Origin of the sequence: Nitratireductor indicus C115, assembly GCF_000300515.1 — a bacterium.
GTDB classification, from domain to species: Bacteria; Pseudomonadota; Alphaproteobacteria; order Rhizobiales; family Rhizobiaceae; genus Nitratireductor; species Nitratireductor indicus.
In genome coordinates this window covers 53940-138610 of sequence record NZ_AMSI01000014.1, presented here as the reverse complement: position 1 = coordinate 138610, position 84671 = coordinate 53940, and the positions used below count along the sequence as shown (strand labels likewise).

Sequence of the window (84671 nt, the reverse complement as noted above, 5' to 3'; positions counted from 1 at the left end):
ATGAAACGATGAACCGCTCTAGGAAGGGGAAATAGTGCGGCCTATCCCGCTCCATCCGTCTTTGCCAGATGCGGGGGAGCGGAAGGTGAGGTGTCGGTGCGCATTTGCGGAATGTGGAAAGCCTGCCGGAAATAGGCGCGGAATGCCTCCATGGCTTTGTTGAAGCGGGCATGGCGAGCCCATGCCAGCCCCACATTCATGGCTGGAACCGGCTCCTGCAGGACGATGGTTTCCAGTCGCTGTCCTTCCAGCGACCAGGGGCGATAGACCATGTCGGACAGGATGGCGACGCCTTGCCCGCTTGCAACCATGGAACGCACGGCTTCGACGGAAGAGGTCCGTAGCTTCACGTTCGGGCTGTAGTGGGATGTGCTCCAATAGCTCAGCGACGTGTTGGCCGCCTCATCGACGGTGAGCATGATGTAGGGCTCGCGGGCCACATCGGCGAGGCCGACCCGGGCCTTCTTGAGAAAGGGATGGCGTGAGGGAACCCACAGCCGCCGTGTCGAGCTCATCATGGTCTCGCTGGCGATCTGCGGGTCGCGTACATTCGAGGTCAAGAGCACCGCGATGTCGTATCGCTCGTCGAGCAAACCTTCCTCGATCGCCTCCCGGTTCACTTCATGCAACTGAATGTCGAGGCCGGGGAAAGCGCGTTGCAGCCGTTGCAGATGGTCGGGCAGGAAATATCCGATCACCGTATAGGTTGCGGCGACCACGAGCCTTCCTTCCACATTGCCCGAAGGGATCGTCAGATGCGTTGCCTCATGCACTTTCTGCAGGATTTCATAGGCATGGAAGAGGAATTCCCGTCCGGCCGGCGTAAGCCCCATGCCACTGCTCGAACGTTCGAAAAGTTGCAGATTCACCGTGCGCTCAAGCTCGCGGATCGCCGTGGTGACGGCTGATTGCGAAATGGAAAGCTCCACCGCAGCCTGCGATATCTGGCCGAGTTCAGCAGTTGCCACAAAATAGCGGATTTGCCGTAGGCTGATGGGCATGGCCGGTCCCTTCGTATCCGAGGCCTTCTGATTTTTTGATATTACAGCATCTGAAAATAGAATTTCCAATCTCCCGATTGTTTTCCTAGGCTGCCTGCAAGTGGAACATCAGGCCGCAAAGAACCGAAAAGGTCGCGGGCGAAAACGGGGAGCGTCGCATGGCCGTTGAGGCAATCGACATCAATTGCGATATGGGCGAAGGCTTCGGTGCGTGGCAATTGCGCGAGACCGATGATGAGGCCCTGATCAAGCTCATCAGTTCCGCAAACATCGCGACAGGCTTTCATGCTGGCGACCCAAGCCTGATGGACCGCACTGTGCGCATGGCCGCCGAGCATGGCGTCGGTGTCGGTGCACATCCCGGCTATCGCGATTTGCAGGGGTTCGGCCGTCGCCGCATCGACGGCAGCACCGCCGAACTGGTCAACGACATCGTGTATCAGGTCGGCGCGATCCGCGAGTTCGCCAAGCGTCATGGCGCGCATCTGCAGCATGTGAAGCCGCACGGTGCGCTTTATATGGAACTCGCCGGCAATGCGGAATTTTCCGATGCCTTCGTGCGCTACATGCGCGCCGTCCAGCCCGAGACCGCCATATTCTGCATGGGCGTTTCGGCGACCTATGAGATCGCAAAAGCCGCCGGCCAGCCGGTGATCCGCGAATTCTATGCCGATCGCGACTATGGCGATGACGGCGCTATCGTTTTCACCCGCCGTGTTGGCAGGCTCGACCCCGAAGCCGTTGCAGAAAAGGTGGTCAAAGCCTGCCTGAATGGCACAGTGACGACCGTTACCGGCAAGGAGGTCGATGTCGAATTCGAATCCATCTGCTTCCATTCCGATACGCTGGGTTCGAAGGAAATTGTCGAGGCGATGCGCCGCCGGTTGAAGGAAAGCGGTGTCAGGGTCGTCCCGGTGTCGAAATTGCTCGGCCGATAGCGCCGGGAAAAAAGAAAGGGGAATGCCGATGAGCAGGGTCGAAATCAGGGCGCCGATGCCCGGGGTCTTCTACCGCAAGCCCTCTCCGGACAGCCCGCCTTTCAAGGTCGATGGCGATGATGTTGCAGCCGGCGACGTCGTGGGCCTGATCGAGGTCATGAAAAGCTTCCACGAGGTTTCCGCGCTGGAAGGCGGCAAGTCCGTCCGCTTTCTGCTTGAGGATGCCGATGCGGTGATGGCCGGCCAGGTCATTGCCGAAATCGAGGTCTAGGGGCATGGCGATAGCTTCCCTCCTCATTGCCAACCGGGGTGAGATTGCGGTGCGCATCATCCGTGCGGCCCGCCTCCTCGGCATTCGCACGGTACAGGCGCACAGTGCGGCTGATGCGGACTCTCTGGCCGTGCGCATGGCCGATGAGGCGGTCCTGATCGGGCCTCCCCCGGCCGCCAAATCCTATCTCGATATCGAGGCCGTCATGAAGGCGGCGCGTGAGACCGGCGTTGATGCCGTCCATCCCGGTTACGGGTTTCTGGCCGAGAATGCGGATTTCGCCGATGCCGTCGTTTCGGCAGGCATGATTTTCGTTGGCCCCGACGCCTCGGCAATCCGCCTTCTGGGCGACAAGGTGGCCGCACGCAAGGTGGCGCGCGAGGCGGGTGTGCCGACCGTGCCCGGCAGTGAAGGGCGTATCGCCGGCATTGAAGAGGCGCGCACCCTGGTCGAGGAGATCGGTTTTCCGGTCATGATCAAGGCCGCGGCGGGTGGTGGCGGCAGGGGCATCCGCATCGTACGTGACTTCGATGAGTTCGAAAAGCAGTTCCCCCAGGCCGCGTCCGAGGCGCAGGCAGCCTTTGGCGATGGCGGTCTCTACATCGAGAAGGTGATCGAGAACGCCCGCCACATCGAGGTGCAGATATTGGGCGACGGTGAGAACGTCATCCACTGTTTCGAGCGGGAATGTTCGCTCCAGCGCCGCCGCCAGAAGGTGTGGGAGGAGGCACCGGCCTTCGGCTTGTCGCCTTCCGTGCGTGAAGCGCTCACGGCGAGTGCCGTGGCGCTCGCCCGTTCCGTCGGCTATCGCGGCGCCGGCACGGTGGAATATCTTTATGACGCGGATTCCGGGGCCTTCTATTTCATCGAGGTGAACACCCGCATCCAGGTCGAGCATCCCGTGACGGAGATGATCACCGGCATCGATCTCGTTGCCGAGATGATCCGCATTGCCGGCGGCGAAAAACTGTCGATCCCGCAGGACGCGGTGCGTATTTCAGGCCACGCCATCGAATGCCGTATCAATGCGGAGGATCCGGCGCAGAATTTCATGCCCTCGCCGGGGCAGGTCACCGCCCTGGTTGAGCCGGAAGGCGAAGGCGTCCGTTTCGATACGATGCTCTATGACGGCTACTGGGTGCCGCCATTCTACGATTCCCTGCTAGGCAAGATGATCGTGCACGGTGCCGACCGCAAGGACGCAATCGCCCGTATGGAGGTTGCCTTGAAGGCGCTCACCATCGACGGCATCAGGACGACGGTTCCGCTGCATTTGGCGATAGCCGCGAACCCGGATGTGGCCGCCGGCGCGATCCACACGAAATATCTGGAAGGGTGGCTTGCCGATGCTCCCCTGAGCACCTCCCTCAGCCCCGCCGCCAGCCAAACGGAGAACGCCTGATGAAGCCGCGCTACACATTCGGCGGTGACGAGCACCTGTTCGTCGAAGTCGATGAGGAAATGTCGCTCGACGCCTTCTTCAAGAGCCTCTCGATGACACGCATCATCGCCGAGCGCGCTATTGAGGGGGTGACGGAAATCTGTCCGGCCAATGCCTCATTTCAGGTGAAGTTCGATCCCGATGTGGTCGCTCCGGGGGCGCTTCTGGAAGAAGTCCGCTCCATCGAGGCGGAGGCAGGCAAGGCCGATCCCGTGCTGCAAACGCGGCTCATCGAGATCCCCGTCTTCTATCAGGACCCCTGGACCCATGAGACGCTGATGCGGTTCCGCGAGCGCCATCAGGATCCGCAGGGAACCGATCTCGAATATGCGGCGCGCATCAATGGCTATTCCAGCGTGGAGGCCTTCATTGCCGCCCATTCGGGTTCGCCATGGTTCGTGTCCATGGTCGGCTTCGTGGCCGGGCTGCCGTTCATGTATCAGATGGTCGAGCGGGGGCGGCAGATTCAGGTGCCCAAATATCTGCGTCCACGCACGGATACGCCAAAGCTCACCGTCGGCTACGGCGGCTGCTTCTCCTGCATCTACTCGGTGCGGGGCGCAGGCGGCTATCAGATGTTCGGCATCACGCCCATGCCGATCTTCGATCCCGACCAGAAGACCAATTATCTGGAAGACTTCATGGTCTTCTTCCGGCCGGGCGACATCGTGAAGTTCAGGCCCATCGACAGGGTCGAGTATGACCGCACCGTCGAAGCTGTCGCGAAGAATGCCTTCAAGCCGAAAATCCGTGAAGTGGAGTTCGACCTGCGGGCCTTCAATGCGGATATCAAGGGATACAATGCGCGGCTGGAGGGCATGATCAATGGCGATTAAGGTTCTCAATCCGGGGCTGCTGACCAGCGTGCAGGATCTCGGCCGCCCAGGCTATTTCCATCTGGGCATTCCCGTGTCCGGGGCGATGGATCGCTATGCCATGCGCGCTGCCAATCTTCTCGTCGGCAATGAAGAAAGTGCTGCCGGGCTGGAGGCCGTGTTCGTCGGGCCGCAGCTGGCCTTTGCAGAGGATGCGATGATTGCCGTTACCGGCGCCGACATGCCCGTCAAGATCGACGGTGAGATTCAGCCGGGCTGGACAGCCCTGCCGGTGAAGGCGGGGCAGGTTCTGAGCTTCGACTTCCTGACCGCCGGCGCCCGCATCTATATCGCCGTTGCAGGCGGTATCGACGTGCCGGTGGCGCTGGGCAGTCGGTCGACCTATCCGATCGGCGCATTGGGTGGGTTCAAGGGACGCGCCATTGCCAGGGACGATGAGCTGCCGGTCGGTCGTCCTTCAGGCCGCGCAATCTCCGGCCGCGGCGTCCCCGATGATCTGCGCCGGGAAAATCCGGTTCCGGTCGAGCTTCGCATCCTCCCAGGCCTTTACGATCACCGCGTCACGAAGGCCTCGCTCGACCGTTTCTTCGACGAGGAATGGAAGGTGGCGCCCGAGGCCGATCGTATGGGCTATCGCTTCCGTGGCGGCACGCCGCTTGAATTCAATGAGCGCGAACAGCCCTTCGGCGCTGGCTCCGACCCGTCGAACATTGTCGATAGCTGCTATCCCTATGGTTCGGTGCAGGTGCCTGGAGGGACGGAGCCGATCATCCTGCACCGTGATGCGGTGTCCGGCGGGGGGTATTTCATGATCGGCACGGTGATTTCGGCCGATATGGATCTCATAGGGCAGTTGCAACCCAACACGCCAGCCCGGTTTCGCCGGGTAACGATGGAACAGGCGCTCGAGGCTCGGCATGCACGTGCCGCAATGCTCGACCGTTTGAGAAAGGCCTTGCAATAGGCCGCAAGGGGCCGGTGGCTGCGAGCGCATCGGCTTTCTGAAGGAGCCTCAGGCTCAGCAGTGCCTGACAGACTTGGCGCGGGTCGCGAACCGCGCCTCAGACAGCGATGAGATAGGGCGCCAGATGGCCCGGCTGGGGCAGGACGGCGACAATCTTCAATTGCGCGATCGTGCGGTCGCGCGACTTGGAGAGGTGATTCTCAAGAAGCTCGGCCGCGCTTTGCGTCGCCCCGACGATAAGCAGTTCGCCGATCATCCGGATTTCGCGGATCGACAGGGCATCGCCCGCAAGTCCGAGACTGAAGAGCGCTTTCTGCGAGGCCTGCAGTGTCTTGCGATTGTTGGCGATCAGCCGACGCAGATCGCGATTGGGAGTGGAAAGAATGGCCAGATCGATAAAGGCGTTGACCAGCCTGAACCACTTGTCGGCTTTGATGAGGCCACCTGCGCGCTCGGTTTCCTCCATCTGCCGGCACAGTTTTTCGAGTGCGATCTTGTCGATAAAGGGCGCCGCCGAGCGCAGCGCCGCGACTTCCAGAATGATGCGAAGCTCGAACTTGTCCTTGATGGATTGTGCCGTCAGCGGTCCGACAAGCCATCGCGAAGTCGAGCTTTTGGTGACGAGACCGCGCTCTTGCAAGCGCCCGAGAACGTCGCGGATCACCGTGCGGCTGACATCGAAATATGCCGCCAGGTCGTTTTCGACGATCCGGTACTGCCCGAAGACCAGACAGGAGGAAACGTCACTCTCCACCTGATCGTAAATGCGTTTCCAGTTTGGCCTGTTGAGGGATTCGTCGTGAGCTTCTTCTACCGAAAGATCGAGTGTCTTGATGTCCTTGCGTATCGGTGCTGCATCCGTATCGCAGGTTCCGACCAGATAGCCCCGGCCATCGAAGCGGCTGACTGCGCCTTCCTCTTCCAGAAGCGCCAAGGCCCGCTTCACCGAGCTGCGCGAAATTTTCAGAACCTCCGCAATCGGGCCTTCCAGAAGCACAAGTCCGGGCTCCAGGGCGCCCGACTTGATGTTGGCGCGTATGGTTTCGGCCGCGGAAAGATAGAGCGGTGTTCGGCTGTTGGCGGGGGCGGGGATCATGTCGGTCTGGCTCATTGGGGGCTGCCCCGGTTGTGGCGCGTCTTGTCGCGCGCTTCAATCGTAAAAAAGCGGGCTGCGAACAATTCAAGCATACAAAGATCATTTTTTGTGCAGTCGCGTGACGCATTTCCGGACGAGACGAGACGAAAGCGGGCCGTTTCACGGGGTTGCGCGCTGTATCGCAATGCGCTGGGTGACAACAATTTGCGCACTGTCGCACAAAGACAGGCGCCCCTTTTCCTCCCTAGTCTTGATGTTGGGAACATAGAGAAAACGCCGAAAAGGCTTGGAGGGTGCCCGCATGAAGCGCGGTACAGCGTGCATGCGTGGGCTGAAAACCCCGGAAAACAAAGACGTGCAGTCGGGCGGTAAAGCCGCCCGAAAAGAAATTTCTTGAGCCCGCTTGCGCGCCCGAGAAAAAATGTGTTTGTATACACAATCATTTTTTGATGATGACACATCCTTAGTCTGGAGGAAAGCGTGCTTTCGCTGAGTTCTGTCACCAAGCGCTACGGAGACGTCACCGCTCTCGACCGTCTGAGCGTCAACGTCCCCGATGATTCCTATGTTTCTCTGCTTGGCGCGAGCGGCAGTGGCAAAACCACTTTGCTGCGCGTGATCGCGGGCTTTGAGGAGCCGGATGGCGGAAAGGTCATCTATGACGGCCATCGTCTCGATGGCGTAGCGCCGCACCGGCGCGGCATCGGTTTCGTTTTCCAGAACTTCGCGCTGTTTCCGCATTTGAGCGTGGCCGACAATGTGGCTTTCGGCCTGCGTTACCGCGAGGAAGAGCCGGTCACCGATCCGTCGGAGCTGAAGGCACGGGTCGCCGACGCCATCCGGCTGGTGGGGCTTGAAGGTCTCGAGGCGCGCAAGGTCACGGCGATCTCGGGTGGCCAGCGCCAGCGTGTGGCATTGGCGCGTACGCTCGTCACCGAGCCCCGCTTCGTGTTGCTCGACGAGCCGCTTGGTGCACTCGACGCCAATCTGCGCGAACGCATGTGCGATGAGCTGCGCGCGATCCGGGAGCGCCTGAAGGTGACTTTCCTGCACGTCACAGGCAGCGAGACCGAGGCGCTTCTCATGGGCGACGTCGTGGCGGTTCTTTCCGCAGGTTCCATTGCCCAGGTCGGGCCGGCATCCTCCCTCTTTGCCTTGCCGAAAAGCGCCGACGTGGCGCGTCACCTGAACGCCTATAACGTGCTTTCCGGTCGCGTGGTGAAAGGCGGCTTCGAAGGCGCGGGCGCGCGGTTTGCGCTGCCTGGCAAGCAGGCCGCAAGCGATGGCGCGCCGATTGAAGTGGCGCTGCGTTTCGATCGCATTTCCGTGCGCCCGGCCGGTGCAACTGCCGCTGATCCCGCAGGGGAGGCGGCAATCCGCGCGCGCTTTATCGCCAGCGAATTCACGGGTGCATCGGTTCTTTCCTTCTTCCGGCTGGAGGACGGCACCCTGATTCAGGTCGTTGCTCACCTGAGCGGTCCTGCCCCGCAGGCTTTCACGAAGGATGAGCTCTACGAGCTCTCCTTCAATCCGCAAGACGTCATCCCATTCATCGAGAGGGCCGCATGATGGAAATTGCCGGCGAGCAGATACGCAGCGCGGCTCCCGCCATGGGCGAGGACAACGGCGTGTCGCCAGCCGAACGCCGTGACCGCCAGGAGCGCCGCACGGCGCTGATGCTTATCAGCCCGGGCGTTCTCTGGATGACCCTGTTCATGGTTCTGCCCATGATCATGGTCGTCTACGTATCGTTCTGGACGCAGACCACCTTCACCGTCGAACCCAAGCTCACCACTGACAGCTGGGTGCGCTTCCTGACCAGTTCCACCTATCTGGCATCCACCTGGACCACGGTGCGCATCTGGGGGATCGTGCTCCTGTCGACCCTTCTGATAGGGTATCCGGTGGCGCTGTTCATCGGCCTGATGGTGCGCAACCAGACGCTTCAGACGGCGCTTCTCGTCATCTGCGTCATTCCCTTCTGGACCTCGTTCCTGATCCGCGTCATCGCCTGGCGTCCGATGCTGGGCACCGAGGGTGCGATCAATATGATCCTCATGAAGCTCGGCATCATAGATACGCCGCTGACCTCGCTGCTCTTCTCCGAATTCGCGGTGCTCATCGGCATGACGCAGATTTACTGCGTCTTCATGGTCGGTCCGATCACCTTCATGCTGAGCCGCATCGAGCCGAGCATCATTGAGGCCGCGCGCGATCTGGGCGCCGGTTTCGGGCGCATCTTTTTCAAGATCATCCTGCCGCTGTCACTGCCCGGCGTGATTGTCGGCGCAATCTTCGTGTCCGTCATGGTGCTGGGCGAGTTCGCCACTGCCGCTTCGCTGTCCGGCCGCAAGGTCAATCTGCTGGGCAACATCATCGTGTCGCAGGTGGGCTCACTGAAATGGGCTTTCGCCTCGGTCGCCGGCGTCATTCTCACCGTCATCATTGCCGTGGTGATCACTGCGCTGCTGCGGGTCGTCAACCTCAGGAAGGAGATGTAGCCATGGAAGCACGCGCTCTCAAACCCGTGCTCGGCGTCTATTGCGCCGCCTTCATTCTCTTCCTCTACGGGCCGATGATCATCTTGGCAATCCTGTCCTTTCAGGGACCGGGAGGCGGTCCGCAGTTCCCGATCATCGAATGGTCGACCTATTGGTACCAGCATCTGCTTGGCATGACGCCGCCTGGGCGCATCTCGCGTCTGCCCATAGGAGACAGCCTTCTGCGCTCGCTGACGCTGGCGCTGATGACGACAGTCGTCTCCACCGTGCTTGGCGTCATCACCGCACAGGGCTTCCGCGCGCGCTTCAAGGCGTCCGGAATTGTGTTCTACCTCGTGATCCTGGGCATGATTGTGCCGGGCGTGCTTGTCGGCCTCGGCATGGCGCTGCTCACCAACATGCTGGGCATCGACCGTAGCTGGTGGGGCACGGCCTTCGTCCTGCATGTCGTCTACACCTTCCCCTTTGCCTTCCTGGTGATGCTTGCGATCTTCAATCGCTTCGACCGCAGTGTGGAGGAAGCCTCGCTCTCGCTTGGCGTGTCGCCGGTGCAGACCTTCCGGAGGGTCACCTTCCCGATGATCTTCCCGGGCGTTCTGTCGGCGATGCTGTTCTCCTTCACGCTTTCCTATGACGAGTTCTCGCGCACCCTCTTCACCTCCGGCCGTGACCTCACCTTGCCGTTGACGATTTACGGAACCTTCTCGGTCGAGATCTATCCAAATATCTTCGCTTTCGGCGTTCTCACGACGCTCTTCTCCTTCACGCTCCTGCTCATCTACGCGCTCCTGATGCTGCGCGCGGTTCGCTCTGCCCAGTCCTTCAAGGGACAGGAGGAGGCCGAATGAGCGTCGCCCTGAAAAAGGTCGCGTTGGTCACCGGCGCAGGGTCGGGCATCGGAGCGGCCATCGCCGAACGTCTGGCGCAGGAAGGCTACCGCGTCGCGGTCAACGATCTGTCGGCCGAGGCAAGTGCCCGCACGGCTGATGCGATCAACGCCGCGGGCGGAGAGGCGGCTCCCTTCGCCGCGGATGTATCGAGTGAGGACGCCGTCCGCGAGATGATCGGCGCTGTCGTGGCTCATTTCGGGCCTGTCGATCTGCTCGTCAATAATGCCGGCCACGGCCATCAGGCGGCGTTCACGGATATTTCGCTCGCCGAATTCGAGCGCATGTTCGCTGTCCATGTGCGTGGCAGTTTCCTGATGATGCGTGCGGTCCTGCCCTCCATGCTCGATCGCGGGGAGGGCGTTATCGTCAATGTCGCCTCGCAGCTCGGGCAGGTCGGCGGGGTGGAGCTCGTTCACTATGCGGGCGCCAAGGGCGCGATCATCGCCATGACGAAGTCGCTCGCCCGCGAGGTGAGCGCGCAGGGCGTACGCGTCAATGCCATAGCACCCGGCCCCATCAACACGCCGCTGGTCGAAGCGCTTTCATCCGACTGGAAAAAGGCCAAGGCCGCCGAACTGCCGCTCGGGCGTTTTGGCGAACCGGCGGAAGTCGCGGGCGCCGTGGCGTTTCTCGCCTCGCCGGACGGTGCCCTGTTCGTCGGTCAGACGCTGGGTCCGAATTCCGGCGACGTGATGCTTTGAAGATTGGAGAACACCACACCATGGCCGCAACGAAACCCAGAAAGCGCGTCGTCCTCGTCACCGGAGGCGGCATCGGCATCGGTCGCGCCACCTGCGAGGCTTTTGCCCGTGCGGGCGACCATGTGGTGGTGACGGATGTCCTTGAAAAAGAAGGCAGGGCGCTTGCCGACAAGATCGTCGGCGACGGCTGGTCGGCGGAGTTCGCTCTGCTCGATGTCTGCTCGACGCAAGCTGCCGATGCGCTGGTCACACGCCTCAACGAGGCACATGGCCATATCGATGTGATCGTGGCGAATGCCGGCATTGCCCATCGCGTGCCGCTTGGCGAATTGAGCGACGAGAAGTGGGACCAGACCTTCGATATCGATCTTAAGGGCATGCTGCGTGTCATTCGCCCGGCTGTGCCCGCCATGCGCAAGGCGGGCGCGGGGGCGATTGTCTGCCTCTCCTCCATCATGGGCGTCGCCTATGGCTGGGATGAACACGTGCATTACTCCGCCGCCAAATCCGGCGTGGTGGGGCTTGTGCGCGGTCTCGCGGTGGAACTCGCCGCGCAGGGCATCCGCGTCAACGGCGTTGCGCCGGGCTATATCCGTACCGCGCAGCTTCTTTCCGAAAAGCATTCCCTTGGGCCTGAAGGCGCCGAAAAGGCGTCTGCCTTCATCCCCATGGGCCGGTTGGGCGAACCGGAAGACATCGCCGACGTCATCCATTTCCTGGCTTCGCCTGCGGCACGCTACCTCACGGGGCAGGTGCTGACGGTGGATGGCGGCCTGCTGGTGGGCCGTTACTGAAAATACTGGGCAAACAAAAATGGGAACTGAAAGATGAAAAGACACCCGATGCTGAACAGACGCACAATGTTGAAGGGAGGCGCCGGCGCTGCGGCTCTGGCGATGGGCGGCCTTTCACCGTTCCTGCGCTCGCAGGCCGCTTTTGCGCAATCGCTGGCCGACCAGCAGCTCCGCACGATCGGCCTGTCGGTTACTGTGCAGGACCGCATTCTCGACATGTTCAAATCCGAGAGCGGGGTTGGGTCCGTTTCCGGAACCGCCTCCACCTTCCCCGACAGCCAGACGCGCATCCTCTCGGGCGCCGGCGACTATGACTGCTGGGAAGTGATCGCCGAGCGTTTGCCGGCCATCATCGCCACGAACAATGTGGAACCGATCCCCACGGCTGAAATCCCGAACTGGAATTCCATCCGCGATACCTTCACCAAGGAAAGCGACAAGTGGGAACGCCGGGCACAGATCGTCGGCCAGATCTGGGCCGATGACGAGCAGACCAAGCTCTACATGGTGCCGGCGGTCTACAACTATGATTCCATCGGCTACAATCCGGACGTGGTCAGCGAAGAGGAAGCCAACAGCTGGACGGCGCTCTTCGACGACAAATGGCGCGGCCGCTCGGGTCTCAACGTCGATCCGCTGATCGCTATCGGCCAGGCCATCATCGCCATGAACACGCTTGGCGAACTTGAAGCCAAGAACCCTGGCAACCCGACGGTTGAGGAGATCGACGAGGCGACCGCCTTCCTGATTTCCAAGAAGAAAGCGGGTCAGTTCCGTGCCCTGTGGGGCGATTTCGGAGAACTGGTCAACCTGATGGCCTCGGGGGAAATGGTTGTCTCCGATGCCTGGCAGCCCGCGGTCATGGCGGTGAAGGCGCAGGGCCGCCCCGCCAAATATGCAACGCCCAAGGAAGGCACGCGCGGCTGGACGATCGGTCCCTCGCTCATTGCCGGTTCGCAGAACCGCGAGGCGGTGATCGCCTACGCCAATTTCTGGCTCTCCGGCCCGCCGGCCATCGCGGTTACGGAGCAGGGTTATTATTCGCCGAGCACCAACATCAAGAACGTGATGGACCCGGACAAATATGCCTTCTGGTACGAGGGCAAGCCCTGGGTCGGTGCGCCCGAACGCGGCATCAAGGAAGGCGATCTGCGCGATGGCGGGTCGTTGGAGGAACGTGCGGCCAATGTGGCTTACTGGCACCAGTGGCCGGACGAATACGACCACCTGATCCAGCGCTGGGACGAATTCCTGAACGCCTGACGTGAACCCGCCGCGTCGGAACGCCCCTGGCTGTTCCGGCGCGGCTCCCTCCGGCAAGAGCATCGGACTGAGGCATGAACGATCTTGAACTCATAGGCGTCGGCAAGACCTATCCGGACGGCACCGTTGCCGTGTCGGATTTCGACCTGGCGGTGAAGCCGGGCGAATTCGTCGCCTTTCTTGGCCCCTCGGGCTGCGGCAAGTCCACGACGCTGCGCATGATCGCCGGCTTTGAGGATATTTCGAATGGCGACATCCTCATCAAGGGAAAGAATGTTTCGGCTGTACCGCCGGAAAAGCGCCCCACCTCGATGATCTTCCAGAACTACGCGCTCTTCCCGCATATGACGGTGCGCCAGAACATCGGTTTCGGGCTGGATGTGAAAGGGCTCTCTTCGGGCGAGAAGAAGGCCAAGGTCGACCGCATCATGGAGATGTTCGGCCTGAGTGAATTCGCTGACCGCAAGGCCGACAGGCTCTCGGGTGGCCAGCGCCAGCGCATCGCGCTTGCCCGCGGCCTCGTGGTCGAGCCGGACATCCTGCTGCTCGACGAGCCGCTGGGCGCACTGGACGCCAATCTGCGCCGCGTCATCCAGAACGAATTGAAGCTATTGCAGCGCGAACTCGGCATCACATTTGTCTTCGTCACGCATGCGCAATCCGAAGCCCTCGGCCTGTCGGACCGCATTGTCGTCATGAACAGGGGACGCGTTGAGCAGATCGGCACGCCGCATGAGGTCTACGCCTCGCCCGCCACCGAATTCGTCGCCCGCTTCATCGGCTCCAATGCCATCATCGAAGGATCGAACCTGTCGTTCGATGGAGATGCAGCCTTTGTCGACACCGCTTTCGGGCGCATGCATGGCCGCCGTTCGCAATCGCTTGCACCCGGCGCTGCCGCACTGGTGGCGATCCCGGCCGAGGCGATGCGAATACAGCCGGCTAATTCTTCTGCTGCAGATGGTGAAAACAGGCTGCGCGGCACGGTCTCCATGAAGCATGCCGTCGGTAGTGTCGGCCATTTCAAGGTCGATCTCGATGGCCGGCAGAGCGTCGACGTGCAGACCGGCACCGACAATGAGGCTCTCATGCGGCTCGCCATAGGCGACGCCGTCATCGTCGATTGTCCCTCCGACCGCGTCACGCTGGTCGCCCGGGGCTGAAAACCGAAGGGGTCGTCCGGCCCCGCAGAAACCGCAACAAGGGAGATTTGAAAATGGCAAAAGAGATTTTGGTCGGCTTCGGCATCGATGTCGACGCCGTCGCGGGTTGGCTCGGTTCCTATGGCGGCGAGGATTCTCCCGACGATATTTCGCGCGGAATGTTTGCCGGCGAAGTTGGTTCGCCACGCCTGCTGAAACTGTTCGACCGTCTGGGCCTGCGCACCACCTGGTTCATCCCCGGTCACTCGGTGGAAACCTTCCCCGATCAGATGAAGGCTGTGGCCGATGCGGGCCACGAGATCGGCATCCATGGCTATAGCCATGAAAATCCGATCGCCATGACCCCGGAGCAGGAAGAAGAGGTGCTCGACAAGGCGATCGACCTCATCACCAGCCTCTCGGGCAGGCGCCCGACCGGCTACGTGGCACCTTGGTGGGAGTTCTCCAACGTCACCAACGAACTGCTCTTGAAGAAGGGCATCAAATACGACCACTCGCTGATGCACAATGATTTCACGCCCTATTATGTGCGGGTCGGCGACAAGTGGACGAAGATCGACTATTCCGCCAGGCCCTCGGACTGGATGAAGCCGCTCGAACGTGGCGCGGAAACGGACCTGATCGAGATTCCGGCCAACTGGTATCTCGATGACCTTCCGCCCATGATGTTCATCAAGAAATCGCCGAACAGCCACGGCTTCGTCAATCCTCGTCATCTGGAGGAGATGTGGCGCGATCAGTTTGATTGGGTATACCGCGAGATGGATTACGCGGTCTTCCCAATCACCATCCATCCGGATGTTTCGGGCCGCCCGCAGGTGCTCCTGATGCTGGAACGCCTCTATGAGCACATGAAGTCGCATGAGGGCGTCCGCTTCGTGACGATGGACGAGATGGCGGATGATTTCGCCAAGCGCAATCCGCGCAGAAAATAGGCGGGCCGGGGCGGTTCGCCGCCCCGTTCCTTGCGGGAGGAAACCCCATGTGTTCTCTGTGCGGTGTTCTTGGATGCGACGATCACTGGACCAGCGCCATAGCGCGGCCCGGTGTCTATACGCGCAATACCGACCGGCTGAACCGCCGGCGTGAAGCTGCCAACCGCATCAAGCTTGCCAATGTGCTGCTCGAGCCCAGACGGCTGAAGATCGCCGAATGGCAAGGCGCCTCCTATGTGCTGTCGAGCCCGACAGGCCGGACCCAGGTTTTCGAGAGCCTCGCCCATCTGTGGCCGGAGGCCGAGGCCATGACAGGGCGCGCGCTCGATCCGCTCGACCCTGATTTCCTGGAACGGCTGAAACAGCGCATCGAGGCTGCGTCATGACTGCTGAGCCGCGCCCGGCCAATCTGACACCCGTCAACTTTCTCACGGGCTTTCTGGGATCGGGCAAGACAACGCTGCTCCAGCGCCTCCTTGCCGATCCCGCCATGGCGAATGCCGCCGTGCTGATCAATGAGTTCGGTGAAGTGGGCCTCGATCATCACCTGCTTGACCGCATCGATGACAATGTCGTTCTGCTCAAGTCGGGTTGCCTGTGCTGCACGGTGCGTGGCGAAGTCGCCGATGCGCTGCAAAAGCTCGATTCCCAGCGCAGCCGGGATGAAATCCCCTGGTTCGACCGCGTGGTCATTGAGACGACGGGGCTGGCCGATCCTTTTCCCGCGCTCTCCACCATCCAGTCACACCCGGTTCTGCGCAGCCATTTCGCAATCGCAAATGTCGTGGTCACGGTGGATGCGGTGAACGGTTCCCGCCAGCTCGACGAACGGCTGGAGGCCGTGCGGCAGGTGGGAGCAGCGGATGTGGTCGTCATCACCAAGACCGATATGGACGAGGCGACCGATACCGATGCGTTGCTGGAAAAACTGAGCCGGCTCAATCCATCCGCGCGCCGGGTGATCGCGCAGGAAGCAAGTGCCGACGATTTTCTCGTCGATGCTTCAACCGAACGCAGCGAGGAATGGCTGAGCGAGGCGCTTTCTCTCTCCGAGGAATTCGCAGCACCCGTTCATCACCATCATGATGAAGAGGGGCATCATGGCCACGCGCATTCCTCCGTGCGCTCCTTTTCCATGGTGATCGAGGAGCGGATCGACTGGACGGGCTTCGGCATGTGGCTGACCATGCTGCTCAATCGCCATGGCGACCGGGTCTTCCGCGTGAAGGGCATCCTTGATATCGAGGGGGAGGAGCGTCCGGTTGCGATTCACGGCGTGCAGCGTCTGGTCCACCCGCCGGTTCATATGTCCGCCTGGCCGGATCGTCGCCGCCAGTCACGCATCGTGTTCATCGTCGACGGGCTGGACCCGGCGCGCATCGAAGAGTCGTTTCATGTGTTCAATCGCCTGTCGGAAAAGGTGCTTACCCAGGGTGGCACACCGCCCCTTCGCAGGGCGAGCTAGGGGCCGGGCGTGACGAGGCCGGCTGCTCCCTCGGCGCATGTGCGAAAGCCCCCGCCGCTCCGCGTCCTGTGCACGGAGATCACTCCCTATCGCCAGCTTCAGGAGCGCGCCGAGCGCGATCTCGGGTTCGAACTGATCTTCGAGCAGCATGATTTCGTGACCGCGCAGCGCATTGCCGCGACTGAACCGGACCGCTACGATGTCTACGATCAGTGTTTCCACAATCTCGATATCGTCTGGCACTGGCGCGCCGTTCAGAAGATCGATCTCGAACGCATCGAGCTCTGGAGCGAGGTCAACGATCTTACCAAGAAGGGCTGCATCAATGCGTCGGCCCCGTTGGGCTTCGGCGATGCGCCCGTCACGCGGCTTTACGTGCAGCAGGACAATTCGCTTTCTTCCGTTCCTTCGCCACACATCTCCATGCTGCCGACGGTGCACAATTTCGATTCCTTCGGTGTCAACGAGACCGCCACCGGCGTCGATGTGGATTCGGAGGTGCGCTCTTGGGCCGAGCTCCTGCATCCGCGTTGGAAGGGCCATGTCGCCATCGTCGACGAGCCGGCAATCGGCATCTTCGATATCGCGCTTGCCGCGCGCGCGGCCAACCGCATGAGCTTCAAGGATCTGGGCAATATGAGCGTCGATGAGATCGATCAGCTCATCGATCTTGCCTTGTCGCTGAAGCGCAAGGGGCATTTCACCTCTTTCTGGCGCACCACGCAGGAAGCCACCTTGATGATGGAGCGGGGTGATGTCTGGATCGCAAGCATGTGGTCGCCGAGCGCGGTGCAGCTCAAGAGCCGGCACTTGCGCACCCGTCAGGCGGTGCCGGTCGAGGGCTATCGCGCCTGGCACGGCGGCCTTTGTCTCGCGCGCCACCTGGAAGGCCACCGGCTCGACCAGGGGTATGCCTATCTCAACTGGTTCATTTCCGGCTGGGCAGGCGCGGTGGTTGCCCGGCAGGGCTATTATATGCCTGTGCCCGAGCGGGTACGCGAGCATCTGAAGCCCGATGAGTGGGATTATTGGTATGACGGCAAGGAGGCGCGCAGCTCCCTGTGCGGTCCGGACGGCAACACGGCCATCCTGCCCGGCGCTTCTCGCTCCGGCGGCTCCTATTGGAACCGCGCTTCGCATATCGCGCTCTGGAACACCACCATGGACGAACACAATTATCTGGTTCGCCGCTGGGCCGAGCTGGTAAAAGAACCGACCGAGAGAAACGGATTTTTGCGGAACGCGTCCTGACATGAGCAACATCAGATTGATCACCACGGGAGGCACCATCGCCTCCAGCCGCAAGGAAGGCTCAGACCGGGTCGTAGCCAATGTCAGCGGCGCGGAACTGAAGTCGCGCCTGCACGATCCCCTCGAAGGTATCGACATCACCGTCGACGATTTCTGCTCGGTCGGCAGTTTCGCCTTCGATCTGCCGCTGGCGTTTGCGCTGGCGAAACACATCGACGAGGCGCTGGCCTCGGACGATTGCGATGGTGTGGTCGTCACACACGGTACCGACACGATGGAGGAAAGCTGCTACATGGCCGACCTCATCGTTGGCAGCGACAAGCCGGTGGTCTTCACCGGCGCACAGCGCCATGCGGGCGATCCCGATACGGACGGGCCGCGCAACATTGCCGAAGCCGTGCGCGTTGCAGCCTTTTCTGCGGCGCGCGGGCTCGGCGCCATGATCGTCTTCGAGCAGGACATTCATGCCGGCCGCGATGTGACCAAGGCGCACACGTCGAGGGTCGATACCTTCCGCTCCAATTCCTATGGCAAGCTGGGCGAGGTGGATGGCGAGAAGGTCTTCATCTACCGCCGCCCCGCGCAACGTTTCAACGCGAAGGTGGAACGCATCGTGCCCGAGGTGGAGCTGATGAAGCTCGCCATGGGCGCCTCGCCGGCTTTTCTGAATTTTGCCGTCGAACAGGGCGCGCGCGCCATCGTCATCGAGGCGTTCGGGCGCGGCAATGCGCCGAACGGTTTTGCCGAGGCAATCGCTCCCATCGTCGAGCGCGGCATTCCCGTCATCATCGCTTCTCGTTGTCACGAGGGCCGCACCCGCCCCATTTATGGAGGCGGCAGCGGCGGCAAGGACCTCGCGGATGCGGGCGTCATATTCTCCGGTGATCTAAGCAGCCTGAAGGCTCGCATCCTTGCGTCGGTGCTTCTTGGGCGCGGTGCGGATATCGAGGATTTCCGCCGCGAGTTCGAGAAGGCCGCCGGTACGCATTCGGGCTGAGCCGGTAGGGGATAGCCGGGCAACGCCCCAATCCTTCTCCCCACCTGCGGGGAGAAAGCCCCGATATGGGGATGAGGGGCGCGAGCCGCCCCTCGAACCTGTTCATCGTTTCACGAACATCCGTCGGCTCTACCGTTTTGCCGAGATCACGTAGGAGCCGCCTTCGTGCAGCACGGCCGTCCAGCCGGGTTCCACCACGATGGTGGTCGTGACTTCCTCGATGATGGCCGGTCCCTCGATACGATCCCCGGCGCCGAGCTTGCGCCCGTCATAAACCGGGGTGCGGGTATGCTCGCCCTCGCGTGAGAAGATTGCCATGCGGGTGCCCTTGAGTGCGCTGTCCGCTCCGCCGCCTGAGGAAAGGCGGGCGTCGCTGGGCTTGTCGACGATGCCGTAGAGCGTGCTTTCGATGTTCACCACCTCGACCGTATTCTTCGGTTCGCTGTAGGTGTAGAGCTGCTCGTGCCGGCGATGGAAGGCGTCCTTCAACCGTTCTACGGTCTGCGCGTCGATGTCGAATGTTTCCACATCCACCGTGCATTCATGCACCTGTCCCACGTAGCGCATTTCGAGGCTGCGCGTGATGCGGATGCGGTCATCGGCAAAACCGTCCTTGTGGAGATGCTCGCGGCCTTCCTGCTCGATCTGGCGGAAGAGGGCGTTCACCCGCTCATAGGCTTCCTCATTGTCGAGGCGCACGGGGCAGGTTGCCATGTGATTGTATTTCACATCGGAGATGATCTGCCCGAAGGCGCACAGGCCCGAGGCGAGCTTCGGCACGATGATGCGGTCAATGCCCATCTCGCGTGCAATGGCCGTGATATGGGCGCCGGTCGCCCCACCGGCGCAAACCAGCACGAAGTCGCGCGGATCATAGCCACGCTCGATGGAGACACGACGGATGCCGTTGACCATGTTGGCGTTGACGATGGTGAACATGCCATAGGCGGCCTTCTCCAGGCTGAGCCCGAGAGGTTCGGCGATCCTGCTGCGTATGGCGTCCTCTGCCTTGGCCTTGTCGAGCGGCAGCCGCCCGCCGACCAGCCCGTCCGGGTTGAGATAGCCGAGCACCAGGTTCACATCCGTCGTGGTGGGCTCCACCCCGCCTCGTCCGTAGCAGGCAGGTCCCGGGTCGGAACCGGCGCTCTGCGGCCCCATTTGCAGGAGACCCATGTCGTCGATCCAGCCGATGGAGCCGCCGCCGGCTCCCAGCGTTTCCACCTGAATCATCGGAACCCCGATCCGGTAGCGCAGGAAGTCGATATTCTTGTTGAGGTTGGTAACGCCCTCATAGGTCAGTGTGATGTCGAACGAGGTTCCCCCCATGTCGACGGTAATGACGTTCTTCTCGTCGAACGGCTCTGTCACATGCAGGCCGGCACGCGGCGCGGAGGCCGGACCCGAATTGATGGCATAGACCGAGCGGTCGGCCACCACATTGCCCGTGGCGAGCCCTCCGTTGGACTGGAAATAGCGCACCGGCGCCCTGGCGCCGAGCGAACGGAAATAGGCGTCGACCGCAGTCACGTAGTTTTTCAGGATCGGCGCCAGATAGGCATTGGTGATGGCGGTGGAGGTACGGGTGTATTCGCGCACCTGCGGATAGAGTTCCGAACCGATGGTGACGAGTGCATCGGGCATCATCTCGCGCACGATCTCCGCTGCCCGCTTTTCATGATCGGGATGGAGCACCGACCAGACGAAGGAGATCGCGACCGTCTCGATGCCCTCTTCAATGAAGGCCCGGCAGGCCGCCCGCACATCCTCTTCTTCCATGGGCGTGCGCACCGTACCGTTTGACAGGACGCGTTCGCGCACGCCCTTGCGCAGATTGCGCGGCACCAGCATCACCGCCGGCGGATATTCCGCGTCATAGCGATAGCCGTCTTCCTTGTGGCCGTTGCGGATCTCGATGGAATCCTCGTGCCCCGCCGTGCAGATCAGTCCGGTGCGCGCGCCCTTGTGCTGTATCAGCGCGTTGAGACCGACTGTCGTGCCATTGATGCACAGGTCGCAATTCGGGATGATCTCCTCCAGCGCCACACCCAGATCCTCGGCGATCAGCGCCAGCCCGTTGCGGATGGCAAGCGTCGGGTCTGCTGGCGTGGAAAGCGTCTTGTAGAGTCGGCTTCCGCCGGTCTGTTCCGCCAGAACGAAATCTGTGAAGGTGCCGCCGGCATCGATGCCGAGCCTGTATTTGCTGTTCATGGTCTTGTCCTTGAAATGGGGAAGGGATCAGGCCGCGCGCAGCTTGCGCGTCGCCTCCAGATCGACCTTCAGGGTCTTTTCGTCCGCGATAACGACACCGTAGTCGCGCTTGGCGCCTTCCAGCGAGACGAGCCCCAGCTTGATATCGGCTATCACCTTCTCGACAGGGCGTTTTCTGGGATCGCCATAACCGCCGCCGCCGGGATTCATATTGGTCACGGTCTCGCCCGGCTTGATGACGCCAATCGTGTTGTTGCGGATGGTCTCAACCTTGCCGTCGCGCTTGAGTTCGAGACGCCCGACCTTGGTTTCGGTCATTTCCGATTCCGCGCCGGCTGCCCCAAGTGCTGGAATACGGCGTCCTTCACCGAACATGATGAAGGTCATGTCGCTGTCGAGCGGCTCCACCTCCCAGGCTGTGCCGGAGCCGCCGCGGTAGAGCCCCGCACCGCCGCTGTCGATCATCAGCGAATAGCGATGGATGACGATCGGGTAGGAATGTTCGAGCAGTTCCACGTCGCCGGACGTCAGCGCGCCGAAACAGCATTCGGGCCCGCAGGCGTGCCAGCCGTCCTGTTGTGGTGTCGCGCCGGCGCCCGAGATGATGGTGGCGAGCACCATCGTCACATATTCCTCGTCGTGACGCCTGTCCCAGCCGGCGATGTTGAGGCCGTTGGCATGCCCCCATGAGGCCGCGACCTTCGAGGGCATGGCTTTTTCGAAGGCCAGCCGCACCGCGTCGGTCAAGGTTTCCATGGGCGTTGTCGTGCAGTTCATGTGCGGCGCCGGTTCCTTGGCGTTGCACAGCGTGCCCTTCGGTCCCATGTTCACGCTCACGCAGCGATAGAGCCCTTCATTGTAGGGCGGCGGAAGCTGGGCGAACATCATCAGGCCGAGATAGACGCCCGAATAGGAATTGCCCTCGTAGGAATTGATGAAATAGGGCACCTGCGGCGGGCTCGAAATCTCGATATGGCAATTGTCGTCCTTGATGGTGACTTTGGCCGTGATGTCGAAATCGCCGAAACCATGCCCGGCATCCTCCAGAACGGCCGTGCCTTCATAGGTGCCGTCGGGCACGGAGCGGATCAGCGTGCGCATCTGCCGCTCCGCCATCACCAGAAGCTCCTCGATGCAGGCGTCCACCTGCTCCTTGCCGTATTTGTCGAGCATTCGGATGAGGTTGCGTTCGCCCACCTGGCAGGCGCCGATCAGCGCGTTGAAATCACCTTCCTGGTCGCGGCGCGCGCGCATGTTGGTCAGCAGCAGGTTGAGCACGTCGTTGCGCGGCTTGCCCCTGTCCCAGATCTTGACCGGGGGGATGCGCAGGCATTCGGCGTAGATTTCCTTGGCATCGGGATTGTAGCCAGCGGGCACCGGTCCGCCGATATCCGTCAAATGCCCTTTGCAGACCGTCCAGTAGACAAGCTCGCCCTTGTAGAAGACGGGCTTGTACATGCAGGTGTCGATGGCGTGGCTGCCGCCATAGGCGGGGTCGTTGTGCAGGATCAGGTCGCCCTCGTGGATGTCGTCGCCGAAATAGGCCGACACGACTTTCATCGCCGGAATGAGCGATCCCAGATGGATCGGGATATCCTGCCCCTGCAGGATCATTTCGGGCGTCGCGTTGAAGAGCGCCGTCGAATAGTCATGCGCCAGGTTGAAGACGCTCGAGCGTGCCGTTTTCTCAAGCGAAAGCGTCATTTCGCGCTGTGTGGTTTCGAGAATTCCGCGCACCACGGAAAGCGTGATCGGGTCCACGCCGCTCCCCGATGCCTGCTCCTGTTTCTTGACGATCTGTTCCATCCTCATGCCTTTCGCGGACGCATGGAATCCGCCGTGCAGGCACGAGCCTCCTCCATGTCGTTCCTGTTTGTTTTTTGTTCCTCGGCAACAGTAGGAACGGGAAGCCGCGCATGTCTTTGCGCGTCAGTGCGGGATATATTGTCGCCCAGTGCACTGGGCCTGCACCGCGTTTGTGCGCCGGCTGTTTCTATCCTATCCTGCAATGAGGAGATTGCCGGATGAGGACGCTGATATCGACAAGCGGAGTTGATCCTGCAAATCGCAGTGTGCACTGGCACAGCGCGATAGCGCAGGCCTATTTCCCTCTCGACCTGCACTTCCGGGAGCCGGATCGCTTCGGTGGCCGGCTGGAGGAGTGGTCGCTGGGCGGCGTGTCATTGTCACGCTTGCGCTCCGAGGCGCTTTCCTATCACCGCCATCCCCGACATCTCACCTGCGACGAGCAGGAGCACCTCCTCATCACCATACCGATGAAGACCGAGGTCTTTTTCTCCCAGTCGGGTCGCGAGGTTTATTGCAAGCCGGGCGGTTACATCATCGAGCGCAGCCATGAACCCTATGAGTTCAGCTATGGCGAGCGCGCCGACCTTTGGGTGATGAAGGTCGAGGCTTCCGCGCTTGGCGGCCGCATCCGCTCGCCCGACCGCTTCTGCGGTATGCAGTTCACGGCACGTGGCGGTATCTCCGGCCTGTTCGTGGATATGCTTCACCACATCCCCCAGCGTTTCGAGGCGATGAACGAGGAAGCCCGTGCTGCGGTGGGGTTGCAACTGGTCGATCTTCTGGCGCTGTCGATCCATGCGGACGAACGCACGCTCACCTCGGGCGGGTCCTCCGTGCGCGCGGCGCATCTGAGCCGTGTGGAACATTTCGTGCGCGCCAACCTTCACCGGCGAGAACTCGATCCCGATCTGATCGCGCGCTGCTGCGGCATCTCCGTGCGTTATCTGCATGAGCTCTTCCGCGATACCGAGCGCACGCTCGGCCAATGGGTGCGCGACCTGCGTATCGAGGCGGTGAAGGCGGACCTGCGCGCACCGGGAACGAAGATGTCCATTGCCGAGATCTGCTTCAGACGCGGTTTCGGCGACGTCGCCCACTTCTCCCGTCTGTTCAAGCAGCAGGTCGGTTGCTCCCCCGGCGAGTATCGCCGGCAGATGATGCTTTCCTGAAATTCGGACCGCGTGCCGCCCGATGCAGTGGCAAAACAAGGGGATGGAGAGGGACAGCGTTTCCATGAAACGGTGAACCGGTCTAGACCTTGCGTGTCACGCTATTCGGGAAGCCCTTCATGACGAACTATGTCATCCTCGCGCTCGCGGCCTTCTTCGCGGGAACCCTGAACACGGTCGCGGGAGGGGGCACCTTCCTCACCTTTCCGGCCCTTGTCTATACGGGTGTTCCGGTTGTCGCGGCCAATGCAACGAGCGCCGTTGCCGTGTTCCCCGGCTATCTCGGGGGAGCTGTCGGTTTTCGCAAGGAACTGGCGGCTTTCGATCGCAAGCGGCTTTTGCGCATCGGTTTGTTGACGGCCGCGGGTGGTCTGGTCGGTTCGCTGCTTCTGCTCGTTTCGTCCAATGAGGCATTTTCCATCGTCGTGCCGTTCCTGCTTGCCGCCGCCACGCTGATCTTTGCTTTCGGTTCAAGGATGCAGGCATGGGCGCGCGGGCAGGGCGGCGAGCAAAGGGAAGGCTGGCTCGGCACCCTGGCCGTCGCCGTCTATGGCGGATATTTCAATGGCGGGCTGGGGATCGTTCTTCTGGCGCTTTTCTCCTTCTGGGGAATGCGGGATTTGAACGCGATGAACGGCCTCAAGAACGGGCTTTCCTTCATTCTTTCCGCAATTTCGGTCGCCACTTTTGCGCTTGCGGGCATCGTTGCCTGGCCGCAGGCGGTCGTCATGATGGCGGCGGCCACCATCGGCGGCTATGCGGGCGCGCCGCTCGCCCGCGCCTTGCCCGCTTCCGTGGTGCGCGGGATCGTCATTCTCGTGGGCGCGGTGATGAGCCTCGTCTTCTTCCTGCGCCTTCTGTAAGCGGTGGGCAGTGGACATCCCGGACATCGTTGCTGGCCTAATTTGAATATGCCAGGGGGCTGGAAACCTTTCCGAACTTGAGGTACAGAGCGGCTTCAACGCAACCGCGCGATTGCAGACATGTCGATCATCCTTGCGATTGATGCTCGCCGCCGCCGCTTTTTCAATCATGCGGGTGGCCTGATGGCATCCCTACAGCCCCTGGCGTGAGGCCAAGCGGTTTCGCTACCAGGGGGCCACACTCCCAAGCAGCCGGCGCCCGCGCGCGCAGTGAAAGTGTCGGCACCTGAACCGCATTCGACATTTTGGGAAGAAGCCCGGACATGCCCGCTCGCCGCGGCATGCCGCATGGCTTTTCGATCGCAAGGACACAGAGTTGAAAACGCTCATTCTCGGGGGCGGCGTCATTGGCGTGACGACCGCATATTATCTGGCCAAGGCCGGCCATGAAGTCGTGCTCGTCGACCGGCAGCCTGGTCCCGCGCTGGAAACGAGTTTTGCCAATGCCGGGCAGGTTTCGCCCGGTTATTCTGCACCTTGGGCCGGCCCCGGCATCCCGCTCAAGGCGGTCAAATGGATGTTGATGCGCCACGGTCCTCTGGTCGTGCGTCCGCATCTCGACCCGGCCATGTGGCTGTGGATGCTGAAGATGCTGCGAAACTGCACCTCAGTCCGCTATGCCCGCAACAAGGCGCGCATGGTGCCGATCGCCGAATACAGCCGCGACTGCCTGCGCGCGCTTCGTGCGGAGGAAGGGCTGGGCTATGATGAGCGCAGCCAGGGAACTCTTCAGCTGTTTCGCACGCAGGACCAGCTTGATGGCATCGGCAAGGATGTCGAGGTCCTGAACGAGTTCGGCGTGGCGCATGAAGTGCTCGATCGGGCCGGTTGCATTGCTCGTGAGCCGGGTCTGGCGTCTGCAAAAGCGGGCTTCGTGGGCGGATTGCGTCTGCCCGGCGATGAGACCGGCGATTGCCGTCTCTTCACCGAAGGTCTGGCGGCAATCGCCGAAGGCCTTGGCGTGCGTTTTCACTGGAGCACGGAGATCGGCGGAATCGTCACCGAAGGCGGTCGCGTCCTTGGCGTCCGGACCTCCAGCGGCTTGATGGAAGCCGACGCGGTGGTGGTGGCGCTTGGCAGTTATTCGCCTCTGCTTCTCAAGCCGCTTGGCATCCGCATCCCGGTCTTCCCGGTCAAGGGCTATTCGCTCACCCTGCCGGTGCGTAACGCGGATGCCGCGCCGGTTTCCACGGTCATGGACGAGACCTACAAAACCGCGATTACCCGCCTTGGCGACCGTATTCGCGTCGGTGGGACAGCGGAACTTGCTGGCTACGATCTCACGCCGCGCCATCCGCGCCGCCTGGCTCTCGAACACTCGTTCACGGACATGTTCCCCGAAGGTGGCGATGTTCGTGAAGCGAGCTTCTGGTGCGGCCTGCGCCCGATGACCCCCGATGGCCCGCCCTATATCGGCGCTTCTCCGGTGAAAGGCCTGTTCCTCAACACCGGTCATGGCACGCTGGGCTGGACCATGGCTTGCGGTTCGGGCCGCGTTCTCGCGGACATCTTGGATGGGCGCAAACCGGATATCGATCCTTCCGCCCTGGCACTGGGCAGAAGCTGAAACCCATGACGGGTCGGGAAGATATGCCCGGCCTGCGATGAAGCACTCAATCCAGGAGGGCCTGGCCGTGGAAATCGGCTTCGGCCTTCTTGGCCTCGGTCTTTATGAAGTCGGTCAGCATCCGGATGCGCGGTGCTGTCGCCATGTCCTGATGCGCGATGCACCAGTAATAGCGCTCCAGATGAATCTCCTTTGGAATGACCGGCACGAGATCGGGATAGTGGCGTGCCATGAAGTGCGGCATCACGCACAGGCCGAGCCCCTTTCGCGTTGCCGCGAGCTGGGCATGGATACTAGAACTTTGGTAGAATGCACGGGCCCCGGGCAGGATTTCCCGGTGGTAGTCCAGGCCCGGCGTGAAGATCATGTCCTCGATATATCCGATGATCCGGTGATTGGCGAGATCGGCCTTCCTGCGCACCGGCGGATGCCGCTCCAGATAGTCGCGTGAGGCGTAGAGGAACAGCCGGTAAAGCGAAATCTTTTCATAGTGGTGGGAGTTCGTCCGGGCGGTCGAAAGGGTTACCGACATGTCCGCTTCGCGCCGTGACAGGGAGACGATCTGCTGGATGATGAGCAGCTCGATCGACAGGGCGGGCAACGATTGGGCAAGATTCGGTAATCGATCTGCCAGGAAGAAATTCCCGAATCCTTCCAAGGTGCTAATGCGCACGACACCGCTCACGGGAGCGGTGCCGCCGGCCACCTCGCTCTCCACCCCTGCCGCCTCCCGCTCGATGGCTTCGGCCCTCTCCACGAGCTTTTCGCCGGCTGCAGTCAGGACATAGCCGCGCGGGTTGCGCTCAAAGAGTCGGGCAGCCAGCGATTGCTCCAGCCGGTCGATCCGGCGGGAGACCGTGACATGGTTCGTACGCAGCTTCCGGGCGGCGGCGGAAAGCTGCCCGGTTCTTGCCACAGCGAGGAAAAACTGAAGATCGTCCCAGGAGAATGAGCGCATGTCTGTACGTTTTTGTACCGAGTTTGTGCGAAAATAATTGGTTGTGTGCGGAAAGGTCAATGCTATGACTCGGGTTATGATCGCGCATGGGAAGGGAGACCCGCAATCTGCGCCGGTCTCGTCGCATTGAAAACATGCGCCGATTTGCCTGTGGGGTGGGCATGAGGAGAAGTTGTCTGCTCCACGGGTCGGGAACGTCGATTTCATGCGCCGTTGCGCAATCCGCGATCACCTATTGGGAGGACAGTAATGAAACTACTCGCTCTTGTATCCGCAGCCCTGATGACTGCCACGGCCCTGCCGGCCATGGCTCAGGTCTCGGATGAGAAGGTCAAGATCGGTATCTTGAACGATCAGTCCGGCGTCTATGCGGATTTTGGCGGAAAGTGGTCCTACGAAGCAGCCAAGATGGCTGCGGAGGATTTCGGCGGCAAGGTTCTGGACAAGCCGATCGAGGTCATCACTGCCGATCACCAGAACAAACCGGACATCGCCTCGAACATCGCGCGCCAATGGTATGATACCGAGCAGGTCGACGCGATCATGGAACTGACCACCTCTTCGGTGGCGCTCGCCGTCCAGGGCATTTCCAAGGAAAAGAAGAAGATCGATATCGTCACGGGCGCCGCGACGACGGAACTAACCGGGCCGCAGTGCTCGCCCTACGGTTTCCATTGGGCATATGATACGCATGCGCTTGCGGTTGGTACGGGCGGCGCGCTGGTGGAGCAGGGCGGTGACACCTGGTTCTTCCTGACGGCTGACTATGCCTTCGGTTATTCGCTTGAGGAGCAAACGGGGAATTTCGCCAAGTCCAAGGGAGGCAAGGTGCTCGGCGCTGTGCGTCATCCCCTCGCCACCACGGATTTCTCCTCCTTCCTGCTGCAGGCCCAGTCTTCCGGTGCCAAGGTCATCGGCTTGGCCAATGCCGGTCTCGATACGGCCAATGCCATCAAGCAGGCCGCCGAATTCGGCATCGTGGCGGGCGGCCAGCGCCTTGCCGCACTGCTCTTCACTCTCGCGGAAGTGCATGGCCTTGGCCTTGAGGCTGCGCAGGGCCTGACGCTCACTGAAGGCTTCTACTGGGATCGCAACGATGAATCGCGCGAGTTCGCCCGCCGTTTCTATGAGCGCACCCAACGTATGCCCAACATGATCCAGGCAGGCACCTATTCGGCGGTGATGCAGTATCTGAAGGCTATCGAGAAAGCCGGCACCGACGAGACGGAAGCTGTCGCCAAGGAACTTCACGAGATGCCCGTCAATGACCTCTTCGCCAAGAACGGCAAGGTTGGGGCCAACGGCCGCATGATCTATGACATGTATCTGATGGAAGTGAAGAAGCCCGCCGACAGCAAGGAGCCCTGGGACTATTACAATGTCCTGGCGACCATTCCGGGCGATGAAGCCTATATCAAACCGTCCGAAAGCGGCTGCCCTCTGGTCAGCCAGTGACGATAGCAAACGGTATGGAGGCGCAGGCCATGGCCGGCGGCGCAACCACGCTTGAAGAGCCGCGGGTGGTCCTTTCCGCCCGCGGCCTGCGGCGCGACTTTGCCGGTTTTATCGCTGTGCGGAATGTCGATCTCGATGTTCACCACGCGAAGATACATGCGCTTATCGGCCCCAACGGGGCCGGCAAGACAACGGTTTTCAACCTTTTGACGAAGTTTCTCGCTCCAACGGCGGGTCGCATCGAGTTCATGGGGCGCGACATCACCAGCACATCGCCCGCCAAGGTGGCGCGGCTCGGGCTGGTGCGCTCGTTCCAGATTTCGGCGATCTTTCCGCATCTGACGGTGCTCGACAATGTGCGTGTCGCCCTGCAGCGGCCAGGTGGCCTGGGCTATCAGTTCTGGCGCTCGCTCGACGCATTGGATGCGCTGACGCCGCGCGCCGAGCAGCTGCTGGAGACGGTGGGACTGCAGAACGAGCGCAACAAGCTGGCCGCCGACCTGTCCTATGGCAGAAAGCGGGTTTTGGAGATCGCGACCACCCTGGCGCTCGATCCGAAGGTCCTTCTGCTCGATGAGCCGATGGCGGGCATGGGGCACGAGGATGTGGGCATCGTCGCCGAGATCATCCGCGATGTCGCGAAGGATCGTGCGGTTCTCATGGTCGAACACAATCTCAAGGTCGTTGCAGACCTTTGCGATTGGATCACGGTCTTGCAGCGCGGCGAGATCATTGCCGCCGGCGATTATGCGACCGTCAGCCAGGACGAGCAGGTGAAGGTTGCCTATATGGGGACGGCTTATGACGACTGACCGCCATGCCAGCCCGGCTCTGGCAAATCCTCTCCTGAAAGTCCGGGACCTGAACGCCTGGTATGGCGAGAGCCATGCGCTTCACGGTGTGAGCCTCGATGTGGGAGAAGGGGAGACCATCACCCTTCTTGGCCGCAACGGCGTGGGCAAGACCACGACGCTGCGCGCCATCATGGGTATCCTGCGCAAGCGCACCGGCCAGATCGAATTCGCCGGCCGCGACCTGATGCAGATGCCGCTGCACCGCACGGCGCATATGGGGCTTGGCTTCGTTCCGGAGGAACGCGGCATCTTCTCCACCCTAACTGTGGACGAAAATCTCCTGTTGCCGCCGGTCGTCTCGAAGGGCGGCATGGAGGTCGAGGAGATTTTCGAGCTCTTCCCGAACCTCAAGGAAAGGCGCAACAGTCCCGGCACAAAGCTTTCTGGCGGCGAGCAGCAGATGCTGGCCATCGCGCGCATGCTGCGCACCGGGGTAAAACTGCTTTTGCTCGACGAACCGACCGAGGGCCTTGCTCCGGTGATCGTCGAACGCATTGGCGAAGTGCTTTCCACGCTGAAGAAGCGCGGCATGACCATTTTGCTGGTCGAGCAGAACTTCCGCTTCGCCAGCCGCATCGCAGACCGCTTCTATCTCATGGAACATGGCCGTATCACCGCCGATTTCCCGGTGGCCGAACTGGATCAGCGGATGGCTGTGCTGCATGAGGTGATTGGAGTTTGACGACATGACCATGATTTTCGGCATTCCGATCCAGGCCTTCCTGGGGCAGCTTCTCGTAGGTCTCATCAATGGCTCCTTCTATGCCATGCTGAGCCTCGGGCTTGCGATCATCTTCGGCCTTTTGCGGGTCATCAATTTCGCCCATGGCGCCCAATATATGCTCGGTGCTTTTGTAGGCTTCCTTCTTCTGTCCTATCTCGGCATCGGTTATTGGCCGGCGCTCATCCTTGTGCCGCTGATCGTTGGGGTTTCGGGCATGGTGATTGAACGCCTTGCCCTGTCTCGCCTTTATGATGTGGATCCCCTCTACGGGCTGTTGTTCACATTCGGCCTCGCGCTCGTGATCGAGGGCGCTTTCCGTTATTATTTCGGTGTTTCCGGGCAGATTTATACACCGCCGCCGCAGCTCTCCGGCGGCACGAATCTGGGCTTCATGTTCCTGCCGAATTATCGCGGCTGGGTCGTGATCGCCTCCCTTTTCATCTGCCTTGGCACCTGGCTTCTGATCGAGAAGACGCGGCTTGGCGCCTATCTGCGCGCCGCTACGGAAAATCCCATTCTGGTGCAGGCCTTCGGCGTCAATGTGCCTCTTCTTCTCACCCTGACCTATGGCATCGGCTCGGCGCTCGCCGGTCTCGCCGGCATCATGGCCGCACCGGTTTATCAGGTCAGCCCGCTGATGGGCTCCAACCTGATCATCGTGGTCTTCGCGGTGGTCGTGGTCGGCGGCATGGGGTCGATCCTCGGCGCCATCATCACGGGCTATATGCTTGGCCTTGCCGAGGGCCTGACCAAGGTCTTCTACCCGGAAGCCTCCAATATCGTGATCTTCGTGATCATGGCGATTGTGCTTCTTGTCCGGCCCGCCGGATTGTTCGGAAGGGATGCGTGACATGGCCGACCTGACCACAACCGCAATCGAAGGCAGGACGCGCGCCCGCGTGGAATGGCTGCTGACGGCTATCGCCATTCTGGCGCTCATCGCCGCGCCCTTCTTCCTCTATCCCATCTTCATCATGAAGATGCTGTGCTTCGCGCTCTTTGCCTGCGCTTTCAACCTCCTGCTCGGCTTCACGGGTCTGTTGTCCTTCGGCCATGCCGCCTTCTTCGGCGGGGCAGCCTATTTCACCGCGCATGCGGTGAAGGAATGGGGCTGGACGCCGGAAGCCGGCGTTCTCCTGGGCGTCGTGGGGGCGGCGGCACTGGGGCTGGTGATCGGCTTCTTCGCCATCCGCAGGCAGGGCATCTACTTCGCGATGATCACCCTTGCACTTGCCCAGATGTTCTATTTCTTCTGCCTGCAGGCGCCTTTCACCAAGGGCGAGGACGGCATCCAGGGAGTGCCGCGCGGTCATCTGTTCGGCATTATCGATCTATCGTCTCCCCATGCGATGTATTATTTCGTGCTTGGCGGGTTCCTGATTGGCGTCTTTGCCGTGTGGCGCATCGTCAATTCTCCTTTCGGCATGATCCTGAAGTCGATTCGTGAGAACGAGAACAGGGCGACGTCGCTGGGCTACAGCGTCGCTCGTTACAAGCTTGCCGCCTTCGTCATGTCAGCGGCCCTTGCGGGGCTGGCGGGCGCCATGAAGGCTCTCGTCTTCCAGTTCGCGACATTGACCGACGTGACCTGGCAGATGTCGGGTGAGGTGATCCTCATGACGCTCCTGGGCGGCATCGGCACCATGCTTGGACCGATCGTGGGGGCCGGGCTTGTGGTGGCGTTGCAAAATTACCTCGCCACCTCGGAGTTTCCCGTCACCATCATCACTGGTGCGATCTTCATGATCTGCGTGCTCCTGTTCCGCCGGGGCATTGTGGGCGAGGTCTATGCGCGGCTCGCACGCGGGAACTCCGGCAAGGCGTCCTGACCGACATGACCGAGACCTATGACTACATCATCGTCGGCGCGGGAACGGCCGGCTGTCTGCTCGCCAACCGGCTTTCGGCGGACCCGAACGTTTCGGTCCTTCTTCTGGAAGCCGGCGGCAAGGACAATTACGTCTGGATCCATATCCCGGTCGGCTATCTCTATTGCATCTCCAATCCGCGCACGGACTGGTGCTTCAAGACAGAAACCGAACCGGGGCTGAACGGCAGGGCGCTCGCCTATCCGCGCGGTAAGGTTCTGGGCGGCTGTTCTTCCATCAATGGCATGATCTATATGCGCGGCCAGGCCCGCGACTATGATCAATGGCGCCAGATGGGTTGTGCCGGCTGGGGTTGGGACGACGTCCTGCCGGTGTTCCGCAAATCCGAGGATTATTATCTCGGTGCCGATGATATGCATGGCGCGGGCGGCGAATGGCGGGTCGAGGAGGCACGGGTGCGCTGGGATATTCTCGACGCGTTCCAGGAGGCGGCCGAAAGTCTTGGCATTCCCCGCGTCGATGATTTCAACCGCGGCAGCAATGAGGGCTCGTCCTATTTCCGTGTGAACCAGCGTGGCGGCGTTCGCTGGAATGCTTCCAAGGCCTTTCTGAAACCCATTCGTCACCGTCGCAACCTGCGGATCGAAACGGGCGCGCATGTGCGCAGGCTGGTTGTTCGTGACGGCAGGGTCAGCGGTGTCGCCTACACGCAAAACGGCATGGAGCGGGAAGCCGCTTGTCGCCGTGAAGTGGTTCTGTCGGCGGGAGCCATAGGCTCTCCGCACATTCTCGAACTGTCCGGCATCGGCAGGGGAGAGGTTTTGCAGAAAGCCGGCCTTCCGGTCGTTCACGAAATGCCCTCCGTCGGCGAAAACCTGCAGGACCACCTGCAACTGCGTTGTGCCTACAAGGTCTCAGGCATTCGCACGCTTAACGAACAGGCAAGCAAGCTCTCCGGAAAGGCGGCGATAGCGCTTGAATATCTGCTGCGCCGCTCCGGCCCGATGTCCATGGCGCCCAGCCAGCTTGGCCTGTTCACGCGCTCTGACGACACGCGCGAGACGCCGAACCTTCAATATCATGTCCAACCCCTGTCGCTCGACAAATTCGGGGATCCCGTTCACCCCTTCCCGGCCTTCACCGCAAGCGTCTGCAACCTGCGGCCCGACAGCCGGGGCTCGGTGCATGCCGTCTCGGGGGATTTCCGGGCCCAGCCAGCGATCCGTCCCAATTATCTTTCAACGGAGAGCGACCGGCAGGTGGCGGCCGACTCGATTCGCCTTACCCGCAGGATCGTCGACCAGCCCGCGCTCCAGCGCTATCGTCCCGAAGAGTTCAAGCCTGGCCCCGCCTACCAGAGCGAGGAGGAGCTGGTGGAGGCCGCAGGCAATGTGGGAACGACGATCTTCCACCCCGTAGGCACTTGCCGCATGGGCACGGATGCCGGCTCGGTGGTTGATCCGCAATTGCGATTGCGCGGCCTTTCCGGGCTGCGCATTGCCGATGCCTCCATCATGCCCACCATAACGTCCGGCAACACCAATTCTCCGACGCTGATGATCGCCGAGAAGGCGGCCAGCATGATCCTCTCATGATCCCTTGAAGCACGGCCAGAACGGTCGTGCTTTCAGTTTCTATCCACGCTCGCGCAATGGCAATCGCGCCGTTTTTGTGCATAAGCGGAAAGGATGAGGCAAGAGGCGACGGTTTGGAGAGGATGACGGGTTCCAGCGAAACCCATAAGGGGCAGGACGTGCAGGTAGACCTGATCGCGGTCCTGGTCTCCGTGGTGGCCGGTGCGCCCTGCGTGTTGACGATTCGCGGCGGCCACATGCTGCCTTCCGGCCCGTTCGAGCTGGAGCACCGTTCGTTGCAATCGAGCCTGCGCGCCTGGGTGGAGCGGCAGACCGGCCATTCCGTGGGCTATATCGAACAGCTTTATACCTTTGCCGACCGCGACCGCATCACGGACGACCGCGCACGGCGTGCGATCTCCATCAGCTATCTCGGCCTGACGCGGGCCGATGAACTGAAAGCGCAGCCGTCTTCCGGTTGGGGCGGCTGGTACGATTATTTTCCCTGGGAAGACCGGCGCAATGGTGTGCCGGCAGTGGAAAGCGACATCATCGAGCCCCGTCTGCGTGGTTGGGCGCAGTCTGCGTCAGGCACCGGGCCGCGCGCCGAGCGCTGGCAGCGCGCGGCTAGCGTTTTCGGTTTCGAGGACCACGCCTGGAATGAGGAACTGGCGCTTCAGCGCTATGAACTTCTTCATGAGGCGGGTCTTGTGCAGGAAGCCTATGGCGAGGCGCCTCCGGTCGAGAATCTGGTGCCGGGCATCCCGATGTTTGCCGACCACCGTCGTATTCTCGCGACGGCCATTGCCCGGCTTCGCACCAAGATCAAGTATCGGCCCGTGGTGTTTGAGCTGATGCCGCCCATCTTCACGCTGTTGCAATTGCAGCGGGCCGTCGAGGCGCTTTCTGGCAGGCCGGTGCATAAGCAGAATTTCCGCCGGCTCATCGAGCAACAGGAACTGGTGGAGGAAACCGGAGAGGTTGCCGCCGACACGGGAGGCCGTCCGGCGAAGCTTTTCCGCTTCCGCGCTGCCGTTCATCTGGAAAGGACATTTCTGGGAACACGCCTGCCGATAACGCGCTCTTGATTTATGCTCAATTTAAGCATAAGCATCTTATGCTCGAAATGAGTTTAAGAGGAGATCGCGCTTATGCTGGTGGAGCAAACACGCGCCGAGGCGCTTTACGAGCGGGTTCGAACAGTTATTCCGCCGCTGGAATGGCCGGCTTTCGCGGATGACATCGAAGCCATTCTGGAGCTGAAGCGCGCGCGCAACGCGGTAATCCTCGCGCACAACTATCAGACGCCTGAAATCTTCCACTGCGTTTCGGATATCGTCGGCGACAGTCTGTCGCTGGCGCGCGAGGCCATGGAGGTCGAGGCGGACACGATTGTCCTTGCCGGCGTGCATTTCATGGCGGAGACGGCAAAGCTCCTGAATCCGGGGAAGACGGTGCTCATTCCAGACGAAAGAGCTGGTTGCTCCCTGGCCGAGTCGATCACAGCAAACGATGTGCGTGCTTTGCGCGAACGCTATCCCGGCGTGCCGGTGGTGACCTATGTGAACACTTCGGCGGCGGTGAAAGCTGAATCCGATATCTGCTGCACATCCGGCAATGCGCGCGCGGTCATCGAATCTCTCGGTGTGCCCCGCGTCATCATGATTCCCGATGAATTCCTTGCCCAGAATGTGGCGCGTGAGACAGGCGTCGAGATCATCACCTGGAAAGGGCATTGCGAGGTGCATGAGCTTTTCGACCGCGCCGACATCGCCGAATTGCGCGAGGCTTATCCCGGTGTCACTGTTCTGGCACATCCCGAATGCCCGCCGGAGGTGGTGGAGGTTTCGGATTTTGCCGGCTCAACCGCCGCCATGTCGGCTTATGTGTCCGAAAGAAAACCGGCCCGCGTCGCGCTCATCACCGAGTGCTCGATGAGCGACAACGTTGCTGTCGATCATCCCGATGTGGAATTCGTCCGTCCCTGCAATCTGTGTCCGCACATGAAGCGCATCACTCTGGCGGGCATCCGCAAGGCGCTTGAGGAAAACCGGTACGAGGTGACGGTCGCGCCTGAGCTTGCCGTCCGGGCCCGCCGGGCGGTCGAGCGCATGCTGGCGGTTCGATGACCGGCGCCACAGCAGGCCGCCCCATCGTCATCGGCAGCGGCATTGCCGGTTTGCTGACGGCACTTTGCCTTGCGCCGGCGCCGGTCCTTCTGGTCACGCAAGGCGCTTTGGGCGACCAGTCATCGAGTGCGCTGGCGCAAGGCGGCCTCGCCGCAGCCATGGGAGATGACGATACGCCGGCGCTTCATCGCGACGATACGCTTTGCGCTGGAGCGGGGCTCTGTGATCCGGGGGCTGCCGGCCTCGTGGCCGATGCCGCGCCGGCTGCTGTTGCGATGCTGTCCCGTTTCGGCGTCGTCTTCGACAAGGGCGATGACGGTTCGTTTGCCCTCGGTCTGGAGGCCGCCCATAGCCGGCGGCGCATCGTCCACGCGGCCGGAGACGGAACGGGCCGCGAGATCGTGCGGGCACTGACCGAGGCTGTTCGCGCCACGCCCTCCATCATGGTTCTCGAACACACTTCCGCCGAACAGCTTCTCCTGCGAGGGCGCGCGATCTGCGGCGTTCTGGCAAGCGGGCGTGCGGGGCGGTTCGTTTTGTCCGGCCGCAGCGTGGTTGTCGCCACAGGCGGTATCGGCGGTCTTTTCGAGGACACCACCAATCCCGTGGAGTGCTGGGGCAAAGGTCTCGCGCTTGCGGCGCGTGCCGGCGCTGTACTCGCCGATATGGAGTTCATGCAATTCCATCCGACGGCCCTTGCCACCGAAAGCCGCCCGATGCGTCTGGTCAGCGAGGCTGTACGCGGCGAAGGCGCGGTGCTGGTCGATGAAACCGGTTATCGTTTTGCAGAAGCCCTGCCGGGAGCGGAGCTGGCTCCTCGCGACCAGGTCAGCCGCGCGGTCGCAAGGCATTTGGCGGAAGGGCACAGTGTCTTTCTGGACGTGCGGGAAAGACCAGGGGCAGCCTTCCCGGAAATGTTTCCCGCAATCGCAAGCTTCTGTCACGTGGCGGGCATCGACCCCTTGCACGACCCGATCCCTGTTCGCCCGGCTGCCCATTACCACATGGGCGGCATAGCGGTGGATGAACAGGGGCGTTCCAGCGTTCAGGGCCTGTGGGCTTGCGGCGAAGCCGCCTGCACCGGATTGCACGGCGCAAACCGGCTTGCCAGCAACTCGCTGATCGAGGCAGCGGTGATGGCGGCGGCCGTTGCCGAAAGCATCCGTTCCCTGCCGGCGCAGCCGCTTGTCTCGCCGGAACGCATCGAGCCGCAGCGCCGGGCCGATCCGGCTGTTGTTCGTCCGATTGTCTCACAGGCGCTTGGTCTTATCCGCGATCGTGACACGCTCTCTCACGCGATATCGCGCTTGTCAGGATTGGCTGCGGAGGATGATGCGGCGCTTGTCGGTCTCATGATGGCTGTTGCGGCCCATGACCGAGAGGAGAGCCGGGGCGCGCATTGCCGCAGGGATTTTCCGCAAACGAACAAGCACGCAACACGCGCCATGATGACCTGCTCCGAGGCTTTTCTGAGGGCGCGGGAACTCGGTTCCAGAACAGGAGCGCTCGCGCAGAGCGCATGATGAAGATGACTATACCTCCACTTCCCGCGATCATGCTCGAACCCTTGGTGCGCACTGCTCTGCTTGAGGATCTCGGGCGTGCCGGCGACGTAACGACGGATGCTATCGTCCCGGCGGACATGCACCAGACCATGGTCTTGAATGCGCGCGAGGCGGGCGTGGTGGCGGGGCTCGATCTCGCCGTGCTGGCCTTCCGGCTGCTCGACCCCGCGATTTCCGTACACAAGCATGTCGGCGATGGCGGCAGGGTTGTTGCCGGTCAGGCCATCGCAACCGTGTCCGGTCCCGCCCGTGGGCTTCTGACGGGAGAGCGCACCGCGCTCAACTTTCTATGTCATTTGAGCGGCATTGCCTCGGCCACCCGTACCGTTGTCGATGCGGTGCAGGGAACCCGCGCCCATATTGTGTGCACGCGAAAAACGACACCGGGTCTGCGGGCGCTTGAAAAGCACGCCATACGCCTCGGCGGCGGGTCCAATCATCGCTTCGGTCTCGATGATGCGGTTCTGATCAAGGACAATCACATCGCCGTGGCGGGCGGTATCGTTCCGGCGATGGAGCGGGCGCGCGCCCATTGCGGCCATATGGTCAAGATCGAAGTGGAGGTCGATACGCTCGCGCAGCTTGAAGAAGCGCTCGTCATGAAGGCCGATGCAGTATTGCTGGACAATATGACGCCGGCAACGTTGGCCGAGGCCGTCGCCATGGTGGGTGGCCGGGCCGTAACGGAAGCATCCGGCCGTGTCTTGCCTCAGACGGCGCCCGCAATCGCCGCCTCGGGCGTCGATCTCATTTCCATTGGCTGGCTTACGCACAGCGCACCGATCCTCGATATCGGGCTTGATTATCCGGCTGCCTGATAGGGGCGCTTGGGCGCGCCTCACAGCTTCAGGACGGCAACCGATGCCTCGCTGTTGTGCACATAGTCGTTGGCGTCCGGCTGGCGTTGAACAAGCAGCAGGAACAGAAGGTCCGTCAGCGCCAGCTGCGCGTCGCGCGCGGTGATGGCGGAAGAGCGCGCCCGTTCCTCGTCCGCCACGGTGTAGAGCCGTATATCGGCGACATTCATCAGCGGGTTTTCCTGAAGCCGCGTTACCGAAATCACAGTCGCGCCGCGTTTCGCCGCAAGTTCGGCGATCCGCAGCGTCTCGATGCTTGTGCCTGAATAGGAGAGGGCGAACAGCACGTCGCCGGTCCCCAGTGCCGAGACGCTGCCCATCTGCACATGGCTGTCGCTGTCGTGAAAGGCGTAGCGCCCAAGCTTCTGGAGCTTGTAGCTGAAATCCCGCGCCACCAGAGAGGAAGCGCCCACGCCTGCCATATGCACGCGCGGAGCCGCGTTCAGCGCGTCGAGGGCTTTGCCTATGCCTGCCTCGTTGTTGGCTGCGATGGTCTCCTGAATGGAGAGCAGCTTGCTGCCAATGAGCTTTTGCAGCACCACGCCAAAGCTGTCGTCCATCTCGATGGTGCTGTGGATCATGCCGGCGGGAACGGACCATTCCCGCGCATTGGCCTGGCTCACGGCAAGCTTGAGATCCTGATAGCCGTCATAGCCGAGCTTCTGGCTGAACTTGACCACGCTGGACTGGCTGCGTCCCGTTTCGGCGGCAAGAGCGGCCGAGGAGAGCCGCAACATGTCGTCGGGATTGTCGAGGATGAACTGCCCGATCTGCCGGTCGGCAGGCGCCATGCTGTCCAGTTTCGCGCTGATGATCTTGAGAATGGACATGAGTCTCTTCCGGGTCTGTGGCGAGAGGCAGTTTTAATCTGGCGGTGACTGGCCTTGCAGCCTGGGCATCGGGAAGCCGCCCGCAACGCCGATCCTCATGTAGGAATAATATATTCCGTTGAGTGAGTGAGCAACGGAATATATCAATAGTTCCGAAGATGGAGGCGAGCGGCATGGACAGATTGCGCATTACGGGCGGGCAAAAACTGCAGGGCACGGTCACCGTGTCGGGCGCAAAAAACGCCGCCTTGCCACAGATCGCGGCGGCGTTTCTCAGCCCCCATCCGCTGGAGCTCACCAACCTTCCGCAGGTTTCGGACGTGGACAACATGCTCCAGGTTGCGGCTCTCTACGGAGCGGAGGTGGAGCGCGGCGCGCATGCAACAACGATTGATGCGGGCTCTATTCGTTCGTGCGAAGTATCTTACGACACGGTGCGGCGCATGCGGGCCACGGTGCTGTTTTTGGCGCCGCTTCTTGCTCGTTTCGGTTCTGCGCGGGTGTCGTTGCCGGGCGGCTGCGCCATCGGCGCGCGTCCGGTGGACATGCATATCAGGGCACTCGAAGCGCTGGGCGCTTCCATCGACATCGAAAACGGCCTGATTGTAGCCAGCGCATCGGCTGGCCTGAAGGGCGCGCGCGTGGTTCTCGCCTCGCCATCCGTGGGCGCCACCGAGACCGCGATGATGGCCGCGACCATGGCAAGCGGGGAAACGGAAATCCTGAACGCCGCACGTGAGCCGGAAGTGGCGGACCTTGCCGCCTGTCTCGCCGCCATGGGCGCACATATTGAAGGTGCAGGCACGCACCGGATTCTGATCGCCGGTGGAACCGAATGGAAACCGGCAAAGCATCATGGCATTCCGGACCGCATCGAGGCCGGCACCTACGCGGTTGCCGCGGCCATCACCGGCGGCACGCTTGAACTTACCAATGCGCGGATTGAAAACCTTGCGGCAGTGATCCAGCTGCTTGAGGCGATGGGAACGAATGTCTGGCCAAGCAGCCGCGGTCTCGTCGTGTCACGCAACGGCCCGCTCCAAACCGCCGATATAACGACCGAACCTTATCCCGGTTTCCCGACCGACCTTCAGGCGCAGTTCATGGCGCTTGCCTGCATTGCGGAGGGTACGTCGCTCATCCGGGAAACCATCTTCGAAAATCGCTTCATGCATGTGCCCGAGCTGATACGCCTTGGCGCTGAGATAAGGCTTCAGGGTACCACCGCAGTCATTCACGGCGGCAAGCCTCTCAAGGGGGCTCAGGTCATGGCCACCGATTTGCGGGCATCGGTTTCGCTGGTGCTCGCAGCTCTTGCTGCCGAGGGAGAGACCGTCATCAACCGGGTCTATCATCTCGACCGTGGGTATGAGCAGCTCGACCGCAAGCTCGCCCAGTGCGGCGCCCATATCGAAAGGCTGCGCGACTAGATCATGAGCGAAGCGACCGCAAACGAACATTACTATCTCGGTGTCGATGGCGGCGGTACGGGCTGCCGCGCGCGCATTGAAAACGAGGCCGGCGAGGTGTTGGGACAGGGGCTGTCCGGCCCGGCCACCACGCGGCTTGGCATCGCCGAAGCCTGGGCTTCGGTTGCGCGGGCTTTCGAGGCGGCGATTGCCGAGGCGGGGCTTTCGCAAGACGCTGTATCACATATGCGTGCTGGCATCGGTCTGGCCGGAATGACGCGCAAGGGGTCGCTCGAGGCGCTGCGGGAGATTCCGCATCCCTTCGCGAGTATCGATTTCGTCAGCGATGGCATTGGTGCCTGTCTCGGGGCGCATTCCGGTCTCGACGGCGCCATCGTGATCGCCGGAACGGGCTCCGTGGGCCTCGGCATTGTGAACGGCCGGCAATTGCGCATGGGCGGCTACGGCTTCCCGATCTCGGATGAGGGCAGCGGCGCCGATATCGGATTGATGACATTGCGGTTTGCATTGCAGGCGTATGATGGCCGCATCGAATGTGGCCCCTTGCTGGGAGAGGTGCTGCGCCGCTTCAACAATGATCCGGCGGAGGTGGTTCACTGGATGGACCGCGCCACCGCCACCGACTACGCCACCTTTGCGCCCATGGTGCTGCGCCATGCCGACCAGGGCGATGCTGCGGGCAGGCGCATCGTGCAGATGGCGGCATCCCAGATCGATATGCTGGTGCGCGGCCTTTTCGATCAGGGCGCGCCCCGGGTCACCCTTCTGGGTGGTCTGTCCGGCCCGCTCGAACCCTGGCTCTCTCCCGATGTGCGCCGCCGCCTCAAGCCAGCGGATGGCGATGCCGTTTCCGGAGCGATAATCCTTGCCCGGCAGGGCATGAAACGCAAGGAGCGGAATTCAGATTAGGAATACATTATTCCTAATCTGAATTGACTCTTGGAATTTTCGATTATACCCCTTTCAGTCAGGACAACAGGGAAGGCGTCAAAACAACAATCGGCGCCAGACGTGGCCCCGCTCGATGCGGGCTGTTTCGGATGCGTCCGGAGCGCCGTGAGGCGTTCCGGCGCCATCGTCCCTTGATGATCCCGGTGAGGCCGCTCGTTCCGGCGTTGCGGCTTCATTTCCATCGACCAGGTTTCGTAAGAGAGTTTCGAGAGCAGACATGAGTGAAGAAGCGTTGATGTCCGAACTGGGAAGTCTGGTGTCGGAGGGGCGCAATCCCCGGACGATGCAGATCGACCTGCAAAGCACTCCCGAAATCCTCAAGCTCATCAACGATGAGGACAAGGGCGTCGCACACGCCGTCGAAAAGGTGCTGCCGGAAGTCGCTGCTGCTGTAGACAGGATCGTCGAGACGTTTCACAAGGGCGGCCGCCTCATTTACATCGGTGCTGGCACCAGTGGCCGGCTCGGCGTTCTGGATGCTTCCGAATGCCCGCCCACATTCAGCGTGCCGGAAGAGATGGTGTTCGGACTGATCGCCGGCGGCGAATATGCGCTGACCCATGCCACCGAAGGCTCGGAAGATGATCCCGACGAAGGGCGTCAGGCGCTCATGGACGTAAAGCTCGGGGCGCGTGACGTGGTGGTCGGCATCGCCGTCAGCGGCCGCACGCCTTACGTGATCGGCGCCTTGAAATACGCGAAGGAAGTGGGAGCCGGCACCATTGCGCTGTCCTGCAATCCCGGCTCTGTCATCGGGAAGATTGCGGACATCGCGATTGCCCCAGTGGTCGGCCCTGAGATTCTGACCGGCTCGACACGGCTCAAATCGGGCACGGCGCAGAAACTCGTTCTCAACATGTTGTCCACGGCCAGCATGATCCGCATGGGCAAGATTTACGAGAACCTGATGGTCGATGTCGCCATCAGCAATCAGAAACTCTTCGTGCGCGCCCAGCGCATTGTTATGGAAGCGACGGGCTGCGATGCCGAGGAGGCGAAGAACCATCTCATGGCATCCGGCAGCGATGTGAAGCTGGCGATCATGATGGCAATCACCGGGCTTGAAGCGCAGGAGGCCCGCGAGGCGCTGGCTGGGGCCGGCGGTTTTCTGCGAAAGGCCATCAACGAGAGACAGCACCAGGCCGCAGGGAATTAGAGCATTCAGCGGTCGGGCCGAAACTGCCCGGTCGCGCAGGACTTCACTGAAGACAAGGGTTTCGGCGCATTCGCCTGATGGCGTCAGGCAGTTCGCCGTTTCCCGGATTGGCAAGCGGGTCTAAAGATAAGCAGATATCGGATGACGGAAGGTTTGAGACTGCAGGGCATCCAATCTTCTCTAGAGGGAGCAAAACATGGGTAAGTCTTTCACGAAAACGCTGGTTTCGACGGTGGCGTTTGCGGTGGCGCTGGGCGCTGCGGGCTTTTCCGCAACCGCATCGGCGGCCACACTGCGCATGGCATGGTCGCAGGATGCGACGGGTCTCGATCCACACAAGCAGACGGCTTTCTCGTCGCTGCGTCTTCTCGAACTCGTTTATGAGCCGCTTGTGCGTCTCGACAAGGACCTGAAGATCATCCCGGCACTTGCCGATTCCTGGGAATTTTCCGAGGATGGCAAGACGCTGAGCTTCAAGCTCGATCCCGAAGCGAAGTTCCAGAACGGCAACAAGGTCGCGGCTGCCGATGTGAAGGCCTCATTCGAGCGCCTGATGGCTGAGGAGACGGGTGCAGCGGCCCGCGCCAACTTCCTGTCCATCGAAACGATCGATACGCCGGACGATACGACTGTCGTCTTCAATCTCTCGCAGCCGGATGTCCCGCTGCTGACGGCCATGACCAGCATCAACGCTGCGGTCGTTCCCGCCAGCGAGATCGAGGCCGGCACCATCGGCACCAAGGCAATCGGCTCGGGTCCTTTCAAGCTTGACCAGTGGGAGCCGAATTCGAAGGAAGTGCTGACGGCCAACAAGGAATGGGCCGGCGGCGAGGTGAAGGTCGATGGCATCAATGTCAGCGTCCTGCCCGACGAGACGGCGATTCTCGCTGCCCTGCGCACCAAGCAGATCGACTTTGCTCTGCTGAACGATCCGCTGGTGGCCACGCTGGTCCCGAACGAGGCCAGCCTGACGCTCGATCGCACGCCGGTGCTCAACTATCACGTTCTCCAGCTCAATCCATCGCGCAAGCCCATGACGGAGCTTGGTGTGCGTCAGGCAATCTCCTGCGCCGTGGACAGGCAGGATGTGCTCGACACCGCATTGCTCGGCGAGGGCAAGGTCTCCGGCCCGCTCACCATGCCGGCCTATGCGAGCGATCCCTCGCAGCTGTTCTGCTACGAGCGCGATGTGGAAAAAGCCAAGAAGCTTATGGCCGATGCCGGCTATGCCGACGGCTTTTCCGCGACCGTGATCGCCGCCACCGGCGAGCCGCCCACGGCTGCCGCCGAAGCTCAGGTCATCCAGTCGCAACTTGCCGAGATCGGAATCAAGCTCGACATCAAGATGATGGAGCTCAACGTCTATGTCGACACCTGGCTGAAGGGCGATTTCGACATGGCCGTGGCGCTTAATGGCGGCCGCGCCGATCCCTACTCCATGTACAATCGCTACTGGACCAAGGCCGGCAACCTCCAGAAGGTCGCCAACTATATCGACGACACGCTGGACGATCTGATGCAGAAGGGGCGCGTTGAAACCGATCCTGAAAAGCGCAAGGAAATCTTCGCGGCATTCGAAAAGCATCTCGCGGAAGTCTCGCCCTGGATCTGGCTCTACACCGCTTACAGCTACACCGCCCAGCAGAAGAACGTGACGGGCTTCGTGCCATCGCCGACCGGGTCGCTGTTCGGCCTGACGACGGTGACGGTTGGCGAGTGATCGCCGGCCATCTTTTCGTGCCGAGCGCCCTCGTGGTTCGACAAGCTCACCATGAGGGCCGTTGAAACGTCGCGCTTTGTGACGTTCACGCGCCAGTCTTCCAGTCGCCCTCTTGGTGAGCTTGTCGAACCACGAGGGCGCTTGGCGGAGACGGGACCATGCTCGTAACCGGGTACCGGAGCACGAGACGATTGCGAATTGAAGGACACGGGGTGAAACCTTCATGAATTATCTGACCCGAAGGCTTCTGACCTTTCCCCTGGTCATGCTGGGTGTATCCATTCTCGTATTCGTTTCGATCCGCCTTGTGCCGGGTAACGCCATCACGGCGATGCTGGGCACGGAAGCGGGGCTCCTGACGCCCCAGCAGCGTGCGGCGCTGGAAGCCTATTTCGGTCTCGACAAGAGCTGGCCCGTGCAATACGGCCATTGGCTGATGGGTGTTCTGCGGGGTGACCTTGGCATTTCCGTCACCTACGGCAAGCCGGTTCTGGATGTCATTCTCGAGCGCTTTCCGCTGACGCTGGAACTTGCTCTGCTGTCGATGCTGATCGCGCTGGCCATCGGCCTGCCCGCCGGCATCTTCGCCGCCACGCGCAACGAAAAACCCTCCGATCTGGGCGTACGAATCCTAGCCATGATCGGACAGTCGACGCCGAATTTCGTCGTCGGTCTTCTGATCATCTACATTCTGTCCGTGGGCTTCGGTGTGCTGCCGGTGATGGGCACCTTCACGCCGTTTTTCGAGAACCCGCTGGAGAATCTGGGGCAGCTCATCCTGCCCGCGCTCACGCTGGGCTTCGCCTTCGCCGCATCCGTAACACGCATTTCTCGCTCCTCCATGCTCGATGTGTTGAGCGAGGACTACGTGCGCACCGCCCGCAGCAAGGGCGTCCCCGCATTGAGCGTCATATGGCGTCATGCCCTGCCCAATGCGCTGATACCGGTCGTCACGTTGAGTGGCGTCGAGTTCGGTTATCTTCTTGGCGGTGCGGTGATCGTGGAACAGATTTTCGCCCTGCCGGGGCTTGGCCGCATGGTGCTCGATGCCATTCTGCAGCGCGATTATGCCTTGGTTCAGGGCAGCGTGCTCTTCATCGCGTTGAACTTCATGATCGTCAACCTGCTCGTCGATCTCGCCTATGCGGTGCTCGATCCGCGCATCCGGCTGGGAGACCGCTGATGGGTATCGTGAAAGCCATCTTCGCCCATCCGAGCGGCCGCATCGGCGGCACCATCGTCGGGCTCTATATCCTGATCGCCTTTCTCGGCATGGCCGGCATCACGCCGCACGATCCGCTGATGCAGTTTCGCGTAGACCGGCTGCATGCGCCAAATGCCGCCTACTGGATGGGGACCGATCTCTTTGGCCGCGACGTGGCGAGCCGTCTCATGGTCGGCATCGGCCAGTCCTTCGTGGTCGCCTTTGCCTCCGTCGCGCTGGCCGCCACAGCCGGTACGGTTCTCGGTCTTGCTGCTGCGTGGTTCGGCAAAGGGTGGGACGGGCTCATCATGCGGGTGATGGACGTGTTGCTGGCGTTCCCGGCCATTCTCCTGGCATTGCTTATCATTGCGGTCGTGGGGCCTGGAACCTGGACCAGCGTGATGGCCATCGCCATCGTCTACACACCCATCTTCACCCGGGTCGTGCGCGGTCCGGCCCTGTCGCTCAAGACACGGGATTTCGTGGATGCCGCCCGCACCTTCGGGTCCAGCCGGCACTATATCCTCACGCGTCATCTCATGCTCAACCTCGTCGCGCCGTTGACCGTTCAGGTAACGCTGGCGCTCGCCTGGGGCCTGCTCACGGAAGCGGGGCTGAGCTTCCTCGGTCTGGGCACCCAGCCTCCCGCCTCGTCCCTCGGCCTCATGTTGAGCGACAGCCGCAACCTGATGGAGACCGCGCCCTGGCTTCTGGTCTTCCCCGGCCTCGCCATCATGATCGGCATTCTGGGCTTCAACCTTCTGGGTGATGCTTTGCGCGACATTCTCGATCCCAAGACGCGGAGGGCCGTCGCATGAAGCCGCTTCTTTCCGTCTCTGGCCTGCATGTCGGTTTTGGCCGCGATCCGAGAGCAAATGAAATCGTCCATGGGGTGAGCTTCGATCTCGCAGCGGGAGAAACGCTCGCCATCGTTGGCGAGAGCGGGTCCGGCAAGTCGGTCACCGCCCTTTCCATCAACCGTCTCGTGGATTTCGGCGGCGGCCGCATCACCGGAGGTCGCATCGATTTCACGCGCGCCGACGGAACCGCGATAGATCTTGCGGGGGCAAGCGAGCGGGAACTGACGAAGATCCGTGGCGGTGAAATCGGCATGATCTTTCAGGAGCCGATGACGTCGCTGAACCCGGTTCTGACGATTGGCGAGCAGATTGAGGAATCCTTCCGCCTGCATCGCGGCCTGACGGGTCGTCAGGCGAAGGCTGCTGCCCGGGACGCGCTTGAGCGCGTGCGCATACCGGACGCTGCCCGCCGGTTGAAATACTGTCCGCATCAGCTCTCCGGCGGCATGCTCCAGCGCGTGATGATCGCCACCGCGCTCTCGTGCAATCCGCGCTTACTGATCGCCGACGAGCCCACCACGGCGCTCGATGTCACCGTGCAGGCGCAGATCATGGCGTTGCTTGCCGAATTGAAGCGCGAGACCGATATGGGCATGATCTTCATCACCCACGATATCGGTCTTGTCGCGGGCATCGCCGACAAGGTCATGGTCATGCAGGCCGGCGAGGCGGTGGAACAGGGCAGCCTCGATGAAATCCTCGACACGCCCAGACATCCCTATACGAAGCATCTCCTGAGCGCTGTGCCGCATTTCGAGGCGGGGCGTGCAGCGCGCAGGGATTACAGCCGTCCGAAGACGCCTGCCACACCGGCGCTGAAGGTGGAGGGACTGACCGTGCGCTTCCCCGTGACGGGTGGCCTACTGCGTCGCCAGACGGGTGCAGTGCATGCGGTCGATGGAGTGGATTTCGACCTGATGCCGGGTGAGACGCTTGGCATTGTCGGCGAGAGCGGTTCGGGAAAGTCCACCACCGCGCGTGCCATTCTCGGCCTCGTGCAGCCGATCCGCGGCGATTTCACCGCCAGCTCGAACGACCCGGCAAAGCCGGAGCGCAATGCCGTGCAGATGGTGTTCCAAAACCCTTACGCCTCGCTGAACCCGCGCCTGCGCGTCGACAGCATTTTGGCCGAACCTGTCGTCGCGTCGGGCCGGAAGGTGGATGCGGAAATCAAGCAACGCATGGAAATGCTTCTGGATCGGGTTGGTCTGCCCAGGAATGCGCTGGAGCGCTATCCGCACGAGTTTTCCGGCGGGCAGCGCCAGCGTCTGTGTATTGCACGCGCCCTGATGCTCAACCCGTCCGTTCTGGTGCTGGACGAGGCGGTTTCAGCACTCGATGTCTCCGTTCAGGCCAAGGTGCTGGAGTTGTTGGTCGATCTGCAACACGATTTCGGCCTCGCCTATCTCTTCGTCTCGCATGACATGGCGGTGGTGGAGCGCATCGCGCATCGCATCGCGGTGGTTTATGCAGGCCAGATCGTGGAAATAGGTGATGCAGCGGCGATCCTCTCGGACCCGCGACACTCCTATACGAAGAGTCTTATCGCGGCAGTACCCAGTATCGACCGGCGGCGCGAGCATTTTACGCTCGATACGCGCCAGGTGCCATCTCTGGTGCGTCCGCTCGGCTTCGAACCGCCACCCGCTGAGTGGCGCGACATCGGTGCCGATCACAGGGCGCGGCTGGAGGCTTGAGCGGGATGGGCGGAGCAGACGCGTCTGATCATCTCGAAGAGCGCTTTGAAAGAGCCTTCGAGCCGGTGGCAGAGGCCGTTGAGGCAGGCCGCATTCCGGGTGCGGTGCTTGGGCTGGTGGATGCTGCCGGAACGAGGATGCTACGGGCCGTAGGCCACGCCCAGACGGTTCCCATGAAGCGCGCCATGGCGGTCGACAGCTGGTTCGATCTTGCTTCGCTCACCAAGGTCATCTTCACCACGCCGCGCATTCTCGCCTATGCTCAAGCCGGGCGCATCGATCTCGATGCACCACTGATCTCGGTTCTGCCGGATCTGCGTCAGTATGATGCAGGCGCCTGGGAACGGCGCGTCACCTTCCGCGAATGCCTGGGTCACCAGACGCCATTCCCCTCCGTGGAGCCGATCTACACCTACGGCCGCGATCCCGAGCTTCTGCAGGCCTTCATTCTCCAGAGGGAATGGCGCAGGCTCGAAAAACCTGTCTATTCCGATATCAATTTCATCCTTCTGGGGTTTGCCATGGAACGGCTGGAGGGCAGGCGTTTGCGCATGTTCGACGCCGGTCCGGGCTTTGCCTTTTCCGCCCCGCCGGAAAATTGCGCGGCGACGGAGGATTGCACCTGGCGCCACCGCATCCTCTGCGGCGAGGTGCATGACGACAATTGTTCGGCGCTGGAAGGTGCTGGCCATGCCGGCCTGTTCGGCCTGGCGGACGCGATTCTCGGTTTCGCGCACGACCTCATGCGCGGTGACGCGGAAGGCGACGTGGCAGTCTCGCTCATGCGCACCCCGCTTTCTGAAAAGCGTACCCATGGCTGGGAACGTCCTTACGAAGGATGGTCGGGCGGCGCGTTGTGCAGCGCCGGTACGATCGGCCATACCGGTTTCACGGGGACCGGGCTCTGGATCGATTTCGAGCATGGCCGTGCCTGGACGCTTCTGACCAACCGCATTCATCCCACACGCCATTTCGACAGCGGCATCGCCACTCTCCGCCAGATGGTCGGAGACCGCATCAGCCAAGCCTAGGAGAACATCATGGGACAGACTTTCGAACCGATCTGGGCCGTTGGCCTGATGACCGGAACCGTCCTCGACGGCAATATCGATGTGGCGCTCCTGAAAACCGACGGCGAACGCATCGAAAGCTTCGGCAAGTACACGCTGGCACCTTATCCTCGCTCCACCCGGGATCTCCTGGAAGAGACATTGCAGGAGGCGCGCGAATGGAATTTCGAGGGAGATGAGCCGGCTATATTTCGTGAGGCCGAAGAGGTTCTCACGCGCGCCCAGTCGCAGGCCGTCCGCGATCTGGTGGAGAGCGCGGGCCTGAACATGCAGGATATCGGCATCGTCGGTTTCCACGGTCAGACGGTGCTTCACCGCGCCCCGCAGAAGGGGCGCATCGGCGAGACCCGCCAGCTCGGCGATGGAGCGTTGATGCATGCGCTTTTGGGCTGCAAAATTGCCTATGATTTCCGCTCCGCGGACATGCGGGCTGGCGGTCAGGGCGCGCCGCTTTCAGCGGCCTATCACGCCGCCCTTCTGCGTGACGTGGATCGCAGCGGCGAGACGGCAGTGCTCAATCTCGGCGGTGTCGCCAACATCACCTGGTGGGATGGCGCGGACGGCGTCATTGCCTTCGATACCGGCCCCGCCAATGCGCCGATCAACGATTTCGTGAAAAGCCTCGGGCTCGGCGAGATGGATCGCGACGGCGCGATGGCGCTTGCCGGCAGCGTCGACGAGGCCCGCCTCGTTGAACTCCTGAAGCATCCCTATCTTTCCGCACCCTATCCGAAATCGCTCGACCGTTTTGATTTTGGCGCCTCCATGGCCGATGGGTTGGACGCATTGACCGGTGCCGCCACGCTGACGGCGTTTACGGCTTCCGCCGTGGGCAAGGCGCTGGATCTTCTGCCACACCGTCCGCGCCGCCTCATCGTCTGCGGCGGCGGTCGCCATAATCCGGCGATCATGAAGATGCTGGGGAAGCGCGCCGGTGTCGAGGCAGTGCCGGCGGAAACCGTTGGCTGGCGCGGCGATGCGATCGAGGCGGAATGTTTCGCCTTTCTCGCGGTTCGCGTGCTGCGCGGCATGCCGATCAGCTTTCCCACCACGACGGGGGCACCCGAGGCTTTGCGCGGCGGCAGGGTTGCGGACTGATTATTCCGCGCGCCCTGCAAGCTTTTTCTGGAGGAAAGTCCGGCTGCGGCCCTCGGGAAAATCGGCAAGTGCTCCGAAGGGTTCGTAGCCCTGCCGCATATAGGCTTTCAGCGCCTGCGGGTTGAACGTGTCGATGAAGGCGCCGTGGCAGCCGCGGGTGATCGCCTCCGCCTCGGCTTCCTCGAGCATACGGCCCGCCATGCCTTCCCCACGCAGCGCCTGCGACACGAAGAGCCACTGGACATAAAGCCAGCCCCAGGCGGTGTAGCCGGAAAGGCCGGCAAGCACCGTGCCCTCGTCGTCACGCACGAAGATCGCCAGCGGCATCTTGCCTGAAGCCCCGACATCGCTGTCGTTGAAATCGGAAAGGCTGCGTTGCAGGAAGTCGAGATCCCGCGCCATGGGCGCAGCGGTTTTTTCCAGGGTGAAAGCCATGCGGTGATATCCATTGGTGAGCCAACTCGCATATCGCAGATAAGCATGTGCTCTGCCACCGCAAACCGGAGTCCGGACTTGCCGCTGGCGATGGGGGCGTCGTAATCAAGATATGTGTGATTTGATTGCCATGGGGAGGACTGGATGCAGGAAGATGTTCGCGGCGCTCGGATTCTGACCATCGTCCTCAACCCGGCTGTCGACTATTCAAGCCGCACGGAGGTCGTGCGGCCCACGCGCAAGGTGCGTGTCTCGCATACGCGCCGCGATCCGGGCGGTGGCGGCATCAATGTGGCAAGGGTGGTGGGGCGTCTGGGCGGCAATGCGGAAACGCTTCTGATGGCCGGTGGCGAGATCGGCGCGCTTCTGGAACGGCTCGTCCGCGAGGAGGGCATTGCCTGCCAGACCCTTCAAATCTCGGGGCAGACGCGCATCGGTTTCACCGTTTACGAGGAAAGCACGGGCCTGGAATACCGCTTCGTGCCGGAAGGGCCGGTCGTTGATGAGGCCGAGATGGCGGCTTGTCTTGAAGCCATCGAGAACCACGAAGCCGCCTATGTGGTGGCGAGCGGAAGCCTGCCCGCAGGCGTGCCGGACGACACCTATGCCTTGATGGCCGAGCGCGCGGCGCGGCGCGGCGCGCGGTTCGTCCTTGATACTTCGGGCGCTGCGCTGCGCGCCACGCTGGAGAAGGCGCGTGTCTTCATGGTCAAGCCGAGCCGCGAGGAACTGGAGCAATATGTTGGCGAAAAGCTCGATGAAGAAGGGCTGAAGCACGCGGCGCTCGAGATCGTCGAGCGTGGCGCCGCTGAATTCGTTGCCGTGACGATGGGGGCCGATGGCGGCTTGCTCGTCAGCGATAAGGGTGTGCTGCGCGCGCCTGCCGTTCATGTGCGTGTGCGTTCCGCCGTCGGGGCGGGCGACAGCTTTGTCGCCGGCATGGTGACCGCCCTTGCCCGCGGCGATGCGGTGGAAGCGGCCTTTCGTCTGGGCATTGCAGCGGGTGCTGCCGCCGTAATGACGCCGGGCACCGAATTGTGCCGCCGTGACGATGTGTTCGAGCTGCTTGGCAAGGTGGCGATGCAGGATGCGCTTTCGGCCATCCCGTAACCGGGCTTGGCTTCTTTCGACATTTGACCCGTATCAAGGCGAGGTCTTCATCGCTGCTTCATCCTGCCGCATCGGGAGCAATTCCAGCCGGAGCGATGAACAAGCAGGATATGACCAAGCCGGTATTTTCAGCGCAGGACGTTACCAAGGTCTACCGCAGCGGCGATGTGGAAGTGCATGCGCTGCGCGGGGTCAGCCTTGAGCTTTTCGAAGGCGAGATGGCGGTTCTGCTCGGTCCGTCCGGCAGCGGTAAATCCACATTTCTGAACATCATGGGCGGGCTGGATCAGGCAACGCGCGGGACGGTTCGCTTCCGCGATCTCGAGCTGACGGCCTGCTCCGAAAGCCAGCTCACCCGATACCGTCGCAATCACGTCGGTTTCGTTTTCCAGTTCTACAATCTGATCCCCAGCCTCACCGCCTGGGAAAATGTGTCGCTTGTCACCGAGATCGCCCGCGATCCGATGGATCCTGGTGAGGCGCTGGAGCTGGTCGGTTTGAAGGAGCGGATGCAGCATTTCCCCGCCCAGCTCTCGGGCGGAGAGCAGCAACGGGTCGCGATTGCCCGCGCCATCGCCAAGAAGCCCGAAGTGCTCCTGTGCGACGAACCCACCGGCGCCCTCGATTCCAAGACCGGCATTTTCGTGCTCGAAGCGCTGTCGCGCATCAATCGCGAGCTGGGAACCACCACGGCCCTGATCACGCACAATGCGGGCATTCAGCGCATCGCCCACCGGGTGTTTTCCTTCCTCGATGGGCGCATCGCCGAAACGCGCGTCAACGAAACCCGCATAGAGCCGGCCGATGTCACCTGGTAGCTTTCTCGGCACGCTCGACCGCAAGCTGCTGCGCGATCTCGCACGCATCTGGAGCCAGTCGCTGGCGATTGCCCTGGTCATGGCCTGCGGCGTGGCCACGCTGATCATAGCGCTCGGTGCCTATCGCGCCCTGGAGGAAACGCGATCCGCCTTTTACGATCGTTACCGCTTCGCTCATGTCTTTGCGAGTGTCACGCGCGCGCCATTGAACCTGCGCGCGGCAATTGCGGGGTTGGACGGCGTGAGCGGCGTCGAGTTGCGCATCGTGCGTCCCGCCGTGCTCGACATGCAGGGCATGGCGGAGCCGGCCACGGGCGTTGTCGTTTCCATTCCCGATGTGGGGGAACCCGCCGTCAACCGGCTCTATATCCGCTCCGGGCGTCTTCCCTCGGCTGTCCGCCGTGGTGAGGTTGCCGTCAGCGAGAGTTTCGCGACAGCCCACCGCATGGAGCCCGGCAGCACGTTCAGCGCCCTGATCGACGGCCGCAAGCAGACCCTGACCGTCACGGGTATCGTGCTGTCGCCCGAATACATCTATGCGCTTGCACCGGGCGACATGGTTCCCGATCAGCGCCGCTTCGGTGTTTTCTTCATGCCACGGACCGTGCTTGCGGGCATCGCGGAAATGGACGGCGCCTTCAACGATGTGGCTCTCCGCGTACGGCGCGATGCAAAACCGGCCCAGATCATCGATGCGCTGGACGATCTTCTCCGTCCCTATGGCGGCAGAGGCGCTTATGAGCGCGCCGATCAGATGTCGCACGCGTTCCTGGACAACGAGTTGGTCCAGTTGCGCGCCTCGGCCATTGTCGTGCCGCCGATCTTCCTGTTCGTCTCCGCTTTCCTGGTGAACATGATCCTGTCGCGGATGATCGCCCTGGAGCGCGAACAGATCGGGCTTTTAAAGGCGCTGGGTTACGGCCGCGCGGCCATTGCCGGCCATTATGCAAAACTCGTGGTGCTCATCTGCCTGTGCGGTGTTATGCTCGGCTTTGCCGCCGGAAACTGGCTGGGGTTCGGTCTGACCCGGCTTTATGCGCGTTTCTTCTCGTTTCCGTTTCTCATCTTCCCGCAGAACGCGGATCTTTATCTCATTTCGGCGGGCATCACGGTTGCGGCGGCATTGGCCGGCGCAACGCGCGCAATCTGGGGTGTGGTCGCCTTGCCTGCCGCAGTGGCCATGCGCGCGCCCGCCCCAACCCGTTATCGCTCGGTTCTGGCGGGTGGGCGCTTGCTGCATCTGTTGTTTTCGCAACTGACGGTCATGGCATTGCGCCACCTGTTCCGCTGGCCCGCGCGTTCGGCGCTCACCACGCTGGGCACCTCGCTGTCCGTCGCACTCCTGGTGACGGCTCTGTTCTCTTTCGATTCCGTCGACTTCATGGTCGATACCGTCTTTTCGCGCACCGAGCGGCAGCATGCCACGCTGACCTTCGGCAACGATCGCTCGCCGCGCGCCTTGCAGTCGGTGGAAAAATTGCCGGGCGTCCTTCGCGCAGAACCCTTCCGGGCAACGGCAGTCAAGCTGCGCAACAAGAACCACGAAAGGCGCATGTCGATCCTCGGATTGCCGGCGCAGACCGACCTGCAACGGATTCTGGATCTCGATCTGCAACCCGTTCGCCTGCCGGAGCGCGGCCTGCTCGTTTCCGAGCGCGTTGCAGACGTTCTCAAGCTGGGGCTCGGCGATCGCGTGGAAGTCGGTCTTCTTGAACATGGCGGTCGCAGTGTTTTCGTGCCCGTCACCAGTATCGTGCAAAGCTATGTCGGATTGACCGCGGTGATGGACATTGGCGCGCTCGACCGCCTCATTGGCGACGGGCGGCGCATTTCAGGCGCTTACATTTTGGCCGATTCCAGCAAGCTGGAAACACTTTATCGCGCAGTGAAGCAGACACCGGCGATTGCGGGCATCGCCTTGAAGGAGATTTCCCGCAGCCGCTTTCGCGAAACCATCGGCGAGAACATCTCCATCATGATGTCGGTCTATGTCGGACTTGCGGCCATCATCACCTTCGGGGTGGTCTACAATTCGGCGCGCATCCAGTTTTCCGAGCGCGCGCGCGAATTTGCGAGCCTGCGTGTACTGGGTTTCACACGCGCCGAGGTATCGGCGGTCCTGGTGATCGAGCTCGCCCTGATCGTATTGGCTGCCCAGCCGCTCGGCTGGCTGCTGGGATATGGATTTGCCTGGCTCGTTGTGGAGGGATCGCAGAGCGATCTCTTCCGCATTCCCTTCATCATCGAAACATCCACCTTCGCGGTTGCAAGCCTTGTGGTCCTTGGCGTTGCCGCGATCTCGGTGCTTTTCGTGCAACAGCGTGTCAACCGGCTCGACATGGTGCGGGTCCTCAAGACGCGGGAGTGACAGAATGAACCGCAACTGGATCAAACCTGCGGGCCTCGCGGCCGTCGCCATCGCCATCGTGGGCGGCTTCGTCTATGCGCTGCGCGAAGAGCCCGCTTTGGTCGACACTGCTCAGGTTTCCCGAGGCCCGATGCAGGTAAGCGTCCGCGAGGAAGGCGTGACGCGGGTGCGCGAGGTCTACACCATCTCCACTCCCATTGCGGGTCATCTGGCGCGCACCCTTCTTGAGGAGGGAGACCGTGTGGAGGCTGGCCGGACGGTCGTTGCTTCCATTCATCCGCTCGACCCGCCGCTGATTGACGAGCGCACCAAGGCCGAGCTTCTGGCAGCGCGCGATGCGGCCGAGGCGGCTGTGCGCATTGCCGATATCGAACGTGTCCGTGTGGAGACGGCATTGCGCCTTGCCCGCGATGAGCTGGAACGTGCGCTGAAGCTGCATGGTCCCGGCATCATTTCGGAAAGCTCCATGCAGAAGGCCGAGAACGAGGTCGATCTTCTGGAAGCGCAAGTGGATGCGGCCACCGCGACAATCAACCTGCGCAAGGCGCAGCTGGCAAGCGCCGAGGCAAGCATGATGCAACCGACTTCCGCCGAACGCGGCACGGAAGGCTGTTGCGTCAATCTCCACGCTCCTGTCGATGGCGTCGTCTTGCAGATGCTGGCCAAGAGTGAGCAGGCGGTGGCAAGCGGATCGCGGATCGCTGAGATCGGCGATCCGCAGGATCTGGAAGTCGTTGTCGATCTCCTGTCCTCCGATGCCGTGCAGATCGCGCCGGGGGCAAGAGCTCAGGTCTCCGATTGGGGTGGAAGCGCGGTGCTGGCCGCGCGGGTCAAGCGCATCGATCCCGCAGCCTTCACGAAGGTCTCCGCGCTTGGCATCGAGGAGCAGCGCGTCAATGCGGTGCTCGAACTGGAGGACAGGGATGCTCGCCTTGGCCATGGATATCGCGTGTTTGCGGAGCTGGTCGTCTGGGAAAGCGGCGATAGTCTGCGCGTGCCGATCAGCGCTCTTTTCCGTGCAGGCCGGGAATGGCGCGTATTCGCGGTGAAGGACAACCGGTTGAGGGAAGTGTCGGTCACGCTCGGTCACATGAACGACGAGATAGCCGAACTCCTCTCCGGGCTGGGGGAAGGGGAGACGGTGGTTGTGCATCCCGGCGACACGCTGGCGGAAGGCTCGCTGGTCGCGCCGCGTGGGCAGGAAGGTTGAGAAAGGTGATCGGCGATGCCTGATGGAGCAGGTGCTGAACCGGGATGGGAGCGGATAGCCAGCGCTCCCTTCGATGCGGATATCGAGCTTGCCGTGATCAATGAGGACGGCGAGGCGATGCTCGCCTTTCCTTGCCGGCGTATGCCGGACGGCTGGGTGAATGCAGTCACCGGCGAAGCCGTCGAGATTCACCCCACCCATTGGCGGGTCTGGGAGACAAGCTCACAAAGGTGATGGGTGAAGTTTGCCGCCCGCGATGCACTTTGCAGTCAGGCGGTTTACCTGACTGCAAAGTGCGCTTGTATCGAGCGTTCAGACTGCCTCAGCGTGCGACGAAGGTGGGCAGGCTGGGCTCCGAAGTCAGCGAATGCGTGACACCACCGAAGATGCGCTCGCGCAGGCGCGAATGCCCGAAGGCTCCCATGACAAGCAGATCGGCGTCATTGTCGCGCGCATGCCTTGCGATCACCTCCGCAATGGTATGTCCGGAGGAGGGGAGCCGGTCGATGGTGACCTTGGCGCCGTGGTGAGCGAGATAGGCAGCCAGATCAGCACCCGGTTCCGCCCCGTTCCCTTCATCGCCTGCTTGCGGATCGACCATGACGATATGCACATCCTCCGCCACGCCGATAAGGGGCAGTGCCTCGCTCACGGCTCGAGAAGCTTCGAGGCCCGAATCCCACGCAATTACCACCGTCTTTGGCGCAAGGCTTGGCGTGGCTCCTTCGGGCACGATGAGAGCTGGCTTCTGCGCAGCGAAGAACAATCCGTCGAGAACGAGTTTCTTCAATGTATGGGTGGCACCGAGTTCCGGGCCGATGAGGGCAAGGTCCGCATAGCGCGCACGCAGCCCCACCACATCGTCGGCGGATGCCTGTTCGCAGTAAACGGGATTGACCTCTGCGGATATTCCTTCCTTGGCAACCAGCTGGCGTATGGCGGTCGCTCTTTCGGAAAGGATCCCCATGTCCCGCTCGCGCTCCTCCGCCCAGATGTCGGAAACGGCAGCGCCATATTCGCCGATAGGCGGCGGCGCGGCGAGCGCGAGAACCATAACGGCTAGGTGCGCGCTGTTTTCGCGGCAGAGTTCCATAGCCTGTTTGATATCGGAATCGGACTGTTCGACACCGACCACACTCAGAATGGTCTTGAAGCTCATTTTGATCTCCTCGCGCATTTTCAGCCGGAGCGCTGTTGCTCCATCTCTGAATGATGCCGCCATATAAAAATCTCGTGCAATTCAGGCAAAACGAAGCCTGCCGGAATTGCTCCATGTCGGGCAAAGACACATCCAGTTTAGGGCGCTGCGAGCTCTCCGCCTTGCGCTGGATCAAGTCAGTGGGGCGCTTGCAGGCTGCCGGATGGGCGGATGCGCAAGGCGCGCAAGGCATTCAGAATGACCGCGACATCGATCACTTCCTGAAGCACGGCGCCTTGCACGGGGGTGAGATAGCCGACTGCGGCAGCCACCATGCCGGCAACCGAGAGACCGATGCCCGCGGCGACGCTTTCCAATGCAATGCGCCGCGCGCCATGCGCCACCTCAAGGCCGGGAAGCAGCCGGTCGAGGTCGTCAACGAGGAGAACGACATCGGCGGCTTCCGCGGAGGCCGCCGCCCCGCGTGCCCCCATCGCGACGCCGATATCTGCGGCTGCGAGCGCCGGCGCGTCGTTGACGCCGTCGCCCGCCATCATCACCGGGCCGTTCTTGTGCTCGGTGAGCACCAGTAGAACCTTCTGGTCGGGCGTAAGCTCGGAGCGAATGGCGTCGAGCCCCAGTCCGTGGGCAACGGTTTCGGCGACATCGCGCCGGTCTCCGGTCGCAAGAAGTATCCGTTCGACGCCCGTGCGTCGCAGACCGTCGAGAAAGGTGCGCATGCCGGGGCGCAGCGTGTCTGCCATCACCAGATGGCCTGCAAGAACGCCGTCCACCGCCACCGCCACCACAGCGGCACCTGGCGTGCGCATAGGCCGGTCCGTGACAGGATCGGCCGCAATGGAGTTCATCACGAAGGCGGGGCCACCAACCACGATCCGCCGTCCGTCGACCAGGCCGATCACGCCTTCGCCCGCCGCTTCGTTCGTTTCCTGCGGAGGCGGCAAGATGGTTCCCCGGTCGCGTGCATCGGCGACGATTGCCTGCGCCATGGGATGTTTCGAAGCCTGATCCAGTGCCGCCGCGAAGTAGCGCACCTCGTCTTCCTTGAAGCCGTTGCGCACATCCACCGATACGATCTGCGGACGGCCGTTGGTCAGTGTGCCGGTCTTGTCGAGGATGATGGTTTTGATCTGCGCCATCGTTTCGAGCGGCTTGGCGCCCTTGATGAGGACGCCGTAATGGGCTGCACGCGAGAGGCCTGCAACAAGCGCTACGGGTACGGCGAGAATGAGAGGGCAAGGGGTTGCCACCACAAGCACGGCCACCGCGCGGATCGGATCGCCGGTGAACCACCATGCGCCGCTTGCAAGCACAACCGTGATAAAGAGAAACAGCAGCGAATAACGGTCCGCGAGACGCGACATGGGCGCCTTGGAGCGTTGCGCCTCCTCCACCAGCCGCACGATGCCGGCATAGGTGCTTTCCTGCGCCCGGCGCGTGGCGCGCATGTCGAACGCTTCGCCGGCATTGGTCGAGCCGCTCATGATCTCATTGCCGGCAGCAAGGCTCACAGGCATGGATTCCCCGGTCAGGGCGGACTGGTCGAGAAGCGCCCGCCGGCTTTCGACGATCCCGTCGACGGGAGCGATATCACCCTGGCGGATCAAGAGCCGGTCGCCCGGTGCAAGCGCGTCGAGCGGCACATCCTCAAGCTTGCCTTCCCGATAGCGCGTTGCTGTACGCGGGACGCGTTCGAGAAGTCCGCGCATTTCGCGCCGCGCCCGCCCTTCGGCAAAACCCTCGAGAAACGTGCCGCCTGAATACATCAGCGCCACCACCGAAGCGGCCAAGGCCTCGCCGAAAAGCAGCGCTGCGGACATCGACAGGGCGGCGATGATGTCAAGTCCCACTTCGCCACGCCGCAGGCTGGCGACGATCTCCACGATGAGCGCCGCAAGCACAGGTACGACCCCGAAGGTCCAGCAAAGCCGGGCTGCGCGCTCGAAACCGGAAAAATGCAGTATGAGTCCCGCGAGGAGGCCGCAAAGTGCGAGGCCAAGAAGCGCGGTTTTGAACCAGTCGCGGGCTTGTCGATCCATGGCGCTCCATCCTGTTGATTTTCCGCAGCGAAGCGGAGCCGGACTCCCATCCGCCGGCAAGGCGCCCACTCCGTCAGGACAGGCACCTTACCTTGAATGAGTAGCAGTGGCCTTGCTGGCTGGTCCAGCATCATTGAGCGGGCAAATGAGCACAGCGTTGCGAAAGCGCGCGGATAGCAGGAACGCGCGATCCTGAGCCGCATAAATCAGGTGAAAACAGCCCCATCCTTCCCTGCGGTCGTTTTCGCGAGACGGTGAAATGCTTTAAAGCCGGCGCGATATCTCCATCGGGACGCTTCAATGCTTGAAACCATCTCCCCCATGGGCGGCAATGAGCCGCTCCCGGCCTACCTCGCGCGCCAGAAGGATGCCGATGGCGCGGCCGCCATCGTGCTTGCATTGGCACGGGCGCTGCCCCCGCTTGCCGACAGGGTGTCCGCCGAGGCGTTGCGAGGCGAGCCCGGAGCGGTTGTCGGTATCAACAAGAGCGGCGACGAACAAAAGGCTCTCGATGCGGAAGCCCACGATCTCATGATCGATGTTTTGCGCAGGGCTGGTGTCCGTCAGGTACTGTCCGAGGAGGCGGAAGAGGTTATTCATCTCAACGCCGAAGGGCGTTTCGACGTGGCGATCGACCCCATAGACGGATCGGGGAATATCGGCGTCGGCGCACCGCTTGGCATGCTCTTCTCGATTCTTCCTGCCGCGGAGGGCGGCTTCCTGCGTTGCGGGCGGGCGGTCGTTGCGGCCGGATATGCTTCGTTCGGACACTCGACGGATATCGGTTTCAGCCTGGGCGAGGGCGTTACCATTGCCGTCTTTGACCGTTCCGTCGGCGATTTCCGGGTGACGCGTGAGCGTCTGCGGCTTTCTCCCTCCACGCGCTCTGTGGCTTACAATGCCTCCAACGAACGCCATTGGCCTGAGGGGCTGCAGCGCTATGTGCGCGATCTTCTTGCGGGCAGGGAAGGGCCGCGAGGCAAGGATTTCAACATGCGCTGGCTGGCCGCCGCCGTGGGCGATCTGCATCGTATTCTGCTGAAGGGCGGGGCGTTCATGTATCCCGCCGACGGCCGGCCGGGCTATGCCAGAGGGCATCTGCGGCTCGTCTATGAGGCGGTCCCCGTCGCCTTCCTCATGGAACAGGCCGGTGGGCTCGCCACGAATGGTCGGACGCCGATACTGGACCTTGTGCCGGATGAATTGCACGCGAAGACGCCGCTTCTTTTCGGTGCCGCCGAGGAAATCGAAACGCTTTGCGCCTATCTGGCTGCCGACCCCGCACAACTGTAGGGGCCGGCATAGCGCGCCTTATTTTCCGAGTTCGATGGAGCGCCTGCGCGCCGCCTCCACAGCTTCGGTGACGAGGTCGAGCAGGCGGTTATCGCCCATCAGGATGTTGAGGGCGGCAGCCGTTGTTCCGTTCGGGCTGGTCACCTGTTCGCGCAGCCTGCCCGGTTCCTCGTCGCTTTCCTTGGCAAGGTTCGCCGCACCATAGACCGTCTGCATGGCGAGAAGCTTCGCTGTATCCTTGGGGAGGCCCGCTTTCTCACCCGCTGCCGTAAGGCATTCGATGAAGTGAAATACATAGGCGGGGCCGGAGCCGGAGACCGCAGTCACCGCATCCATCAGTTCCTCGTTTTCGATGGTCGCGATGGCGCCGCTCGTTGCAAGCAATTCGCTGGCGAATTGCTTTGCCTCTTCGGTCACGTTGCGGTTGGAAAAGAGCACCATCATGCCCTTGCCGATGGCTGCCGGCGTGTTCGGCATGCAGCGCATCACGCTGGCGTGGCGTCCCAGCATCTCCTCGAAACCGGCAGTCCCGAGGCCCGCGACCACGCTGATGAATGTCGCCTTGCCCGTGTGGCTCGCATAGGCTGGCGCAATGTCACGGATGATCTGCGGCTTCACCGCGAAAACGATGAAGCCGGCGCTGGGAGAAACTTCGTCTGCCTTGGTGGCGGTGTTCACGCCGAGAGCGGCAGCCCGCTCGCGCAGCCCATCATTCGGTTCCACCACGGTGGTGTCGGACGCGGCGAGCTTGCCCGAGGCGATCCAGCCTTTGAGCATCGCATACCCCATATTGCCGCAACCTACGAGAACGACCGACTTGCCCATTTTAAATCTCCCTTGCTGATCGCGCAGGATTGCCGCGCATGAAAACGTATTGCAACAGGCCGCATGCATTTCGGACATGTTTCCTGGAAATAGGGCCGAGCCGTCTCTCAGCGGGCGACACGGCTCGGCACGCGGAAACGCCCTGTGAGCCTCAGGCCAAGGACAGCCATCACGAAAAACATCCAGACGGGATCGGCTCGTCTGAAGAAGAAGCTTTCCAGAAAGCCGTTCAGAAGGGTGAAGGTGACGATCATCATGAAAAGATCGGCCATGAACACGTTTTCGCGGTAAAGCGGTGTGCGCCAATAGTCGCGCAAAGGGGTGACGACGAATGTCACCAGGGCGATGGCAAGTGCCGGCAATCCCATGGCGATGGCGAGATCGAGATAGGAATTGTGCCCGTGAACGATGCCGCGAATGTCCCATGAGCGGTCGAATGGCTGGTCTGACGTCAGGACGACATCCGTCAGCCAGAAACTTTCGAACCCGTAGCCGCGCCAGGGGTGCTGGGCGATCATCTCCCCCATGAATTCCCAGAGCGCCGTACGGCCCGTATAGGTCAGGTCGGGCATCATATGGTTCGCAAGCGCCTTCACCGGCTCGATGAACACGATGCCAAGGGTCGCCACCCCCGTTCCGACGAAGGCGATGGCGACGGCAATCGGCACCAGGGCCCGCAGACCGAACATGCCGGGCAGGATCACCAGAAGTCCGGCAAGCGGAACCGTTCCTGCAGTTGTCTTGGAGCCGGTATGCGCAACGAAGATCATGGCGAGGATGAAGATTGTTCCTCCGCTGACGCGCCAGCCGCGCCGCCAGAGATAGATGCCGACAAAAGACAGGGAGGCCATCACCGGGCCGGCGATGTTCTTGTGGGTGAAGACGCCACGCCAGAGGCCGGCATGCTGAAACTCGACCTCGCCGCCCTGGTGGATCGCCTCGTTCGGAAAGAGCACAAGCCCTGCGTAGGAGAGGCCCAGGATGGCACAGGCTGAGACCATCAGTACGCGGGAGAATGCGTCGGCATCGCGGGGCAATGTCAGCACCGCCGCCATGGAAATGATGCCGATGATGGAGAAGGCCGCACTGCGCATGGTGGCGGATGGCGCGGGTGTGTTGAGGATCGACAGGAACAGGAAGCCGAAGAGCAGCAGCCACCAGGGGCTGAGAAGTGCGGAAAGCACCCGCCGGTCGGTCAGCGTGAACAGCGAGGCGAGCGAAAGCGCGCCAAGCGTTCCGAAGCCGAGCTGGTTGACGATGTCGCCGCCCTGGCCGAGCAGCTGTGCGCCGGCGGGCTGGAAGGGGCGGAATGAGATGATGAGCACGCTGAGGATCACCGTCGCAATAACGGTAGCCGGTTGTCCGGTCGCCACGAGACGCGTGACGAGCGGCGCCTCAATTCTTCTCGGGTTCGCGATACTGTTCATTGGCATAGCCGAATTCGGCGAGCACGCGTCCGAGCCCGACATAGACCGGATACATGGCCGTGGAGAGCGACCCCGTTGCAAGGAGCCGCCGCAGCCCCCTGATGGGTGACAGACCGAGAAGAGCGAGGCTTTTGGCAAACACCTTTGCCGGGCCGAGCGTGTCGTCCGCGCGTTTGCGCTTTTCAACGAGCGTGGAAATCACGCCATTGCGAAGCGCCCTGGCTCGGATCCAGTCTGGCTCGACCCTGCGTGCCGGAACGATCTCCTGGGACACGGCCTCTGCGCTCCACGCCAGGGTGAAGCCGTCTTGCGCGGCCCGGCTCAGGAAGTCGGAATCGCCCCCGCCCATGAAATTGAATTTCAGGTCGAGAAAGGGGTGCGGCATCGCCTCCAGCACCTGCCGGGAAATCATCAGATTGCCCGACGAATAGAGCGCGCCGACCCGTTTCGTTTCATCATAGGGAGGGGCGAAGACCGGATGCGTCGCCCAGCGCGCATGTTGCGGCGCTGAGAAGACGGGTGCCTGAGGCCCGCCAACGATGTCTGCCTGAAGTTTTTCCGCCGTTGCGCAAAGCTGTTCCAGCCAGTCGGGCGAGGCGATCTCGTCATCGTCGATCACCGCAAGATAGCGAAATCCCGGGAATTCCTCGAGCGCTGTTTCCCAACCGGCATTATAGGCGCAGCAATTGCCGCGCTGATGCGCGATGAGCACGAGACCGTTATAGGTGCCATTGGCAAACAATGGTCCGACCGTCAGCGCACCCTCGCGCTTCTCCGCTTCATTTTCCATGACGATGATGGCAAAGCGGCGACGGGTTTTCTGGGCAGCGAGCGAATTGAGCGTATCGAGAAGCTGTTGCGGTCGCCTGAAGGTGGGCACCGTAATGACGCATTCCACCGTGTCCGCCCTCAGGTCGGGCGTGCGGGCAACGATGGAAACGGTCTTTTTCACAGCAAGATCGGTCAAGGCGGCGTTACACTCGTTAGCGCATCCGTCTGAAAACCAGTATCGCTTTTCAGAAAGCACAATGCGCAAATTCAACAACCTGCAGTGTCAATTGCGCGCCAAGAGGACGCATGACGTTGCAAGCCCGCCCATAAGGCGCGATGTCGATTAAGGTCGCGTTAAATACCTTTCATCGTTACGTTGGGAAGCCGGCTTTAATTGCTTCGAAGTGCTTTCCATGCACGTACGCTTAATCAAGAGTTCATTGCTCTTTGCGAGAACAGTTCGCACAGGAAGTGAATCATGCATTTGATCTTTGCGACATCCATGGTGCCGGACGGCGAGCCCAAGAGCGGCTACGAGATTGCCAATGCGGCCATACTTGGCGCGTTTGCGCGCGCCGGATGCCGCATAAGCATTGTCGGCTTCGCATGGGAAGGACGCAAATCAGCCTTGCCGGAAAACGCGGTGGTGCTGGGCGCGCTCGATCCGCGCACGCAAGGGGCTGGTCTTTCAGAGAAATTCCGCTGGCTTGCCACTGCATTTGCAAGTGGATTGACGTTCTCTTCCGCCAAGATGCGCCTGGTTTCGCAGCGCGAGGTTCAGTCCGCCATTGAAAAGCTCGGACCCTATGACGGTGTGATCTTCAACTCCGTGCAGTTTGCCGGGGCATTCCGTCATGTCTTCGACGGGCAGCCGAGCCTCTATGTTGCTCACAATGTCGAGCACCTCTCGGCAGCGCAAAGCGCCAACGCGGCCAGAAGCCCGGTCGAACGCTTCCTGTTTCGCCGTGAGGCACGTTTGTTGCGTCAGCTTGAAAACGACATGTGTTCGAAAGCCCGGTTCGTCTACACGCTGTCGCAGGAGGATCGTCTTCTCCTCAACATATCCGACGATGAACGCTCAGCGGTTCTGCCGCTGGTCTCGCATGGCCCTTCCGGCGCCTCTGCTACTCGCGATACCGTTTATGATGCGACCTTGATCGGCACGTGGAGCTGGGCGCCAAACCGCATCGGTCTCGACTGGTTCCTGCAGGAAGTGGTGCCGCACCTGCCCGAAGATTTCGCCATAGCGATAGCAGGCGATGCGCCTCCTTCGCTGCAGGCTGCCTATCCGCATGTCTCGTTTGTCGGTCGCGTGCCGGACGCCATTTCCTTTGTACGCTCCGGTCGCGTGGTGCCGCTGATCAGCCGGGCTGGAACCGGCGTGCAGCTCAAGACCATCGAGACGTTCGAACAGGGGCTGCCTTCCGTTGCCACCAGCAGCGCCTTGCGTGGCATTTCATACAAGCCGGAGAATTGCATATTGGCCGATGACCCGCAGGACTTTGCCGAAGCCCTGGTCAAGTCAGCCGCTGGAGCGCCTCGCGATGCCGACGGCAGCGCCTTCCACGCAGCGCAGCGCGCCGCATTGGACAAGGCTGTGTTGCGCGGACTTGTAAAGGCCGGTTTTGCTCCCCAGAGGAAAGCCGCATGACGTCGATGCCGCAGAATGCGGCCTCTGCCGAATTTCCCGAACGCGACATTCTTGGAACAGCCGTCACCGCAATCAGCCGCGACGAGGCCATTGCCTTGCTCACCGGTCGCATTGCTGAACGGCAATTCACGCGGGTTACGTTTCTCAACGCGCATAATGCCAATGTGGCTGCTGCCGACCCGGATTTTCGCTTGGCCCTCAGGGACTTTATCGTGCTGGCCGATGGTGTGGGCGTCGATATTGCTTCCAAGCTCCTCTACGGCGAGGCGTTTCCTGACAATCTGAATGGCACCGATTTTGTGCCGCAATTCCTGGTGCGCCATCGCGAGCGGTTGAAGGTCGGCCTCATCGGCGCGCGTGCCGAACATGGGCGTGCGGCAGCGGCAAGGCTGGCGGTGCTCGCTCCCCAGCATGAGGTTGTTTTTCTGCATGACGGGTTCTTCAGCGCTGCGGATGAATCTGCTGTTTTGGAACAAGTGGCCGCTTTTCATCCGGACTTGCTTCTGGTCGCCATGGGCGTGCCGCGTCAGGAAATGTGGATTCATCGGGCGGTTGCTCCCGGCCATGCGACTGTTTCCATGGCCGTGGGCGCGCTTTTCGATTTTCTGAGTGGTGCGGTCCCGCGCGCTCCGGTTTGGATGCGCCGACTTCGGCTGGAATGGCTTTTTCGCCTCGGACTCGAGCCGGGGCGGTTGTGGCGCCGTTATGTCGTCGGCAATCCCCTGTTCCTGGCGCGCGTCGCGCTTCAGCGTCTGCGTGGCGGGCGTGGTCGCTGATGGTTGCAATCGTCACCCCAAGCTATGCTGGCGATTTCGAGCGGTGTCAGCTCCTTTGCCGTTCCATGGACAGGTTCGTTGCAGGGAACCCACGGCACTACATTCTGGTTGCCGGCCATGACGTTGCCCGTTTTCGTGCGTTCGAAGCGCCGCACCGGATAATCATTGACGAGCGTGATCTCCTGCCGTCATGGCTTCATGCCGTGCGTGATCCCACAAGCATGTTTCGGCGCCATATGTGGTTGAGCACAAGGCTTGCGCCGCTGCGGGGCTGGCACGTGCAGCAGCTGCGTCGGATCGCAATTGCGCAAAAGCTGGAAGAAACCGCCCTCGTTTATTGCGATTCCGACGTGGTCTTCCTGAAGCCGTTCGATTGCGCATCGTTCTGGCGCGATGACAGGTTGCGGCTTTATCGCCGCGACAATGCGCTGGCCAGTCTCAGCGGCACCGATCACCGGGAATGGACCATCAATGCCGGGTTTGCATTGGGTCTGCCCCCTGAACGGGTTTCTCTGCATGATTACATCACGACCCTGATCGCCTGGCGGCGCACTGCTGTGCTTGGGATGATCGCGCATATCGAGGCGGCTCATAACCGGCATTGGATCGAAGCCGTCGCGATTACCCGCAAATTTTCCGAGTGCATCCTTTACGGACGTTATGTCGATGAAGTTCTGGATGGCGTCGGCCACTTCCATGACGACCGTGAGCTGTGCCGGGTCTATTGGTCGGGGCCGGGATTGGACGAAACCGGCCTGCATGATTTCGTTGACGGCATGGAACCCTATCAGGTGGCCATCGGCATCCAGTCCTTCACGGGCAGCAATCTGGATGCGCTCAGGAAGCTCATCGGCTGAGGCTTCTTGCGGCCCGGTGGAGAGATCTGACGTCCACACACAGGCGGAAAAACAAGGGAATGCAGCGAGGCAGCGTTCCCGTAGAGTGGTGAACCGCTCCAAATCGCGACTTGGTCCTTTGGGTTCGCTCAGACCCGCTTGGCAGGTCGCCGCAATGCCCAATAGGTGAGAGCGGTCGATACCAGATAGAGAAGGGCAAAGACCAGGTTCAGCGAAAGCACGAGCGATTTCACGTCCAGGAAGGCCGTAAGCGCAAATGACAACAGCGCCGCCTTGGCCCCTGCCAAAAGTGCAAGATTGATCGCGCGCAGGAAGGTTTGCCCACGTGCGAACAGAAGTTCGGCCTGGTATTCCGTCAGGTTGCGGAAGCCGGGAACGGCGAGCGCCAACATTACGAGCGGGGCGGCCTCCGCCACATTGCGTCCAAGCAAGGTCGGGTAGATCGTCAGGACCAGAGCAAGGCTCAGCAACGCCAGTGTCGATACGGCAAACACACCGCCCTCGATACCGAGGCGCAGCTTCATCCGGCTGAGCATTTCGGGCGCTCGCATCATCCGCTGCACAAGCAGCATGGAGAAGGAGCGAATCGGGATCGCCGTCAGATCCACCAGACGCATGATGATGGCGTAGATGCCGGCCATCTGCGCGCCGCCGATAGCGAGCACCAGAAGCTTGTCGAGCTCCATCTGTATGTAGAAAAGGATTTCGGCCCCGGCGACATAAAGCGCATCCGAAAGCCTGCGCCAGTAAAGGGTGGGTCTCAGCCGCAACCTCTGTCGCGGGCAGAAGAAGGCGAGCGCGATCAACAGCGAGGCGGCGTTTGCGGTGAGATAAAACAGGCTCCAGTTGAAGAGGTTGGGCACCGCAACGAATGCGAAGAACACGGCGGCAAGCGCGCGCATGGCCGTCGCGATGATGACGAGCGTTGCGGCGCGGCCGAACCGGTTGAGGCCATTGTTGACGACGATGATTGTTTCCGCGAGGCGCCAGATCAGGGCTTCGGCGGCAACGATCAGCGCGAAAGGCAGCCATGGCATGTCCGCTGCGAAGAAGACGAGATACATAGCGGCGCTGGCGAGCGCCAGAAGCGGCAGGGATATGAACGCAAGCAGGATGAAACCAGCCGCATAGGTACCAAGCAGGCGCGGCTTGACGGTGGCGATGCGGTAAAGCGTAGCCGTAAAGCCGAGAGCGAGGATGCGCGACAGCATGACGCCTGCGGCCGAGGCGGTCGCAAAAAGCCCGAATTCCGCAATTGAAAGCGTGTTCGCCAGCAACACGAAATAGGCAAGCGAAAACACCAACCGCCCCGCGGAGCCGCTGATGGCAGCAAAATAGTCCTTGAGCACTTTTTGCTGGTTTTTCACGAAGCCGGCGATGGAAATGGCATGACCCCCAAAAAAGCGTATTCGTGCGAGCCATACACTGCAAAGTTTAATGCGCCGTTCCGGCCGGGGAAGTCTTTCCGATATATGCGCCGACTATCTATTCGGCAGAAGCCTTGTTAACCTTTTGTTACCCGTGCCTATTTAGTTTGGATTAACATAACTGCGGGCTTATGCGCCCGCTTCACGCTCATCAGTGGAAGCCGCCAGCGCCATGTTCGACGCCGAAGATCCAGGAAAGAACGGGCCACGCCGCAGCGCGCGCAATCGCTCGCTGCTTTCATTGGGCGGTGCGCGGGAAATACCGCGTCAACGACGCTCCGATTCGGCTCTTCTGGCGCTCTCCGCCGAAGAAGAGCACGACAGGCTGCGCGAAAGCGCCGAGGCGGCAGAAGCGCACTTCCGCAGGATGGAGCAGCGGCGGCGTCACGAGGAAGAGCAGGAGCTTGCAGATCGCCGTGCGGCCGGATCGCGGCCTCGGCAGGTGGCACAGTCCGATCGTGATTTCGAGGAACCGGCAAAGCCGTCTCTCAGAAACCGTGTCCTTGACCGTCTCTTTCCATTGCCGGAACCTTCAGCAACCCCGCGCCGGCGCGAAACGATTCGTCCCGAGCCGGAAGCACGGCCTGTAATGGACCGTCCGAGCTCTCAGGAAGAGGCGCTCCGTCCGTCCAAAAGCATGTGGAACGAGTTGCCGCCACAAGCGCGCGAGCGGCGTGCCGACAATGGCCACTGGCGTCCCCTGATCGATCCGGCGCGGGTCATTTCGGGGATATTTCGCGCCAAATGGCTGATCCTCTTCACCACGATAGTGGGAGCGATCCTTGGGGTGATGGTGGCGCTTTCCACGCCCAAGAGATATTACGCCGCGACGGATCTCCTCTTCGATCCGCGCGACCTTCAGATCGTCGAGCGCGATCTTACGCGCGGGGGTCTGCCGTCCGATGCCACGCTTGCGCTGATCGAAAACCAGGTCAGCATCATCACCTCCGGCACGGTATTGACGAAGGTGGTCGACAGGCTCGAGCTTGCCGACGATCCAGAATTCAACGGCAAGGGCGGCAGCATGCTTGGCACGCTGGCAAGCCCGCGTGCCTTGATATCGGCTTTGATCAACGGCAATGGCGAGGAGGATGCGGCAGCGCGCCATTCGATTGCGGTCAACAATCTTGCTGAAGCGCTGAATGTAAGCCGTAACTCGAAAACCTTCATCATTACGGTTGGAGTGACGACGCAGGAGCCCGATAAGTCCGCACTTGTCGCCTCCACGGTTACCGATGTTTTTCTGGAGACCTATGGCGATCTTCAGTCAGCCACGGCAGGCCGGGCCAATCGCGAGATCAACGAGCGCCTGGTTTCATTGCGCAGCGAAGTGGAACAGGCCGAGCGCGCCATTGCCGAATTCAAGACCAAGAACGACATTGTTGACGCGCAGGGCCGCCTGATCGCCGACGATGAGATCGTTCGCCTCAACGAGCAGCTTTCCACGGCCCGTGCCCGCACTTCCGAGCTTAATGCACGCGCTGCCGCTGCCCGCAATCTGGACCTCGATCAGGTCCTGGGCGGGGCTCTTCCCGAGCAGGTGGCTTCGCCGGTCATGACGGAACTTCTGGCGCAGTATGCGAGCCTCAAGCAGCAGGCAAGCCGCCTTGGCGTTCGGCTTGGACCACGTCATCCTGACCGCCAGTCCGTGGAAGCGGAAGTCTCCGGGGCGCGTGACGAGATCGCCCGCGAACTCCGTCGGGTGATCGCCTCCAACCAGGTGGAGCTGCAGCGCGCCGTACAGGTCGAGCAGGACCTTGCCGCACAGCTTGCGCGCCTCAAGGTTCAAAAGGGCGATATGGAAGGCGAACGGGTGACCTTGCGCGAACTGGAGCGTGAGGCGGCAGCCAAACGTTCGGTCTATGAGGCATTGCTTCTGCGCGCCCGCGAGACAGGCCAGCAGGAAGGGCTGAACACGGCCAATGTCAACATCATCTCGAAGGCTTCGCCTCCGCTCGATCCTGTCGGGCCGTCACGGTCTTCCATTGCCATTGCCGGCATGTTGCTCGGTTTCATGGCTGGCATTGGTCTTGGCGCGGCGCGAGGGGCGATGCAGAGCCTGCGCGAGACCATGAATGATCGGCGCGGCGGACGTATCCCGCCCGGCAACGGCGGCGGACATATTCCGCCCGGAGATAGAGGCGGACGGCGCCAGCCTGAACCGAAGCGCCGCGAGCCGGATTATGACGAGCGTTACGCTTATGATGACGAGCGTCATTCCGATGAGGGGCCGGGTGCTTATGCGCGTAGCCGGAATCGCGATCGCGATCTGATGCAGCCCGATGCCAATCTCGCCGCCTTGAGGGATGCCCGCCGGCATATGGAAAATGAAGAGGACGCAGCGGATATGCCGCTCGATGAGCTCCATCATCGGTTGAGAGAGGTGCGTGAACGCGTTGAACGGCTTGCCGGACATCGCGCGGCTGGCGGGCGCTACTGAACTCTTTGCAGCCAGGTGGCTTCACCTGACGTCATGAAAGACAAAAGGATCAAGCGCCATGCGCCCGGAAGGGCGCACAGCGCTCGGGAATTTCCAGAAGTGTATATTTGCTGCCTTGTGACCCAATCGCCGATTGCGGTTTGGGGTGATTGCCTTTATGCGTCCGAAGCTCGAAGAAGCCGGGGCAGGCCCGGTCCATGCGCTGGAGCGTTCGCTGTCTGAAACACCCTCCGGCGTTTACCGGAGAAAAGCATGGCCGAGATAATCGACGGAAAATCCATCGCGGAAGATGTGGTCGCCAAAGTCAAGCAGGGTGCTGCCGCGCTCTCGCAGACCGGCGTGGTGCCGGGGCTTGCCGTGGTGCTGGTCGGCGAAGACCCGGCCAGTCAGGTCTATGTGGCTTTCAAGTCGCGGCGGGCCAAGGAATGCGGTTTTCATTCCGTTCAGCACACATTGCCCGTTGATACGGACGAAGACACGCTGGTGAAACTGATCGAGGAGCTGAACGTCGACAAGGCGATCCACGGTATTCTCGTGCAATTGCCCTTGCCGGCCCATATCGATGCGGGCCGCATCATCCAGACGATTTCCCCCGACAAGGATGTGGACGGCTTCCATTTCATCAATGTCGGCAAGCTGGGCACGGGCGAGCTTGGCACGGCGTTCGTGCCCTGCACGCCTGCCGGCGCCATGCTGATGCTCGAGCGCGTTCGCGGCAAGGATCTCTCCGGCCTGAATGCCGTCGTGATCGGTCGTTCGAACATTGTCGGCAAACCGATGGCCAATCTGCTTCTGGCGGCCAATGCCACGGTGACGATTGCGCATAGCCGCACCAGCGACCTGCCGGCCATCGCGCGCACGGCGGATATTCTCGTTGCGGCGGTAGGTCGTCCGGAGATGGTTCGCGGGGACTGGGTCAAACCGGGTGCGACGGTCATCGATGTCGGCATCAATCGTATCCCCGCTCCCGAAAAGGGAGAGGGCAAGACGCGGCTTGTTGGTGATGTGGCCTTTGCCGAAGCGAGCGAGAAAGCTGGCGCCATCACACCCGTCCCCGGCGGCGTTGGCCCTATGACGATTGCCATGCTGATGGCCAACACGCTGACTTCGGCCTGTCGCAGCGCCGGCATCGAGCCACCGGTTCTCTGAGCGAAAGAAAGCGGCCGGGGGAAGCGATTATCACCCCCCGGTTCTTTCTTCTCACATGCGTTTCAGAAAACGGATGCGCCCTGGTCTGCCCGTCCGGCCAGTTGCCGGAAGCCCGCGAAGAGTTCGCGCCCCATGCCGAACTGGTTGCCCGATAGATCGGCCTCGGCATTGTCGCGGGACGCCAGTTCCGCCGCACTGATGAGAAGCTCCAGCGTTCCCGCTTCTGCATCGAGGCGCATCGGGTCGCCGTCGCGTATACGTGCGATCATTCCGCCGTCCAGCGCTTCGGGCGTCACATGGATTGCTGCCGGCACCTTGCCGGACGCGCCCGACATGCGACCGTCGGTAACGAGTGCGATCCGGCGTCCACGGTCCTGCAGGACGCCGAGTGCGGGCGTCAGCTTGTGCAGCTCCGGCATCCCGTTGGCCTTCGGCCCCTGAAAACGAATGACCGCGATGAAATCGCGGTCGAGCTCGCCAGCCTTGAACGCGGCCTGCATCTCTTCCTGCGAATGAAAGACGAGGGCAGGCGCTTCGATCACCCGGTGCTCGGGTTTTACGGCGGAGACCTTGATGATCGATTTGCCTAGATTGCCCGAAAGCACGCGAATGCCGCCGGTCGGTTGAAATGGCTTTGCGGCAGGCGCCAGAACCTTGTCGCTACCGCTTTCTCGCGGTGCCGGTGTGCGGGTCACCATCCCGTTGCCTGCGAGCTTGGCTTCCACGGCGTAAGGCCGCAATCCTTCGCCCCAGATGGTGCGCACATCCTCATGCAGATACCCGTCGTCGAGAAGTTCGCGGATCAGAAAGCCCATTCCGCCTGCCGCGTGGAAGTGGTTCACATCGGCAAGCCCGTTGGGATAGACGCGGGCGAGAAGCGGCACATGCTCCGAAATTTCGGCAATGTCGTCCCAGGTGAGTTTGATACCGGCCGCCGCCGCCATGGCGATGAGATGCATCGTGTGGTTGGTGGAGCCGCCCGTGGCGTTGAGGCCCACAACGCCATTGACGATGGAGCGTTCGTCGATCATCCGCCCCACCGGAGTGAACTCATTGCCGAGCGCGGTGATGGCAAGCGCCCGTCTGGCGGCTTCCTTTGTCAGGGCCTCTCGCAACGGCGTGTTGGGATTGACGAAGGACGAGCCGGGCGTATGCAGGCCCATGATCTCCATCAGCATCTGGTTGGAATTGGCCGTGCCGTAGAAGGTGCAGGTTCCCGGCCCGTGATAGGACTTGGATTCGGCCTCCAGAAGCGCAGCACGATCCACCTTGCCTTCCGCAAAGAGCTGGCGCACGCGCGCCTTCTCATCATTGGGCAGGCCCGAGGTCATGGGGCCGGCCGGAATGAACACGGCGGGCAGATGGCCGAAGGTGAGCGCCCCGATCACCAGGCCCGGTACGATCTTGTCGCAGACGCCGAGATAGACGGCCGCATCGAACATGTTGTGCGAAAGGCCGATGGCCGCCGCCATGGCGATGACGTCGCGTGAAAAGAGCGACAGCTCCATGCCCGGCTGGCCCTGCGTAACGCCATCGCACATGGCGGGTACGCCACCGGCCACCTGCGCAACACCGCCGGCCTCGCGGGCCGCGTCCTTGATCAATGCGGGAAACGGTTCGAAGGGCTGATGCGCAGACAGCATGTCATTATAGGCAGTGATGATGCCGATATTCGGCACACGGTCGCCGGAAAGCGCTGTCTTGTCGGCAGGCCCACAGGCGGCAAAGCCGTGAGCGAGATTGCCGCAGGACAGCACGGAGCGGTGTACGGCCTGGCCGGCGGCGGCCATTACCTGTTCGAGATAGAGTTCACGGCTTGCGCGCGAGCGTTCGCGAATGCGGGCTGTGACGGCTTCGATTTCTGCTCTTGCGGTCATGTGGCTTCCTTGCTTGCTGTGCACTCGCGAGGCGGGCGCTGGCATCGGAAAAGAAAAGCTTTTCAGCGCAGCGGCGCCCAATAGACATGCGCGGGGTTCTGCGCGGCGGTAAGCACGGCCCCGATGGGTGAGGCTGGACCTGCCGGCATGGCAAGCGCTTCCTCCAGCGTCTCTTTCTTGTCGTCGCCCTCGATATGCACGACCAGCATGCGAGCGGTCGAAAGCTTGTCGAGGGACAGGGTAAGCCGTGGCTCGCCGGCGCTGCGCGCGCTCACGGCGAGTACCGACGGACCGCCTTCCCGTGCTGAAAGCATGTCGCCGATATCGGCTGCATCGGGAAAGAAGGATGCGGTGTGCCGGTCCGCACCCATGCCGAGCACCACGACATCGAAAGGAGAAGGCAGGCTGCCAATCGCTTCGTTTGCCTCTGCCGCTGCAGCTTCGGCATTGTGGCAGGGGCTGTAAAGCCCGATGAACCCGGCTCGCGCCGCCTTGTTCTGCAGAAGATGGCGCGTCACAAGCCGGGCGTTGGAGCGTGGCGAATCTCCCGGCACGAAACGCTCGTCGACCAGTGTCACCGTAACCTTGTTCCAGGCAATGTCGCTGCGCGAAAGCCGGTCGAAGAAATGTGCGGGCGTGCGTCCTCCTGAAACGGCCAGAACCGCTTGCCCCCGTTCTTCCACGCCTTTTGCCAGCGTCTTGGCGACGCTTTGCGCAAGAGCGTCGGCCAGCTCTTCGGATGAGGCAAACCGGTGCCAGGTTGGTGTTGGAACCATGTTTATATGCTTTCGTGCCAGGTGCGCCCGTCACGCTCGATGAGAGCGATGGAGGCGGATGGTCCCCAGGTGCCGGCCGTATAGCCTTGCGCGGGCTGCTGATTGTCATCCCAGGCCGCAAGGATTGGATCGATCCAGCGCCACGCGGCTTCCACCTCGTCGCGGCGCATGAAGAGAGTCTGATTCCCGCGGATCACATCCATGATGAGCCGTTCATAAGCATCTGGGTTGCGGACATTGAAGGACTGGGCGAAGCTCATGTCGAGCGGAATATGCCTCAGCCGCATGCCGCCCGGGCCGGGATCCTTGATCATGATCCACTGCTTCACGCCTTCATCCGGCTGCAGGCGGATGACGAGCTGGTTGGCAAATACCTTGCCGGCGCCATCTCCGAAAATGGAGTGCGGAATGGGCTTGAACTGGATGACGATCTCCGAAACGCGCGTGGCAAGCCGCTTGCCTGTGCGCAGATAGAACGGCACGCCTGCCCAGCGCCAGTTCTCGACTTCTGCCTTGATCGCAACAAAGGTTTCCGTATCGCTCTCGCCGCTATCGAGTTCATCGCCATAGCCCTTCACCGCGCCGCCATTGGAAGCGCCGGCACGGTATTGTCCGCGAACGGTCATCTTCTCAGCATCCGCCGTGCCGATTGGCTTCAGGGCGCGCAGAACCTTCAGCTTTTCATCACGCACCGTGTCGGCTTCCATCGAGGAAGGGGCTTCCATGGCCACGAGGCAAAGGAGCTGGAGCATGTGGTTCTGCACCATGTCGCGCAACGCGCCCGCCTTGTCGTAATACCCGGCGCGCCCCTCCAGACCCACGGCTTCCGCCACGGTAATCTGGACATGGTCGATATGTGCCGAGTTCCAGAGCGGCTCATAAAGCGCATTGGCAAAGCGCAGCGCCATGAGGTTCTGCACCGTCTCCTTGCCGAGATAGTGGTCGATACGGAAAACGTTCTGTTCGTCGAACACCCGTCCGATGGCATCGTTCAATTCGCAGGCCGAGCTGAGCGAACGCCCGATGGGCTTTTCGACGATCACCCGGGCGGTCGCGGTGGAAAGGCCATGCTTGGAAATCTGCCCGACGATGTCGTCGAAAAGGCTGGGCGCCACCGCCATATAGAAGGCGCGTATCGCATCGCTGTCGCCGATTGCGGTTTTTAGTTCCGCAAAACCCTCGCCGGACTTGGCGTCGGCAGGCACATAGGAAAGCCGCTTGAGAAAATGTGCGAGTTCCTTTGGCTCGATATCGTTCTTTGCGACATGTTCGTGGATGGCTTTTTCGGCAAAGGCGCGAAACTCGTCGTTCGAGAGCTTTGTGCGCGAAGAGCCGATGATGCGGGTTGGCTCGCTGAACTGGCCGGCACGCTGGCGCTGGTAAAGGGCGGGAAGAAGCTTGCGCTCGGAAAGGTCGCCCGTGGCGCCAAACACCACGAGATCGAAGGGATCGACCGGTATGATCTGGCTCGTCATTCTTGCTCCGCTGACCTTTGCCTTTTTGCAGTTGCTATAATCTAATCGATTTAATAACGCCAGACTCGATTTAACGCCGCAGGGCGCTGAAATGCCCGGCGTGATGTCGCGGCGGGCCCCGGCCGCGGTTCACGATTGCTTTCAGGCATGGCTGCGCCAACATGCATGGTGCATTGTGCCTTGACATAGTCTCGCATGGCGGGTTTCCCATGGGCCAAATCGCGAGCATGGCTCGAACCGAAAGAATTTTAAACCGGAGCTTCAGGGATGGGCACCCATTTTTCGCGCAGCGTCGCCGAGGGCCGCGCTTTCATGCAGATCATCGACGGGCGTCCGGTCGACGCGTTGTCGGGCGAGCGCATTGACGTCGCATCCCCATCGGATGGCAAGGTGTTTGCGTCGATTCCCGCATCTGGCGAGGCCGATGTGGACCGTGCCGTGAAGGCTGCACGCCATGCTTTCGATGAGGGGCCGTGGGGGCGCATGCCGGCTGTCGAGCGCGGTCGCTGCCTGACCAGGCTGTTCCAGCTGGTTGAAAAGAACGGCGAGGAGCTGGCCGCTCTGGAATCGCGGGATACCGGCAAACCGATCCGCCAGGGCAAGGCAGATGTGACGGCAACCATGCGCTACTACGAGTTCTATGGCGGCGCGGCGGACAAGATCCACGGTGACACCATCCCCTTCCTCGAAGGGTATACGGCGCTGACCTTGCGTGAGCCGCATGGCGTGGTCGCGGCCATCACGCCATGGAATTATCCCATGCAAATTCTTGCCCGCGTCGTCGGCGCTGCCCTTGCCATGGGTAACACGCTGGTGGTCAAGCCTGCCGAGGATGCCTCGCTCACCACGCTGCGCATCGCAGAGCTGGCGCTCGAAGCGGGTATTCCCGCTGGCGTGTTCAACGTCATCACCGGCTATGGCCGTGCGGCAGGGGCAGCGCTCTCCGCCCATCCGTTGATCGACTATGTCACCTTCACCGGCTCCCCCTTGACCGGAACTGCCATCCAGCAGGCCGCCGCCGTCAACAATCGCGGCGTGACCATGGAATTGGGCGGCAAGTCACCCCAGATCGTCTTTGCCGACGCCGATATCGATGCGGCAATTCCCGTGCTCGTCAACGCCATCATCCAGAATGGCGGCCAGACCTGCTCGGCGGGCAGCCGCGTCCTGGTGGAAAGACCCGCCTATGAAAAAGTGGCGGCGGCACTCGCAGAGCGCTTCGGCGCATTGGTCGCCGGTCCCCACGATGCCGATCTGGACATCGGCCCGCTCATCAACCCGGCCCAGCGCGACCGGGTCGGCGGCTTCATCGCCGCCGCGCAGGATGCAGGCATCCCGTTGCTTGCGCGCGGCACCGTTGCGCCCGACGCGCCGGAAGGCGGCTATTATCAGGCGCCGGCATTGTTCGGAAATGTCGATCCGGATGCCGCACTTGCTCAGGAGGAAGTCTTCGGTCCCGTCCTTTCGCTCTTCCCATTCACCGACGAGGCGGATGCGGTGCGGCTTGCCAACAGCACGGAATTCGGTCTGGTCGCCGGTGTCTGGACGCGCGACGGCGCCCGTCAGCACAGGGTTGCCAAGCGCGTGCGCGCGGGCCAGGTTTTCGTCAACGGTTATGGTGCCGGTGGCGGCATAGAATTGCCGTTCGGCGGTTTCAAGAAGTCGGGTCACGGGCGGGAAAAGGGCTTTGAAGCCCTGTTCGACATGTCCGCCACCAAGACCATCGTTTTCAATCACGGCTAATCTCACAGGAATTCATTATGGCAAGACTTGCTGGCAAGGTCGCCGTCATCACCGGCGCAGCATCCGGTTTTGGCGCGGGAATGGCGAAACGTTTCGCCGAGGAGGGCGCGAAGATCATCGTTGCCGACCTCAACGCCAAAGGTGCGGAACATATCGCAAGCCAGATTGGCGAAGCGGCTCTTCCGGTCACTGCGGACGTTTCCATGAAGGCTGATGTGGATGCCATGGTCGATGCTGCCATGCAGGCCTTTGGCCGTCTCGACATCATGGTCAACAATGCCGGTTTCACGCATCGCAACGGGCCGCTGATGGAAGTGGACGAAGAAACCTTCGACCTGATCACCGCCGTTAACATGAAGGCCATCTATCATTCGACGCTTGCCGTTGTGCCGATCATGGAAAAGCAGGGCGGCGGTTCCATCATCACCACGGCTTCCACCGCCGGCCTGCGGCCGCGCCCCGGCCTCACCTGGTACAATGCGTCCAAGGGCTGGGCGATCACGGCCACCAAGTCGATGGCGGTCGAGCTGGCGCCGAAGAACATTCGCGTGAATTGCCTGTGCCCGGTCGCCGGCGAAACGGGCATGCTGGGGCAGTTCATGGGCGAGGATACGCCCGAAAAGCGCGCCCAGTTCCGGGCTTCCATTCCGCTGGGGCGCCTGTCGACCCCGCTGGACATTGCAAATGCCGCACTCTGGCTGGCTTCCAGCGAGGCGGAGTTCATCACCGGCGTGGCTCTGGAGGTGGACGGCGGGCGCTGTATCTAGCATTTTGCAGCCAGACGGCACGTCTGGCGCCTCAGAAATGCGGTTGGACAAGCATTTTGCAGCCAAGCCTGAGCTTGGCGTCGCAGAAATGCGGTAGGGTATGAATTTTGCAGCCGGACGGCACGTCTGGCGTCGACAGATGCAACCATTCACCTCAAGCGCGGTGATGCATTGCAATTTCCGATTCGGAAGACGGGAACCGCTTCCCGTTTTCTGAATTGCCCATAACCGGGGTGGTGAGGTTCTTCGTCCCGGATCATCAAAGAGGGGCGAAAGCACATGACCTACGAGCAGATATTCCTGTTTTGCCTTCTCGGGATTGTCTTCGCCTTCCTTGTCTGGGGTCGTATTCGTTACGATCTGGTCGCCTTTGCCGCTCTCATCATAGCCGTGGTGGGGGGCGTCGTGGATGCGCACGATGCCTTCATCGGCTTCGGGCATGAGGCGGTGGTCATCATCGCTCTGGTGCTGATTGTCTCCCGAGCCATGATGAATGCGGGTGCTGTGGAACTCATTTCCCGCTTCGTCTTATCCACGGGCCGCTCGCTCTCATCGCATATTGGCCTGATGGCGGTGGTTGGCGCGGGGCTGTCGGCGGTCATCAACAATGTGGCGGCCCTGGTCATGCTGATGACGCTCGACATCGAGGCCGCAAAGAAAGCCAGGCGCCCGGTTTCCCGGTCGCTTATGCCGCTTTCCTTCGCAACCATTCTGGGTGGCATGATCACGCTCATCGGCACCCCTCCGAACATCGTCGTTTCCGAGTTTCGCAACAGGGCGCTGGGCGATTCCTATTCCATGTTTGATTTCTCGCCCGTCGGTCTCGTTTGCGCGGCCGCCGGCATCGCCTTCGTGGCGCTGTTTGGCTGGCGATTGATCCCCAATGCGGGGCAGGCCGATGTCGAGGAAGAAGGCGATGCGGGCCTGTTTGTTGCGGAGGCTGGTGTCAAGGAGAAGTCGAAGGCGCTCGGCAAGCCGGTCAGCGATCTCTATCCATTGGCCGATGAGCATGATGTCACGATCCTCGGCCTCGTGCGCCGCGGCAAGCGTCTGCCGGGTTTTGCTGCCGGCGAAGAGGTTCGCAAGAGCGATCATCTCATCCTGGAAGGCGATCCGAAATCCATTGAGGCATTTATCGGTGCTGCCGAACTCGATGCGCCGGGGGCTGAAAAACACGGCGGCCTTCGCGGCCAGTCGCTGGTTCTGATCGAAGCAATCGTGCCTGACAGCGCACGCATGGTGGGGCGCACCGCGCTCGATCTTCGCCTTCTCTACCGCCGCGGCGTCACGCTGCTTGGCGTCTCCCGCCAGGGCAAGCGCTTTCGCGAACGGGTTCGCAAACTGCCTATCCGGGCCGGCGATGTGGTGCTCCTTCTGGGGCCGGAAAGCCGGGTGGCTGATGCCGCCGAATGGCTTGGCGTGCTGCCGCTGGCGGAGAAAAGCCATACGGTCATCCAGCGCGGCAAGGCGTTTTTCACCATGGGCGTTTTCGCCGCTGCGGTGGCCAGTTCCGTCATGGGGTTTGTACCGCTGGTGATTGCTCTGGCCGCTGCAGTCGCCATCTATGCGTTGTTCAACGTGGTGAGCGCGCGTGAGGTGTATGAATCGGTCGAATGGCCGGTCATCGTGCTTCTTGCATCGCTTATCCCGCTGGGACTGGCGCTCGAGGATTCAGGCGGAACGCGTTTGATCGCGGAAGGTATCCTGTCGCTTACCGGTTCCCTCCCGGCATGGGCCATTCTGACAATCCTGATGGTCGTCACCATGACGCTGTCAGACTTCCTGAACAATGTCGCAACGGCCTTGATCGCCGCTCCTGTCGGCCTGTCGGTCGCCAATGGGCTGGATGTTTCTCCCGACCCGTTTCTCATGGCGGTTGCTGTTGCGGCCTCTTGCGCGTTCCTCACGCCCATTGGCCACAAGAACAACACCATCATCATGGGGCCGGGTGGCTATCGTTTCGGCGATTACTGGCGCATGGGCCTGCCGCTTGAACTCCTGATCATTGCAGTGGCGGTGCCGGCGATCCTGTTCTTCTGGCCGCTTTGACATGAAGTTCAAGGTGCGAGGACACGCTTCCTTGCTTGCCCGATTTCATGCGGATGACAGGCGGGTCTAGATTCTGTCGCGCAGCGCGTACCAGTTGAGCGCCAGGAACATCAGGATCGGTCGCATCATGCGTCCGCCGGGAAAGGGCGGGACTTTCAGGTCCTCGAAGAGCTTCAAACGATCCCGGTTCCCGATGACGGTCTCAGCATAGAGACGGCCCACGAAGTTGGACAGCATGACGCCATGCCCGGAATAGCCACCAACGGATATGACATTGGGCATCACCTCCCGCACGAACGGCTTGCGCGGCATGGTTATGCCCACATAACCACCCCAGGCATGGGTGATCTCGACATCCTTCAATGCCGGATAGATTTCGGCAATCTGCCGGCGGATATGGGTCTGGATCGCCTTGTCCTCGCCGGGGGCGTAGATCTCACGCCCGCCAAACAGAAGCCGTCCATCCGCCGAGCGTCGGAAATAGCGCACGACGAAGCGTGAATCATCGACCGATTCGCCGCCGGGAAGAACAGGGCTGTCTGCACCAAGCGGCACCGTTGCTCCGATGAAGGAGCCGATGGGCATGACATGGGCTGCACTCACCGGCTCCAGCCCGTTCCCATAGGCATTGACCGCGACCAGGCATTTCTGCGCACGGATCGTTCCGTGCGCAGTGGCAATCCGCACCTCGCCGCCTTCGGAGACAATCCCCTTTGCCGGGCTGTTTTCATAAAGCTGGGCGCCGGCCTTTTGCGCCGCGCGCGCCGTGCCAATGACGAGCTTGAGCGGATGAACATGTCCGGTTCCAGCATCGCGAATGCCGCCGAAATAAAGGCTGGACCCCAGCCGCTCCTCCGTTTCGCTCCGCTCCATGAAGGTCAGATGCGGGTAGCCGAAACGCTCGCGCATGATGTCCACATGCCGCCGGTAGTCGTCGAGATAGCGCTTCTTGTGCACCACCGAAAGCTGCCCCGGACGGTAGTCGATCTCGATGCCGTGTCGGGTGGTAAAATCGTGCAGATGCGCCTTGGCTTCCTCGGCAAGGTCGAAAAGCGCCCTGGCACGGGCGAGGCCCAGTTCATTTTCCAGCTCTTCGGCCCAGGCGCGCTGCCCGGTGCCGATCTGCCCGCCATTGCGCCCCGAGGCGCCATCTCCGAAACGATGCGCCTCGATGAGCGCGGTCCGCACGCCGCGCTCGGCAAGATGCGCTGCCGCCGACAGGCCGGTGAAGCCGCCTCCCACGATGGCGACATCAACGGAAAGATCACCGGCAAGCACCGGATATTCCGGGCGTTCGCCGACAGTGGCTTCATACCAGGAGAAGCCGGGCGATATGGGAGAATGATGGGGTTTTGCCATGGCCTGATGCCGCAGGAAAAGAGTGGGAACGCTCTGTCCCCGCTCCTACACGTTCAACAAGAGATACTCACGCTCCCAAGGGCTGATAACCTGCATGAAGGTCTCGAATTCCGCCCGCTTGATAGCTGCGAATGTGGTGACAAACGGTGCGCCGAGTATCCTGAGCAGCGCCTCGTCGCTCTCGAAGAGCGCGACAGCTTCCAGAAGGCCTCGGGGCAGCTCGATCTCATCCTGATTGACGGCCGTGCCAGCCGGAGCGTCCGGCTCGATCTTCTCCAGAAGGCCAATCAGCCCGCAGCTGAGAGAGGCCGCGAGCGCGAGATAAGGGTTGGCATCGGAGGAGGGGATACGGTTCTCCACACGCCGCGAAGCCGGGTCCGATCTGGGCACGCGGAAGGCCGTCGTTCTGTTGTCGTAACCCCATCGCGTGTTCACGGGAACGGCGGTTCCCTGGGTCAGGCGGCGATAGGAGTTCACATAGGGTGCGAACATGATCAGCGCATTGGGAATATGCCGCTGCAAGCCGCCGATGAAGTGGCGGAACGCGTCCGTTTCCGAGCCGTCCTTTTTTGAAAAGACATTGTCGCCGGTCTTCAGCGAGACGATCGATTGGTGAATATGCATGGCCGAGCCAGGCTGGCCCTGAATGGGCTTGGCCATGAATGTGGCATAGGTGTCGTGGTTGAGCGCCGCCTCACGGATCGTTCGCTTGAACATGAACACCTGGTCGGCCAGTTCCACCGGGTCGCCATGGCGCAAATTGATCTCGAGCTGGCCTGCGCCCTCTTCGTGGATGAGGGTATCGATCTCCAGACCCTGCGCTTCCGAGAAGTGGTATATATCGTCGATCAGCTCGTCGAACTCGTTGACACCGGCGATCGAATAGCCCTGCCCGCCACCGATGGGGCGGCCGGATCTGCCGACGGGTGGGGTCAGCGGATAATCGGGATCCGGGTTCTTGTGAACAAGGTAGAACTCGATCTCCGGCGCGACAATCGGCTTCAGTCCATGCCGGGCATATTCGGCAACGACGCGTTTAAGCAGATTGCGGGGGCTGTATTCCACGGCCCGCCCGTCCTGATGCACCAGGTCGCAGATCACCTGCGCCGTCGGATCCGTTTCCCAGGGCACGGTCGTAAGCGTGGAGAGGTCGGGCAGGAGTTTCAGGTCACCGTCATCCTCGGGATAGACAAAGCCGCCGCCGCTCTCGGGATATTCTCCGGATATGGTCGTCATGAAGACGGCCGAGGGCAGGGCCAGCGATGTGTTCGACGTGAACTTCTTCGACGGCATCATCTTGCCGCGCGCCACGCCGGCCTGGTCCGGCGTAATGCACTCGATATCCTCGATGCCGCGCCATTCGAGCCAGGCAGTCGCCTGCTTCCAGTCCTTCACGCCGCGCAAATTCTTCAGAAAGGCGGGCGTGCGGGCAACAGCGCCTCGACTGGCGGGGCGGGCTAGCTTTTTCCTGTCAGGCATCAGGCACCAGATATCGTTTCGGATACCCGAGTATAGACAGCCGGCCGAGGCGAAGGAAGGCCCGCAGAGCGGGTTCAGGCAGCCTTTGCGGTTGCAAGCAGCCGTTCGATCACTGGCTGAAGTGTCTCAGGGGTAACAGGGCGTGCAACGGTCGCGTCGAAGGCGGAACTCTGCAAATCGACTTGCTGCAGCGTGGCGACCACCGCGACCACGAAGGGCAGGCCCGCCGGCGAAATTCGTCGGCGGGTCTCAATCTGCGCCAGAACTTCATCATGGTCCTGAAAGGCGGTGTCGAGGTCGAGAATGATCATGCCCGGTTGCGGGGCGCCGGCTTGCGGGGTTGCAAGTTTGTGGGCCGCCTCGCCCGGGTCCATGGACGCTGTTTTGAGGCAGGCTCGCTCTGCAATGCGTGAAAGCACGATCCGGTTGATGGGGGAGGCGGCTATGACCAGAGCCCGGGAGAGATCGGCCATGCATTGCATCGCATCGAATGCCTTGGCCTCGGGTTCGCTGCCCACCGGTGTGCCTGCCGCCGTATATGTCATCGTCATGCCACCTCGAGAAATCGTGCGCTTCAATTTCAATGAAGAGTTGTGCGAATGCGGATAGTTGCATTCGCCGGCTTGCCGAAGTCAAGTTACAAACATTGTATGTAAACAAGTGAAATTGCGAGGGTTAAAAAAATCATAACGCAAAAGTTGTTATAAAATTATATTTAAAACAAAGGTTTTAAATTTTGCCGATTTATTTGAGGTGTTTACAGGAAAACGCCCGCACGACGGGGATCGCGCGAGCGTTCTGACTGGAGGATGCCTCGGACGGGATCAGGAACCGGCGAGACGATTGGTGACAATGACAGGCACCAGCAGATCCCCCCAGTTGCCCTCCCCACCATGGTGGCGCGCCGAGCGGACGAGTTCGACCGACACACCCGAATCGACTGCTTTCATGACCGACTGGTTCAGCCTGTGAAGGTCATTGGCCACCATGCGGATCATGGCCTGCTGGTCGCTCGTCATGGCGCTGGACTGTTCTTCTGCACGTTCCTTGACGCGGGTATTCGGTGTCATTTCGGTTTTCCTTCCCCGGCTTTTGCCGTCTTGTTATTCCGCTGCTGGGCGGAATTGATCGTGTTCGGTGGATTCCTTCATGGCGGTGGTCGAAGACTGTCCGCCGGTGATTGCCATGGAAACGGCGTCGAAATAGCCGGTGCCGACCTCGCGCTGGTGCTTGGTTGCGGTGTAGCC

74 protein-coding genes (1 of these 74 only partly in view) are annotated in these 84671 nt (G+C 61.7%); 53 read left to right on the top strand and 21 right to left on the bottom strand.

Annotated elements, in window-relative coordinates; translation table 11 throughout:
* Positions 1-41: 41 nt before the first annotated feature.
* Positions 42-1001 (bottom strand): LysR family transcriptional regulator, encoded by a 960-nt coding sequence (locus NA8A_RS18880; protein WP_009451976.1) that lies wholly within the window; start codon positions 999-1001, stop codon positions 42-44.
* A gap of 158 nt (positions 1002-1159) precedes the next feature.
* Here NA8A_RS18880 and NA8A_RS18875 point away from each other — a divergent pair, with 158 nt between their 5' ends.
* The 5 genes from NA8A_RS18875 to NA8A_RS18855 are packed head-to-tail and all read left to right on the top strand — an operon-like array spanning position 1160 to position 5451.
* Positions 1160-1939, top strand: a complete 780-nt coding sequence (locus NA8A_RS18875; RefSeq protein WP_009451975.1) for a 5-oxoprolinase subunit PxpA — start codon at positions 1160-1162, stop codon at positions 1937-1939.
* Positions 1940-1967: 28 nt separating this feature from the next.
* Positions 1968-2210 (top strand): acetyl-CoA carboxylase, encoded by a 243-nt coding sequence (locus NA8A_RS18870; RefSeq protein WP_040673105.1) that lies wholly within the window; start codon positions 1968-1970, stop codon positions 2208-2210.
* A 4-nt stretch (positions 2211-2214) separates the two neighbouring features.
* Positions 2215-3612: an acetyl-CoA carboxylase biotin carboxylase subunit gene (locus tag NA8A_RS18865; RefSeq protein ID WP_009451973.1), complete on the top strand. Its 1398-nt coding sequence runs from the start codon at positions 2215-2217 to the stop codon at positions 3610-3612.
* Positions 3612-4487, top strand: a complete 876-nt coding sequence (locus tag NA8A_RS18860) for a 5-oxoprolinase subunit B family protein (RefSeq protein WP_009451972.1) — start codon at positions 3612-3614, stop codon at positions 4485-4487. Before NA8A_RS18865 ends, NA8A_RS18860 begins: the two co-directional genes overlap by 1 nt.
* Positions 4477-5451: a 5-oxoprolinase subunit C family protein gene (locus NA8A_RS18855; RefSeq protein WP_009451971.1), complete on the top strand. Its 975-nt coding sequence runs from the start codon at positions 4477-4479 to the stop codon at positions 5449-5451. The genes NA8A_RS18860 and NA8A_RS18855 overlap by 11 nt, the downstream gene beginning before the upstream one ends.
* A gap of 97 nt (positions 5452-5548) precedes the next feature.
* Here the strand turns inward: NA8A_RS18855 and NA8A_RS18850 are convergent, their stop codons facing one another.
* Entirely contained in the window at positions 5549-6562 is a 1014-nt protein-coding gene (locus NA8A_RS18850) for a GntR family transcriptional regulator (RefSeq protein WP_009451970.1), read from the bottom strand.
* Between the two features lie 465 nt (positions 6563-7027).
* Between NA8A_RS18850 and NA8A_RS18845 the strand changes: the two genes are divergently transcribed.
* The 12 genes from NA8A_RS18845 to NA8A_RS18790 all read left to right on the top strand — a co-directional run bounded on the left by NA8A_RS18845 (position 7028) and on the right by NA8A_RS18790 (position 18507).
* The gene (locus tag NA8A_RS18845; protein WP_009451969.1) at positions 7028-8116 is read left to right on the top strand and encodes an ABC transporter ATP-binding protein; all 1089 of its coding nucleotides are present in this window, start codon (positions 7028-7030) and stop codon (positions 8114-8116) included.
* On the top strand, positions 8116-9048 hold the full coding sequence (locus NA8A_RS18840) for an ABC transporter permease (protein ID WP_009451968.1): 933 nt from the start codon (positions 8116-8118) through the stop codon (positions 9046-9048). Before NA8A_RS18845 ends, NA8A_RS18840 begins: the two co-directional genes overlap by 1 nt.
* Before the next feature lie 2 nt (positions 9049-9050).
* A complete protein-coding gene (locus tag NA8A_RS18835) occupies positions 9051-9896 on the top strand; it encodes an ABC transporter permease (RefSeq protein WP_009451967.1) in 846 nt (281 codons plus the stop codon).
* Positions 9893-10639, top strand: coding sequence for an SDR family NAD(P)-dependent oxidoreductase (locus tag NA8A_RS18830; protein WP_009451966.1), 747 nt, complete (start codon positions 9893-9895; stop codon positions 10637-10639). Before NA8A_RS18835 ends, NA8A_RS18830 begins: the two co-directional genes overlap by 4 nt.
* Before the next feature lie 20 nt (positions 10640-10659).
* Positions 10660-11433 (top strand): SDR family NAD(P)-dependent oxidoreductase, encoded by a 774-nt coding sequence (locus NA8A_RS18825; protein ID WP_009451965.1) that lies wholly within the window; start codon positions 10660-10662, stop codon positions 11431-11433.
* A gap of 48 nt (positions 11434-11481) precedes the next feature.
* On the top strand, positions 11482-12696 hold the full coding sequence (locus NA8A_RS18820; protein WP_009451964.1) for an ABC transporter substrate-binding protein: 1215 nt from the start codon (positions 11482-11484) through the stop codon (positions 12694-12696).
* A gap of 74 nt (positions 12697-12770) precedes the next feature.
* The gene (locus tag NA8A_RS18815; protein WP_009451963.1) at positions 12771-13859 is read left to right on the top strand and encodes an ABC transporter ATP-binding protein; all 1089 of its coding nucleotides are present in this window, start codon (positions 12771-12773) and stop codon (positions 13857-13859) included.
* A 53-nt stretch (positions 13860-13912) separates the two neighbouring features.
* Positions 13913-14794 (top strand): polysaccharide deacetylase family protein, encoded by an 882-nt coding sequence (locus NA8A_RS18810; RefSeq protein WP_009451962.1) that lies wholly within the window; start codon positions 13913-13915, stop codon positions 14792-14794.
* A 47-nt stretch (positions 14795-14841) separates the two neighbouring features.
* Complete coding sequence (locus NA8A_RS18805) at positions 14842-15180, top strand: hypothetical protein (RefSeq protein ID WP_009451961.1); 339 nt, start codon at positions 14842-14844, stop codon at positions 15178-15180.
* The gene (locus NA8A_RS18800; RefSeq protein ID WP_009451960.1) at positions 15177-16259 is read left to right on the top strand and encodes a CobW family GTP-binding protein; all 1083 of its coding nucleotides are present in this window, start codon (positions 15177-15179) and stop codon (positions 16257-16259) included. The genes NA8A_RS18805 and NA8A_RS18800 overlap by 4 nt, the downstream gene beginning before the upstream one ends.
* 9 nt (positions 16260-16268) lie before the next feature.
* On the top strand, positions 16269-17510 hold the full coding sequence (locus NA8A_RS18795; protein WP_009451959.1) for an ABC transporter substrate-binding protein: 1242 nt from the start codon (positions 16269-16271) through the stop codon (positions 17508-17510).
* A gap of 1 nt (position 17511) precedes the next feature.
* Entirely contained in the window at positions 17512-18507 is a 996-nt protein-coding gene (locus NA8A_RS18790; RefSeq protein WP_009451958.1) for an asparaginase, read from the top strand.
* Between the two features lie 129 nt (positions 18508-18636).
* On the opposite strand, the gene capA is transcribed toward NA8A_RS18790, so the two are convergent.
* Together capA and capB are read right to left on the bottom strand one after the other, a co-directional pair.
* Entirely contained in the window at positions 18637-20715 is a 2079-nt protein-coding gene (gene capA, locus NA8A_RS18785; RefSeq protein WP_009451957.1) for a caprolactamase subunit alpha, read from the bottom strand.
* A gap of 27 nt (positions 20716-20742) precedes the next feature.
* Positions 20743-22521, bottom strand: a complete 1779-nt coding sequence (gene capB / locus NA8A_RS18780) for a caprolactamase subunit beta (RefSeq protein WP_009451956.1) — start codon at positions 22519-22521, stop codon at positions 20743-20745.
* Positions 22522-22739: 218 nt separating this feature from the next.
* On the opposite strand from capB, the gene NA8A_RS18775 reads away from it, so the two are divergent.
* From NA8A_RS18775 to NA8A_RS18765, 3 genes are all read left to right on the top strand, one after another.
* Positions 22740-23693, top strand: a complete 954-nt coding sequence (locus NA8A_RS18775) for an AraC-like ligand-binding domain-containing protein (protein ID WP_009451955.1) — start codon at positions 22740-22742, stop codon at positions 23691-23693.
* Between the two features lie 119 nt (positions 23694-23812).
* Entirely contained in the window at positions 23813-24556 is a 744-nt protein-coding gene (locus tag NA8A_RS18770) for a sulfite exporter TauE/SafE family protein (protein WP_009451954.1), read from the top strand.
* Positions 24557-24842: 286 nt separating this feature from the next.
* Positions 24843-26183 (top strand): D-amino acid dehydrogenase, encoded by a 1341-nt coding sequence (locus NA8A_RS18765; protein ID WP_338086167.1) that lies wholly within the window; start codon positions 24843-24845, stop codon positions 26181-26183.
* 46 nt (positions 26184-26229) lie between these two features.
* On the opposite strand, the gene NA8A_RS18760 is transcribed toward NA8A_RS18765, so the two are convergent.
* On the bottom strand, positions 26230-27141 hold the full coding sequence (locus NA8A_RS18760; protein ID WP_009451952.1) for a LysR family transcriptional regulator: 912 nt from the start codon (positions 27139-27141) through the stop codon (positions 26230-26232).
* 249 nt (positions 27142-27390) lie between these two features.
* On the opposite strand from NA8A_RS18760, the gene NA8A_RS18755 reads away from it, so the two are divergent.
* The 10 genes from NA8A_RS18755 (at position 27391) to nadC (ending at position 38089) form a co-directional block, all read left to right on the top strand.
* Positions 27391-28596 (top strand): ABC transporter substrate-binding protein, encoded by a 1206-nt coding sequence (locus NA8A_RS18755; protein ID WP_009451951.1) that lies wholly within the window; start codon positions 27391-27393, stop codon positions 28594-28596.
* A gap of 29 nt (positions 28597-28625) precedes the next feature.
* Positions 28626-29408 carry an ABC transporter ATP-binding protein gene (locus tag NA8A_RS18750; protein ID WP_040673095.1) on the top strand — a complete coding sequence of 261 codons (783 nt, stop codon included), beginning with the start codon at positions 28626-28628 and terminating at the stop codon, positions 29406-29408.
* The gene (locus tag NA8A_RS18745) at positions 29398-30132 is read left to right on the top strand and encodes an ABC transporter ATP-binding protein (RefSeq protein ID WP_009451949.1); all 735 of its coding nucleotides are present in this window, start codon (positions 29398-29400) and stop codon (positions 30130-30132) included. The genes NA8A_RS18750 and NA8A_RS18745 overlap by 11 nt, the downstream gene beginning before the upstream one ends.
* Positions 30133-30136: 4 nt before the next feature.
* On the top strand, positions 30137-31024 hold the full coding sequence (locus NA8A_RS18740; protein ID WP_009451948.1) for a branched-chain amino acid ABC transporter permease: 888 nt from the start codon (positions 30137-30139) through the stop codon (positions 31022-31024).
* Position 31025: 1 nt separating this feature from the next.
* On the top strand, positions 31026-32003 hold the full coding sequence (locus NA8A_RS18735) for a branched-chain amino acid ABC transporter permease (protein WP_040673052.1): 978 nt from the start codon (positions 31026-31028) through the stop codon (positions 32001-32003).
* Positions 32004-32008: 5 nt separating this feature from the next.
* Complete coding sequence (locus NA8A_RS18730; RefSeq protein ID WP_009451946.1) at positions 32009-33598, top strand: GMC family oxidoreductase; 1590 nt, start codon at positions 32009-32011, stop codon at positions 33596-33598.
* A 122-nt stretch (positions 33599-33720) separates the two neighbouring features.
* Complete coding sequence (locus NA8A_RS18725) at positions 33721-34665, top strand: NUDIX hydrolase (protein WP_009451945.1); 945 nt, start codon at positions 33721-33723, stop codon at positions 34663-34665.
* A 63-nt stretch (positions 34666-34728) separates the two neighbouring features.
* The gene (nadA, locus tag NA8A_RS18720; protein WP_009451944.1) at positions 34729-35706 is read left to right on the top strand and encodes a quinolinate synthase NadA; all 978 of its coding nucleotides are present in this window, start codon (positions 34729-34731) and stop codon (positions 35704-35706) included.
* Positions 35703-37229, top strand: a complete 1527-nt coding sequence (locus NA8A_RS18715; protein ID WP_009451943.1) for an L-aspartate oxidase — start codon at positions 35703-35705, stop codon at positions 37227-37229. The genes nadA and NA8A_RS18715 overlap by 4 nt, the downstream gene beginning before the upstream one ends.
* Before the next feature lie 5 nt (positions 37230-37234).
* The gene (gene nadC, locus NA8A_RS18710) at positions 37235-38089 is read left to right on the top strand and encodes a carboxylating nicotinate-nucleotide diphosphorylase (protein ID WP_009451942.1); all 855 of its coding nucleotides are present in this window, start codon (positions 37235-37237) and stop codon (positions 38087-38089) included.
* A 20-nt stretch (positions 38090-38109) separates the two neighbouring features.
* Here the strand turns inward: nadC and NA8A_RS18705 are convergent, their stop codons facing one another.
* Positions 38110-38958: a MurR/RpiR family transcriptional regulator gene (locus tag NA8A_RS18705; RefSeq protein ID WP_009451941.1), complete on the bottom strand. Its 849-nt coding sequence runs from the start codon at positions 38956-38958 to the stop codon at positions 38110-38112.
* Between the two features lie 173 nt (positions 38959-39131).
* Here NA8A_RS18705 and murA point away from each other — a divergent pair, with 173 nt between their 5' ends.
* From murA to NA8A_RS18660, 9 genes are all read left to right on the top strand, one after another.
* Positions 39132-40388, top strand: coding sequence for a UDP-N-acetylglucosamine 1-carboxyvinyltransferase (murA, locus tag NA8A_RS18700; protein WP_040673091.1), 1257 nt, complete (start codon positions 39132-39134; stop codon positions 40386-40388).
* A 3-nt stretch (positions 40389-40391) separates the two neighbouring features.
* On the top strand, positions 40392-41297 hold the full coding sequence (locus NA8A_RS18695; RefSeq protein WP_009451939.1) for a glucosamine kinase nucleotide-binding domain-containing protein: 906 nt from the start codon (positions 40392-40394) through the stop codon (positions 41295-41297).
* Positions 41298-41556: 259 nt separating this feature from the next.
* Positions 41557-42495, top strand: coding sequence for an N-acetylmuramic acid 6-phosphate etherase (murQ, locus tag NA8A_RS18690; protein WP_040673051.1), 939 nt, complete (start codon positions 41557-41559; stop codon positions 42493-42495).
* A 196-nt stretch (positions 42496-42691) separates the two neighbouring features.
* Positions 42692-44215, top strand: a complete 1524-nt coding sequence (locus NA8A_RS18685; RefSeq protein WP_009451937.1) for an ABC transporter substrate-binding protein — start codon at positions 42692-42694, stop codon at positions 44213-44215.
* A gap of 223 nt (positions 44216-44438) precedes the next feature.
* Positions 44439-45398: an ABC transporter permease gene (locus NA8A_RS18680; protein WP_009451936.1), complete on the top strand. Its 960-nt coding sequence runs from the start codon at positions 44439-44441 to the stop codon at positions 45396-45398.
* A complete protein-coding gene (locus tag NA8A_RS18675; protein ID WP_009451935.1) occupies positions 45398-46237 on the top strand; it encodes an ABC transporter permease in 840 nt (279 codons plus the stop codon). The genes NA8A_RS18680 and NA8A_RS18675 overlap by 1 nt, the downstream gene beginning before the upstream one ends.
* Positions 46234-47976, top strand: coding sequence for an ABC transporter ATP-binding protein (locus NA8A_RS18670; RefSeq protein WP_009451934.1), 1743 nt, complete (start codon positions 46234-46236; stop codon positions 47974-47976). The genes NA8A_RS18675 and NA8A_RS18670 overlap by 4 nt, the downstream gene beginning before the upstream one ends.
* A gap of 5 nt (positions 47977-47981) precedes the next feature.
* On the top strand, positions 47982-49007 hold the full coding sequence (locus NA8A_RS18665) for a serine hydrolase domain-containing protein (RefSeq protein ID WP_009451933.1): 1026 nt from the start codon (positions 47982-47984) through the stop codon (positions 49005-49007).
* Positions 49008-49016: 9 nt separating this feature from the next.
* Positions 49017-50144: an anhydro-N-acetylmuramic acid kinase gene (locus NA8A_RS18660; RefSeq protein ID WP_009451932.1), complete on the top strand. Its 1128-nt coding sequence runs from the start codon at positions 49017-49019 to the stop codon at positions 50142-50144.
* On the opposite strand, the gene NA8A_RS18655 is transcribed toward NA8A_RS18660, so the two are convergent.
* Complete coding sequence (locus NA8A_RS18655; protein WP_009451931.1) at positions 50145-50579, bottom strand: GNAT family N-acetyltransferase; 435 nt, start codon at positions 50577-50579, stop codon at positions 50145-50147.
* Positions 50580-50723: 144 nt separating this feature from the next.
* On the opposite strand from NA8A_RS18655, the gene NA8A_RS18650 reads away from it, so the two are divergent.
* From NA8A_RS18650 to NA8A_RS18630, 5 genes are all read left to right on the top strand, one after another.
* Positions 50724-51689: a 1-phosphofructokinase family hexose kinase gene (locus tag NA8A_RS18650; protein ID WP_009451930.1), complete on the top strand. Its 966-nt coding sequence runs from the start codon at positions 50724-50726 to the stop codon at positions 51687-51689.
* A gap of 110 nt (positions 51690-51799) precedes the next feature.
* A complete protein-coding gene (locus NA8A_RS18645; protein WP_040673090.1) occupies positions 51800-52507 on the top strand; it encodes an ABC transporter ATP-binding protein in 708 nt (235 codons plus the stop codon).
* Entirely contained in the window at positions 52494-54875 is a 2382-nt protein-coding gene (locus NA8A_RS18640; RefSeq protein WP_009451928.1) for an ABC transporter permease, read from the top strand. The genes NA8A_RS18645 and NA8A_RS18640 overlap by 14 nt, the downstream gene beginning before the upstream one ends.
* 4 nt (positions 54876-54879) lie before the next feature.
* Positions 54880-56085 (top strand): efflux RND transporter periplasmic adaptor subunit, encoded by a 1206-nt coding sequence (locus tag NA8A_RS18635; RefSeq protein ID WP_009451927.1) that lies wholly within the window; start codon positions 54880-54882, stop codon positions 56083-56085.
* A gap of 15 nt (positions 56086-56100) precedes the next feature.
* On the top strand, positions 56101-56319 hold the full coding sequence (locus NA8A_RS18630) for a hypothetical protein (protein WP_009451926.1): 219 nt from the start codon (positions 56101-56103) through the stop codon (positions 56317-56319).
* Between the two features lie 88 nt (positions 56320-56407).
* Here NA8A_RS18630 and NA8A_RS18625 read toward each other — a convergent pair whose 3' ends face one another.
* Together NA8A_RS18625 and NA8A_RS18620 are read right to left on the bottom strand one after the other, a co-directional pair.
* On the bottom strand, positions 56408-57244 hold the full coding sequence (locus NA8A_RS18625; protein WP_040673088.1) for a universal stress protein: 837 nt from the start codon (positions 57242-57244) through the stop codon (positions 56408-56410).
* Positions 57245-57420: 176 nt separating this feature from the next.
* Positions 57421-59283, bottom strand: a complete 1863-nt coding sequence (locus NA8A_RS18620; RefSeq protein ID WP_009451924.1) for a heavy metal translocating P-type ATPase — start codon at positions 59281-59283, stop codon at positions 57421-57423.
* 300 nt (positions 59284-59583) lie between these two features.
* Between NA8A_RS18620 and NA8A_RS18615 the strand changes: the two genes are divergently transcribed.
* Entirely contained in the window at positions 59584-60576 is a 993-nt protein-coding gene (locus NA8A_RS18615) for a class 1 fructose-bisphosphatase (RefSeq protein ID WP_009451923.1), read from the top strand.
* Positions 60577-60594: 18 nt separating this feature from the next.
* On the opposite strand, the gene proC is transcribed toward NA8A_RS18615, so the two are convergent.
* The 3 genes from proC to NA8A_RS18600 form a co-directional block, all read right to left on the bottom strand.
* Positions 60595-61401 carry a pyrroline-5-carboxylate reductase gene (gene proC, locus NA8A_RS18610; RefSeq protein ID WP_009451922.1) on the bottom strand — a complete coding sequence of 269 codons (807 nt, stop codon included), beginning with the start codon at positions 61399-61401 and terminating at the stop codon, positions 60595-60597.
* Positions 61402-61508: 107 nt separating this feature from the next.
* Positions 61509-62828 (bottom strand): O-antigen ligase family protein, encoded by a 1320-nt coding sequence (locus NA8A_RS18605; RefSeq protein ID WP_040673050.1) that lies wholly within the window; start codon positions 62826-62828, stop codon positions 61509-61511.
* A complete protein-coding gene (locus tag NA8A_RS18600) occupies positions 62797-63795 on the bottom strand; it encodes a glycosyltransferase family 2 protein (protein ID WP_009451920.1) in 999 nt (332 codons plus the stop codon). The genes NA8A_RS18605 and NA8A_RS18600 overlap by 32 nt, the downstream gene beginning before the upstream one ends.
* Before the next feature lie 282 nt (positions 63796-64077).
* Here NA8A_RS18600 and NA8A_RS18595 point away from each other — a divergent pair, with 282 nt between their 5' ends.
* The 3 genes from NA8A_RS18595 to NA8A_RS18585 are packed head-to-tail and all read left to right on the top strand — an operon-like array spanning position 64078 to position 66883.
* Positions 64078-65250, top strand: coding sequence for a glycosyltransferase family 4 protein (locus NA8A_RS18595; RefSeq protein WP_009451919.1), 1173 nt, complete (start codon positions 64078-64080; stop codon positions 65248-65250).
* A complete protein-coding gene (locus NA8A_RS18590; RefSeq protein ID WP_009451918.1) occupies positions 65247-66026 on the top strand; it encodes a WecB/TagA/CpsF family glycosyltransferase in 780 nt (259 codons plus the stop codon). Before NA8A_RS18595 ends, NA8A_RS18590 begins: the two co-directional genes overlap by 4 nt.
* Positions 66026-66883 (top strand): DUF6492 family protein, encoded by an 858-nt coding sequence (locus tag NA8A_RS18585; RefSeq protein ID WP_009451917.1) that lies wholly within the window; start codon positions 66026-66028, stop codon positions 66881-66883. Before NA8A_RS18590 ends, NA8A_RS18585 begins: the two co-directional genes overlap by 1 nt.
* A gap of 128 nt (positions 66884-67011) precedes the next feature.
* Here the strand turns inward: NA8A_RS18585 and NA8A_RS18580 are convergent, their stop codons facing one another.
* On the bottom strand, positions 67012-68250 hold the full coding sequence (locus NA8A_RS18580) for a lipopolysaccharide biosynthesis protein (protein WP_143087936.1): 1239 nt from the start codon (positions 68248-68250) through the stop codon (positions 67012-67014).
* Between the two features lie 232 nt (positions 68251-68482).
* On the opposite strand from NA8A_RS18580, the gene NA8A_RS18575 reads away from it, so the two are divergent.
* Positions 68483-70750: a GumC family protein gene (locus NA8A_RS18575; protein WP_009451915.1), complete on the top strand. Its 2268-nt coding sequence runs from the start codon at positions 68483-68485 to the stop codon at positions 70748-70750.
* Positions 70751-71002: 252 nt separating this feature from the next.
* Positions 71003-71899, top strand: coding sequence for a bifunctional methylenetetrahydrofolate dehydrogenase/methenyltetrahydrofolate cyclohydrolase FolD (folD, locus tag NA8A_RS18570; RefSeq protein ID WP_009451914.1), 897 nt, complete (start codon positions 71003-71005; stop codon positions 71897-71899).
* A gap of 62 nt (positions 71900-71961) precedes the next feature.
* Here folD and edd read toward each other — a convergent pair whose 3' ends face one another.
* From edd to zwf, 3 genes are all read right to left on the bottom strand, one after another.
* The gene (gene edd / locus NA8A_RS18565; RefSeq protein WP_009451913.1) at positions 71962-73776 is read right to left on the bottom strand and encodes a phosphogluconate dehydratase; all 1815 of its coding nucleotides are present in this window, start codon (positions 73774-73776) and stop codon (positions 71962-71964) included.
* Between the two features lie 62 nt (positions 73777-73838).
* Complete coding sequence (gene pgl / locus NA8A_RS18560; RefSeq protein ID WP_009451912.1) at positions 73839-74552, bottom strand: 6-phosphogluconolactonase; 714 nt, start codon at positions 74550-74552, stop codon at positions 73839-73841.
* Positions 74553-74554: 2 nt separating this feature from the next.
* Positions 74555-76027, bottom strand: a complete 1473-nt coding sequence (zwf, locus tag NA8A_RS18555; RefSeq protein ID WP_009451911.1) for a glucose-6-phosphate dehydrogenase — start codon at positions 76025-76027, stop codon at positions 74555-74557.
* A 267-nt stretch (positions 76028-76294) separates the two neighbouring features.
* Between zwf and NA8A_RS18550 the strand changes: the two genes are divergently transcribed.
* The 3 genes from NA8A_RS18550 to NA8A_RS18540 all read left to right on the top strand — a co-directional run bounded on the left by NA8A_RS18550 (position 76295) and on the right by NA8A_RS18540 (position 80586).
* Positions 76295-77770, top strand: coding sequence for an aldehyde dehydrogenase family protein (locus tag NA8A_RS18550; protein ID WP_009451910.1), 1476 nt, complete (start codon positions 76295-76297; stop codon positions 77768-77770).
* A 17-nt stretch (positions 77771-77787) separates the two neighbouring features.
* Positions 77788-78537 (top strand): SDR family oxidoreductase, encoded by a 750-nt coding sequence (locus tag NA8A_RS18545; RefSeq protein WP_009451909.1) that lies wholly within the window; start codon positions 77788-77790, stop codon positions 78535-78537.
* Between the two features lie 279 nt (positions 78538-78816).
* Positions 78817-80586, top strand: coding sequence for an SLC13 family permease (locus tag NA8A_RS18540; RefSeq protein WP_009451908.1), 1770 nt, complete (start codon positions 78817-78819; stop codon positions 80584-80586).
* A 66-nt stretch (positions 80587-80652) separates the two neighbouring features.
* On the opposite strand, the gene NA8A_RS18535 is transcribed toward NA8A_RS18540, so the two are convergent.
* The 5 genes from NA8A_RS18535 to aceA form a co-directional block, all read right to left on the bottom strand.
* The gene (locus tag NA8A_RS18535; protein WP_009451907.1) at positions 80653-81945 is read right to left on the bottom strand and encodes an NAD(P)/FAD-dependent oxidoreductase; all 1293 of its coding nucleotides are present in this window, start codon (positions 81943-81945) and stop codon (positions 80653-80655) included.
* Between the two features lie 45 nt (positions 81946-81990).
* Positions 81991-83424: a glutamine synthetase family protein gene (locus tag NA8A_RS18530; RefSeq protein ID WP_040673046.1), complete on the bottom strand. Its 1434-nt coding sequence runs from the start codon at positions 83422-83424 to the stop codon at positions 81991-81993.
* Between the two features lie 74 nt (positions 83425-83498).
* Positions 83499-83975 (bottom strand): response regulator, encoded by a 477-nt coding sequence (locus NA8A_RS18525; protein ID WP_009451905.1) that lies wholly within the window; start codon positions 83973-83975, stop codon positions 83499-83501.
* Between the two features lie 273 nt (positions 83976-84248).
* Entirely contained in the window at positions 84249-84494 is a 246-nt protein-coding gene (locus tag NA8A_RS18520; RefSeq protein ID WP_009451904.1) for an SMc00767 family acetate metabolism repressor, read from the bottom strand.
* Between the two features lie 33 nt (positions 84495-84527).
* Positions 84528-84671, bottom strand: partial view of an isocitrate lyase gene (gene aceA, locus NA8A_RS18515; RefSeq protein ID WP_009451899.1) — the final stretch only. Its footprint extends 1146 nt past the window's final position; the window shows 144 of its 1290 coding nt (coding positions 1147-1290); its start codon lies beyond the right edge, outside the window; the stop codon is at positions 84528-84530.

What these genes read in the sequence shown, in the direction of transcription:
- NA8A_RS18835 (WP_009451967.1), top strand. Translation starts at nt 9,051, where the DNA reads ATGGAAGCACGCGCTCTCAAACCCGTGCTCGGCGTCTATTGCGCCGCC.
- NA8A_RS18865 (WP_009451973.1), top strand. Translation starts at nt 2,215, where the DNA reads ATGGCGATAGCTTCCCTCCTCATTGCCAACCGGGGTGAGATTGCGGTG.
- NA8A_RS18740 (WP_009451948.1), top strand. Translation starts at nt 30,137, where the DNA reads ATGACCATGATTTTCGGCATTCCGATCCAGGCCTTCCTGGGGCAGCTT.
- NA8A_RS18545 (WP_009451909.1), top strand. Translation starts at nt 77,788, where the DNA reads ATGGCAAGACTTGCTGGCAAGGTCGCCGTCATCACCGGCGCAGCATCC.
- NA8A_RS18840 (WP_009451968.1), top strand. Translation starts at nt 8,116, where the DNA reads ATGGAAATTGCCGGCGAGCAGATACGCAGCGCGGCTCCCGCCATGGGC.
- nadC (WP_009451942.1), top strand. Translation starts at nt 37,235, where the DNA reads ATGACTATACCTCCACTTCCCGCGATCATGCTCGAACCCTTGGTGCGC.
- NA8A_RS18820 (WP_009451964.1), top strand. Translation starts at nt 11,482, where the DNA reads ATGCTGAACAGACGCACAATGTTGAAGGGAGGCGCCGGCGCTGCGGCT.
- capB (WP_009451956.1), bottom strand. Translation starts at nt 22,521, where the DNA reads ATGGAACAGATCGTCAAGAAACAGGAGCAGGCATCGGGGAGCGGCGTG.
- NA8A_RS18605 (WP_040673050.1), bottom strand. Translation starts at nt 62,828, where the DNA reads ATGAACAGTATCGCGAACCCGAGAAGAATTGAGGCGCCGCTCGTCACG.
- NA8A_RS18760 (WP_009451952.1), bottom strand. Translation starts at nt 27,141, where the DNA reads ATGCGCTCATTCTCCTGGGACGATCTTCAGTTTTTCCTCGCTGTGGCA.
- NA8A_RS18625 (WP_040673088.1), bottom strand. Translation starts at nt 57,244, where the DNA reads ATGAGCTTCAAGACCATTCTGAGTGTGGTCGGTGTCGAACAGTCCGAT.
- NA8A_RS18800 (WP_009451960.1), top strand. Translation starts at nt 15,177, where the DNA reads ATGACTGCTGAGCCGCGCCCGGCCAATCTGACACCCGTCAACTTTCTC.
- NA8A_RS18880 (WP_009451976.1), bottom strand. Translation starts at nt 1,001, where the DNA reads ATGCCCATCAGCCTACGGCAAATCCGCTATTTTGTGGCAACTGCTGAA.
- NA8A_RS18875 (WP_009451975.1), top strand. Translation starts at nt 1,160, where the DNA reads ATGGCCGTTGAGGCAATCGACATCAATTGCGATATGGGCGAAGGCTTC.
- NA8A_RS18830 (WP_009451966.1), top strand. Translation starts at nt 9,893, where the DNA reads ATGAGCGTCGCCCTGAAAAAGGTCGCGTTGGTCACCGGCGCAGGGTCG.
- NA8A_RS18745 (WP_009451949.1), top strand. Translation starts at nt 29,398, where the DNA reads ATGACGACTGACCGCCATGCCAGCCCGGCTCTGGCAAATCCTCTCCTG.
- NA8A_RS18725 (WP_009451945.1), top strand. Translation starts at nt 33,721, where the DNA reads ATGACGGGTTCCAGCGAAACCCATAAGGGGCAGGACGTGCAGGTAGAC.
- NA8A_RS18730 (WP_009451946.1), top strand. Translation starts at nt 32,009, where the DNA reads ATGACCGAGACCTATGACTACATCATCGTCGGCGCGGGAACGGCCGGC.
- NA8A_RS18525 (WP_009451905.1), bottom strand. Translation starts at nt 83,975, where the DNA reads ATGACGATGACATATACGGCGGCAGGCACACCGGTGGGCAGCGAACCC.
- NA8A_RS18535 (WP_009451907.1), bottom strand. Translation starts at nt 81,945, where the DNA reads ATGGCAAAACCCCATCATTCTCCCATATCGCCCGGCTTCTCCTGGTAT.
- NA8A_RS18750 (WP_040673095.1), top strand. Translation starts at nt 28,626, where the DNA reads ATGGCCGGCGGCGCAACCACGCTTGAAGAGCCGCGGGTGGTCCTTTCC.
- NA8A_RS18855 (WP_009451971.1), top strand. Translation starts at nt 4,477, where the DNA reads ATGGCGATTAAGGTTCTCAATCCGGGGCTGCTGACCAGCGTGCAGGAT.
- NA8A_RS18630 (WP_009451926.1), top strand. Translation starts at nt 56,101, where the DNA reads ATGCCTGATGGAGCAGGTGCTGAACCGGGATGGGAGCGGATAGCCAGC.
- NA8A_RS18705 (WP_009451941.1), bottom strand. Translation starts at nt 38,958, where the DNA reads ATGTCCATTCTCAAGATCATCAGCGCGAAACTGGACAGCATGGCGCCT.
- NA8A_RS18675 (WP_009451935.1), top strand. Translation starts at nt 45,398, where the DNA reads ATGGGTATCGTGAAAGCCATCTTCGCCCATCCGAGCGGCCGCATCGGC.
- NA8A_RS18590 (WP_009451918.1), top strand. Translation starts at nt 65,247, where the DNA reads ATGACGTCGATGCCGCAGAATGCGGCCTCTGCCGAATTTCCCGAACGC.
- NA8A_RS18860 (WP_009451972.1), top strand. Translation starts at nt 3,612, where the DNA reads ATGAAGCCGCGCTACACATTCGGCGGTGACGAGCACCTGTTCGTCGAA.
- NA8A_RS18665 (WP_009451933.1), top strand. Translation starts at nt 47,982, where the DNA reads ATGGGCGGAGCAGACGCGTCTGATCATCTCGAAGAGCGCTTTGAAAGA.
- NA8A_RS18615 (WP_009451923.1), top strand. Translation starts at nt 59,584, where the DNA reads ATGCTTGAAACCATCTCCCCCATGGGCGGCAATGAGCCGCTCCCGGCC.
- pgl (WP_009451912.1), bottom strand. Translation starts at nt 74,552, where the DNA reads ATGGTTCCAACACCAACCTGGCACCGGTTTGCCTCATCCGAAGAGCTG.
- NA8A_RS18635 (WP_009451927.1), top strand. Translation starts at nt 54,880, where the DNA reads ATGAACCGCAACTGGATCAAACCTGCGGGCCTCGCGGCCGTCGCCATC.
- NA8A_RS18585 (WP_009451917.1), top strand. Translation starts at nt 66,026, where the DNA reads ATGGTTGCAATCGTCACCCCAAGCTATGCTGGCGATTTCGAGCGGTGT.
- NA8A_RS18755 (WP_009451951.1), top strand. Translation starts at nt 27,391, where the DNA reads ATGAAACTACTCGCTCTTGTATCCGCAGCCCTGATGACTGCCACGGCC.
- NA8A_RS18575 (WP_009451915.1), top strand. Translation starts at nt 68,483, where the DNA reads ATGTTCGACGCCGAAGATCCAGGAAAGAACGGGCCACGCCGCAGCGCG.
- proC (WP_009451922.1), bottom strand. Translation starts at nt 61,401, where the DNA reads ATGGGCAAGTCGGTCGTTCTCGTAGGTTGCGGCAATATGGGGTATGCG.
- NA8A_RS18520 (WP_009451904.1), bottom strand. Translation starts at nt 84,494, where the DNA reads ATGACACCGAATACCCGCGTCAAGGAACGTGCAGAAGAACAGTCCAGC.
- NA8A_RS18775 (WP_009451955.1), top strand. Translation starts at nt 22,740, where the DNA reads ATGAGGACGCTGATATCGACAAGCGGAGTTGATCCTGCAAATCGCAGT.
- NA8A_RS18680 (WP_009451936.1), top strand. Translation starts at nt 44,439, where the DNA reads ATGAATTATCTGACCCGAAGGCTTCTGACCTTTCCCCTGGTCATGCTG.
- NA8A_RS18850 (WP_009451970.1), bottom strand. Translation starts at nt 6,562, where the DNA reads ATGAGCCAGACCGACATGATCCCCGCCCCCGCCAACAGCCGAACACCG.
- NA8A_RS18670 (WP_009451934.1), top strand. Translation starts at nt 46,234, where the DNA reads ATGAAGCCGCTTCTTTCCGTCTCTGGCCTGCATGTCGGTTTTGGCCGC.
- NA8A_RS18530 (WP_040673046.1), bottom strand. Translation starts at nt 83,424, where the DNA reads ATGCCTGACAGGAAAAAGCTAGCCCGCCCCGCCAGTCGAGGCGCTGTT.
- NA8A_RS18815 (WP_009451963.1), top strand. Translation starts at nt 12,771, where the DNA reads ATGAACGATCTTGAACTCATAGGCGTCGGCAAGACCTATCCGGACGGC.
- zwf (WP_009451911.1), bottom strand. Translation starts at nt 76,027, where the DNA reads ATGACGAGCCAGATCATACCGGTCGATCCCTTCGATCTCGTGGTGTTT.
- NA8A_RS18650 (WP_009451930.1), top strand. Translation starts at nt 50,724, where the DNA reads ATGCAGGAAGATGTTCGCGGCGCTCGGATTCTGACCATCGTCCTCAAC.
- NA8A_RS18685 (WP_009451937.1), top strand. Translation starts at nt 42,692, where the DNA reads ATGGGTAAGTCTTTCACGAAAACGCTGGTTTCGACGGTGGCGTTTGCG.
- murA (WP_040673091.1), top strand. Translation starts at nt 39,132, where the DNA reads ATGGACAGATTGCGCATTACGGGCGGGCAAAAACTGCAGGGCACGGTC.
- NA8A_RS18660 (WP_009451932.1), top strand. Translation starts at nt 49,017, where the DNA reads ATGGGACAGACTTTCGAACCGATCTGGGCCGTTGGCCTGATGACCGGA.
- capA (WP_009451957.1), bottom strand. Translation starts at nt 20,715, where the DNA reads ATGAACAGCAAATACAGGCTCGGCATCGATGCCGGCGGCACCTTCACA.
- NA8A_RS18645 (WP_040673090.1), top strand. Translation starts at nt 51,800, where the DNA reads ATGACCAAGCCGGTATTTTCAGCGCAGGACGTTACCAAGGTCTACCGC.
- NA8A_RS18870 (WP_040673105.1), top strand. Translation starts at nt 1,968, where the DNA reads ATGAGCAGGGTCGAAATCAGGGCGCCGATGCCCGGGGTCTTCTACCGC.
- NA8A_RS18640 (WP_009451928.1), top strand. Translation starts at nt 52,494, where the DNA reads ATGTCACCTGGTAGCTTTCTCGGCACGCTCGACCGCAAGCTGCTGCGC.
- NA8A_RS18810 (WP_009451962.1), top strand. Translation starts at nt 13,913, where the DNA reads ATGGCAAAAGAGATTTTGGTCGGCTTCGGCATCGATGTCGACGCCGTC.
- NA8A_RS18595 (WP_009451919.1), top strand. Translation starts at nt 64,078, where the DNA reads ATGCATTTGATCTTTGCGACATCCATGGTGCCGGACGGCGAGCCCAAG.
- NA8A_RS18770 (WP_009451954.1), top strand. Translation starts at nt 23,813, where the DNA reads ATGACGAACTATGTCATCCTCGCGCTCGCGGCCTTCTTCGCGGGAACC.
- NA8A_RS18550 (WP_009451910.1), top strand. Translation starts at nt 76,295, where the DNA reads ATGGGCACCCATTTTTCGCGCAGCGTCGCCGAGGGCCGCGCTTTCATG.
- folD (WP_009451914.1), top strand. Translation starts at nt 71,003, where the DNA reads ATGGCCGAGATAATCGACGGAAAATCCATCGCGGAAGATGTGGTCGCC.
- NA8A_RS18655 (WP_009451931.1), bottom strand. Translation starts at nt 50,579, where the DNA reads ATGGCTTTCACCCTGGAAAAAACCGCTGCGCCCATGGCGCGGGATCTC.
- edd (WP_009451913.1), bottom strand. Translation starts at nt 73,776, where the DNA reads ATGACCGCAAGAGCAGAAATCGAAGCCGTCACAGCCCGCATTCGCGAA.
- NA8A_RS18695 (WP_009451939.1), top strand. Translation starts at nt 40,392, where the DNA reads ATGAGCGAAGCGACCGCAAACGAACATTACTATCTCGGTGTCGATGGC.
- nadA (WP_009451944.1), top strand. Translation starts at nt 34,729, where the DNA reads ATGCTGGTGGAGCAAACACGCGCCGAGGCGCTTTACGAGCGGGTTCGA.
- murQ (WP_040673051.1), top strand. Translation starts at nt 41,557, where the DNA reads ATGAGTGAAGAAGCGTTGATGTCCGAACTGGGAAGTCTGGTGTCGGAG.
- NA8A_RS18715 (WP_009451943.1), top strand. Translation starts at nt 35,703, where the DNA reads ATGACCGGCGCCACAGCAGGCCGCCCCATCGTCATCGGCAGCGGCATT.
- NA8A_RS18735 (WP_040673052.1), top strand. Translation starts at nt 31,026, where the DNA reads ATGGCCGACCTGACCACAACCGCAATCGAAGGCAGGACGCGCGCCCGC.
- NA8A_RS18540 (WP_009451908.1), top strand. Translation starts at nt 78,817, where the DNA reads ATGACCTACGAGCAGATATTCCTGTTTTGCCTTCTCGGGATTGTCTTC.
- NA8A_RS18790 (WP_009451958.1), top strand. Translation starts at nt 17,512, where the DNA reads ATGAGCAACATCAGATTGATCACCACGGGAGGCACCATCGCCTCCAGC.
- NA8A_RS18620 (WP_009451924.1), bottom strand. Translation starts at nt 59,283, where the DNA reads ATGGATCGACAAGCCCGCGACTGGTTCAAAACCGCGCTTCTTGGCCTC.
- NA8A_RS18825 (WP_009451965.1), top strand. Translation starts at nt 10,660, where the DNA reads ATGGCCGCAACGAAACCCAGAAAGCGCGTCGTCCTCGTCACCGGAGGC.
- NA8A_RS18805 (WP_009451961.1), top strand. Translation starts at nt 14,842, where the DNA reads ATGTGTTCTCTGTGCGGTGTTCTTGGATGCGACGATCACTGGACCAGC.